At 56.1% G+C, this 97,707-nt stretch carries 76 protein-coding genes and 1 tRNA gene (1 of these 77 running past the window's edge); 42 read left to right on the forward strand and 35 right to left on the reverse strand.

Going from position 1 to position 97,707, the window contains the following annotated elements; all coding sequences use genetic code 11:
• Together ACZYUB_RS05115 and cdd are read left to right on the forward strand one after the other, a co-directional pair.
• Window positions 1-488: the 3' portion of an LrgB family protein gene (locus ACZYUB_RS05115; protein ID WP_463946082.1), read on the forward strand. The gene continues 208 nt to the left of window position 1, outside the view; only the last 488 of its 696 coding nucleotides appear in the window; its start codon lies beyond the left edge, outside the window; it ends in the stop codon at window positions 486-488.
• Window positions 489-612: 124 nt separating this feature from the next.
• The gene (gene cdd, locus ACZYUB_RS05120; protein WP_463946083.1) at window positions 613-1,533 is read left to right on the forward strand and encodes a cytidine deaminase; all 921 of its coding nucleotides are present in this window, start codon (window positions 613-615) and stop codon (window positions 1,531-1,533) included.
• Between the two features lie 259 nt (window positions 1,534-1,792).
• Here cdd and trpB read toward each other — a convergent pair whose 3' ends face one another.
• The 4 genes from trpB to ACZYUB_RS05140 form a co-directional block, all read right to left on the reverse strand.
• The gene (trpB, locus tag ACZYUB_RS05125) at window positions 1,793-3,016 is read right to left on the reverse strand and encodes a tryptophan synthase subunit beta (RefSeq protein ID WP_463946085.1); all 1,224 of its coding nucleotides are present in this window, start codon (window positions 3,014-3,016) and stop codon (window positions 1,793-1,795) included.
• 174 nt (window positions 3,017-3,190) lie between these two features.
• Entirely contained in the window at window positions 3,191-7,141 is a 3,951-nt protein-coding gene (gene hrpA, locus ACZYUB_RS05130; protein WP_463946087.1) for an ATP-dependent RNA helicase HrpA, read from the reverse strand.
• Between the two features lie 327 nt (window positions 7,142-7,468).
• The gene (locus ACZYUB_RS05135; RefSeq protein WP_463946089.1) at window positions 7,469-9,901 is read right to left on the reverse strand and encodes a formate C-acetyltransferase/glycerol dehydratase family glycyl radical enzyme; all 2,433 of its coding nucleotides are present in this window, start codon (window positions 9,899-9,901) and stop codon (window positions 7,469-7,471) included.
• A 1-nt stretch (window position 9,902) separates the two neighbouring features.
• Window positions 9,903-10,817 (reverse strand): glycyl-radical enzyme activating protein, encoded by a 915-nt coding sequence (locus tag ACZYUB_RS05140; protein ID WP_463946090.1) that lies wholly within the window; start codon window positions 10,815-10,817, stop codon window positions 9,903-9,905.
• Window positions 10,818-11,328: 511 nt separating this feature from the next.
• On the opposite strand from ACZYUB_RS05140, the gene ACZYUB_RS05145 reads away from it, so the two are divergent.
• Complete coding sequence (locus ACZYUB_RS05145; protein ID WP_463946092.1) at window positions 11,329-12,012, forward strand: transaldolase family protein; 684 nt, start codon at window positions 11,329-11,331, stop codon at window positions 12,010-12,012.
• 196 nt (window positions 12,013-12,208) lie between these two features.
• Here ACZYUB_RS05145 and ACZYUB_RS05150 read toward each other — a convergent pair whose 3' ends face one another.
• Complete coding sequence (locus ACZYUB_RS05150; protein ID WP_463946093.1) at window positions 12,209-13,126, reverse strand: LysR family transcriptional regulator; 918 nt, start codon at window positions 13,124-13,126, stop codon at window positions 12,209-12,211.
• A gap of 228 nt (window positions 13,127-13,354) precedes the next feature.
• On the opposite strand from ACZYUB_RS05150, the gene ACZYUB_RS05155 reads away from it, so the two are divergent.
• The 3 genes from ACZYUB_RS05155 to ACZYUB_RS05165 are packed head-to-tail and all read left to right on the forward strand — an operon-like array spanning window position 13,355 to window position 16,430.
• Window positions 13,355-15,331: an FUSC family protein gene (locus ACZYUB_RS05155; protein WP_463946095.1), complete on the forward strand. Its 1,977-nt coding sequence runs from the start codon at window positions 13,355-13,357 to the stop codon at window positions 15,329-15,331.
• Window positions 15,324-15,527 (forward strand): DUF1656 domain-containing protein, encoded by a 204-nt coding sequence (locus tag ACZYUB_RS05160; protein WP_463946097.1) that lies wholly within the window; start codon window positions 15,324-15,326, stop codon window positions 15,525-15,527. The genes ACZYUB_RS05155 and ACZYUB_RS05160 overlap by 8 nt, the downstream gene beginning before the upstream one ends.
• A gap of 12 nt (window positions 15,528-15,539) precedes the next feature.
• Window positions 15,540-16,430 (forward strand): efflux RND transporter periplasmic adaptor subunit, encoded by an 891-nt coding sequence (locus ACZYUB_RS05165; RefSeq protein ID WP_463946099.1) that lies wholly within the window; start codon window positions 15,540-15,542, stop codon window positions 16,428-16,430.
• 1 nt (window position 16,431) lies between these two features.
• On the opposite strand, the gene ACZYUB_RS05170 is transcribed toward ACZYUB_RS05165, so the two are convergent.
• Window positions 16,432-17,034: a GNAT family N-acetyltransferase gene (locus tag ACZYUB_RS05170; protein ID WP_463946101.1), complete on the reverse strand. Its 603-nt coding sequence runs from the start codon at window positions 17,032-17,034 to the stop codon at window positions 16,432-16,434.
• Between the two features lie 261 nt (window positions 17,035-17,295).
• Between ACZYUB_RS05170 and ACZYUB_RS05175 the strand changes: the two genes are divergently transcribed.
• The 4 genes from ACZYUB_RS05175 (at window position 17,296) to ACZYUB_RS05190 (ending at window position 25,693) form a co-directional block, all read left to right on the forward strand.
• Window positions 17,296-18,987, forward strand: a complete 1,692-nt coding sequence (locus tag ACZYUB_RS05175) for a hypothetical protein (protein WP_463946102.1) — start codon at window positions 17,296-17,298, stop codon at window positions 18,985-18,987.
• 126 nt (window positions 18,988-19,113) lie between these two features.
• On the forward strand, window positions 19,114-20,193 hold the full coding sequence (locus ACZYUB_RS05180) for an efflux RND transporter periplasmic adaptor subunit (protein ID WP_463946104.1): 1,080 nt from the start codon (window positions 19,114-19,116) through the stop codon (window positions 20,191-20,193).
• Window positions 20,183-23,476, forward strand: a complete 3,294-nt coding sequence (locus ACZYUB_RS05185; RefSeq protein ID WP_463946105.1) for an efflux RND transporter permease subunit — start codon at window positions 20,183-20,185, stop codon at window positions 23,474-23,476. The genes ACZYUB_RS05180 and ACZYUB_RS05185 overlap by 11 nt, the downstream gene beginning before the upstream one ends.
• Window positions 23,477-23,683: 207 nt before the next feature.
• The gene (locus tag ACZYUB_RS05190; RefSeq protein WP_463946107.1) at window positions 23,684-25,693 is read left to right on the forward strand and encodes a methyl-accepting chemotaxis protein; all 2,010 of its coding nucleotides are present in this window, start codon (window positions 23,684-23,686) and stop codon (window positions 25,691-25,693) included.
• On the opposite strand, the gene ACZYUB_RS05195 is transcribed toward ACZYUB_RS05190, so the two are convergent.
• Window positions 25,690-26,451: a UTRA domain-containing protein gene (locus ACZYUB_RS05195; protein WP_463946108.1), complete on the reverse strand. Its 762-nt coding sequence runs from the start codon at window positions 26,449-26,451 to the stop codon at window positions 25,690-25,692. The genes ACZYUB_RS05190 and ACZYUB_RS05195 overlap by 4 nt on opposite strands.
• A 246-nt stretch (window positions 26,452-26,697) precedes the next feature.
• Between ACZYUB_RS05195 and ACZYUB_RS05200 the strand changes: the two genes are divergently transcribed.
• The 6 genes from ACZYUB_RS05200 to ACZYUB_RS05225 are packed head-to-tail and all read left to right on the forward strand — an operon-like array spanning window position 26,698 to window position 32,079.
• Complete coding sequence (locus ACZYUB_RS05200; RefSeq protein WP_463946110.1) at window positions 26,698-27,744, forward strand: ABC transporter substrate-binding protein; 1,047 nt, start codon at window positions 26,698-26,700, stop codon at window positions 27,742-27,744.
• Window positions 27,745-27,747: 3 nt separating this feature from the next.
• The gene (locus ACZYUB_RS05205; RefSeq protein WP_463946112.1) at window positions 27,748-28,632 is read left to right on the forward strand and encodes an alkaline phosphatase family protein; all 885 of its coding nucleotides are present in this window, start codon (window positions 27,748-27,750) and stop codon (window positions 28,630-28,632) included.
• Window positions 28,625-29,533: an ABC transporter permease gene (locus ACZYUB_RS05210; RefSeq protein WP_463946114.1), complete on the forward strand. Its 909-nt coding sequence runs from the start codon at window positions 28,625-28,627 to the stop codon at window positions 29,531-29,533. The genes ACZYUB_RS05205 and ACZYUB_RS05210 overlap by 8 nt, the downstream gene beginning before the upstream one ends.
• A gap of 25 nt (window positions 29,534-29,558) precedes the next feature.
• Window positions 29,559-30,344 carry an ABC transporter permease gene (locus ACZYUB_RS05215; protein WP_463946196.1) on the forward strand — a complete coding sequence of 262 codons (786 nt, stop codon included), beginning with the start codon at window positions 29,559-29,561 and terminating at the stop codon, window positions 30,342-30,344.
• 56 nt (window positions 30,345-30,400) lie between these two features.
• Window positions 30,401-31,396, forward strand: coding sequence for an ABC transporter ATP-binding protein (locus ACZYUB_RS05220; protein ID WP_463946115.1), 996 nt, complete (start codon window positions 30,401-30,403; stop codon window positions 31,394-31,396).
• Entirely contained in the window at window positions 31,396-32,079 is a 684-nt protein-coding gene (locus ACZYUB_RS05225) for an HAD family hydrolase (RefSeq protein WP_463946116.1), read from the forward strand. Before ACZYUB_RS05220 ends, ACZYUB_RS05225 begins: the two co-directional genes overlap by 1 nt.
• Before the next feature lie 37 nt (window positions 32,080-32,116).
• Here ACZYUB_RS05225 and ACZYUB_RS05230 read toward each other — a convergent pair whose 3' ends face one another.
• Window positions 32,117-34,312, reverse strand: coding sequence for a PAS domain S-box protein (locus tag ACZYUB_RS05230; protein ID WP_463946118.1), 2,196 nt, complete (start codon window positions 34,310-34,312; stop codon window positions 32,117-32,119).
• 189 nt (window positions 34,313-34,501) lie between these two features.
• Window positions 34,502-37,216: a family 14 glycosylhydrolase gene (locus tag ACZYUB_RS05235; protein WP_463946119.1), complete on the reverse strand. Its 2,715-nt coding sequence runs from the start codon at window positions 37,214-37,216 to the stop codon at window positions 34,502-34,504.
• 380 nt (window positions 37,217-37,596) lie between these two features.
• Here ACZYUB_RS05235 and ACZYUB_RS05240 point away from each other — a divergent pair, with 380 nt between their 5' ends.
• Together ACZYUB_RS05240 and ACZYUB_RS05245 are read left to right on the forward strand one after the other, a co-directional pair.
• A complete protein-coding gene (locus tag ACZYUB_RS05240; protein WP_463946121.1) occupies window positions 37,597-39,735 on the forward strand; it encodes a methyl-accepting chemotaxis protein in 2,139 nt (712 codons plus the stop codon).
• A gap of 215 nt (window positions 39,736-39,950) precedes the next feature.
• The gene (locus tag ACZYUB_RS05245) at window positions 39,951-40,280 is read left to right on the forward strand and encodes a hypothetical protein (protein WP_463946123.1); all 330 of its coding nucleotides are present in this window, start codon (window positions 39,951-39,953) and stop codon (window positions 40,278-40,280) included.
• Between the two features lie 151 nt (window positions 40,281-40,431).
• Here ACZYUB_RS05245 and mtgA read toward each other — a convergent pair whose 3' ends face one another.
• Window positions 40,432-41,205 carry a monofunctional biosynthetic peptidoglycan transglycosylase gene (gene mtgA / locus ACZYUB_RS05250; RefSeq protein ID WP_463946125.1) on the reverse strand — a complete coding sequence of 258 codons (774 nt, stop codon included), beginning with the start codon at window positions 41,203-41,205 and terminating at the stop codon, window positions 40,432-40,434.
• 136 nt (window positions 41,206-41,341) lie between these two features.
• Between mtgA and ACZYUB_RS05255 the strand changes: the two genes are divergently transcribed.
• From ACZYUB_RS05255 to ACZYUB_RS05280, 6 genes are all read left to right on the forward strand, one after another.
• On the forward strand, window positions 41,342-41,812 hold the full coding sequence (locus ACZYUB_RS05255; protein ID WP_463946126.1) for a YaiI/YqxD family protein: 471 nt from the start codon (window positions 41,342-41,344) through the stop codon (window positions 41,810-41,812).
• Between the two features lie 76 nt (window positions 41,813-41,888).
• Window positions 41,889-43,058, forward strand: a complete 1,170-nt coding sequence (locus ACZYUB_RS05260; RefSeq protein WP_463946128.1) for an efflux RND transporter periplasmic adaptor subunit — start codon at window positions 41,889-41,891, stop codon at window positions 43,056-43,058.
• Window positions 43,055-43,777: an ABC transporter ATP-binding protein gene (locus ACZYUB_RS05265; protein WP_463946129.1), complete on the forward strand. Its 723-nt coding sequence runs from the start codon at window positions 43,055-43,057 to the stop codon at window positions 43,775-43,777. The genes ACZYUB_RS05260 and ACZYUB_RS05265 overlap by 4 nt, the downstream gene beginning before the upstream one ends.
• The gene (locus ACZYUB_RS05270; RefSeq protein WP_463946131.1) at window positions 43,774-44,985 is read left to right on the forward strand and encodes an ABC transporter permease; all 1,212 of its coding nucleotides are present in this window, start codon (window positions 43,774-43,776) and stop codon (window positions 44,983-44,985) included. The genes ACZYUB_RS05265 and ACZYUB_RS05270 overlap by 4 nt, the downstream gene beginning before the upstream one ends.
• Window positions 44,982-46,181, forward strand: coding sequence for an ABC transporter permease (locus ACZYUB_RS05275; protein ID WP_463946133.1), 1,200 nt, complete (start codon window positions 44,982-44,984; stop codon window positions 46,179-46,181). The genes ACZYUB_RS05270 and ACZYUB_RS05275 overlap by 4 nt, the downstream gene beginning before the upstream one ends.
• 132 nt (window positions 46,182-46,313) lie before the next feature.
• Complete coding sequence (locus tag ACZYUB_RS05280) at window positions 46,314-46,589, forward strand: hypothetical protein (protein ID WP_463946134.1); 276 nt, start codon at window positions 46,314-46,316, stop codon at window positions 46,587-46,589.
• Window positions 46,590-46,690: 101 nt separating this feature from the next.
• On the opposite strand, the gene ACZYUB_RS05285 is transcribed toward ACZYUB_RS05280, so the two are convergent.
• The 4 genes from ACZYUB_RS05285 to ACZYUB_RS05300 all read right to left on the reverse strand — a co-directional run bounded on the left by ACZYUB_RS05285 (window position 46,691) and on the right by ACZYUB_RS05300 (window position 54,132).
• The gene (locus tag ACZYUB_RS05285) at window positions 46,691-49,240 is read right to left on the reverse strand and encodes a UvrD-helicase domain-containing protein (RefSeq protein WP_463946135.1); all 2,550 of its coding nucleotides are present in this window, start codon (window positions 49,238-49,240) and stop codon (window positions 46,691-46,693) included.
• Between the two features lie 177 nt (window positions 49,241-49,417).
• Window positions 49,418-51,157 carry a C4-dicarboxylic acid transporter DauA gene (gene dauA, locus ACZYUB_RS05290; protein WP_463946136.1) on the reverse strand — a complete coding sequence of 580 codons (1,740 nt, stop codon included), beginning with the start codon at window positions 51,155-51,157 and terminating at the stop codon, window positions 49,418-49,420.
• 261 nt (window positions 51,158-51,418) lie between these two features.
• A complete protein-coding gene (locus ACZYUB_RS05295) occupies window positions 51,419-53,056 on the reverse strand; it encodes a methyl-accepting chemotaxis protein (protein ID WP_463946137.1) in 1,638 nt (545 codons plus the stop codon).
• Between the two features lie 272 nt (window positions 53,057-53,328).
• Window positions 53,329-54,132: a DUF1189 domain-containing protein gene (locus tag ACZYUB_RS05300; protein ID WP_463946139.1), complete on the reverse strand. Its 804-nt coding sequence runs from the start codon at window positions 54,130-54,132 to the stop codon at window positions 53,329-53,331.
• Between the two features lie 191 nt (window positions 54,133-54,323).
• On the opposite strand from ACZYUB_RS05300, the gene ACZYUB_RS05305 reads away from it, so the two are divergent.
• Window positions 54,324-54,920: a DUF4202 domain-containing protein gene (locus ACZYUB_RS05305; protein WP_463946140.1), complete on the forward strand. Its 597-nt coding sequence runs from the start codon at window positions 54,324-54,326 to the stop codon at window positions 54,918-54,920.
• Window positions 54,921-55,267: 347 nt separating this feature from the next.
• The gene (locus ACZYUB_RS05310; RefSeq protein ID WP_460883642.1) at window positions 55,268-55,579 is read left to right on the forward strand and encodes a YkgJ family cysteine cluster protein; all 312 of its coding nucleotides are present in this window, start codon (window positions 55,268-55,270) and stop codon (window positions 55,577-55,579) included.
• 9 nt (window positions 55,580-55,588) lie between these two features.
• Here the strand turns inward: ACZYUB_RS05310 and ACZYUB_RS05315 are convergent, their stop codons facing one another.
• A complete protein-coding gene (locus tag ACZYUB_RS05315; protein WP_463946142.1) occupies window positions 55,589-56,209 on the reverse strand; it encodes a protein-methionine-sulfoxide reductase heme-binding subunit MsrQ in 621 nt (206 codons plus the stop codon).
• Window positions 56,209-57,213: a protein-methionine-sulfoxide reductase catalytic subunit MsrP gene (gene msrP / locus ACZYUB_RS05320; protein ID WP_463946144.1), complete on the reverse strand. Its 1,005-nt coding sequence runs from the start codon at window positions 57,211-57,213 to the stop codon at window positions 56,209-56,211. Before msrP ends, ACZYUB_RS05315 begins: the two co-directional genes overlap by 1 nt.
• A 247-nt stretch (window positions 57,214-57,460) precedes the next feature.
• Here msrP and ACZYUB_RS05325 point away from each other — a divergent pair, with 247 nt between their 5' ends.
• From ACZYUB_RS05325 to ACZYUB_RS05335, 3 genes are all read left to right on the forward strand, one after another.
• Entirely contained in the window at window positions 57,461-57,934 is a 474-nt protein-coding gene (locus ACZYUB_RS05325; protein ID WP_463946146.1) for a prepilin-type N-terminal cleavage/methylation domain-containing protein, read from the forward strand.
• Window positions 57,935-58,037: 103 nt separating this feature from the next.
• Entirely contained in the window at window positions 58,038-58,769 is a 732-nt protein-coding gene (locus tag ACZYUB_RS05330; RefSeq protein WP_463946148.1) for a Bax inhibitor-1/YccA family protein, read from the forward strand.
• Window positions 58,770-58,922: 153 nt separating this feature from the next.
• Complete coding sequence (locus ACZYUB_RS05335; protein WP_463946150.1) at window positions 58,923-59,753, forward strand: shikimate 5-dehydrogenase; 831 nt, start codon at window positions 58,923-58,925, stop codon at window positions 59,751-59,753.
• Window positions 59,754-59,783: 30 nt separating this feature from the next.
• On the opposite strand, the gene secF is transcribed toward ACZYUB_RS05335, so the two are convergent.
• The 3 genes from secF to ACZYUB_RS05350 all read right to left on the reverse strand — a co-directional run bounded on the left by secF (window position 59,784) and on the right by ACZYUB_RS05350 (window position 63,231).
• The gene (secF, locus tag ACZYUB_RS05340; RefSeq protein WP_463946151.1) at window positions 59,784-60,707 is read right to left on the reverse strand and encodes a protein translocase subunit SecF; all 924 of its coding nucleotides are present in this window, start codon (window positions 60,705-60,707) and stop codon (window positions 59,784-59,786) included.
• 2 nt (window positions 60,708-60,709) lie between these two features.
• Complete coding sequence (gene secD / locus ACZYUB_RS05345; RefSeq protein ID WP_463946152.1) at window positions 60,710-62,527, reverse strand: protein translocase subunit SecD; 1,818 nt, start codon at window positions 62,525-62,527, stop codon at window positions 60,710-60,712.
• A gap of 257 nt (window positions 62,528-62,784) precedes the next feature.
• Window positions 62,785-63,231, reverse strand: coding sequence for a hypothetical protein (locus tag ACZYUB_RS05350; protein WP_463946154.1), 447 nt, complete (start codon window positions 63,229-63,231; stop codon window positions 62,785-62,787).
• Between the two features lie 470 nt (window positions 63,232-63,701).
• Here ACZYUB_RS05350 and ACZYUB_RS05355 point away from each other — a divergent pair, with 470 nt between their 5' ends.
• A complete protein-coding gene (locus ACZYUB_RS05355) occupies window positions 63,702-64,319 on the forward strand; it encodes a DUF2441 domain-containing protein (protein ID WP_460884898.1) in 618 nt (205 codons plus the stop codon).
• An 8-nt stretch (window positions 64,320-64,327) separates the two neighbouring features.
• On the opposite strand, the gene ACZYUB_RS05360 is transcribed toward ACZYUB_RS05355, so the two are convergent.
• The gene (locus tag ACZYUB_RS05360; RefSeq protein ID WP_460884897.1) at window positions 64,328-65,092 is read right to left on the reverse strand and encodes a TSUP family transporter; all 765 of its coding nucleotides are present in this window, start codon (window positions 65,090-65,092) and stop codon (window positions 64,328-64,330) included.
• A gap of 352 nt (window positions 65,093-65,444) precedes the next feature.
• A complete protein-coding gene (locus ACZYUB_RS05365; protein ID WP_460884896.1) occupies window positions 65,445-65,567 on the reverse strand; it encodes a hypothetical protein in 123 nt (40 codons plus the stop codon).
• Window positions 65,568-65,935: 368 nt separating this feature from the next.
• Here ACZYUB_RS05365 and ACZYUB_RS05370 point away from each other — a divergent pair, with 368 nt between their 5' ends.
• Both ACZYUB_RS05370 and fabA read left to right on the forward strand, forming a co-directional pair.
• Window positions 65,936-67,924, forward strand: coding sequence for a Lon protease family protein (locus ACZYUB_RS05370; RefSeq protein ID WP_463946157.1), 1,989 nt, complete (start codon window positions 65,936-65,938; stop codon window positions 67,922-67,924).
• Window positions 67,925-67,977: 53 nt separating this feature from the next.
• Window positions 67,978-68,538 (forward strand): 3-hydroxyacyl-[acyl-carrier-protein] dehydratase FabA, encoded by a 561-nt coding sequence (fabA, locus tag ACZYUB_RS05375; protein ID WP_463946158.1) that lies wholly within the window; start codon window positions 67,978-67,980, stop codon window positions 68,536-68,538.
• A gap of 57 nt (window positions 68,539-68,595) precedes the next feature.
• On the opposite strand, the gene rmf is transcribed toward fabA, so the two are convergent.
• The 4 genes from rmf to rlmKL form a co-directional block, all read right to left on the reverse strand.
• The gene (rmf, locus tag ACZYUB_RS05380; protein ID WP_460884893.1) at window positions 68,596-68,778 is read right to left on the reverse strand and encodes a ribosome modulation factor; all 183 of its coding nucleotides are present in this window, start codon (window positions 68,776-68,778) and stop codon (window positions 68,596-68,598) included.
• A 144-nt stretch (window positions 68,779-68,922) separates the two neighbouring features.
• On the reverse strand, window positions 68,923-70,620 hold the full coding sequence (locus ACZYUB_RS05385; protein ID WP_463946160.1) for a DUF3466 family protein: 1,698 nt from the start codon (window positions 70,618-70,620) through the stop codon (window positions 68,923-68,925).
• 8 nt (window positions 70,621-70,628) lie between these two features.
• Window positions 70,629-72,533, reverse strand: coding sequence for an ABC transporter ATP-binding protein (locus tag ACZYUB_RS05390; protein WP_463946162.1), 1,905 nt, complete (start codon window positions 72,531-72,533; stop codon window positions 70,629-70,631).
• Window positions 72,534-72,661: 128 nt separating this feature from the next.
• Window positions 72,662-74,779 carry a bifunctional 23S rRNA (guanine(2069)-N(7))-methyltransferase RlmK/23S rRNA (guanine(2445)-N(2))-methyltransferase RlmL gene (gene rlmKL / locus ACZYUB_RS05395; protein WP_463946164.1) on the reverse strand — a complete coding sequence of 706 codons (2,118 nt, stop codon included), beginning with the start codon at window positions 74,777-74,779 and terminating at the stop codon, window positions 72,662-72,664.
• Between the two features lie 171 nt (window positions 74,780-74,950).
• On the opposite strand from rlmKL, the gene ACZYUB_RS05400 reads away from it, so the two are divergent.
• A tRNA-Met gene (locus tag ACZYUB_RS05400) sits at window positions 74,951-75,027 on the forward strand.
• A gap of 178 nt (window positions 75,028-75,205) precedes the next feature.
• On the opposite strand, the gene ACZYUB_RS05405 is transcribed toward ACZYUB_RS05400, so the two are convergent.
• The 8 genes from ACZYUB_RS05405 to ACZYUB_RS05440 form a co-directional block, all read right to left on the reverse strand.
• Window positions 75,206-75,745, reverse strand: coding sequence for a cell division protein ZapC (locus tag ACZYUB_RS05405; protein ID WP_463946165.1), 540 nt, complete (start codon window positions 75,743-75,745; stop codon window positions 75,206-75,208).
• Between the two features lie 91 nt (window positions 75,746-75,836).
• Complete coding sequence (gene pyrD / locus ACZYUB_RS05410; RefSeq protein ID WP_463946167.1) at window positions 75,837-76,850, reverse strand: quinone-dependent dihydroorotate dehydrogenase; 1,014 nt, start codon at window positions 76,848-76,850, stop codon at window positions 75,837-75,839.
• Window positions 76,851-76,990: 140 nt separating this feature from the next.
• Complete coding sequence (locus ACZYUB_RS05415) at window positions 76,991-77,212, reverse strand: DUF2835 domain-containing protein (RefSeq protein WP_463946168.1); 222 nt, start codon at window positions 77,210-77,212, stop codon at window positions 76,991-76,993.
• A gap of 41 nt (window positions 77,213-77,253) precedes the next feature.
• Window positions 77,254-79,878, reverse strand: a complete 2,625-nt coding sequence (pepN, locus tag ACZYUB_RS05420; protein WP_463946170.1) for an aminopeptidase N — start codon at window positions 79,876-79,878, stop codon at window positions 77,254-77,256.
• 163 nt (window positions 79,879-80,041) lie between these two features.
• Window positions 80,042-82,051, reverse strand: coding sequence for a carboxy terminal-processing peptidase (gene prc / locus ACZYUB_RS05425; RefSeq protein WP_463946171.1), 2,010 nt, complete (start codon window positions 82,049-82,051; stop codon window positions 80,042-80,044).
• An 11-nt stretch (window positions 82,052-82,062) separates the two neighbouring features.
• The gene (gene proQ, locus ACZYUB_RS05430) at window positions 82,063-82,626 is read right to left on the reverse strand and encodes an RNA chaperone ProQ (RefSeq protein WP_463946173.1); all 564 of its coding nucleotides are present in this window, start codon (window positions 82,624-82,626) and stop codon (window positions 82,063-82,065) included.
• Between the two features lie 83 nt (window positions 82,627-82,709).
• On the reverse strand, window positions 82,710-83,177 hold the full coding sequence (locus ACZYUB_RS05435; RefSeq protein ID WP_463946174.1) for a GAF domain-containing protein: 468 nt from the start codon (window positions 83,175-83,177) through the stop codon (window positions 82,710-82,712).
• A gap of 206 nt (window positions 83,178-83,383) precedes the next feature.
• On the reverse strand, window positions 83,384-84,130 hold the full coding sequence (locus tag ACZYUB_RS05440) for a DeoR family transcriptional regulator (protein ID WP_460884882.1): 747 nt from the start codon (window positions 84,128-84,130) through the stop codon (window positions 83,384-83,386).
• Window positions 84,131-84,485: 355 nt separating this feature from the next.
• On the opposite strand from ACZYUB_RS05440, the gene purT reads away from it, so the two are divergent.
• The 3 genes from purT (at window position 84,486) to ACZYUB_RS05455 (ending at window position 86,613) form a co-directional block, all read left to right on the forward strand.
• Complete coding sequence (purT, locus tag ACZYUB_RS05445) at window positions 84,486-85,664, forward strand: formate-dependent phosphoribosylglycinamide formyltransferase (RefSeq protein WP_463946176.1); 1,179 nt, start codon at window positions 84,486-84,488, stop codon at window positions 85,662-85,664.
• 191 nt (window positions 85,665-85,855) lie between these two features.
• Complete coding sequence (locus ACZYUB_RS05450) at window positions 85,856-86,413, forward strand: hypothetical protein (RefSeq protein WP_463946178.1); 558 nt, start codon at window positions 85,856-85,858, stop codon at window positions 86,411-86,413.
• Window positions 86,414-86,415: 2 nt separating this feature from the next.
• Window positions 86,416-86,613 (forward strand): DUF4250 domain-containing protein, encoded by a 198-nt coding sequence (locus ACZYUB_RS05455; protein WP_463946179.1) that lies wholly within the window; start codon window positions 86,416-86,418, stop codon window positions 86,611-86,613.
• An 81-nt stretch (window positions 86,614-86,694) separates the two neighbouring features.
• Here ACZYUB_RS05455 and ACZYUB_RS05460 read toward each other — a convergent pair whose 3' ends face one another.
• Window positions 86,695-88,107, reverse strand: coding sequence for a DEAD/DEAH box helicase (locus tag ACZYUB_RS05460; RefSeq protein WP_463946180.1), 1,413 nt, complete (start codon window positions 88,105-88,107; stop codon window positions 86,695-86,697).
• A 409-nt stretch (window positions 88,108-88,516) separates the two neighbouring features.
• Here ACZYUB_RS05460 and ACZYUB_RS05465 point away from each other — a divergent pair, with 409 nt between their 5' ends.
• From ACZYUB_RS05465 to sbcB, 4 genes are all read left to right on the forward strand, one after another.
• On the forward strand, window positions 88,517-91,294 hold the full coding sequence (locus tag ACZYUB_RS05465; RefSeq protein ID WP_463946182.1) for a cation-translocating P-type ATPase: 2,778 nt from the start codon (window positions 88,517-88,519) through the stop codon (window positions 91,292-91,294).
• Between the two features lie 70 nt (window positions 91,295-91,364).
• Window positions 91,365-92,621, forward strand: a complete 1,257-nt coding sequence (locus tag ACZYUB_RS05470; protein ID WP_463946184.1) for a TIGR03862 family flavoprotein — start codon at window positions 91,365-91,367, stop codon at window positions 92,619-92,621.
• A gap of 188 nt (window positions 92,622-92,809) precedes the next feature.
• Window positions 92,810-93,010, forward strand: coding sequence for a hypothetical protein (locus ACZYUB_RS05475; RefSeq protein ID WP_460884875.1), 201 nt, complete (start codon window positions 92,810-92,812; stop codon window positions 93,008-93,010).
• Between the two features lie 195 nt (window positions 93,011-93,205).
• Window positions 93,206-94,672: an exodeoxyribonuclease I gene (sbcB, locus tag ACZYUB_RS05480; RefSeq protein ID WP_463946185.1), complete on the forward strand. Its 1,467-nt coding sequence runs from the start codon at window positions 93,206-93,208 to the stop codon at window positions 94,670-94,672.
• 72 nt (window positions 94,673-94,744) lie between these two features.
• On the opposite strand, the gene tmaR is transcribed toward sbcB, so the two are convergent.
• Window positions 94,745-95,071 carry a PTS system regulator TmaR gene (gene tmaR / locus ACZYUB_RS05485; RefSeq protein WP_463946187.1) on the reverse strand — a complete coding sequence of 109 codons (327 nt, stop codon included), beginning with the start codon at window positions 95,069-95,071 and terminating at the stop codon, window positions 94,745-94,747.
• Window positions 95,072-95,433: 362 nt separating this feature from the next.
• Between tmaR and ACZYUB_RS05490 the strand changes: the two genes are divergently transcribed.
• Together ACZYUB_RS05490 and glpK are read left to right on the forward strand one after the other, a co-directional pair.
• The gene (locus tag ACZYUB_RS05490) at window positions 95,434-95,940 is read left to right on the forward strand and encodes a YgjP-like metallopeptidase domain-containing protein (RefSeq protein WP_463946188.1); all 507 of its coding nucleotides are present in this window, start codon (window positions 95,434-95,436) and stop codon (window positions 95,938-95,940) included.
• 167 nt (window positions 95,941-96,107) lie between these two features.
• A complete protein-coding gene (glpK, locus tag ACZYUB_RS05495) occupies window positions 96,108-97,619 on the forward strand; it encodes a glycerol kinase GlpK (protein WP_463946190.1) in 1,512 nt (503 codons plus the stop codon).
• The last annotated feature ends 88 nt before the right edge of the window (window positions 97,620-97,707 follow it).

The raw sequence follows: 97,707 nt of genomic DNA on the forward strand, positions 1-97,707 counted from the left end.
CGCTAGCCATTCCTCTATACCAGCAAGCCAGCCAGATCAAAGCCCGGCTTAAACCCATCCTGATCTGCTGTTCTATCTCGGTGGTGATCAGCATCGGCATCACCTTTATCAGCTGCAGCCTGCTAACTGTGCCCTCGCAGATCATGAGCTCGATTGCCACCCGCTCGATCACCACTCCCTTGGCCATGAGCGTCAGTACCAGCCTCGGCGGCGTGGCCGCTATTGCGGCAGCTATTGTGGTACTGGTCGGCATTCTCGGCGCAGTACTGGGCTTTCCGCTACTGAAGCTGTTTGGTGTCACAGATCCGCAAGCCCAAGGCTTGGCCATGGGTGCTTGCTCCCATGCCGTAGGAACCGCCGCCGCCGCCGAGAAAGGCACCAGCCAGGGGGCATTTTCATCTCTGGCTATGGTGGCTTGTGGTCTGTTGACCGCTATTTTGGCGCCGTTGATGTTCGCGCTGTATGGCTGGCTAATCGGGGTTTTGTGATCATCCGCACAGCGTGCATCTCGAGAAACGTTTGCCTTTTGCCACCCCGCAAAACTGTGTCCGGTGTGGCAAAATTCTCCGGGGCTGACTCCATAAAATGGGCCCTCACTCGCTGGAGCCTTCTATGTCATCATCACAATCGCCATCCCCTTTTTCTGTACTCCCTGCCGTTCAGCAAGCAATTGACCAACTGCCGTCAGCGCTGCAAGCACCGCTCAACCAGCATCTGCAGCAACATCACTCGCTGGCCGTGATCCCTGCTGCCTTGATGCAGACCTTGATCGAGGCCAGCGGTCTGGATTGCCGGAGTGTCACTCTGGCCCTATTGCCGGTTGCCGCCGCCTACTCCTACGCTCTGATCTCGAATTTTCACGTCGGCGCCATCGTCTGGGGAGCTTCGGGCAACTTTTATCTCGGCGCCAATATGGAATTTGCCCGGCAAAGCCTGGGCCAGACCATTCATGCCGAACAGTGTGCCATCAACCATGCCTGGCTCCATGGCGAGACCGGCCTGGTCGGGATCACCATCAACGCCTCGCCCTGCGGTCACTGCCGCCAGTTCATGAATGAGACGACCTCGGCTCAAGGGTTGACCATCTATCTGCCCAGCACTCAGCAAACATTGCAACAGTTGCTTCCTGCAGCATTTGGTCCGCGGGATTTGGGCGTGACGGATGCCTTGCTGGTGAGCCAACAACTCTCGTTACCCGCGCTGGAAGAGCCTTCTGATCCTCTGCTGCATGCAGCCAGAGCGGCGGCCATCCGCAGTTATGCTCCCTACAGCCACAGCCATGCGGGGGTTGCACTACGGACCGAGCAGGGTGAGGTTTTTTGCGGGCGCTATGCCGAAAACGCGGCCTTCAATCCCAGCCTGCCGCCGCTGCAATCAGCCCTGATCATGCTGCGAATGGCCGGGTTTGCCCCGGATGCCGTGCAAGCGGTGGCGCTGGTAGAACGGAAAGAGAGCCAAATCAGCCAAGAGGCGGTGACGCTGGCCCTGCTCGAAGCCTACTCCATCACCGAGTTTCACTACCGCCAGCTGTAGCTCACCTCGTCGTCGCGGCCAGCGCAGCAGACGATAACGCCACCGTTATCTGTCATGTCAGTCAAGAGGCTCGATACGCCAACGGTTGGTTTCCCCCTGTCGACTCTGAACCGCAGGGGGCGGCCGCCCTGTGTATGGCCGAACGCTGCTTGGCTATTTAACGAAACATCTGCGATGACGAAAATAAAAAGGCTGCACGCTGGAATAACAGAGGGAGCCGAAGCTCCCTCTATTGCATGGACCTGAAAAGCCGGTGGACTCAGATCAGCGAGCCGATGCCGTACTCGGCACCGTAGTTCTTGATCACGAAGTCGATATCCTTATCGCCACGGCCGGAGAGGTTGACGAGAATGCTGCCCTTCTCGCCTTGCTGCGCCAGCTTCAAGGCATAAGCGACGGCGTGGGCAGACTCAATGGCCGGGATGATCCCTTCACTGCGCGAGAGGGTGAAGAAAGCATCGATCGCCTCCTTGTCATCAATCACCCCATACTGCACGCGCCCCATCTCCTTGAGGTAGCTGTGCTGCGGGCCGACGGAGGGATAGTCCAGACCGCTGGCCACCGAGTAAACCTCCTGCGGCTCGCCCTGTTCGTCCTTGAGCATGTAGGACTTGAAGCCGTGCATGATTCCGGGCTCGCCCTTGGTCAGACTGGCGGCGTGCTCCCCCGGAATTTCCACGCCACGTCCAGCCGGCTCGACGCCGTGGATCTTGACGCTGGCATCGTTCAAGAAGGCGCTAAACAGCCCCATGGCATTGGAGCCTCCACCGACACAGGCGACCAGATTGTCTGGCAGTTTGCCGGTCATCTGTTGGAACTGGATCCGCGCCTCATTGCCAATGATCGACTGGAAATCTCGCACCATCATCGGGAACGGATGAGGGCCAACCACGGAGCCGATGGCATAGAGCTGGGTCACCGGATCGGCCAGATAGGCTGCGAAGGCACCATCGACCGCCTCCTTGAGAGTCTTGCGACCATGGGTCACCGGTATCACATTGGCACCGAGAATGCGCATCCGCACCACGTTCGGATGCTCTTTGGCAATGTCCACCTCGCCCATGTAGATGTCGCACTCCAGCCCCACCAGAGCCGCGGCGGTGGCCAGTGCCACCCCATGCTGACCGGCGCCAGTCTCGGCGATCACCTTCTTCTTGCCCATCTTCTTGGCCAGCAGCGCCTCACCCAGGCAGTGGTTGATCTTGTGAGCCCCGGTGTGGTTGAGATCTTCACGCTTGAGGTAGATAGGCGCCCCGTAGCGCTCCGACAGGCTTTGGGCGTGGAAAATCGGACTCGGGCGGCCGACAAAATGCTGATACAGGCGGGTCAGCTCTGCCAGAAACGCCGGATCCTGACGAATGGCGTGATAAGCCTCGGTGATCTCATCGATGATGACCTGCAGCTCGGATGGCACAAAACTGCCACCAAATTCCCCAAAGTAACCGTTAGCATCCGGAAGTGGATGATCGAATGTATTTTTCATAGCAGCCTCCTGCGAACTTATGCGCTTCATGCGAAAGGGTCACAGCATAGGGATTCCATCACCCGTTGGCTGTTAGCCATGGCACAAAATCTCGCAGGAGTGGTAGCACACCCATGAGCCTGGGCGTCAGTTTCTGAAGTGGCCCCACCCCCACCGGGATAGGGCCATCTTGCGTCAGATCTTCACCGCTTGGATGGCCTGGGAGACTCGCTTATCCGAGATGGGATAAGGCGTACCCAGGGTCTGGGCGAAGAACGAGACCCGCAGCTCTTCGAGCATCCAGCGAATATCGCTCACCTCCGCCGGCACCGGCTGCCCCTTGGGCAACTTGTTTTTCAGTTGCTGGTACTCCTGCTCCACCGACTGCACCTTGAGCATGTAGAGGCGGTCCCGGTTCGGATCGGTCGGGATCTTCTCCATCCGTCGCTCGATGGCGCGCAGGTAGCGCAGCAGATCCGGGAGTCTCTGGTGACCGGTCTCGGTGACAAAACCGCGATGGATCAAGCGCTCTAGCTGGGCCTGAATATCCGAGTGGGCATAGGCAAGCTCCAGGGTCACCCTTCCTTTGAGGGATTTTTTGATGCCGTGGGCGGCGGTCAGGATCTGCTCGACCAGCTTGGCAATCTCCACCACGGTCTCGTTGAGATCGGCACGAATGCGCTCCTTCATCGCCTCGAACTCGTCGGCGTTCCACTTCGGCGCCCCTTGCGCCGCCATCAGCTGATCACAGCCACAGGCGATGCAGTCATCAATCAGATCCGCCACCTTGCCGAAGGGGTTGAAATAGAGCCCCAGCTTGGCCTTGTTGGGCAGCTTCTCTTGCAAGTATTTGATGGGATTGGGCACGTTGAGCAGCACCAGGCGTCGCTGCCCCGCCCACATGGCCTGGGCCTGGGCCACTTGGGAGTCAAACAGCTGGATCGCCACCGAATCCTTGTTGTCGATGATGGCCGGATACGCCTTCATCTCGAAGCCACCGCGCTTCTGGCTGTACTCCTGGGGCAGCGGGCCAAAGCTCCACAGGGTCAAACCGGACTGCTCGATGTCATTGTCCGCCACCTGAGAGAGGGTCTCTTGTACCTTGCCCTGCAACTCGAGTTTGAGAGTGGGCAGATCCTTGCTCTCGGCAATCTTCTTGCCCTTGTCATCCACCACCCGGAAGGTGATTTTCAGGTGATCCGGCACCGCGGCCAGATCCCAGCTCTCCCGCGGTATGGTCACGCCGCTCATGCGCTTGAGCTGTTTCTCCAGACAATCCAGCAGCGGCCCCATTTCGGGGTTGAGCGCCTGATTGAGCGCCGAGGCGTAGTTGGGCGCCGGCACGAAGTTCTTGCGCAGTTGTTTGGGCAGCGCCTTGATGAGCGCGACCAGCAAATCGTGGCGCAAGCCCGGGATCTGCCAGTCAAAACCCACCGCCTCGATCTGGTTCAAGATCGGTAGCGGAATATGCACCGTCACCCCATCAGCATCGGTACCAGGCTCGAACTGGTAGGAGAGCTTGAGTTTGATGCGGCCCTGGTGCCAGAAGTTCGGGTAGTCGAGATCGCTGATATGGCTGGCGTCGCCCTTCATCAGCATCTCGCGCTCGAAGTTGAGCAGCTCCGGCTCGCTCTGGGCGGCCTTCTTCCACCAGGTATCAAAATGACGACCGGTCACCACATCATGGGGAATGCGCTCGTCGTAGAAGGCAAACAGCGTCTCGTCATCCACCAGAATGTCGCGGCGGCGGGACTTGTGCTCCAGCTCTTCCACTTCGGCCAGCAGGGCGCGGTTTTGTTTGAAGAAAGCATGCCGGGTCTCGAAATCCCCTTCCACCAGAGCGCGGCGGATAAACAGCTCACGGCACAGCGCCGGATCTATGGTGCTGTACTGCACCTCCCGCTCCGGCACGATCGTCAGGCCGTAGAGAGTGACCTTTTCGCTGGCGAGCACAGCGCCGGCCTTTTTCGACCAGCGCGGATCCGAATAGGAGCGCTTGATGAGATGTTGGGCCAAGGGCTCAATCCATTCCGGCTGAATGCGCGCCGCAGTGCGGGCAAACAGTCGCGAGGTTTCGGTGAGCTCGGCGGCCATCACCCACTTGGGCGGCTTTTTGAACAGGCCTGAGCCCGGGAACAGCATGAACCGGGCGTTGCGGGCGCCGATAAACTCCTGCTTCTCGCCATCCTTGGTGCCGATATGACTAAGCAGACCGCACAGCAGCGCCCTGTGAATGGAGGCAGCATCGCCTGCCACCTCGTTATGCGGCAGCCCCAACTCGCGGGTGGCTTGGCGCACCTGATAGTGGATATCCTGCCACTCGCGCACCCGCAGGTAGGAGAGAAATTCGTGCTGACAGCGCTTGCGGAACTGGTTCTGGCTGTCCTCCTTCTGGGCGGTCTGCAGATAGTTCCACAGATTCAGGAAGGCGATAAAATCTGAATCCTTATCCTCGAAACGGCGGTGCTGCTCGTCACTAGCCTGCTTCTTCTCCATGGGCCGCTCGCGAGGGTCCTGAATGGAGAGCGCGGCGGTAATGATCAGCACCTCCTCCAGCACACCGTATTTAGGCGCTTCGAGCACCATCCGCGCCAGACGCGGATCCAGCGGAATGCGCGCCAGTTGTTTACCCAGCGGGGTCAGGCGTAATTCACCGGGTTTGGGCTCCCGTGCCGGGTGATGATGACCTCGGACGGCAGACTGAGCCGCTTGCCGGGCGGCCGCGATCTGCTCGCGGGTATCCAGTGCTCCCAACTCTTCGAGCAGGCGCACGCCATCACTGATCTGGCGGCTATCGGGCGGCTCGACAAACGGGAAGCTGGCCATATCGCCGAGCCCCAGCGAGAGCATCTGCAAAATGACCGAGGCTAAGTTAGTGCGCAGAATTTCCGGATCGGTAAACTCCGGCCGGCCCATAAAATCCGCCTCGTCATACAGACGAATGCAGATCCCGGGCGCCACCCGCCCGCAACGGCCTTTACGCTGATTGGCACTGGCTTGGGAGATGGGCTCGATGGGCAGGCGCTGCACCTTGGTGCGCGCCGAATAACGGCTGATGCGCGCCGTACCCGGATCGATGACATAGCGAATACCGGGCACCGTCAGCGAGGTCTCCGCGACGTTGGTGGCCAGCACTATGCGTCGCCCGGCATGGGGGCTGAACACCCGGTTCTGCTCGGCGTTCGACAGCCGCGAGTAGAGCGGCAGGATTTCGGTATCGCGAATGTTGCGCTTGCGCAGGGCATCGGCGGTGTCGCGAATTTCCCGCTCGCCGTTCATAAAGATCAGGATATCGCCCAGTCCCTCATGGCAGAGTTCATCCACCGCATCGAAGATCCCCTGCAGCGGGTCCTTTTCCTCCACACCATCCACCAGAGGGCGATAGCGGGTCTCGACGGGATAGGTGCGGCCAGACACCTCGATGATCGGCGCCTTGCCAAAGTGTTTGGCGAAACGCTCCGGATCGATAGTGGCCGAGGTGATGATGACTTTTAAATCCGGACGCCGGGGCAACAACTGCTTGAGGTAGCCGAGGATAAAGTCGATGTTCAGGCTGCGCTCGTGGGCCTCATCGATGATCAGGGTGTCGTATTGGCTGAGCAGGCGGTCATTCTGTATCTCGGCCAGCAAGATGCCATCGGTCATCAGCTTGACATAGGAGTCGGTGCTGACCTGATCGTTAAAGCGCACCTTGTAGCCCACCGCCGTTCCCAGCTCGCACTTGAGCTCCTCGGCGATACGGCTGGCGACGCTGCGGGCCGCCAGACGCCGGGGCTGGGTATGGCCAATCAGCCCCTGGATGCCACGGCCGATTTCCAGACAGATCTTCGGCAACTGAGTGGTCTTGCCCGAGCCGGTTTCACCGGCGACGATCACCACCTGATGAGCGGCGATGGCGGCGGCGATATCATCCTTCTTCTGGCTGACCGGTAAGTCAGCCGGATACTCGAGTTTGGGAACCTTGCCCGCTCGCTCCTCGGCCCGCAATTGGGCGGCCGCTATCTCCAGCGCCAGGGTTTCGAGGATCGGTTGCCGTTTGGTCTCCGGCACCTTCTCCACACCGCGCAGACGGCGACTGATACGCAGCCGATCCATGGAGAGACAACTGGAGAGGGACGCTTGCAATTGGGAAATGGATAAGGACACGAAAGACTCCACAAAAACCGGGGATGCCAACAGAAGAAAACGGGCATCGTCACGGGGCGCTATCCTAGCAGGGATCCCCTTATTAATCAGCAGGGGGCAATCCCGCTGTGGGTTTCAGGAGCAATGAGTTGGGATGGAGTCTGAACAAACAGCAGACAGTTAGCGGCAAAGATGCTGCCATCGAGTGGACAAGGTAGCACCCGCTGACACGCCATGAACCCATCCATGGGGGCTCCGCCGCGCCATCCCTGGCGCGGAGGGTCAGCTCAGTGCTACCCCGTCCCTCTGATGAGTGATCGACTATTGGGCAGCGAGTGAGTCAATAGCCTAATTCAAGCTATGTTCTGTGCGCGCAATAATATCATCCTGAGTATCTGGAGATAATGCGGTAAAGAACGCCGAGTACCCTGCAACGCGAACGACCAGGTCCCGATACTGATCCGGATGCTGTTTTGCCGCCAGCAAGGTGTCACGGGAAACAATATTGTATTGCACATGCCACCCCTTATGCACTTCGAAAAAGGTCCGCAATAAGGAGAGCAGTTTTTGTCGATCCCGAGGTTGTTCTAGACTGCTTGGATTCAGTTTCTGGTTCAGCAGCACACCGCCCAGAATAGCCGCTGTCGGTAATTTACCCAGTGAATTAAACACGGCCGTGGGACCGTGACTATCGGTGCCCGAAGAGGGACTGGCACCTTCGGCCAGCGGTGTTTTCGCTTTGCGACCATCTGGCGTCGCCATGGTGCCAGCACCAAAAGGCACGTTGGCAGAAATAGAGGATGTTCCTGCATAGTAACCACCGCCGATGGGACCACGGCCGAAGCGGGTATTTTTGTAATTGCGGATCTCATCGATATAACTCTGATAGGCTGTCACCAATAAAGAGTCAACCCCATCATCATCGTTACCAAATTTTGCGGCGCGGGTGAGTAATATGTGGCGTAAGGCTTCCCCCTCTTCGCCTGCAAAATCGTCCGCCAGTTTGGCGGCTAATTCCTGTTGTGAAACCTTACCGCCAAATACCAGATCCCGTACCGCCGCCAGGCTATTACCGGTATTGGCAATCCCGACTTGTAAACCGGAAACCCAATCGTATTTGGCACCACCTTGTTTGGCCGTCAGTCCACGCTCGATGCAGTCATCAATCAATGCCGAACAAATAATGTCATGGGCATTCTCTTCCAGCATTGCATCGATGACACAATCAATTTCAATGGACTTTCGGGTGTAATAACGGATCTGCCGATCCCAAGCCGCCATTACTTCGTCAAAGTTCTTGAAATTACCCAGTGACAAACCTTTATCCTGAGCCAGGAATATATGGCCTGTGGTGGCATCCCTACCCTGCTCCAGCGCCGCTAACATCACCCGGGTGAAGTTCAAGAAACTCATCCCGGTACAACGATATCCCCATTTTCCTGGCACTGCGGTTTCAATACAGCCAATCGCCGAATAGTTATAGGCATCCGCTGGTTCTACGCCGAGTTTTATAAATTCCGGGATAACAATTTCATCATTGTTGAAGGCCGGCATACCAAAACCACAACGAATAACCGCCATACAAGCTTCCAGAAAGTCATTGGTCAAACCGGCGTGATAACGGACACTTAAATTCGGTTGTGTGGAGCGCAAACGACCGCAGGATTCTAAAATTGCATACGAGAGTGAATTCACCGCATCAACCGCAACGCCATTGATTAATTTTTGACCACCGATGGTGACATTTTGATACATGGGGCTACCAGCCGATGATTTTGAATGTAATCCCGAGCGGATCTTGTTGACCTCCAGCAATTTCAACCAGCAACTGTGCAATAATTCAATTGCCTGCTCCCGGCTCAGCGATTCTGCTAATTCCACATCCCGTCGGTAGAATGGATATAAATATTGATCCATGCGACCAAAGGAGACAGAATGGCCATTGGATTCGATCTGCAGGAATAACTGGATAAAGAAACACAGCTGCAACGCTTGCCAGAAGGTTTTTGGCGGCTGCTCGGCAATTAACTCGCAGTTTTCGGCGATAGCAAGCAGTTCATCGCGACGTTCAAGCCGTTGTTCGTCGGACGCCATCTGTTTTGCCAGATCGGCATAGCGACGAATATGCTCCGTCAACGCCGCGAATGAGAGATCAACCGCCTTCAAAAACTGGTCACGATGCAGATCCGCCCACACCGCCAACTCAATGCGGCTGCGTCGTTCGGCGACTTTTTCCCGCAGGCCGGCAATTCCAACCTTTAATAGCAATTCATAATCAACGGCCATATGAGCATCACCGGCATTCATATTGCCTTCGGCTTTGATGATTCCAGAATCCAGCAGTGCCCGCTGATCATCCGTAAATAAGGCATAGCAGCGGTCACGAACCGTCTGTCCTTTCCAGAAGGGCGCTATGGAATGGATAATTTTCTTATCTTTTTCGGCAACCGTGAAACCGGCACCTGGACGATCGGCCAGCTCATCAATTTCATTTACCACCCAATCCATGGTGTATTCAGGAAAGATAGGCGCCGAGCGCAGATAAGCGGCTTGATTTCCGATGATCAATTCATCGTTATCAATCCATATGGTGCGCTTTTCCAGATGATGTGCCAGCGCTATGGCTCGTCGCAACACCATGGGTTTATCCATATTGGCTTTATAGGCTTCGGTATAATGCAATGCGCGCTCGGTACAGACAGGTGGCGAGACAATATCCACTAAACGACGCTTGTGATGACGGATCCGTTCAGTCAGTGTGGTTAAATCGATGTCGGTCATATTACCCTCTCAGTATAGCCGTAAGACCTTGGGCTTTCGCTTCGCGCTCTGCGAAAGCTAATAATTCAGGTCGATCCAGGGGTTGCTTGGATCCGGTATAAATCATCCCCAACAAATGATATTTATGAACACCATAGGTATGGTAGGGAAGAAAATGGATTTCCCTGCTGCCCCCATAGGTTGAATAGTGCGCTGACGCTTTTTGGATAATAGCGGCAAGAGTCTCTTCGTTATCGTTAAAACCAGGAATAATAGGCACTCGAAAAACGATATTTGCCTGTTTTTTGCCTAATTGTTCTAAGTTGTTATTGATTAATGACAACTGACCCGAAGTCCATTGATGAAATATATCGTCATCAATATGCTTGATATCGAGCAACCATAAATCCACGTCACTCACCGCAGGCTCAATATATTTCCAAGGCACATGCAGGCAAGTTTCCACGGCCGTGTGAATGGATTCATGTTTTGCCGCCGCAAAAATAGCAGATGCCAAATCGGGCTGCATAAATGGCTCACCACCCGAGAGAGTCATGCCGCCGCCACTATTTGCATAGAAGGCCCGGTCTTTTAAGACTTCTTTCATGATCTGTTCAGTCGAGCTTATTTCACCACACACGGCAATAGCGCCACTTGGGCATATATCGGCGGCCTCTGTCATGATTTGTGCGGTTAATGTGGCTCTATCGATTTCAATGGCGCCAGCGAGATCCGGACGTTTAAAATTGCCGGCAACTTTGGTGCAACGTGCACAGCCTTGCAGACAAAGCCTTTCGTCATACAGCATGTCGAGGGTACGAGAGCGGCTCTCTGGATTTTGGCACCAGCGGCAACTCAGTGAACAGCCTTTGAGGAACACCACGGTTCGGATGCCTGGTCCATCATGGGTTGCATAGCGCTGTATGTTGAAGAGCATCAGTGATCCCGGTCGGTGACTTTCGAATTAATTACACACCTTTCATTCGAAAGCATCGTTGATCTGTATCAATTTGCGCTTGGTTAATCTTTGTATAGTGTACCCGTGCTCAGCGTCAGAACCTGTGTTCATCGCGCTAGCTTGGATGGTCCATTTAATTTATCGTAACTCGATGTTAATAAAGCACTTATTCGCTAATTTTCATAATATGAATAGAACGATGGTGGATGGTCATCCCTGATTGAGAGTGCACCTGGCATACCGGACTAGCGCACCACCCTGTCGCGCTTTCATATCATGTCAGTCGCGGGTTTCCTCTCCAGGGCGACGCACGGGAAACAATGGGGTTTGTTCCCTAATCGGGGGGTACTTAAACGGCAGTTCATGCGTGCTGTAGTCACGACCATTACTTCACCTGTCGATCCAGATATAAACAGAGATGCTGCTACTGTTATGCGATCTGACATTCAAGGGTTGATGTATAAACCTTCTTAAACAGAGGCCAGTTATCATGATTTACATGTTAGACACCGCAAATATTCACGATATTGCACGTTGCATTGATTTATATCCCATCGCTGGCGTGACCACGAATCCGAGTATCATCGCCAAAGAAAACAAACCGTTGCCTGAAATACTCAAAGAAATCAAAGCAGTGATTGGTGATGACATCATGCTGCATGCGCAGGTCATGGGCAAAGATGCCACCACCATGATTGCTGAGGCCTATCGTCTACAAGAATTGGTGGGCAGCAATTTTGTCGTAAAAATTCCGGCTACCGCGCAAGGCATCAAAGCCATGAAGACCCTAGCGCGGAATAATGACCTGCGCATCACGGCGACGGCTATTCTATCCCCTCAACAAGCATTAATGGCCGCCGTGGCTGGTGCTGAATTTTTGGCGCCCTATGTGAATCGATTGGATAATATCTGCGGCGATGGCGTAAGAGTTGTTTCCGATATTGTCACCTTACTGCAAAAGCATAATTTGAAGTCAAAAGTGCTCGCTGCATCCTTTAAAAATGTGCAGCAAGTCCACGACGTAGCAATGACAGGTGCCCAGTCTGTGACTATTTCCCCGGATGTATTTGAACAACTGATCGTCCATCCATTAACCGATTCCGGCGTCGCGGGATTTGTCCGTGACTGGGAAGGCGTCTATGGAAAAGATACCTCGGTGCTGGATGTAATTTAATTAAGCTTAAGGCTAGTGTTTATGCATTGGTAAACGGCTCGGCGGTGAGGTGAAAGCATAAAGCCAAGATTTGCTCTTGGCTTTTTTGTTGTCCGCGTATTGCTCATTGGAACCGATTCAACATCATGATTCGGCAACCTTCGATACAGCGTTCGAATCAATGCCAACCGACAATCCGTCGAAACCTATCGGAAATTCAGCCAAATACCCGCACCGCGCTGCCCTGGTATTGGGCCAGGTAGCGGCGGACCGCTTCGATGGCGTGACGCACCTTGGCCGGTTGCGCCTCGCGGCTGGAGGTGACGGCGTAGAGATTCACCTCGGGCAGGTGCCAGTCCGGCAGCACCCGTACCAGCTTGCCGGAGGTCAGCGCCTCCTGCACATCGAACTCGAAGCGGTGCAGGATGCCAAACCCCGCCTCGTTGAGCTGGCCCAGGGTCTGGGATTCGTTGCACTGGATGCGGCCATCCAGCTCCAGCACCTGCTTTTCCCCTCCTTCGTGGGTAAAGGGAAAGGAGGTCGGATTGGCACGGCTGGTGAGGATCAGCATCTGGTGCTGATGGAGATCTTCGGGTACTACCGGGTGCCCCATGCGCTCCAGATAGGCCGGGCTGGCGCACAGCACATAGCGCAGCGCGGCCAGATTACGCGCTACCAGACTCGAATCCTCGGCCGGCCCCAGCCGAAACGCCAAGTCAATGCGCTCGGCGATGAGATCCACCGCCTCATTGGTAGCAATCAGCCGCAGTCCCAACTGGGGAAATTCCTGCAGCATGGGGGCTAGAGCCCGGGTCAGATGGGCACGGGCAAAGAGGATGGTGCTGGCGATGCGCAGCTCGCCTAAGGGAGCCTCGCGTTGGGCCAGGAGCCGTTGCTCGGCCTGACGCGCGGCGGCCAGCATATCCCGACAGCTCTCGTACACCCCTTCCCCGGCCGCGGTCAGCGTCAGCTTGCGGGTCGAGCGGTGAAGGAGCACCACCCCGGTCTCACTCTCTAACTGGCGGATCTGCTGACTCACCGCCGAGGGCGTCATCTCCAGCTGGCGCGCGGCCGCCGTCATGGAGCCGGACTCCACCACATGGGCAAATACCATCAATCGTTTGATATGCGCCATTATTAATCACCGCTTAATACTGAATGTAAAAATACGCCATAGATGGCCCATTATTGAAGCGAGTATCATAAAACACAATGCGATAGGGAGTGTGCGGCCCGCAGCAACCAGCCTGGACTCCTTGCTTGTTACAACGCCCAATCTGTTCACCCGCTTCGCAATCCGGTTCGCTCTCCGACTCGAGGCAGCCCTTAGCGTGACGTTATCCGTCGTCATGGAGTCCCTGTTTTGTTAAAAAGCCCGATATTCGAACTTCTGTTTTCGCTCAAGACCTTCGCTGCGGCCATGCTGGCACTCTATCTGTCCATGGCACTGGGGCTCGATAACCCCGCCTGGGCCATGATGTGTGTCTATATCATTGCCCAGCCGTTCTCGGGAATGGCGCTGGCCAAGGGCGTCTCGCGGCTGCTCGGCACCCTGTTCGGCGCCATCGCCTGCATGGTCTTGCTGCTGGCGCTGCACACAGCACCTGTACTGCATATGCTGGCCCTGGCACTCTGGCTGGCCTGCTGTCTGGCGCTCTCCTTGCTGGAGCGCAGTGCCTACAGCTATGCCTTTATGCTCAGCGGCTATACGGCGTTGTTTATCTCCCTGCCGTATGTGGATAGCCCGCTGAGTATCTTCAATGTGGTGTTGGCGCGGGTGGAAGAGATTGGCTTGGGCATCATCTGCTATATGAGCCTCGATCTGCTGCTGTTTCCGCGCAAGAGCCACGGCCTCTATCTAGCGACCCTTGCCCGAGCCCAACAGCTCATTGCCAGCTGGCAGCAGGCGATGGCGGATCAGCCCACAACACCGCATCTCGAACTGCGGCAGAGTCTGTTGCAGTGCCTGCGTCAGTGCGACGATCTGCGCCAGCAAGCGTTGCGCGACTCCCACCGCCTGCGCGGCCACGAAGCCCTGCTGCTGGAGCTGCAATGCCAGTTGCAGCAGCACTTCTCCTTGCTGGTTGCCAGCGAAGAGCGGCTTTGTCAGCTGTCATCACCCTTGCCTGAATCGTTGCAACACCAACTGACACTACTGGCTAGTGGCACACCGCTGCGTTGTGATTCGCCGGCTGAAAACCCTGATAGCACAACGCAACGAGATGATCCTCACTTCAACCAGGACAGCCTCAATGAGCTGATACCACTGCTCGGCCGCAGCTGCCAGCAGATGGCCGAGTTGATGCGCTATCTGGACCATGTTCCCACCTATAAAAACCGGACGCTACGCTTTGCCTACCATCAGGATCCGGCCCAGGCTCTGCTGATTGGCGCAGTAGCCGCCGCTTCGGTTCTGGTCGCCGCCAGCTTCTGGTACTTTACCGGCTGGAGCGATGGCTATGTGGCGGTGATGATCACCGGCGTGGTCTGCTCGCTGTTTGCCAGTGCCGATAATCCGCTGGTACCGGCCAAGGGCTTCTTTATCTTTAATCTGTTGGCCCTGCCCATTGCCATGCTCTACCTGTACGGCATCTTTCCACTGCTGAGCGACTTTAGCGGCCTGGTACTGGCCCTGGCTCCCGCCTATCTGCTGGGTGGTTTTATGATGGCCAAACCGGCCTATGCCCCCATCGCCATCCCCCTGGTGTTGGGCACAACTGTGCTGCTCGCCATTAGCAACAGCGCCAGCACCTCGTCGATCGCCCTGATCAATATGGGCATCGCCCAGCAGATCGGCATGGGATTGCCTCTGCTGATGATGGGGGTATTGCGCCGCTTCGGGCGTGAGGCCGCCAGTCAACGGCTGATACTGGCTCTCGAGCGACAGCTCATCGCTGCTGCGCAGGGGACGGCAGCTAGCCGCAGTGAGTTCGAGAGCCGTCAGCAGGAGCTGATGCACGGCTTGATCCTGCGGGCGGGCGACCAGAGTGAGTCGGTCACCCGAGCCTGTGGTGCGGCATTGCGCCTGGGGCTTGCGCTGTTGCACCTGAAGCCATTGCAGGCTTCGCTGCTACCCCATGGCCGTGCCGCACTGCAGCAGGCACGGGACGGCATCGCCCGGTTTTTCACCCTGAAACCCGAGGCGCGCCTTGAGGCTCTGGAACCTTTGTTGCTCACCTTGCGCCAGACGCTCTGGTCTTTGACCCATCCGTCCGGATCCGCCAGCCGCGAGATCGAGCTGCGCTTTACCGCTCTGTTGCAAGCCTTTGAAACCTGTCCTGATTTTTTTACCCGTCGCGCGCTATCCAGCCGTCGGCCGGAGGAGAGTTCCCGTGCATGAAATTGATGTAGGTGGGCTGTTTTTCCCGCCCCTGTTGTTGTGTGGTGTCCTGGCGGTACCGCTGAGCCTGCTGTGTAGCCGCCTGTTGGGGGCATGGGGCGCCTATCGTTGGCTCTGGCATGCCCATCTGTTTAATTCCGCCCTGTTTGTGGTGCTGACCGTGCTGCTGCGTCAGTTGTTGTTTGTCATTGGATAATAAGAGACACCTATGAAAATCCTTCACTTTTTACCCCGTGTGGTGGCCACACTCGCCATGGTGGCGCTTGCCCTGTTTTTGGGGATGCACCTCTGGCACTACTACATGGAAGCCCCCTGGACCCGGGATGCCCGGGTACGCAGCGAGGTGACCCAACTAGCCGGCGATGTCTCGGGCCTGATCAGCGAGGTGCGGGTACGGGATAACCAGCATGTGCAGCGCGGCGAACTGCTGTTTCGCATCGATCCGGTCCGTTACCGGCTCGCCGTCGAGGTGGCCAAAGCCAATCTGCAGAGTAGCCGCCTGCTGATGGCGCAAAAGCAGCGGGATGCTTCCCGGGCCGACCGGCTGCAAAGCGCTCTCTCCCAAGCCGCCAAGGAGCAGGCCATCGCCGATGCCGATGTGGCCAGTGCCAACTATCGGCAGGCCCAGGTGCTGCTGGCCCAAGCCAAACTGGATCTGGATCGCACCGAGGTGCGCGCCCCCTGCGAGGGTTATGTCACCAATCTGGATCTGCATGTCGGGGCTTATCTGCATGCCGGTACCGCTGTGATGGCGCTGGTACATGCCGATGGCTTCTATGTGGCGGGTTACTTCGAGGAGACGCGTCTTTCGCGGATCCAGCCAGGCGCCCAGGTGCGTATCGAGCTGATGGGGGTATCGACGCCGCTGACGGGCACGGTCGCCAGCATTGCCCGCGGCATCCAGGATCGGGAGTTATCCGGCAGTACGGGGTTACTGGCCAACGTCAACCCGACGTTCCAATGGGTTCGGCTGGCCCAACGCATTCCGGTGCGCATCGAGTTGGCCCCTCTTCCTGCCGGTGTGCATCTGGTGGCCGGGCAAACCGCCAGCGTGGAAGTGATCGAGTCTGGATCACCCGAGTCAGCCACCCAGCTCTGAATCAGAGCCAGCGGATCATATCGTCGTTGAGCACGCCTTGCGGCCACTCGAAACTATCGAGGCGATGAAAACCATGGCGCAGATAGAAGTGCACGGCACGGCGGTTGGCATCCTGCACGCCACCCATCAGCACCACCGCCTGGCGTCCCAGCTCCCGGCACAGATGCAGCCCCTGTTTGAGCAGCGGAGCACCCAGCCCCTGGGATTGCCAGCCTTCGGCGATCACCGGGGCTAATGACACACAAAGCGCCGGATCGTACTCAATGCCGTAGCGGTTGAAGCGCTCCTGCTCATGGGGCGCCAAACCCATCTGCAAGATGAGATAGCCCAGCACGATTTCATCTTCCCCACTCTTGTCCAGCAACAGCAGGCGCAGCGTCTGGCTCGGATCCAGCTCGGCCACCAGCTGCTGACCGTGTTGCCACTCCAGACCATGGGGCGCGAAATAGCGCCGTGTCTGCTCGGATAATCCGGTCAGAAATTGCGCAAAGCGGGTTTCATCCCGCGGGCGCAAGGGCCGAATCAACCGCAGCCGGCCATGGGAATCACAGAACCAGGCTTCGGCGAACGGCGTGTAGGTCAGATCGGCAAATGGCAGAGACATAGCAAGACTCCGGATCGGGTTAGACCATGGACCCGCACATTCGGTGGCGGGTCGGTTGCTACAAGCCTAGGCCAGATGGTTGTGCGCTACCTCGCCCGGCATCGCAAATTGCGCCAATCCAGCCACAAATGGCCTGCCAGCGGATAAGCCGTCGATATGGACTCGAGGTTCCGCTTATCCCGTCCTACGCTTTGATGGAGTGAATTGACACGGATGTCAGGCGTCAATAGGCGCGGATCAGCAGGAGGGCAGAGAAGCCCGATGGACATACAACCTCATTGGATACGGATCCTGTATTGCTCACCCCTGGTGCTATTGACGGCTCTGGGGCTGTTTCTCACCTCGCCGCAGGTTTTAACGACTTGCCTGGGCGGGCACGATATCTATCATCACCTGATCTTCAGCTCTCACTTCAGCGAGCAATTGCTACAAGGCGAGCTGTATCCCCGCTGGCTCACCCGCATGAACGGCGGTTTTGGTAGCCCGACGTTCTTCTTCTATCCGCCATTGCCTTATTACCTGACGGCACTCTTTTCCTGGATACCCGAGCACAACATGCTCGGCTGTACCCCGCTAGGGCTGAGTATCAGTCTGGCGCTGATCCTCTCCGGCATGAGCGCCTACTACTGGCTCCGGGAATTGACCGCCACCCACTATGCGCTGGGGATAGCCATGCTCTACATGGTGCTGCCCTATCACTTGCTGATCGATCTGTATGTCCGCTTCTCGTTTGCCGAATTCTGGTCTTTCGCCTGGATGCCGTTGATCCTGTACTGCAGCAAGCGGATTAGCCGGGGGAAGCCCCATGGGGTGGTCGGTCTCGGGATCAGCCTGGCCCTGCTGATCACCACGCACCTCCCCACCTTCCTGATTTTTCTACCGATCCTGATCGGCTACAGCCTGGTGGCTTGCGGCAGCACGCCTCGTCTCATCGCCTGGGCGCACAACGGGCTCGGGATAGTGCTGGGGATAGGTCTGGCCGCCATCTACTGGCTACCGGCCATGACGACACAGGAGTATGTGTCGATGCCCAGCATGTATGTCGGCTTCCTGCACTACAGCAACAGCTTCCTCTCCAGCTGGCCGACCCTGGAGCGGGGTTGGACCTTTCGCCGTTACCTGATGGTCATCACAGTCGGTACCAGCCTGCTTGGCGTCCTGGCCTGGTGGTGGAGTCGCCGCTATCAGGCGCCAGAGGTTCGCCACGAGAGTCGTTACTGGCTGATAGTTGCCGTCTTGTCACTGGGCATGACATTGCCATGGAGTAAACCGATCTGGGATCTGCTGCCGATGCTGCAAAAGGTGCAATTTCCGTGGCGCTTCAATGCGGTGCTGACGGTCGCCGCCATTACCCTGTTTGCCTTTGCGGCAACCACATTGCGCACCCTGATTGTTCATGGCCGTAGCTATCTGATCCGGAGCTGGGCCCTGCTACTGGCCACCTTGCTGCTCACCCAACTAGCGGTCGGCATCGAGCCTCTATTATTCGACCGGCTCGCCGCCAGTGACATCCAGAAGGCATTACAGATTTCACGCAGCCCCCTGGAGTACCGTCCACGCTGGGTTCCCGTTGAGCAGTTCAGCAAGGAGAGCGTCAATCGTCTTGGCGCATCAACCCCGCAAGTCCAGAGCGCCCCATCAAGCGTGCGCTGGCAGATGATAGAGTGGGCTCCACGCCAGATCCGTATGAGCATCTCGACACCAGAGGCCGGCACCCTCACGCTGCACCAGTATTACTATCCGGGCTGGATCGCACATAGTGCGGGGCGATCCCAGCCCTTACCCCTACAGCCATCCCCTGATGGACTGCTTCAGATTGAGGTGCCAGCGGGCGACTATCCACTGGCCATCACGCTGGCGCCATTACCCGAAGAGCTGGCCGGTCGCTGGATCAGCGCCTGCGCCTTGCTGCTGTGCTTGCTGCTGACCGGTTATCGTTGCCGGAGTATGTGACCGCGATACGATCAGAGCGTCCATCGGCACCGATATACTCAAGGAGTTGGCACCTAGGCGTCGTGAGCCTTGCGCCAGAGCCTCAATTGTCTATATTAGCCATAACTAATATATGGGAGCCCTATCATGCCGCATGCCCGTTACCCCGCTTGTCGACTTCCGCCCCTCGGTCGATCACTGCTGTTCGCACTTCTGTTGCAGCCCCTTGCTTACGCCGAGCCGCTGGCCGATACGGCGCCCGGTGCCGCCGAGGTTCTGACCGTCCGGCAGGGCCAGCACACGGACTGGTTCGAGATGGAAGCGCGGATCGAGCCGGTCGATCAGGGCTCTGTGGCCGCGCAGACCGCTGGCCGCGTCAGCCAGATCACAGTCGATGTCAATGATGTGGTGCCCGCCGGACAGCTGCTGATCGAGATCACCAATACCTCCCAGAGCGCCGGGTTGGATCAGGCCAAGGCAGCGCTGCAGGCCGCCGAATCCCAACAGCGGGACACGGAGCGTCAGCTGGCGCGCATGAGCGCCCTGGTCGCCAAGGGCACCATCTCACGACGGGAGTATGACAGCGCCAAGACCCAGAGTGATGCCGCCATCAGTGCCGTCGATCAGGCCAAGGCTGCACTAGTACAGGCCAAAGAGAATCTGGGTTATACCCGTATCCTGGCCCCCTATGCCGGGGTCGTCTCTGGCCGCCATGTCGCGCTAGGAGAGACTGTCTCCCCCGGACAGCTGCTGCTGACCGGTTATGCGTTCGAGAAGATGCGTCTGGTGGCGGAACTTCCAGCTCGTTTTGTCAATCAGCTGCAACCTCAGACCCAGCTGCGGGCGACACTCCCCGATGGTCAGATCCTGCTCTTGAGCCAGCATCAGCTGTTTCAATTCAGCGATCCCAAGAGTCATACCTTTACCCTGCGCGCCCTCTTGCCACCGCAAGACAAACCACAGTGGCATGCCGGAGGCTGGGCCAAGCTGGCATTGCCCTTACCGCCACGGCCCATGATCCAGATCCCCGAGACGGCTCTGCTGCGGCAAAGCGAACTCTCAGCGGTCTACCTCAAACAGGGCGAAGCTTATGTGTTGCGGCAGGTTCGTCTGGGTCGGCATAGTGCCGGGCAGGTCGAGGTGCTGGCGGGCTTGCGGGATGGCGAGCAGATCGCCAGCGATGCCTATCGCATCCTGAATCAACAGGGAGGCCACTATGCACCCTGATCCTTCCAATGGAGCTCACACCCCATCGCTGGGCATTGCCGGCCGTTTAGCCCAGCAGTTTCTGCAATCGCCATTAACACCTCTGTTTGCCATGATAGGCCTCTTGCTGGGCTTGGCCGCCATACTGGTGACGCCCAAAGAGGAGGAGCCGCAAATCGAGGTGACCTTTGCCGATATCTTTATCCCGTTCCCGGGAGCAACGCCCCAGGAGGTGGAACAACTGGTGACCACACCGGCCGAGCAAGTGATCTCGGAACTCACCGATATCGATACCCTCTACTCCTTCTCCAAACCCGGCGGCGCCATGCTGATTGTCGCCTTCAAGGTCGGTAAACCGCGCCAACAAGCCTTGGTCGATCTCTACAACCAGTTGATGTCCAATCGGGATTGGCTGCCGAGTAATCTCGGAGTCGGTGAGCCGCTGATCAAGCCAAGAGCCATCGACGATGTGCCCGTGATGGCATTGACCCTGTGGAGCAAACAAGCCAGCACCACGGCCGAGCAACTAACTCAAATCGCTCACGGTCTGGAAACCGAACTCAAACGCGTGAGTGGGACCCGGCAGATCCAGACTCTGGGCCGTCATGACAGCCAGGTTTTGGTCACGGTCGATCCGGTCAAGCTCAACAGCTTTGGTATCGACTGGCCGACGCTGACCCAGACCTTACAAACCGCCAACCAGCAACAAGCCCCCTTGAGCCTGACCCAGGACAACCGACAGGTCTCGCTACAAGTGGGTGACTTCTTACGCTCCGCCCAAGAGGTCCGAGATCTGGTGATTGCCAGCCACGACGGCAAACCTGTCTATCTGGCCGATGTTGCCACGGTCGAAGACGGGGCTGATACCCCGGTCGCCAATGTCTGGATGAGCCAGCAGGGCCAAATCTATCCAGCCGTGACCCTGACCATCGCCAAGCAACCGGGGATCAATGCCGTCACCCTCAACCAGGCGCTGCAAGGCCGTCTGGAGCAAGTCAAAAATGTGCTGATCCCCGATGGCGTCGAACTCACTGTGAGCCGTGACTATGGCCAGACCGCCAGCGAGAAAGCCAACACCCTGATCGCCAAACTCATCTTTGCCACCACAGCCGTGGTGCTGCTGGTCTGGCTGACCATGGGCTGGCGCGAGGCGCTGGTGGTCGGTGCCGCCATAGTGCTGACGCTGGCCCTGACCCTGTTCGCCTCCTGGGCCTGGGGCTTTACCCTCAACCGGATCTCGCTGTTTGCGCTGATTTTCTCCATCGGCATTCTGGTGGACGATGCCATAGTGGTGGTGGAAAACATCCATCGTCACCAGTCCAGCGGTGGCGACTGGCGGCAAGCCATTCCCCTGGCGGTGGATGAGGTCGGTGGCCCCACCATACTGGCCACCCTGACGGTGATCGCCGCCCTGCTGCCCATGGCCTTCGTCAGCGGCATGATGGGGCCCTACATGAGCCCCATCCCCATCAATGCCAGCTCCGGCATGCTGATTTCGTTGGCCGTCGCCTTTATCGTCACCCCTTGGCTGGCCTTTCATCTCTTGCGTCAGCATCACCAAGGCTCGCCGACGGACCCAACCACCCCGCAAGGATGGGAGCAGAAAGCCGCTCAGGGCCTGGGCAACTGGCTGGGTCTGTTTCTGCAGGGGCCGGGCGCCAAAAAAGCACGCCGCAAACTAGGGTTGGTGGTCGCACTACTCCTGCTGGTTGCTATGGCGCTGCCGGTGGCCGAGTGGGTGGTCTTGAAGATGCTGCCCTTCGATAACAAATCGGAATTCCAGGTGATGGTGGATCTGCCCGAAGGCACACCGCTGGAAAACACCCAGGCGCTCTTGCAGCAATTGGCTCATGAGCTGGAACAAGAGCCCGAGGTGACCTCGGTACAGATCTATGCCGGGACTTCGGCGCCGACCAATTTCAATGGTCTGGTCCGTCACTACTTCTTGCGCGCCAGCCCGGAGTTGGGCGATCTGCAGGTTAATCTGTTAGGCAAGCATGATCGTTCCCGCACCAGTCACACCATAGCGCGGGAAGCACGGGAGCGGCTGACGCCCCTGGCACTGGCGGCAGGCGCGCGGATCAAGGTGGTGGAGATACCGCCGGGACCTCCGGTCTGGTCACCCATACTGGCCGAAGTCTATGGTCCTTCCCAAAGCATGCGCGAGCAGGCAGCAGCCCAGGTGGAACAAGCTTTCCAGCAGACGGCGGATATCGTCGATATCGATGTGGACATCCCGGCAAGGCAGGAGCAGTGGCAGCTGCGTATCAACCGGGAGCGGGCTATGCGCCTCGGAATTGCCGAGTCCTCTATCCGCTCGACCCTGGCTACCGCGATATCGGGTCAGGATGTGACCCAACTGCACAATGCCGGTATCGAAGGGTTGGGACAAAAGTATGCCAAGGCGGTGCACCTGAAGGTGGCCGATGCAGACAAGGTGAACCTGCAAGGTGTGCTGGGTTTAACTCTCCCCTCCGCCGCAGGTCACTCCGTGCCGCTGGGTGAACTGGTGACCATAGAGAGCAGCGCGAGCCCCCACACCATCTTGCATAAAAACCAGCAGCCGATGGTGATGGTCACTGCCGATATGGCGGGCCAGCTGGATAGCCCCCTGTATGGCATGGCCGAGATTGCCAGTAAGCTGACAGAGCAACACCCTGAGTGGCCGCAGACCCTGATTGGAGCGCCGGATGGACTCTCGGGCGTGGGCATCAAGTGGGATGGGGAATGGAAGATCACCTATGAGACCTTCCGGGATATGGGTCTGGCCTATTCGATCGGCTTACTGCTGATCTACTTTCTGGTGGTCGCGCAGTTCCGCTCCTACCTGGCGCCGCTCATCATCATGGTACCGATCCCGTTGACGCTGGTTGGTGTCATGCCGGGCCATGCGCTGCTGGGAGCGCCCTTCACCGCGACCTCGATGATCGGCATGATAGCGCTGGCCGGTATCATAGTGCGCAACTCGATTTTGCTGGTGGATTTTATCAATCAGCAGCGCGCCGCAGGCGTCGAGCTGGCAACGGCAGTGATGAGCGCCGGTCAAGTCCGCGCCAAACCGATCATTCTTACTGCGCTCGCGGCGATGATAGGCGCGCTATTTATTCTGGATGACCCCATCTTCAGTGGTCTGGCCATCAGTCTGCTGTTCGGGCTCTTTGCCTCGACCCTGCTGACCCTGGTGGTGATCCCGGTGCTCTATTATCTCTACCTGCAGGCGCGGGAACCTGCCGTGAGGGTATTGGCAGCCGAATCGCTCCCTGAACTGGCCCAAGTGCCTGAGCGCCCGGACGGAGATCTCTAATCTCGACAACAACAGGCCCTGCTTGCAGGGCCTGAAGATAGCGTCATACAAGAACCAGGCTAGGCACCCAAGCGAGATGATCCTCGCGCCTTTCGCCTGTAAGGTCTCATCTGATGTACTCATTTCAAGCTGTGGATTGGCACTTCACGGTTTAGTGACCAGACTTACTCCTAACCACGGAGCCAATCCCACCGGGAGTACAACCCAATGCGTATCGCTACTCTTTCCCGCCTGATGCTTTCCGGCCTGTTTCTTTGTTCGTTGACACTGGGAGGAATTACCCTTTATGGCAACCATACCTTTACCCGGGCCATCCATTTTATCTTGCAAGATGCGTGGAATACCGCTGACGGTGCTATGGAGTCGGTGATCCAGCTTGAATATGAGCAACTGCTGATCCAGAAAATGCTGGCCGGCATCCCGCTGGATCAACAATTATTGCAAGCCACCCGCACAGCCGCCGATGCGGCTCTGGAGCGGGTCGTCACTTCGCGCCTTGTCCCCCCGGATCTGTTGCAGCAGTTGTCACAAACCATCCGTGACTACCAAACACGCCAAAACGCCTTGCTGTCCGCATTTCAGGAGTACGAACGTCTGGACAAGACCTTTCGGCAGCGAGCTGAACAGCTCAATCAGCTCTCGGCTCAAATGGAGATAGTCGGCGATCAGGCAGTGGAGGAGTTAGAGCAGAATCCTGATCAGATGTTGAGCTGGAATCATGACCTGCAGCAACGCTGGAACGCTGCGGACGGCGGGATGGAATCCAATATCGGTTTTTTACGTCAACTCTACATCGTGCAAAAAATGCAGCAACAAGGGCCCACGCCTGCATTACAAGAAGAGCTGCAGATGGCGCAAAAGTTTCATCAGGATGCTGCTGAGGCCATGTTGGGAAGCGGCCGCTTCGATATTCCAGCTCGAGCGCCTTGGGAGGGTAAAAGTTACGCACAGACTTACCGTGACTTGTTAAGTCAGCATCAGGAGGCGCTACAGCAGCTGGTCAGTGCCCTGGCTCGCAAGGTCCAGGCTGAAGCGGCCTACCAGCAACAAGCGGCGCTCCTTATTACCCGACTGACCGATGTCGAGAGCAAGGGCGATCTGGTGGTAGAAAGCCAAAGCGGGGTGGTCGAAGCACTAGCCAGCAACCTGAATCGCCTGGCGATCGGTGCTATCGCACTGGTTCTGCTGATGGTGGTATTGGCGGGCTGGTGGCTGCAGAGCAAGTGCATGAGCCCGCTGCTTTCTGTCACTCGCCGGATGGCCGATATAGCCCGCGGTGAAGCCAACTTGCGGGCACGATTGAATATTCACCGTCAGGACGAGATCGGCGATTTGGCACGGCACTTCGATGCGTTTATCAGCAAACTGCAAAAGACGATCCAGGACACACTAACCAGCAGTCAGCAGATGAGCCAGCAAATTGAAGATTCCGTAGATCGTTTTCAGGCGATAGGTGCCAGTTCCTTGCAGACTGCCAACCATGCCGAAGGATTACAGCAGGACAGTCAGCAGATGGTGGCTGTGGCCCATTCCATTGCCGGCAACTGCCAGGATGCCGCTCGTATGGCGACCGATGTCGCCACCATGACCGAACAGGGTAGCCAGTTTGTCCAACGAGCAGATCAGGAGATGAGCACTGTCGTGCGGGAAGTTCAAGCCAGTGCTGACGCAATCCAGACCCTGACCCAACAAGCCGAGCGGATCGGACATATTATTGCCACTATCAGCAGCATCTCGGCGCAAACCAACTTACTCGCGCTGAATGCGGCCATCGAAGCCGCACGAGCCGGAGAAATGGGCCGCGGCTTCGCAGTGGTAGCCGATGAAGTAAGAACCCTGGCTCAGAGAACCGCCAACTCCAGCGATGAAATAACCGGCGTCATCTCCCAGATCCAGGCCAGCATTCAAAGTGCCTCCCAGATGATGCTGACTTGTGTCCGGCAAGTAGAAGCCGGGATGGCCGACTCACGGCAAACCAGCCTGATGCTGGGACAAATCAGCGAGTCAATGGAACAGCTGAGCGGACGGGTCCATCAGATAGCCAGCGCAACGGAGCAGATGTCGGCAACCCTGCACGAGGGGGCTGACAAAACAGCAAATATTGCCACTCAGGCACAGCAGGGAGAAGCCGAAACCCGTCACGGTTTGCAACTCGCCATGGCGATCAAACATTCCAGCCAGCAGCAGCAACAGACGCTGGCACAATTCCAGCTTTAACGAGTCGATTCTTGCCGTGGTGGGTCTGCAGGCCCATCACACCATGGCTGGCTTTCGATCCGGATGGCAACAGCATCATGCCGCCAATATTCCCGGTCACAATCGATGAGCCGCCCTTGTTCGTCATAGTTGATCCGGGTGATCAGCAACACAGGCGCACCATCCGCCAGATTTAACCCGCGAGCCACAGCCCCCCGTGCTGCACCTGGCACAATATCGAAACAGGAACGGCCATAACGGATCCCGTACTGTTCGGCATAGAGTCGGGTCAAGGATTGTTCAAGATCGCAATCCAGCAATCCCGGGAAGCGCGATGGCAGTAAATAGTGCTCCACGTAGAGCACGCTGCGCCCATCCAGCTGTCGCACACGATTGATTTGCAGCATGGCACTCAAGGGCGGCAGCAGTAGTTGCTGGCATAGTCCGGCGGGGGCCACGATCAAACCCGCACTCTGAACCCGGGTTGTGACCTGACGGTTTTGCGCTTCGACCATGGCCTGGAAATGGCTCTTGTAGCGCGGATCGTAAATAAACCGGGCCGAGGCGACAAACCAGCCTCGACGCTCTTCACGATAGATTTTTCCCTCTGCCTCCAGCGCCGCCAACGCCTCCTTCAACGTAATTCGGGTGGTGGCAAAGCGCTCACTCAACTCGCGCTCTGATGGTAATCGCGTGCCCGGCAATAGCAGACCGGCATTAATCTGCTCCAGCAGTGCCTGACGGATCTGCGCCATCTGGGTGGTTGCGAGAGAATTCACGTCTGGGCTAGTCCAGCTATGCATAAAGGTCCTTTCAACGACTCAACATATTTCATAGCAATAGCATACTCCCGGTTATTCCACACCAGAGCATCGGCATGCCACCACAAATGTTCATTTTACCGTCACCCGAGTGTCATCTAGCGTCATTGATAATCAGGCATGCCAGTTGCAAAGACCTTATTGCACTGACCTAGTCCAATTCGCCAATCACCTCCGCCCATAACCTCTAAAGGAACGGAAACGATGAAACAACTTACACCCTATCTGATTGCTACTTCATTGCTATTCACCGTCCCCGCATTTGCGGCCGATACTACGGCATTGCTGACTGCGGCCAAGGCCGAAGGGGAAGTCAACAGTGTCGGCATGCCCGACAGCTGGGCGAACTGGAAGGACACCTGGGCCGATTTAGGCCGTCTGTATGGCCTCAAGCATGTGGATACCGACATGAGTTCGGCGGAAGAGATCGCGAAATTCGCCGCCGAAAAAGAGAATGCCACGGCCGATATTGGTGATGTTGGGCATGCATTTGGCCCCATAGCAGTGCAAAAAGGCGTCACCCAGGCCTACAAACCCAGCCATTGGGACGAGATCCCGGCCTGGGCCAAGGATCCGGATGGTCACTGGATGCTGGCCTATACCGGCACCATCTCCTTTATGATCAATAAAGATCTGGTTGCCAATCCGCCCAAAAGCTGGGCCGACCTGCGCAGTGGCAAATACAAGGTGACACTGGGCAACGTCGGTGTGGCCTCCCAGGCCAATAACGGCGTTCTGGCCGCGGCTATTGCCGGTGGCGGTGATGAAACCAACCTGGAGCCGGCACTGGAGCTGTTTGCCGATCTGGCCAAACAGGGACGTCTCTCGCTGACGGATCCGACACTGGCCTATATCGAGAAAGGTGAAGTGGAAGTGGCGGTTCTGTGGGACTTTAATGCCCTGAACTACCGGGATCAGATCGATGCCAAGCGCTTTAGTGTCGTCATTCCAAGCGATGGTTCAGTGATCTCCGGCTATACCACTCTCATCAACAAATACGCCAAGCATCCCAATGCCGCTAAATTGGCCCGTGAATATATCCTGAGCGATGCCGGTCAAATCAATCTGGCCAAGGGCTATGCCCGTCCGATCCGTCCAAGCGTGAAGTTGCCCGCCGAGGTGGAAGCCAAACTGATCCCGGCAGCACAGTATGCATCGGCCAAGCCGGTCAAGGATTTTGAAGCCTGGAGTAATGCGGCCAAGACCCTGCCCCGCCTGTGGCAGGAAAAAGTCATGATCAATCAGCAGTAAGCCATGTCGAACAAGGTCATTTACCTCATCATCGATGGCCTGGCCTGGCAGGTAGCCCGCGACAATATGGGCTACCTGCTCGCGCTGTGTGAGGCCGGACAAGCCAGTCGCTATCAGCTCGAGTGCGAGCTGCCATCCCTGTCGCGCCCGCTGTACGAAACCTTGCTTACCGGGCAGACACCTGTGCACAGCGGCATCCGTCATAATGGCGTCAATCGCCTCTCCAACCAGATCAGCCTCTTTCATCTGACCCGAGATGCGGGTCTCGTCACCGCTGCTGCGGCTTACCACTGGTTTAGCGAATTGTATAATCGAAGCCCCTATCAAGCGCGACGGGATCGGATCACGGATGACCCGACATTGCCGATCCAGCATGGCCGTTTTTATCATCAGGACCATTATCCAGATGATCACTTGCTGTTGGATGCAGATGATCTGTTGCGCCGCTTTGAGCCGGATTTGTTACTGATCCACCCGATGAACGTCGATGATGCCGGGCATAAGTACGGTCTCGACTCGCCCCAGTATCGCAACAGCGCCCGACAGTTTGATCTGTGGTTGGCGGAATATCTGCCCGACTGGCTGGCCGCTGGTTACCAAATTCTGATCACCAGTGATCACGGCATGAATAACGACAAGACCCACGGCGGCGCCTTGCCCTGTGAGCGCCAGGTCCCGCTGTTTCTGCTCGGCAACTGCTTCAGTCACGCCGCGGATCTGCAACCCCGCCAAGTCGAACTCTGCGGCACTCTGGCCAGTCTGCTGGGGTTATCTCACTCCCTGCCCTGCTGCAAAGACCTGCTCAAGCCACCTGCGGGAGCGGATATGCGCCTCCTGGTCCTCGATACCCACACAACACCTGATCCAGATGGAGGCGGCCATGACTGATGAAGCCCTACTCTTGCCGATGGAGAGCGCCATGAGAGCAACGTCTCGCTCACGAACTCAGCATCTACTGCGCCTGATGCGACGGGGGATCCCCATGCTGTGGTTGCTCCCCCTGCTGCTGATCCTGGTTATTTTTACCTTTGCGCCTCTCGGCTGGATCCTGCATAGCTCGCTCGCCACCGAACAGGGCTGGTCACTGAGCCGCTTCCATGAGCTGCTGACCTCGGCCTTCTACCGGCAAGCCTTCGGTAACAGTCTTTATCTGTCATTGGGCTCGTCGGTGGCTGGCTTGTTACTGGCAACACTGGGGGCCGCCTCGCTGCGTCGGGTGGGTGGGCGCCTACGCAACTGGGTCATAGCCCTTACCAATATGACCAGCAACATGGCCGGTGTTCCCCTGGCTTTCGCTTTTATCGTGATCCTGGGAACGAATGGAGCCATTACTCTGGCTCTGCGCCAGGGGCTGGGTATCGAGGGCTTCAATCTCTATTCGATGAACGGTTTGCTGCTGGTCTACACCTATTTTCAGATCCCGCTGGCCTTGCTGCTGCTCTATCCGGCGTTCGATAACCTCAACGATGACTGGCGTGACGCCGCATCGCTGTTAGGCGCCTCGCCGCTGCGCTATGTCTGGCATGTGGCGCTGCCCGTGCTGGCCCCGGCACTGCTGGGAACCTTTATCCTGCTGTTTGCCAACAGCATGGGCGCCTATGCCAGCGCCTATGCCCTCACCTCCGGCAATTACAACCTGTTGACCATCCGCATTGCCAGCATGGTCGCCGGTGACTTGTTCCTGGAGCCGGAGCTCGCAGCCGCCCTGTCGGTCTTGCTGATGGGCCTGCTCGCCCTGATTGCCTGGGCCAATCAACTCTTGCTGCGGAGAGTCCGTCATGGCCGCTGATACCTCACACCCAACTAAACTACCCATGCGTGGTCGTCGCTGGCGAGCCATTCATTACCATCAGTTGGTAGTGGTCAGCTTGATGGCACTCTTGCTGCTCCCGATTGCCGCCACCCTGGTCTATTCGCTCTCCAGTCGCTGGGGCGCCACCATTTTACCCGATGGCTTCAGCCTGGGATGGTACCTGCAATTGTGGAGTGAACCCCGCTTTCTGGCAGCATTCGCCCGCTCCCTGCTGGTCTGTGGTGGAACCTTGCTGCTGGCCGTTCTTGTCGTGGTACCGGCAGCATTTGTGGTGTTTTATTACTATCCGAAACTGGATCGCTGGATGAACCTGCTCATCCTGCTGCCATTTGCCATGCCGCCTGTGGTCAGTAGCGTCGGGCTACTCAGCCTCTATGCCGATGGCACCTTGCCGATCATTGGTACTCCCTGGGTGCTGCTGGGCTGCTATTTCACCATTATTTTGCCCTTTTTATATCGCGCCCTGGCCAACCGGTTGCAGAGTCTGGATCTGCATAGCCTGATGGAGGCGGCGCAATTGCTGGGCGCCTCGGCGCCGCGAGCCTTTCTGTGCGTGGTCTTGCCCTCGTTACGCAAAAGCTTGTTTGCGTCGCTGTTTCTGTCGTTTTCGTTTTTGATGGGCGAATTCGTATTCGCCAATCTGCTGGTCGGAACCCGCTTCGAGACGTTGCAGATCTATCTGTACAACATGCGCTCGACCAGCGGTCACTACACCAGTGCCGTGGTGATGAGCTATTTCCTGATCACCCTGATCCTGACCTGGATTGCGACCCGTTTTAATCGCTGAGGACAGCCCGACGCGTCGTTAGTCGTTGCTATGTCACGAAGACCAAGGAGTCATCGATGTCGTTTTTCGAGATCCAGAATTTAAGTAAACAATATGCCGGTCGCCCAGTGTTCCGAGATCTGGATCTGAGCATTGGTGCCGGCGAGTTCATCACCCTGCTTGGGCCAAGCGGCTGCGGTAAATCCACCCTGCTGCGTTGTATGGCCGGACTGAGCCGTCCGGATCAGGGCTCACTGTTCATGGCCGGTGAAGAGATCACCCATCTACCACCACAAAAACGCGGCATTGGTATGGTGTTCCAAAGTTATGCCTTGTTCCCGAATATGACGGTGCAGCAGAACATCACCTTTGGGCTGCGGATGCAGGGTCTGGCGCAAGCCGAACAGCACAGTGCGGTGCAGGAGATCATCGAGCTGGTTGAGCTGACCGGCAAAGAGCTCGCCATGCCCGATGAGCTCTCGGGCGGCCAGAAGCAACGAGTCGCACTGGCGCGCGCCCTCGTGGTTCGCCCTCGCCTCTTGCTGTTGGACGAACCGCTGTCGGCACTGGATGCCCGTATTCGTCGTCACTTGCGTGAACAAATCCGCACCATCCAGCAACAACTGGGTCTGACAACTGTCTTTGTGACCCATGATCAGGAGGAGGCGCTGACCTTGTCGGACCGCATTGTACTGATGCATGAAGGGAACATAGTGCAGGCCGGATCAGCAGAGAGCCTCTATACCCGTCCGGAGAGCCGCTTCGCCGCCCAGTTCATTGGTCAATACAATTTGCTCTCTGCCACCGAAGCCTGGACGCTGCTCGGGCGGACAATCGAAGGGCAACTGGCGATACGTCCTGAATCCATTTCCCTACTCCCTGCCAGCCAGAGCGAGCACGTAGGGAGAGTGCTGGATCACCAGTTGTTGGGCAATGTGATCCGCTACCGGATTGACTGCCGTGGTGTCATTCTCAAAGTCGATGCCCTCAATCGGGATGCGGCCGCGCTGTTAATCGCCGGAAGCCAGATAGGGCTGAGTATCGCTGAACCTGAACTCTGCGAGGTTGCTTGATGGCACTAGCCCTATTTGATCTGGATGACACCCTGCTCGATGGCGACAGCGCGACCCTCTGGTTTCACTACATGGTGGCCCATGGCATAGCCCCGGCAGCCATGCTGGCCGAAGAGGAGCAGATGATGGCACGCTATTATGCCGGTGAGCTGGAGATGGCTGATTATATGGCCTTCACCCTGCAGCCCCTGGCAGGCATGAGCGTAGACAGGGTTGATACGTATTGTCAGCGCTTTGCAGAGACCATTGCCGTCCCGCGACTGTTTCGTGAAGGCATCCACCAACTGGCGTGGCATCGTGCGCAGGGCGATGAGTTGGTACTAATCTCCGCCAGTGGTGCACATATCGTCCGCCCCATAGCGACCTTTTTGGGGATCCCCGCTGACCATGTGCTTGCCATCGAACTGGAACAACGAGATGGCTGCTATACCGGCCAGACCTCGGGGGTCTTGAGCTTTCGCGAAGGCAAGGTGACGCGGTTGCGCAGTTGGCTGGCAGCACAAGGTCGGCATGAACAAGCCCAGTATGGCTATAGCGACTCGATTAATGATCTCCCCATGCTGCGACACGTTCGTCAGCCGCGAGTCGTCAATCCAGGCGCGGCATTACTGCACGAGGCGCAGCGACAGCAGTGGGAAGTCTTGCGTTGGTGTATTCGCCAGAACGAAGCGGAACCATCATAACGGGGGCGTAGAGAAACCATTGCTCGCGACAGCTTGATTATCGCGCCTCCTCATCCATCAGCAGATAGCCATTCTTGCCCTGTTGTTTTACTCGATACATGGCCTCGTCGGCCTGTTGGATCAATCGCTCACCGCTCACGGCTCCGGTTTGCGGGTAAGTAGCCAGCCCAATACTGGCACTGACCCGCAGACGCAGATCGGCAATCACCACCGGGCGGGCGATCACCCGCAACAGTCGCTTGATCAGGCGCACCAGATCCTGGCGATTGCCGCTGCCATGGATCACACCGATGAATTCATCCCCGCCGATGCGGGCAATCAAATCCTGCTCACGTAGGGTCATACGCATGCGCCGCGTGATCGCGATAAGCAGCTGATCCCCGATACCATGACCATGGGCATCATTGACCTGCTTGAAACCATCCAGATCGATATAAGCGATGACCAGCCGCTGTGAGGATTCGGGATAACAGCGCGCCATCAGCTCCGGCAGCTTGTCAAACAACAACTTGCGATTAGGCAACCCGGTCAGTAAATCATGATAGGCCTGCTGCTCCAGCTGATGCTGATACTGTTTCTTGTCGGAAATATCAGAGGCCAGACAGACATAATGACGCGGCGTGCCATGCTCGTCCGTCACTGCACTAATGGTCAGTTGCTCGGCAAAAATTTCACCGTTTTTGCGGCGATTCCACATCTCACCGCTCCAGTGTCCCCGGGTATGAAGTGAATGCCAGAAGCTGCGGTAAAACTCCGCATCCTGATAGCCAGATTGCAATAGCTTTGGATTGCGTCCTATCACCTCGTCGGCGGTATATCCGGTCATCTCACAGAATGCCTGGTTGATTTTTACAATGCGACCTTCGGCATCAGTGATCAGAATAGCCTCACGGGCTGCCGTCAATACGCTGGCCGCTAAGCGTAGCGCCTCTTCATCTCGCCGCTGGGCGGTAATGTCCTGCAATGTAGAAATGACGGCATAGGGGCGAAGATCATCCGCATGAAATAGCGGCTGGCAGTTGACTCGTAACCAAATGATCGCCTCTCGCCCTCGCCGCACTCCCATGATGGCATCCCGTATCGGATGCCCTGACGCCAGACACCGGCAGGCCGGGTGTTCATCCAGAGATAATGGCTGGCCATCCTCCTGAAGTCGTTGCCAGCTCGCGCCACTCAGGGTGCTGCCAACAAAGGCTTCCGGGGACAAGCCGAAGATCCGGCAGGCTTCCTGATTCACCGCCAGAATCGAGCGCCCCTGATCCAGCATCACACAGCCGACTGGCAGGCTGTCATGCAAGGCTCGATAGCGTAGCTCACTGTCACGCAAGGCCAACTCGGCCATCTTGCGCGCCGAAATATCGAGGTGGGTTCCAGCCATCTGCAGCGGGGCTCCATCCCTATCCCGGGTCATGATTTGTCCACGGCATAACACCCAGACCCAGTGCCCGAGGCGATGCCGCAATCGCAATTCAGATTCTACATTCGGCAGGCGGCCAGCAATGTGCGCCTGCAAGATGGCATCGGCATGTAACCAATCCTCTGGATGCATCAATCGTTGCAGGGTCTGACGAGTCACCGGCTCCAGTTCATGATTTTCATAACCCAGCATCTGGGCCCAATAGGCGTTGATGAGAATCTCATCCGACGCTAAACACCACTCCCAGGTTCCCGCCTGGGTGCCGGACAAAATATTTTGCAAGCGCTGTCGCTTGGCTCTGAGTTGAGCCTCGGTCATCAGTCGCTCGGTCAGATCATAGATAATGGAGTAGAGCAACGGCTGCCCATCGATGATCACAGGCCCGCAATGCACCTCGACCTGACGGATGTCGCCATTGGCCAGGCGATGGGGAAATTGAAAATAACAACGCTGCTCGGCAACAGCTTTGTTCATCTCCAGATGGATTTGTTGCGGAGTGAGGCAGTTAATCTCCGTAATTTTCATTGTCTGCAACTGCTGCTGTGAATAACCATAAAACAGTACGGCAGCGGGATTGGCCTGAACAATGCTCCCACTTTGTGGCTCGATCAGCAGCTGTGGCGTTTTGGCTTTTTCAAAGAAAATTTGATAACTGTTATCCGCAGGCTGGTGGCCGGGTGGCTGCAACTCTGCCACCAGGAGCCGCCAGTCAGGGTCCGCAGCCAAGTCGGAGCCCACCGATAACTCATGCAGTTGGCGCACAATAAGATTCAGTTGCTGCCGCAATTGTTGTCGTTGCTTGGACTCTTGGTTCACATGTCCCTCATGTGGTTGGACAGCTTGCGATCTTCACCCTACGCCAGACGAGTGAATTTCGTCGCGGATGAGCCATTTTTGTCACCAGATGACTCCGAAAGTGTAGGCCATGCCGCCTTGGGACTGTACAACAATGAAAATAAAAAAACGGCCGCCGAAGCGACCGTCTGTAAGCGACTGCAGTCACCGCTATTGGAACTGGTTAATCAACCACTGCAGGCGTTCACGGGGGGTTTTGTCCTCGTCGAAGAAGTTCTGCATCCGCAAGAAGGTGATACCCCCGAATCCCGGGGTTCGATGCAGGGCCGATGCGATCTGCTTCCATCCCTGCTCACCATACAGCTCACCGGCCAGCGCATTCTCTCCCATCAGGGCAATGCCCAATTCATGGGCTGCATCAGCAAACCAACCGACCAGATCCGCGGCTCGTGAATAACCTTCGTAGTCCTTGTTGATCATCTCCAGACAGGTGAAATGCAGCACAATTCGCGATCTATATTCCGAGGGCACTAGCTGATCCAGCAGTTGCACATATTCCCGCTGATTATGAGGGCCCAGGGTCGGATGGGGTTTGATCAGACCCGCGGTGATCTCGGCGACACGAGGTGACTGCGGATCACTGATCTCCCAGTGAATGCCGGGCACCTTGATTCCAATCGGGATCGAGCGCCATGCCGGATCATCGAACAGACCGACTGACATCTCGACGATGCGACGGCCATGAGCCACCAAGGCTCCGTGATACCAGCTGAGAAACTCACGCGCCCAGGCCGAGTAGACATACTCCTTATTCTCGAACAGGTGGTCGGCAATCGGCATGCTGATGGCTTCAAACTGACTATGCCGGGTACCGAAGGCATAATTCAGGGCTTGGATGGAGGCAAAGCGCGAGGCAAGGTAGCGACGCCAATCCTGCTCGGCCAGCGGGCTGTAGCATTGCAGCGTGCCCCGGTTGGGATAGTTGCCCCAATCGTGGGAGTTGTAACTGGGATAGCGCAACTCCCCTGCCGGACCCAGACTGATATTGATCTCGGCAATCATGCTGGCGCGCGCCGCATAATGATCCCGGAAGGCACTGATAAAGCTGCGGTAATAGGGCATCACATAGGCATCGGCCCACAAGGAGACATACTCCATGGAGGCATCACCGGTTTCACTGACATACTGCAGATCTCGCACCGAACCCAGCTCGGGGTGACTATCCAACAGCTTGCCCCACAACCACAGCGGTATGGTCTGCATAAAATCGTCGTTCACGTTGCCACCGGCTTGGTGGAACGACAAGATCGGCACCCATTGCATATCGTGCTGGGCCAGCAAGGCCACCACGCGATCGTAATAGCTCCAGTCAAATTGACCGGCCTGACGCCCTTCGATGAGCCCCCACCAGAGATCGGTGGAGATGGCCGTGACCCCCATGCGCCTTAGAGTGCGGACTTCCTCGGTGAATTTCCGCCACTCCGCCTCCGATAAGAGTTGCCGCTGGTTGGCCACTTTCAGATGCAGCGGGCCCATGACCCGGAATGCCTTGTGCCCCAGACGCGCCACCTGCCCCTGCCCATGGCGCAAGCGGGTGAGCTGCCGCAAGCGTGCCTCGCCGACTCCCGGACTCAGCAACACATCCAAATCCCGGATCACCCAGCCACAGTAAGTGGCATGATTGAGCACGGAGCCGACCAGGTGGTCCCATTGCGGGTGATCGTCCAGGCTCAGACGCTGACTATTCTCCGCCAGCACCGGCAACTTGAGTTGTTTGGCCGCCTGTAGCCAATCACCAATCAGCACAGGCTCACTCTCGCCATGGCTGACCCCGGCACCGGTCAACAGCAGGCGACAGCGAGTTCGCAGCCCAGAGGGCAGCAATTGTTCGAGGGTTTGGTGAAAGATCTCGCCCCGCGACAGCACCGAGTGAGGTTCTGAAATAAACCCTGCCACCATCTCAGCCAGAGCCGTATTGCTGTGCAGCAATCGCGGCAAACGGCCAGGCAAGCGCAGGCCCAGAGTACAGTGCTGCCACTCCTCGCTGAATACATCGGCGCTGAGCGTCAGCACCTCTCGGCCATAGGACACCAGACAGTCATGATACCAGCGACAGAAGTCTCGTTCCGGGGTTCCGGCGCTCGGATCCTGCAGGCGCTCGGTGATAGCGATCACCTGCTTTTTCAACACAGCAGGGTGACTCAAGTCCAGCCCCGGCGCCTGCCATGCCTGTTGCCAGGCCGACAGAGACTGGTATTTGTGCAGCATGGCATCAGCCAAGATGCCCAGCGCGCGCTGGCTGTAACAGGGGAAATAGGCCGATAACCCCTCTTCGGCATAGTGACCGAGGAAGGGATAGCGCCACTCGCCCTCGGGACCGACCCCCAACTGGATGTGACGAATAGCGGGAGCGAATGCCGACAAGTGATGGGCAAAACCACGCATAAACTGGCGGAAATAGGGCATGGTCACGGCCGAAGCCCACAGAGAGGTCGCCATGATGCTGTCGCGACCATGTTGATCCAGATACTTGAGGCTATCCAGCGGCATGTCCGCGGGCAGCTCTTGCTGCAAACGTCCCCATAGCCAATCGGGAAGCAGACTCATATACCGGACATCACTCATGCCGCGGGCGACCAGTGCCAAGTCCGGCACGATTTGTAGCCCTTCGCCACGGATCATCGTGAACAGCTGGTGATAAGGATGCCAGGCAGTAACTTCGTCCACCTGCTCGGGGGTGAACGGCGCAATATGCCGCCAACTGACCGGCACTATGACACCATCCACACCCGCCAGGCGGGCGCGGCGTAATTTTTGCTGGAGTGAAAGAAATTGCTCGGGTGTGGCGGGAAGCTGCAGAAGATTGCGCGTCAGATCGGCGCTGAGATGAACCCAAACCTGCAAGGGTGACTTGATAGTATCCATATCTCTCTCTGGCCATCGTCGAGGATGGCAACCGGAATGTCGGTGGTGTTTTCCCGTGTCAGAGCTGAAACTGCAAATCTGGTATGCTTTTCAGCTGGCCACCCTGTGATCCAGAGCACAATTATCGGCAACTGACCCAACACAGCGGCACTCCATGAAACTTAGGGAATTCATCCGGAACTTAGTGTTGTGGATGAATATTCTGTTGTGCAATTTTGCATCCCCAGCACAGCACAAAAGAACCGAATTGGTGCAAGCACAAGAAAATACATAGTATTTCTCAATAGGTTATAACAAAAAAACAGCGTATCCCTCTACCAAAGTGCGAGCTGGCTCATATATTATCAAACACCACAGGAAGACGCGTTTAGGGAATATTTATGCGTGCAATCTCCATACAATGGAAGATATCTCTGCTGGCAGGTGCCTGCCTGCTGGTTTCAACCGTAGCCTTAACCGGCATCGCAGTCTACGCCGCTCACCACACCAACCAGATGGTGGTATCGGAATCCAGCGAAGAGCTGAAGATCAATGCCGAGCAAATCTTGGCCCAGCAGGCGGAGACCGAATCGTCCCGCGTGGTGAATTATCTCAACGATGCGGTGATCCGTGGCGAGATGGTGGTTCAGGCGCTCAAATTCCAGAAGGCCTTTGCCGAAGATAATCTGCTCAGCAGTGAAGTGCTGCGCGGCGCCATCAATCAGACCATGCGCTCCGCCGTCGAACATTCCGAGCATATCCTGGCCGGCTACGCCGTCTATTTGCCGGATGCCCTGGATGCGGAAGATGCCAATTATGTCGGCTCCACCAACCTGGGTGCCAACGACAGTGGCCGTGCGGCCCTGTATTGGACTCGCAATGCCAAGGGTGAGTTGACACTGGAGACCATTGCCGAGAAGGAGCTCAAAGATACCAGTCTGGATGTCAATGGCATTGCTTCCACCGAATGGTTCCAGTGCAGTCAGCGCCACAAACAGAGCTGTCTGCTGGATCCCTATGTGGATGAGACCAGAACCCCGCCCGAGCTGATGACCTCGGTCACCTTCCCGATCCTTGAACAAGATGCGCTCAAGGGGATCGTCGGCCTGGATATCGAACTCGCCCATCTGCAGGATCTGGTGAAAACCATGGATCAGCGCATGTTCGATGGCGCAGGAGAAGTACTTCTGGTCAGCCAGCACGGCATCATTGCCGGGACCACCCAGCCTAAACTCAAGTTGGGAGCCGGTTTGCAAAAACTCGACCCGGCGCTGTTCAGCGCCCTGCAAGGCATGCTCAAAACTGATAAACGGCAAACTAGCTGGGACTCAGGCTCCCTGCGGGTCTTTATGCCGATCCATATGCAAGGCAGCCAAACCACCTGGGCCTTGCTGATCACCATGCCGGCAACCACCGTATTGCAGCACGCCACCCTGCTGGCAGAGAAACTCTCCGGCAAGCTGGGTGCGACCACCCTGCAGTTGGTCGGCTCCGCCTTCGTCGTCGGTCTGCTGGGCCTGCTGATTTTCTGGTTTGTCGCTCGCCAAATCTCTACCCCGCTGCGTCATGTCGCGGATCGGCTACGAGATATAGCCCAGGGTGAAGGGGATCTGACTCAGCGGATCACTCTACGTCGGGATGATGAGCTGGGTGAATTAGCCAGCTGGTTCAATGCCTTCCTTGACAAGATCCACGGTACGGTACGCGATATCGTCGAGGCGGTGCATCAAAGCCGCCAGAACACCGAACAAGCCAGCCAACTTTCCAGTGGCAGCCGTGAAGCCCTGCGGGCCCAGTTCAACGAGATTGATCTGGTCGCCTCCGCCTTTGAAGAGATGCACCAGACCTCGGGCGAAGTCGCGCAAAGCGCCAACCGGGTTGTGGTCGCGGCCGATAGTGCCGAAGTCTCGGCACAGCAAGGCAAGGCGGTAGTCGAAGAGACCCGTATCGCCATGGAGGAACTGATGCACTACATCAGTACCGCCAAGCCCAAAGTGGAAGAATTGTCTCGCAACAGTGACAGCATTAGCCAGATCCTGGAAGTGATCACCGCCATTGCCGAGCAGACCAACTTGCTGGCATTAAACGCCGCCATCGAAGCGGCCCGCGCCGGTGAGCAAGGTCGGGGTTTTGCGGTGGTAGCCGATGAAGTGCGTAATCTGGCCCGCCGTACCCAGGATTCAGTGGTCGAAATCCGTCAGGTGATCGCCAACTTGCAGTCCGGTACCGGTGAAGTGGTCAGTGCCATCCTCTCCAGCCACGAACAAGCCAACGTAACCCAGCAGCGCTCCCAACAGGCCGTGGTGATGATCGAGCAGATCACCCGCTCCATCTCCACCATCCAGGAGATGAGCAACCAGATCGAAATTGCGGTCAAGGAGCAAGGCAAGGTCAGCGGCGAGATCAGTCAGAACGTCAACAATATCCGCAAGGCGAGTGAGACCGTGACGCTAGCGGCGGAAGAGTCCAATGAAATGCTGGAGGGTCTGCACCGACTGGCCGATCAGCAGCAACAGTTGGTAGATCAATTCAAGGTTTGACGACGACTCGCATCTTAAATATCACGGGAGGCAGGAGCCTCCCGTTTTTTTGCCGACCATCTAACCCATAGCCCTGCAGAACAGTAAGTTTCTGCCAAGAAGTGGCGACGGCACGAGCTGGATGTAAGCCTGATGTAAAACTGTGCAAAAGCCCCCCTACGTCGGCCGCAAACGATTAGCCTAAGCCTGTCCAGACTGACGTTTATCGAGGAACTATGAAGCACCTTTCTATCCAAATCCGCACTGCGGCCCTGCTGACCTTGATGCTGTGTGGCCAGGGGTATGCCGAATCAGCCGTGCAGCACAAACACCCGGCAGGCGATCCGCCTACACCGCCAAAAGAGGCGTTCGAAGCCTGTGCCAACCTGATCGCCAAAGATCCCTGCACCATCACCCTGCCGGATAGTAACGTGCTGGATGGTAGCTGCGAGTTGGCCAAAAATGCTGAGCAGGTTGAGGCACTGGCCTGCCGCCCGACGCACATGCCACCCCCACCGGAACATGATGCCGATAAGTCAGATGATGCCGTCGAAGAGGTGGAGTAATAAACAGACTGGTGCTGACGCCGCTTGGTTGTTGAGCCGGTAATGGCGTGCGATTCAAGCCCAGCCATCACCGGGAACCCTTGCCTGCTCCCCCAAGCAGGCTTTTTTATGCAAGCGCGCCATAAGTCAACACGCCAGGTAGCACCGGTACTTATTGCCCGGGCTGGGGAAGATCCGCCTGCCGCATCCGCTGCAAGATGATGCTGGCCTTGCGCTGCAAGCGACGATCAGATCTGTGGGTCTGATAATAACGGGGGTTGGTCACCATGGCCGCCAACTGCGCCGCTTGAGATGGCCCCAACTGGCTGGCATGGACATGGTAATACTTGCGCGCTGCCGCTTCGACGCCGAATAAACCATTGCCCCATTCGATCACATTCAGGTAGAGCTCGAAGATCCGCTGCTTATCCAGAAAGGTCTCCAGCATAACGGTGATCAAGGCCTCTTCGGCTTTGCGCCACGGGGTTCGACTGGAAGAGAGGAACAAATTCTTGGCCAGTTGCTGGCTGATGGTCGATCCGCCCGCCACTATCTTGCCCTTCTTCAGATTTTTCTCCCATGCATGTTGCATCCCCGCCCAGTCAAACCCATCGTGTTCGGCAAACTTGGCATCTTCGGCAACCAGTAGCGCACGCTTGATATGGCGGGAGATCTTGGAGTAAGGCACCCACTGGTAGCGCAACTCGGCATCGGGATCGTCATCCTGCAGCCTCTCGAGCTGTTCACTCATCACGCTAGTCATATCTGGATTGATCCAGTTCAGACTGACGATATACGCCAGGATCCACAAGTTCCATGCCAGATAGAGCGACAAGAGCCCCCACAGCAGATGCGAGATCCGATAGTGCCGCCAATGAGCCGGAATGGCGCGCCGCAGCAGAGGTACACGACGCAGGGTGGCAAGGCAGGAGGCCGGCAGGGACATGGATCAACTCGAAATCGCAACAGAAGGCGACAAGTGTACCGAATCGCCCCTCACCCAGGCAATCAAAGAGACGGCCCCTCCAGACGCCACGCGGCAGGCCGTGGTAGCATAAGAGCCCGTTTTTTGGAGAATGCCTATGACCATTTGGGTGGACGCGGATGCTTGTCCGGTTGTCATCAAAGAGATGTTATTTCGTGCGGCCGAGCGAACCCGCATCCCCTTGGTGCTGGTTGCCAACCAGTTCTTGCGCACGCCCCCTTCGGCGGTGATCCGCAGCGTGCAAGTCGCCAGTGGCTTCGATGAAGCCGACGATTATCTGGTCGAACAAGCGCGCAACGGCGATCTGGTGATTTCAGCCGACATCCCCCTGGCGGCTCGCTTGCTCGCCAACGGTGTTGAGGTGATTACGCCACGAGGTCAAGCCATGACCGCCGCCAATATTGGCGAACGGCTGGCGATCCGCGATTTTCTCGATACCTTGCGCGGCTCCGGTATTCAAAGTGGTGGCCCCGCCACCATGAATCAGGCCGACAAACAGCAATTTGCCAATGCGCTGGATCGCTGGTTGGTCGACGCCAAACGGCGCGCGCCGCCACAAGCGGAGTAACTGCGGACTCGGTCAAGGCAAGATGGCATCGAACGCGACACAATAAGCGCCACCAACAGGGATGATGAGGAACAGCATGAACAGGAAACGCTGGATAGGTTCGGCCATTGCCGGTGTTGTGGTCCTGGCTCTGGGCTACGAATGGCTTAAACCCGTCCCCCTGGCGGTGACGCTGACCCAGCCGAGTCGCGGCGACCTCGTCAGTAGTGTGGTCAATACCCGGGCTGGCACCATCAAGTCGTGCCGCCGCGCCGGCTTGAGTCTGCCGATGGGGGGGGTCGTCGATACCATTCTGGTCCAGGCGGGCGATAAGGTGCAGCAGGGACAACCTCTGCTGACACTGTGGCATGCCGATCTGCAGGCCGAATTGCAACGCGCCCAAGCCTCGGCCGCCTTGAACCGGGTGCTGCGGGAGCAAAGTTGTGTGCAAGCCGATTTTAACCAGCGTCAGGCCATGCGCCTGCAGACGTTGCGAGCCAAAGATCTGACCTCCAAGACCCTGAGCGAACAGGCAGAATCCCTTGCCGCGACCAGTCGCTTGGGTTGCGTGGCGGCGGCCGAGCAAGCCCGGGTCGATGCTGCCCAGATCGCCATGGCTCAGGCCCGTCTGGAGCAGAGTCAATTGCGCGCCCCTTTTTCAGGCATCATCGCTGAAGTCAACAGCAAGCTGGGGGAATATATGACCCCGTCCCCGCCGGGTGTCACCATGCCGCCAGTCATCGATCTCATCGATGATCAGTGCCTCTACGTCTCGGCCCCCATCGATGAAGTGGATGCCGCCCGTTTGCGGGTCGGGCAAGCCGCCGTGATCCTGCTGGATGCCTTGCCCGACCAGCGTTATCCGGCCAAGGTGCGGCGGATTGCCCCCTATGTCAAAGAGCTGGAAAAGCAGGCGCGCACCGTAGAAATAGAAGCTGAATTTACCCCGCGCCCCACCGATATTCCGCTCCTGATTGGTTACAGCGCCGATGTGGAAGTCGAGATTGCCCGACGCGCGCAAGTGCTTCGGATCCCGGCGGATGCCCGACGCGAGGATGGCTCAGTGCTGCGGTTGCAGGGCGATCATCTGGAGGAGGTGAAACCACGCTTCGGACTGGAGAACTGGAACTGGCTGGAGGTGATCTCGGGCCTCAATGCCGATGATCAGCTGGTGCAACAAGCCAGCCAGGTAAAATTTGATCCCCAGCAAAGCGTCCGCGCTAAAACGGCCGAAGAGATAGCGGCGGCCGAGGCCGGCACGCCATGATCCAACTGCAACAGGTCGAGCGACACTTTTTACTCGGAGAGCAGTCGGTGGCGGCGCTGGCGCAGATCGATCTGCAGATCCATGCCGGGGAATATGTCGCCGTGATGGGCCCTTCCGGCTCCGGCAAATCCACCCTGCTCAATGTCCTCGGGCTCCTGGATCGACCCGACAGTGGCCATTATCTGCTAGATGGTCTCGACACCGCAGGCCTGAGTGAACCGGCATTGGCCGAGTTGCGCAGCCGCAGTATCGGCTTCGTGTTCCAATCCTTTCATCTGATCCCGCGGCTGAGTGCCCGCGAAAATATCGAATTACCCCTGACTCTGGCGGGCATAGCACCAGCCCTGCGGCGGCAGCGCGTCGACGAACTACTGGCACAGCTGGGGATCGGCAATCGGGCGGCCCATAAACCCGCCGAACTCTCCGGCGGCCAGCGCCAACGGGTCGCCATCGGTCGAGCCATCGCCATGTCCCCTCGCCTGTTACTGGCAGATGAGCCCACTGGCAATCTGGATAGCCATTCGGGAGAGGAAGTGATCAAGCTGCTGGAGCGATTGAATCGGGAGCAGGGCATCACCCTCGTGGTGGTCACTCACGATCCTCGTCTCGGCGCCCGGGCCAGTCGCCAGATCCGCATGGCGGACGGCGTCATAGTCACCGACAACCAAACAACGGCAACGGGCATCGAGTTGCCCTCGCTTGCAGGCCCAGCGGCATGATGCTCAGACTGGATCGCGTCTGGTTTGCCTGGCACGCGCTGACCCGTCATCGGGGTCGCGCTGTGTTGCTGGTACTGGCGATCAGCCTGAGTGTCGCCTCGGTACTGGTCATGACTGCTTTGGGGCAAGGGGCGCGAAATTTTGTCGCCGCCGAGTTCAGCGGTCTGGGCAAGGATTTACTGGTGATGTTTCCCGGCCGCAAGGAAACCACCGGCGGCATGCCGCCGGTCAGTGGCAACAGCCTGCGCGACATTACTCTCGAAGATATGGAGTATCTGGGGCAACGCCTGCCCAACCTGCGGCTGGTGCCCTTGATCATGGGCTTTAGCGAAGCCAAACAGGGCGCCCACCTGCGGCAGACCATGTTGCTGGGAACCAGCAACCAGATGCAATTTACCCATCAATTGAGTCTGCTCAAGGGCCAATGGCTGCCGGGCGATCCGACCGTCGACGCCTCGGTCTGCTTACTCGGAGTCCGGGTGGCCCAGGAGTTATTTGGCGAGCGAGAGATAGTCGGGCAATGGGTGCGCTTTGATAATCGCCGCTTCCGGGTGGTCGGGGTATTTACCAGTCGCAGCAGCAATCTGGGCATGGATTTTAACGAAGCGGCGCTGATCCCGGTCGGTGCCGCCCAATCGCTGTTTAATACCCAAGGACTGTTTCGCCTGATGATCCAGCCGCTCGGCGGCCAGGCCATGCCCGAGTTGATCCGAAAACTGGAACAGCACATGCGCGAGCGCCATCAGGGCGTGCTGGATGTCACCGTTATGCGCCGTGATGCCATGTTGCAAACCTTCAACTCCATCCTGTTGACCCTGACCCTTGCCGTCGCGGGCATCGGCGCTATCAGTCTGCTGGTCTCCGGCATCATGATGATGAATCTGGCCCTGGTCAGCACCCATCAACGCACCGGCGAAATCGGTTTGCTCAAGGCGCTGGGTGCCAATGCCCACGCCATTCGCAGTCTGTTTTTAACCGAAGCCTTGATCCTGTCAACCGCAGGCTCCCTGGGTGGACTACTGCTCGGCTATCTTTGCGTCGGCGCCGCCGCCTGGCTGTGGCCGGATTTCCCCATCGAAGTCCCCTGGCTGGCGACGCTGATGGCGCCCCTGGCGGCCATGGCCACCGGCGTGCTGTTCAGCTGGATCCCGGCACGGCAAGCCGCCAGCAAAGATGCCGTGGCCAGCTTACGGAGTGGCCAGCTATGAGATTGCCCGACCTCCTGCGCTGGCTCTGGTGTGCCCTGCTGGCCGGGCGCACTCGCAGCCTGCTCTCGGCGCTGGGCATTGCCATTGGTATTGCCTCGGTGACCACGCTGACCGGGATCGGCGAAGGACTGCGGCTCTATCTTCTGGAAAGTTTTTCACAATTTGGCTCCCGACTGATCGCCGTCTCCCCGGGCAAAAGCGAAACCTCGGGCGGCCCGCAAGGCTTGCTGGCCAGTAGTCGCCCGCTGTTGCTGATGGATGCCGATATCCTGCGACGTCTGCCCGGCATCGAAGCAGCCATCCCGGTGGTACAAGGCCAAGGGGAAGTCCGTACCGGCGGTTTGACCCGCCAGACCGCGATCCTGGGCACCAACCACCAGGCGGCTGCCGGATGGCGCTTCGCGTTGGCACAGGGCCGCTTTCTGCCGGCAGACGATTCGGCCATGCCTCGGGCCTATGCGGTGCTGGGCGCCACAGTGGCCCGGGAATTGTTCCCAGGCGGCAATGCCCCCGGCGCGGTGATCCGGGTCGGTGATCGCCGCTTCCGGGTCATGGGGGTCATGCTGCCGAAGGGGCAATTTTTAGGCTTTGATCTGGATGATATGGTCTATATTCCGGCGGCCCATGCCCAGGCCCTGTTCAATCAGGAGGGCTTGCAGGAGATCGATCTCACCTATCGGGCCAACTATAGCGAGGCTCAAATCAGTGCCAGCATCAAACGGCTGCTGATCGCGCGCCACGGCGCTGAAGATTTCACTCTGTTTTCGCAGCAAGACATGCTGACCAGCCTCGACAAGATACTGACCATCGTCAAAGCCGCTATTGGCGGCTTGGGCATCATTTCCCTGCTGATTGGTGCCGTGGGGATCTTCAGCATCATGAGCATAGCCCAGCAGGAGCGGATCCCGGAGATTGGGTTGCTGCAGGCATTGGGCTGTCAGCGGAGCTGGATCCTGCTGCTGTTTCTCGGTGAAGCCATGACGCTGGCGCTGCTGGGGGGGCTATTGGGAGTCAGCCTGTTGCTGGCGATCCAGAAACTGTTGTCGCTGCTGCTGCCCGCTCTGCCCCTCACCCTGCACCCGCTGTATCTGTTGTTGGCCCTGTTGTGCTCGGCGCTGGTCGGACTGGCTGCCGGAATTGCTCCCGCCTTACGCGCCATGGGCCAGGATCCCGTGGTTGCCCTACGCGGCGAGTAACATCTGGCGACTCAAGATCCATTCCTCTTTCACGCCTACCCACTCCTGACATTTTTCGTCTGTCATTTTTGTTTCATCTTCACCAGCTAGCGTGGGCACATAGCGTCGCACTCAATCCATCAGGAGTTGCCCATGGCGATCACCCTCCACTCACAGCCAAGCGCACGTCCCATCCCGCACCCTACCCAGCCGCGGCGTCCGATGGTGCAGTGGTTGCCCTTGTTGCTGGGACTGGGCCTGTTGTTGACTATGCTCCTGACGAGCGAGACCCGGAGCGGCTCACCTTTCTTGGATCTGATCGGCCAGCATTGCAGCACACCACTTGGTGTCACCTCCGCACTACAAGAGCAGACCCCCATGCTCTTTGATATGGTGGCCCCCGGCTGCCAGTCCCTCTCTTTTAATTAAGAGCCTTTGACCTCCCTGGTTGCTTGCTTTAACCGCGTCAGTGCTGGCACTGACGCGGTGTTTTTTGTGCCCTGGTTAGAATATTTTCAGTCGAACCCGGGCTAGGCCCTGGCCACGTCCAGGCGATACCCTTCGGTGAGCAGTTCCTGAATAAACGGTGATGGTCGCGCCCGATCCGCCAACAAGAAGACCTGCTGCCGAGCCCGGGTTAGCCCCACATACAACAGACGCCGCTCTTCGGCATGGGCAAACGCCTCAACCCTCGGCAACAAGGCGGCAATCAGCGGATGGGTTTCCTTTTCCGACGGCAAACCATGGCGGCCGCTTTCCAGGCCGCAGAGGATCACCTGATCTGCTTCCCTACCCTTGGCGCCATGCAGGGTCATGGCCTCAATAGACAGCTGCGGGAACTGCAGCTGCCACCGCTGTAACTGCGCCGCATCGGGTAAGGAGAAACGAAAACGGGCCAGCAGCAAGACGCTGGTTGGTGGCGTGGTCGCCGACAGGGCCATCTGGCTCAGCAGCGTTTCCAGTGTGGCGGCGGGCTCCACGCCCCGTCCGGCAGTGTTATCCAGCCAGTGCAGGGTGACGCGAGCCTCATCCACCTGTAGCAAGCTGGCCAAAGGTTTGCGCAGCTGGGCCGGATTAGCTTGCACGAAACGATTGGCCACCTCGCCAATGGCATTGTTGAAGCGAAAGGTTTTATCCAGCGCCGTGCTGGCCGCCGGGCCAAAATAGTCGGCAAACTCAGTGGTCAGGCGCAAATCGGCACCGGTGAACCGGTAGATGGCCTGCCAATCATCTCCGACGCAGAACAGGGCTGACTCCGGATGCTGATCCCGCAGCAGGCGCAGCAGACGGGCTCTGGGCTCGGAGATGTCCTGAAACTCATCGACCAGGATCTGTCGCCACGGCGAGATGAAGCGCCCACTGGCCACATGCTCGATAGCCAGCCGGATCATGTCATCAAAGTCCATACTCCGGGTGCGCTTCAACTCCTGCTGATAACGCTCGAACAGCGGGCGCAGCAGCACCAAGGCCGCCTTCGCCCGAGTCGGCTCGGAGGATTGCGCCAGTTGCTGTTTGAGGCTGGCACTATCAAAGCATCCCGCCTTGTAATAGCCAAGCATCTCATTGAGTTGTTCGACCAGCTCCTGCAATCGCCCCCATTCTCGCAAGGTGGCCAGCACAGCCTCTTCGGGCAAGGGCTGCCAGGGGATTTGTCGTTGTTTCAGCTCGGTTTGCAGCACTTTTTCCAGGCGATTACTCTGCCATTGCCAATAGTAGGTATCGATGATGGGGGGCGCACCGCCGGTTTGGCTCAGTGCCACGGCGGCGGCCTGATATGCGGCAGCATCCTGCCAGGGCAGTGCCTTACCCCGCCGATCCAGGGTCAAGTGGCGCAGCCACACCCCGGACTCCGGCAAGAAAAACTGCGGCAACACCTCCTGATGACTGGAGTGTTTCAGCGGCAAAGGCCACGGATGCTGGTAGCAGTATTCGATCCCCTGCCGGAACAACCAGTTGGCGATTTGCACCTCGGCCAGCGAGTACATAGTCTCGCCCTTGAGACTCTTTAATTCTTCCGCCGCCAACTTGCCCAGATAGCCAGCACGCTCGGTAAATTGCATGGGATCGGTACGCGGGTAGAGATAGCGCCGCAGGTACTCCAGCACCCGACTGCGGTAATTGGGATCCTGCAAGGCCATCTCAAACGCATCCTGCACCAAGGGAAGGCGAGCCCCACTTCCCTCGGCGAGTGGCGAAAGCGCGGGCCGCTTCCCCTCCACCGCCTGAATAATGGCCAGCCCCAGAGCGTGAAACGTCGATATCTCCGGACCCGGCGTCTCGGATGCCGCGGTCGTTGCAGGCCGGCGCGTCGCAATCCGCGCGCGCATCTCATCCGCCGCTTGTTTGCCAAAGGCTAGCAACAGGATCTCTTCGGGACGAGCCAAACCAGAAACCAGCAGATAAGCGACTCGCCCGGCCAGTACGCTGGTCTTGCCACTGCCAGCCCCGGCCAACACCAGATTGGCCGCCTCATCCAGTACACAGGCTTCGCGCTGACGCGCGGTCAACGGATGCTGTTCCAGCGAGTCAAACAAGGGAGCATAGTGTCGCACCATGCGACGGCAATAGCTCTGTTGCAAACGCTGAAGGGCCGTTGGCTGCTGCAGTTTGAGTAACCATTGCCAAGCCGCAGCCACGGGCTTGGTCAGAGTCTGATCCCGCAGTTGGTGATGGGTGTGCAGAATGGCATCGGCTTGTTGCCGGATCGACGGCCAGTGCGCTTGCCGCAGATAGCGCTCCCGACATTGCGCCTGAAGTTGTCGAGTCTGGTGCAATAGGTCCTGACTATGGGCCAGCAACCAGAGCCGATGCCAGCGGCGGTATAGCCTCCAGGCCTGCCAGGGCCAGAGCCAGCCGATCCGATAGGGCAAACGGGTCTGAGGAAGATGCACCGATAGCCAGCCCATTTCGAGGGCCGAGATCTGTAACCAAGATTGCTGGTCGGCAAATAGTCCGAGATTCAATGCCTGACGGCTATTAGCCGGCGTAGTGCCCAGCAACTCCCGGCTGGAAGCCCAGTACAGGTTTTGACTATCCCAACCGATCCAGAGCCCGGAGGGCCTTAATCTGACAGCATGCACGCTTGGTATCCCCTTGAAATCAGCGCCCTATTTACCATGGGCTGCACGCCGGATCTAGCCATGCCGCACCCAACGACTGTATTCAGTCACAACCAGCGGCGGCACCCGCTTACAAAAAGTACAAAGCCGCCCATCCGGCGGCTTTGTACGAGAGATTCGAGCTCGCTGAGCCTTGGTTCAGGCAGCCTCGGTCTGCATCATATTTTTGCTACGCTCCAGAGCCTCTTCCAGCGTGGAGGTAAACTCCAGTTGCCCCGGAATGGCTTGGAAACTGGCGCGCGCCAAGGTTTTGAGCGGTTGGAACTGTACTTCGGCCACCAGCACGCGGATCCCCAAGCGCTGCAAATCTTCACAAAAATGCTGAAATCCTGTGAGTCCACCGGCATCCAGCACCGAGACCCCATCCAGCATCAGGATCACCCCCTGCTTGGATTTGACCCGGGCCATCAATTCGGCAAACACATGATCGGCCGCGGCGAAAAACAGAGGTCCGGTGATCTTGTAGGCCGCCCAATCTGCAGCTACCTGATGGCTCCAGCGTTTGTGGGTGCTCAGGTCGGAAATCAGTGTCATCTTCGACATTTCGCGCATAAACAGCAAGGAGGCCAGTACGATACCGAAGGTGATCGCCACTACCATATCAAACAGCACCGTCAGGCTGATGCACAGGATCATCACCAAGACATCGCTGTGGGGCGCTTTACGACACAATTCGACGACTTTATGTGCCTCGCTCATGTTCCAGGCCACCATCAACAGCAGCGCCGCCATGGCCGATAGTGGTAACCCGGAGAGCCAGGGCGCCAGCAACAAGATCGCCGCTAAGACCACGAGCGAATGGAAGACTGCGGCCAAGGGCGAGGTAGCCCCGGCGCGCACATTCGCCGCCGAGCGAGCAATGGCCGCCGTGGCCGTGATGCCACCAAAAAATGGTGCCAGTAGATTACCGATCCCCTGCCCCAGCAATTCACCGTTGGAATGGTGTTTCTTACCCGTCATGCCATCGAGCACGACGGCACACAACAGGGATTCGATGGCACCGAGCAACGCCATGGTAAAGGCGGCCACCAACAGCGTTTCGATGGTTAGCAGATCCCAGTGCAACGGCTGCCCCTGAGGCCCTGGCAATTCCCACGGCCAGACGAAGGTGGGAGCAAAGGGCGGAATACCATGGCCCAGGTCACCGTTAGGCAATAGATAGCTGAATCGACTGCCGATGGTCGCCACCTCCTGATCAGCAAACCCGACCAGCCAGGCGACCAGCATACCCGCCAAGACGGCAGGCAGATGACCGGGAATACGCAACCGTAATCGAGGCCAGAGGATCAGTATCGCCAGAGTCACCACACCGACCAGCGTGTCACCCCATTGCCAGCTCGGTAGTGCCTGCCAGAGCACCGCTACCTTTTGGTGGAACTTCTCTGGCATCTCGACCACGGTCAGTCCCAAAAAATCCTTCACCTGCAAGGTGGCGATAACAATGCCAATCCCCATGGTAAAGCCTAGTGTCACCTGCAATGGAATGTAACCAATCAAACGCCCGAGGCGACCGACCGCCATCCCGACCAGCATCAGTCCACACAGCAAGGTAGCGACCAGCAGACCAGCGATACCGAACTGTTGTGACACCGGATAGAGGATCACCACGAAGGCGGCTGTCGGCCCGGAAACGCTATAGCGAGAGCCACCGGTCAGGGCAATGGAGATACCGGCAATGATCGCGGTATAGAGACCGTATTGTGGCGGTACGCCGCTGGCAATCGCCAGAGCCATCGCCAATGGGATGGCAATGATACCGACAGTCAGACCAGCGAGCAGGTCGCGGGTCAGGCGAGTCAGCGAATAGGGTTCATTCAGGCAGGCATCCCGCAGGGCGCTGCAGATTTTGAGCAGATGACGTTGAGATAAGGTATGCATGGAGCCCTCGGGCAAATTTTACGGTACGTCACGACGCGCGTGATCCGTCACGCAGGATACCCTTAGCGCTCGATTACGAACAGAACAAGTTCGTTCTGGCTGAGTTTACGTGCGAAATCACTCATCAACTCGTTCGCTTGTGAATGTTCAGTTAAACATCAGCATAAAGCGAAAGCAGTTCTTCGCCAGATCTGCTTTCGCTCATCATTCGAACATCCACCGTACTTTGGCGACTCGTTCAGGCTCATACACAATCTGGGATCAAGTTCGAAACTTGGCCACTAAATCACCCAATTCGTTACTGAGTAGACGTAAGTCATGGCTGATCACTTGAACCTGGCTATTCTGTCGCGCCACTTCCCCGGACAGCTCCGAGATATTCACCACGTTACGATTAATTTCTCCAGAGGCCAGACTCTGTTCTTCGGCCGCACTGGCAATCTGGGCATTTCGATCCGTGATCGTCAAGACCGCTTCGGAGATGACCTGCAGCGCCGAACCCGTCTCCTGCGAGTGCAGCAGCGTCTGGTCACTTAATAGCAAAGTCTGTTGCATACTCTTAGCAGCTGCCTGAACTCCGTTTTGCAAGCGGCTAATCATGCCCTGGATCTCGTTGGTAGATGCCTGGGTTTGATTGGCCAGCGTCCGTACCTCATCGGCGACTACTGCAAACCCTCGCCCTAATTCTCCAGCTCGGGCCGCTTCGATTGCTGCATTCAACGCGAGCAGATTGGTTTGATCCGCAATACGACGGATCACTTCCAGCACCGAGCCGATATGCCCGGTCTCCGTCACCAGCAACTCAATCAAGCGATTACTCTGCCCTACCTCATGGGAGAGCGACTGCATGGCGGCGACGGCATCAGTGACAATCTGGTTCCCGGCCATCAGTCTTCTCTTTGCCTCTTCGGCGGCGTCTGCAGCTTGGACCGCACTACTAGCGACTTCCCGTGTAGTTGCCGCCATCTCGTTCATCGCGGTGGCAACCCCTTCGGTCTCATGGTGTTGCCGATCAACATTCAGTTGCCCCGCCTCAACAGCCATCTCCAGTTGCACCGCCGCCTGGTGACTCTTCGAACTGGCCGCCGCTATATTCCGTACTGTGGTTGCCAATGAGTTGGTAAATACATTAAAAGAGAGCGCCAAGCGCGCCAGCTCATCACGACCACTGGTATCCAGTTGCCGGGTTAGGTCGCCTCCGCCTTGTGCGATGTCATGCAGACTCTGCTCGGTATGCCGCAAGGGGCGAATGATACTCTGGGCTATGAGCCAGGAAGCAAAGATCAGTACCGTTAACAAGGGCAATAAAATCGTCAATACCAGGATCAGCAATTCCTTGAAAAATTCCCATGCATCATCGGCATATTGCCCGGTGCCCAGCACCCACCCCCACTCGGGCAGAAGCTTGACATAAGAAACCTTTAGGATGGGCTCGGACATTCCCGGTTTAGGCCAGTAATAATCGACAAACCCACCCGTCGGATTGGCCTTGGCAATACGCACAAACTCCATAAAGATGGACTTGCCATTGGTATCCCTGATCGCAGAGAGATCCTGACCTTCCAATTCCGGTTTAGCCGCATGCATTACCGCTTTAGGAGTCAGATCATTGATCCAGAAATATCCCCCTTGCCCATAATGCATATGGCGCAGCAGCTCCTTGGCCTGCTGCTGGGCTAGCACCTCGGTAAGCACTCCCGAACTGACCTGCTGTCGATAATGTTCCAGCGTGGCAAAAGCGGTATCCACCTGCTCCCGGGTTGCTTCCCGACGATTCTGCAACATAGCTTCATAGGAGAAATACAAGGTGCTACTACATAAAATGGCGATGCCAATCAGCATCAACAATGCATTGGTCAGCAAGCGTTGATAAATGGTTAATTGCCGGAGTGCATTCATAATGGCCAGCTCTGTGATGAGGGAACTAGCTGGAGCTACGCAAAAGGCTAGCCAAGGTGCAAACCGAAGGGGAATATTAATCTAATTAATTGAAAAATAGGGATATATGATTATACCGCGCATTGACGACGCAACAACGGCGAGCCCAATTCTCGCAATTCGCGACAGTGGGCCCGCCAACAGCAGGGTAATTTGGCAAAATGCAAAAAATAGGGATCTGATGGGGTTTTTCTCTCCACCAGCAGTCGCTACTCGCTACTCAAGCTCCCTGCTCAGACCTCGAGAATATCCTCTGGGGGGGTGCGGTCTTGCCCTTGAGCCAGGCTCTGGATGGCAAAAAACAGGTACCCTTGACTCAATAAAAACAGCACCATCCCCATCAAGCCAAAACTGATCCCGAACCAAGTTAACAAGGTAGCGAGCACAATTCCGGGGGTGAGCGCGACACAGGTCACCCGCAGCAGCACACCATAAGGCAAGCGTACCTTGAGCCAGGCGGCAAATACCAGGCCACCCACGGCATATATCACTGCCTGCAAGGCTCGATAGATAAATTCCCCCCCGAGCAACGGCAAATAGGCCAGCGGTTTGACGATGGCAATCAGTTTGTCGGACCAGGCATAGAGCTCCGCTTTATCCAATTGGAAATGCTCGATGTTCTCGAAAGGATAACTCCGCACCTCGCCCTGGTTATCAATGATCATGCGATCTGCCTGCAAGACCACAGGCGCCACAAATTCGGCCGCACTGGCTGGGCTGTGGCGGGTATCGATGACCAAAAACGGCGCTTCGTCGTCCGGCAACTGGATGACGAACGGTTGTTCGACTTCGGTCTGCAGTTGGCCTTGTTCGATGTGCAGATCCGGTAGGCGCTCGATCACATGCTGGATATAGGTGCTCTTCATCGTATCCAGCAGGGCCGCGACCTGAATGGTCATGGGGATGGTTGTCACACACAACAACAAAAACAGATAACCCAGTCCGGTGCCCTGCCACTGTCTGCCAACCTCCTGATACAGATGACGGGAAAAAAACGAGTGGTAGACAGCTTGCCAACAACGAAGAAGATACAGCACGTTCAATTTCCTTCTGAGGACCATGGGACTAAGTTTCACGGCAGCAGTCACTGCACTAAACGGCCTCCATGATAGCCTATCGGCCTCGAGCCCCCAACGGGGTTAATGCAGACGATACGGGCTTAATCATTGACTTGCGGCACATGATTCCAGATAGTCACTTTTATTCTTGATAACTGGATAAGGATGTCATGGACCATTTCGATCGATTTACCCGGACTCTGGCTGCATTTGATGCGGCTAACCGTCAGGATCCCCGGCAGGTGATGGACGAGAACGGAGTCTTGTACCCCAGCGAATTACTCTATGCCATGCGCATGAGCGCAACCTTGGCCGAGTTCCAGGCTGATGCCTCCGAGGCGTTACAACTGGCCGTTCGTAGCCAGCATCTGCAACGCTGGAAAATTCCACGCGCCAGTTATCCGATGGACCGCGTTGGCTATCTAAGCTGGCGCTCCGCGCTCAAACAATTTCATGCCGAGCAGGCAGGTCTCATTTTGCAGGCCGAGGGCTATGACGAGACGATGATCGCCCGGGTCGCCAGTCTGTTGAAAAAAGAGCAGCTCAAACGGGATAGTGACAGCCAGGCACTGGAAGACGTCGCCTGTCTGGTATTCATGCGCTACTACTTTGCCGAATTTTCCGCCGCCCACAGCGAAGAAAAAATTATCGCCATCGTACAAAAAACGTGGCGCAAGATGTCGGAGGCGGGCCATCAGGCGGCACTCGCCTTGCCCTTCACACCTCAGCAACAACAGCTGTTGGCGCGCGCACTCGGCAGCGAGTAGCAAATAGCCTCATCACAGTTGGAACCCGTGCGAAGGCGCCGCTGTTTTCATAAGCGATGCGCCAAAGAGATGGCCGCAAATTCATCATGCCAGAGCGTGGACGAAACGCAGACCGTTGACGGCAGGGATACCGCCACCGAGCCTACAGGCAGGCATTCACACCGAGTCTGTGTTCGGCCTCACTCCGGTTTGGTGCGCTCAAGACATCACAGCAACCGCCTCTATTCATATGCCAAGAACATTAGCCGAGCCGGACAGATCGGCGTATGGTAGGGCCGCTTGCCGAACCCGGTACTCCGACTATCCCGTGGACGCTGGGTGTCAGCCCCCATAAAGGAACCATGTTCATGACTTCCCCATCGACCATTCCGGTCGAATTGCTCGATCAGGACCCAGATATTGACTGCAGTCACTGCGCCGCCTGTTGCTGTCGCATGCCCGTATTGGTGATCGGCGATCCCGATGTTCCAGAGCGCTTCACCCAAGAGGATGAAAGTGGCATGACCTTTATGGCACAGGGGGAAGATGGCTGGTGCGTGGCGCTGGATCGCAACACCCTGCGCTGCACCATCTACGAGATCCGGCCCCAGATCTGCCGTGACTTTGATATGGGCGGCATCGACTGTCAGGAAATCCGCGCCCTCACAGATGCTAGGTGATGAACCGGTTTATCGTGACCGCACCTCACCATGGACAGATCGATATTGCACATATCGATACAAACGCCAGAGCAGCAGTAAGGCGGCAACAGCCAGATAGAGCACGGGTTTGGCCGTGATGGCTTTCACCGACCAGAGATAGTGAATAGGCGCCAATACGGCGACAACATAGACAGCCTGGTGCAGGCTGGCCCAACCCCGGCCGAGCCGCTGTTGTGACCAGCGATTAGAGGTAACGGCCAGCGCCAGGAGCAACAGCCAGCTCAAAGAGCCCAACAGCATATAGGGTCGTTTGACTACCTCTTCCAGCAACAGGCTCAGATCCCACCCCAGCTCCAGCGCCGCAAATGCCAATAGGTGCAGACAGGCCCAAAAAAAACACCAGAGACCAACGAGTCGGCGCACCCGGATCAGCGTCGGGGTTCGGGTCCATTGCGCCAGAGGCGAGATCAGCAAAGTGAAAAACAAAAACTCCAGAGCCGTGCGGCCGCAGTATTTGATCAACTCCTTGGCGGCATCGGCTCCAAAGTAGTCTTGTTGAACGGCAAGGATTATCCAGCCGAACAGTGCCGCACCCAGCAGATGTATCCCGCACTTGAGTACGCTAATTGCCTTGGGTGTGAGCCCCATTAGAATGACCTCCGTAGATCCATGCCCGCATAGAGCCCCGCCACCGCATCGGCATAGCCATTAAATGGCAGGGTCGGCTGGCGCGTGACATCCAGCAAGCCACCGGATGCGATAACCCGCTCGCTGGCTTGTGACCAACGAGGATGATCCACCTGCGGATTCACATTGGCATAGAAACCATATTCATCGGGAGCGGCCAGGTTCCAGGTCGTGGGGGGCTGTTTCTCCAGTAAACGGATCCGGACAATCGCCTTGATGCTCTTGAAACCATATTTCCAGGGCACCACCAGACGCAGTGGTGCGCCATTTTGTGGCGGCAGAGTTTTCCCATATGCACCAACGGCAAGCAGGCTCAATGGATGCATGGCTTCATCCAGTCGCAGCCCTTCGACATAGGGAAATTGAATACCACTGCCGAACTGCCCATCGGCTTGGCCCGGCATCTGTTTTGGATCGTATAAGCTCTGGAAGGCCACATAGCGTGCCCGCGACGTAGGTTGCACCCATTTGAGCAATGTCCCCAGCTCAAAGCCAATCCAGGGGATCACCATGGACCAGGCTTCCACACAACGAAATCGGTAGATACGCTCCTCCAGCGCAAATCGCTTGCGTAGCTCATCGACATCCAGCGTCATAGGCTTGGCGACCTCACCATCGATCACCACCTGCCAGGGCGATGTTTGTAATCCCTGGGCATTGGCCTTGGGTGACGCCTTATCCAGACCAAACTCGTAGTAGTTGTTATAACCGGTCACCTTCTCTTCCGGGGTCCAGGGCAGATCCGGTCGATAGGCTGCCGGTTGCTGGAAACTCAACGCCTCTTGTTGAGCGGGAGGCGGAGTGGTATCAGAAAATAGGTCCCATAATGCAGCCCTAGCCGATGGAGCCAGACTCAAAGCGGCGGCAGAGAGACCCAATGCCTTCAGGACTTGGCGGCGGGCATAAAACAGGGATTCGGGAGTCACTTCTTGCTCGGTCGGGTGCCGCCAGGATCTATTACCCATCTCAAGGTTTCTCCACTATCCAGCTGGTGATGACCGTAATTGGTCATGTGGTTTAAAGATAGTGGATCCGGATCCATTTTCAGGTGGATAAAACGAATGATGGCCAACCCAGAAAAGCGGAGCCGTTGCGCAAGCAACCCCATCGACAAACAAACGTCTCTTTTGTGACTGCGCAGGGTGTCATCTGGGGCGATCCAAAGATAGAATACGGCGCAGGATAACTCACTGATTTATTGATATTAATATCATGAAGTTTCGCAAAGGATTTACCCTGATTGAGCTGGTTATCGTCATCGTCATATTGGCGATCCTAGCCGTTGTCGCTGCCCCCAAGTTTATTTCGCTGCGTAAAGAGTCGCTGACCAATACCCTGCTGGGCATGCGTTCTGCGATCGAAGGCGCAGGTCAGCAGACCTTTTCGATGGCGGCAGTCCGCGGGCTGGAAGCTTCAGCTGCAACGTCGCTCACGACTCAGGGGCTGACAATTCCCTTGGTGTATGGCTATCCGGCGGGCGGCGTCAGTAGCGGGCTTCCGGCCTTGATCGAGTTTCCTGACGGCGACTGGAATCAGAGGGCCAGTGTCTATGCTGGCGCTTGGGTCTATTGGCACGGTACGCTGGAGGAAGATGCCGGAGTCGGCCAATGCTATTTGCGCTATCGACAACCAACGACTGCCGGACTCAAGCCGGTGATCGATATCCAAACGACGGGCTGTGAATGAGCAACCAAGCTCGTCCTTATCCATTTTCTGAACCATGACATGCAATCTACAAACTCGGGAAAGCCCCGCCATTCATCGTTAAAGCAAGAACAAAGGAGTTCTTATGCGTTCCGGTAATCCATTTCTTGGCGACAAGAGTTTTGATCTCGTTGAGCGAGGCGAAGCCCGCATGACCCTGATGGGGACGGTCAACAAAACCGCCATCCTGTTGGCCTTGACCCTGATTTCCGCTCTCTGGGTGTGGAACAAGTACTACGAATTACAAGATCCGGCGGCCATCATGCCGCTGATGTGGATTGGCATCCTCGGTGGTCTGGTATTGGCGCTGATTACTACCTTTGCCAAAAAGGCCGCCCCTTTCACCGCGCCGGCTTATGCCCTGCTCGAGGGGCTGGCGTTAGGCGGCATATCGGCCTTCTATGAAACTCGCTATCCCGGGATTGTCATCCAAGGCGTGGGCTTGACCTTCGGCACACTCGCTTGTCTGCTGCTGGCCTATCGCACCGGGCTGGTCAAGGCCACCGAGAACTTCAAACTGGGCGTGGTTGCCGCGACCGGCGCCATTGCCTTGCTGTATGTCGTCAATCTGGTGATGGGCATGTTCGGCCATTCGATGGGCTTCATCCATGAAGGCGGTGCAGTCGGTATCCTGTTCAGCTTGGTGGTGGTCACGGTAGCCGCGCTGAATCTGGTGCTGGATTTCGACTTCATCGAACAGGGTGTCGCGGCCGGAAGTCCCAAGTACATGGAATGGTTCGGCGCCTTTGGCCTGCTGGTGACGCTGGTCTGGTTGTATCTGGAGATGCTGCGTCTGCTCTCCAAGCTGCGCAAATAACCTGGCGTAGAGTAGTTGTCGACCCACTTAGGGTTGAACAACCCGCGGAGCCCATGTGGCTCCGCTTTGCTTCCTGGGGTGTCTACCAAGCTGGAATTACCCATATCTAACTGATAACGTCCGGTTTCTGAACCCCTTTTGCCGGAGTCTTTCATGCGTCCGCTCATCAATAAAGATACCGTCATGTGCATGTCGCTGAGTGCACGTCCCAGCAACTTCGGTACTCGTTTTCATAATTATCTCTATGATGCCCTCGGCCTGGATTACTTCTATAAGGCCTTCAGTACCCAAGACATTGTCGGCGCCATCGCCGGAGTTCGCGCCCTGAATATTCGCGGCTGCGCCATTTCCATGCCGTTCAAAGAAGCTTGCATTCCCTTGGTTGATGAGTTGGCACCATCGGCCAAGGCGATTGATTCCATCAATACCATTGTCAACACCAACGGGCATCTCAAGGCTTATAACACCGACTACAGTGCCATCGCGCAATTGCTCCGCGATTATCGGGTCCCCACCGAACTCTCGTTTGCGCTGCGCGGCAGCGGCGGCATGGCCAAGGCGACAGCCTGTGCGTTACGGGATGCCGGATTCACCCACGGAACTATTGTCGCGCGGAATGAGCAAACCGGACGCCAGTTGGCGGAACTCTATGGTTTTGCCTGGCAGGCTGACGCGGCAGGGCTCGAGGCGGACTTACTGCTGAATACCACCCCGATCGGAATGCCGGGTAGTCCGGAGGAAGCGGAGCTGGCCTTTAGCGAAGCGCATATTGCCGCCGCCCGTGTGGTGTTTGATATGGTGGCGGCCGTGAGCGGCACGCCACTGATCCATGCAGCGCACGCAGCGGGTAAGACAGTGATCCGCGGCACCGAGGTGTTCGCACTGCAAGCCGTCGAACAATTTGTGCTCTACACCGGCATTCGACCGGATGCCGAGCTCTTTGCCCAAGCGGCTGCCCACGCCAGGCAACAGCCGGTGGCATGAGCGGCAGTCAAAAATTGTTTCTTACGGCGCCTAAGGCGCCGTCTCCCACCCTTCAGTCTCTTCCTCATGCTGGTTATAAGCTTCGACCGACAAGCCCAGTAATTCCTGCACCGTCGAGGCAATGGTGATGGAGGACAGGGTACCGACCAGAATGCCGATAAACAGCGTGAACGCAAAGCCATAGAGCGCCGCCCCCCCAAACAGCAGTAGGGCTCCGACGGTAAACAGTGTGGTCCCCGAGGTAATCAGCGTGCGACTGAACGTAGCCTTGATCGCGCGATCCGAACAGGCATAGATATCCTGCTGGGTACGTGATTGCAGCAGATCACGCAACCGATCCGAGATCACGATACTGTCGTTGAGTGAATAACCGATCACCGCCATCAAACCGGCAATGATGTTCAAGTCAAACTCGATTTGCAGCAAAGAGATGAGTCCCAGTGCCATCAAGGCATCATGCAACACCGACAGCAAGACACCAACGGCCTGCCGCCACTCGAAGCGTAAAGCCAGATAACCGGCAATAGCGATGGAGGCGACCAGTAACGCCAGCATCCCCTGCTCAAACAACTCGCCCCCCACTTGCGGGCCAACCTGTGTGGTTCGTGATAACTCAACCGCCATCCCCAGATCCCGCGCCAGCCACTGCGCCAGCTCATTGGCGCTGTGGCTCAACTCCTGAGGTGGCAACTTGATCAGCCACTCACCAGGCACTCCTGCCGGTTGTAACTCGATAAGAGCCGCCAACTCGGCTGAGAGCATGGCATTGAGTTCGGCACTGCTCTTGAGGGTCTGGATCTTCAACTCCAGCAAAATACCGCCGGTAAAATCCAGCCCCAGATGCAAACCCCGGGTGATCAGGATATAGACACAAGCGAGCGTCAGCACTGCGGAGAGAACCAGGCCAATGTAACGCCAACGGGTTAATCCCAACTGCAGCATGAAATTCAACATGGTTAGACCCTCAACAGTTTACGGGTGCTCTGACCCCAAATCGGATTGATGATGGCGCGGGTGCCCCAGATGCCTGTGATCATGCTGGAGAGTAAACCCAGGATCAGGGTGATGGAGAATCCCTGCAGCGGACCGGAACCAATCGCATACAGAACCACGGCACTGATCAAGGTGGTGATGTTAGCGTCAAAGATGGTGCTGAACGCCGAGCGATAACCAAAGTCGATGGCATTGGCCAGACTCCCCCCTTCACGCAATCGGTCATGGATCCGCTCGAATATCAACACATTGGTATCCACTGCCATACCGACTGTCAGCACCAGACCGGCAATCCCGGGCAGTGTCAGCACGGCTCCCGGCAACAAGGCCAATAAGCCCATCTGCATCAGCAAATTAGCCACCAATCCAACGATCGCCACCCAGCCAAATTTGCGATACCACAGCAGCATGAACAACATCATGCCGGCCATGCCAAACAGCAGGGCGCTAAAACCGGCTTCAATATTTTGCATCCCCAGAGTCGGACCAATGGAACGTTCTTCGAGTATCTTCAACGGAGCAGTCAAGGCACCAGCCCGCAGCAACATGGCCAACTCTTGCGCGGCGGGTAAATTATCAAGCCCTGTGATGCGGAATTGATTGCCCAGCGCCGTCTGGATAGTCGCCACATTGATCACATCACTGCGCGCACGCAGTGGCCCCCCCGCCTCACTCTTGTACTCGGTGAAGACAGTTGCCATGGACTGCCCGACGTTGCTGCGGCTGAACTGACTCATCTTGGCGCCGCCTAGACGATCTAGGGTAATACTGACCTGAGGCTTGCCCATTTCATCCATGCCGGCGCGGGCATCGACAATGTGTTCACCGCTGAGTACAGCTTGGCGCACCATGGGCACTGGCCGTCCTTGCCGATCATTCAGCACAAACCCACTGCTAGCCTCGCCCACACGGGCCGGGTGAAATGCCAGTGAGGCGGTAGCACCAATCACCTCCTTAGCTTGTTTCGGGTTATGGATCCCGGGTAGCTCGATGCGGATCCCCTCTTGTCCCTGGCGTTGCACCGAGGCTTCGGTGATACCCAGTTCGTTGATCCGCTTCTTCAAAATTGCCAGATTTTGCGTTACCCCGTTATTGATCAGTAGATTGCGCTCCGCCTCGGTCAGGGACAGGGTCCATTCATCGCCGCTGCGCTGCAGGCTCCAGGCTTCCGGTTGGCCACTACTATGCTGTCGGAGTATGGCCAGCCAAGGTGCCGGATCCATGGTCTCCGGAATAGCAATCCTGACTTGACCTGCGTGTACCCGGCTCAACGTGGTACCCCGCAGCTTGGCCTCGCGAAATTGAGTGCGCAGGGTATCCAGCAGATTGCGGGTCTGGGCCTCGATGATGAACTCACTATCCACGCCAATCAGCAGTTGCGATCCACCCCGCAAGTCCAGACCCAGCTTGATCGGCGCAGCCCCCAGGCTCTGCAACCAAGCCGGTGCATTGGCATGGAATTCCAGCGTGATGCTGCTGTTCTTTGGCAACTGCGGCTCGAGCAAGGGTTTGGCGCGTTGCTGCTCATCCTGACTACGGAACACCAGTTGTACCTTGTCGGCGCTGCGAATAATTTTCTCGGGTTTGAGCCCCTGTGACGCCAGCAATTGCTGTTGCACCGGGCTCCAGGCTCCTGCACCGTGTACTCCCAACGCCGGTTGTTCACCGAAAAAAGTGGGTAACGAATAAAAACTGAAGGTCACCAGCATCAAGAGCAGCAAGGCATATTGCCACTTGCTCATGCGATTGAGGCGGGCACGTTCTGATGGTTTGAATTTCATGGTGTCGTTCCATGTGAAAACAAGAAGGCGTGACGCAAAACACCAAGCACTACTCGGCGGCGTCCATTCAATACAGGCAGGCGATGACACTCAGGCGAATATTTCGCTCCAATAGCAACCGTTGTTGATTCAGAGTTAGCACTCGACTAGATACTCAATCGTGCACATACCGGATGCGGTGATGTGCGGAGTAAACTGAACCTAGGTGTTGGATACAGATTGAAATCCGGAGTCAATCGCGCCGCAAAGCGACGAGATCAACCGGCAGTGTGGCAGAAGCGGTATTGCAGATGTTTCGGGTTCCAGAAGCGGGAGGTCAACTGACCAAACCGATCTCGCAAGGCATGTTTTTTGTACAGCAACGGCAGGCAAAGTGCCAAGCCGCTCAACAACAACCAGACCAGCTGCATCGACCATTCACAGAGCAACATATAAGGGATCAAGGGCTGATCCGCGCGCAGGCGTTGCATATGCTCAGTGCGTAATCCGGCATGTTGCGAGGTCACCACGCCATCAGGGTCGGTGCTGACCTGGCGTTGCGCCTGGTGTCCAGCAGAGATGGTTTTCACCCCATCAGAGGGAGTCGCATTCTGCCATCCCTGAATCCCCTGAGGTTGATAGACGCCCTGCGACCATGAAACGGTGTTGAGCGGGTAGCGCTCAACCGCAGAATAACTATCTGCTAATAAAACGCCGAGCAGCATGATGCATGCAGCAATCGACCATTTTACCCACCGAGGCACTAACAAGCCGCTTCATCTCCCGTAACAAACAGCGCGACCGTACCATAACCGCCACGACAGGGTCAAACCCGCAGCGCATGACCAAACATATCGCCCGGCCCTTGGCCAGGCTCTCCTCTCGTCAGATGAGGAGTGCTGGCTTTACCGCCGACTCCGGCCGCAAAAAGCGGTATCCGCTTACCCAATGTGTGCTCGTCGCATTGCGCAACAAGCATCCAAATCGGTATCCAGTTAACGCTTCCTAAACGTCATCCAGCCCTGTTTTTACTTTCTTGACCCCTGTCGTGTGAAAAAAGCGCTCCACCCCGTATCCTCTTGTCGTGGTTGATAAAATCAGGATGGAATCACCTGACTTCGAGTAGTATCTGCCGCACCCATTACGGGCATGGAGATGACCCTAAGCCCGCCGAATCAAGGAACCTCGAGCGCGAATGGAAGCCAAGAACGCAGAATACTTTCACATTCACCGGCTGGGGCAATATACGCCCATGTGGCAGGTTGGACGTCGCATCAACTGGGTTCAAAAGCGCAATAACCTGTTTTACGACCATTTCAATGAGCAAGGTTTATTCTACGACGACGGCATCGAGGATCTGCCCTTCTGCCAGGCCCTGGACAAATTCTTCGCCAGCAGTATCGACTACCAGCGTCTGGAAGCACTGAGTCTGCTCAAGGCCGCTCGCGAAGCAACCAAGAGTCAGTCGATTTTTATCCGCGAAGAGATATTCGAGGAAGTTCGTAGTAACTACTTTCCCCATCTACCGTCACGCAAAACCTGCATCTGGGTCTGTACTCGTGATGCCGTCGATTTCTGGTGGAAGACCCTAAATCCAGGCAATCAGAAATTGTTGAAGCTGAACTTGACCGGCTCCTTGTACATCGCCGATCAACGCCACCTGCTAGCCGATACCTATCGGCACAACGATATTCGCGCCCGTGCCTTCGAATACTGGACCGGCAGTGATGGCATCAAGGCCCAGGATCAGGAGGTGCTCTTCGAAGGCATCATCGATGTGGTAGGTGAATACAACTCCCCCGACGAGCTATGACAGCGGGTTTACCACCAACCGTATTGTTGTCCCAGTAACTTGGTGGAGATCGCCAGTGACATGATGACAATCAGGGGGCGGATAATTTTGCCACCTTGCTTAATCACCATCCGAGAGCCCAAACGGGCACCGATAAATTGCCCCAACGCCATACACAGACCGACACTCCAGACCAATTTTCCCCCCAGGGCAAAGAAGAGCAAGGAAGCCAGATTAGAGGTGAAATTCAGTAATTTGCTGTGTGCGGTCGCCTTGGCAATATTAAAACCAGCCAGAGCTACGAAGGCGATAGCAAAGAAAGAACCCGTCCCGGGGCCAAAAAAACCGTCATAAAAGCCGACCCCGAGACCGACAGTACCGGCAAAGGCATGGATCCCCAGGCGTCGATGAGAATCTTTATCGCCTACTCGCGGGGAAAGTAAAAAATAGAGTGCGAATCCCATCAACAAGAACGGCAGCACCCGCCCCAAGGCGCTGGCATCAATTTGCTGGACCAAAATAGTACCCAACGCACTACCGATGAAAGTCAAGACGACGGTTAACTTGATCGATGAAAAGTCAATGTAACCGCGGCGCGCAAAATACCAGGTCGCAGAGAAACTGCCGAAACTACTCTGCAGCTTATTGGTACCCAAGGCCTGAGCTGGTGGCAGACCTGCAGCCAATAACGCCGGCAGGGTAATCAAACCGCCGCCACCGGCAATCGCATCGATGAAGCCAGCGCATAAACCACTCAAGGCCAACAACAGCAGGGTACTCAGTTCAAATTCCATTTAGATTCCTTGATAACCAGATCAGACGAACACCCACCGCAGTTGACAGCCCTCACAGAGCGGGAAATAGACAAATGGACGCGGCGAGTGGCGGGATATGAAACGACAGTCCAATAACATACCCCAGCAGGCATTTTGTCGCAGCAGTGCTGTCGTTCTTCCAGCCATGAAATTTGTCCAGAAGGAGCTATTACCCTTTACCAGGTCCGGATGGCGACATAAAAAAAGGCAACCCAAGAGGGTTGCCCGAAAATCGCTGATCAATGATCAGTTACAACAAGACCCGTCGATAAGACGCCTCAGGGGTGGAGGTGAACTATCTAAGGAAAACAACAACATAAGGAAACAGATTTCAATCCAGATACTCATAGTGATAAGAGGCTCTGCGATTACCAAACGCGCGCTGAATGATGCGGCGCGCTTTGTTCAATTCTCTTTGCTGCAAAACGGTCATTTTCAAATCAAGAATACCCATGATGCTCTCCTTCCTATCGCTTTCGAACTTAAGGTTCGAAAAACACGGTCCGTATGAAATCACGTCACTGGGTGACACTCAGCAAGTAAGAGCATTGTTGATCGCCGTCACACTTTTGTCCAGCCATTGTGATTAGTTTTCCGTTATATTTTTACCTACAACAGCACAAACGGACCCTCATGCGGCCATTTAGTATGAAATAGCACCGCTTTTCTGTTATTTAATTACAATCTGGGAATATTGTTACGCTTTTACCGTTATGCAAACCAATGACGAATAAAAAACCGAATCCTGGCCCTAGCCTCTGCCTTCCATTTCCCCCTTGAGTTATAATTAGCGGCAAATATTCATCGGCATAGATCAAATAAGTGATTGAATTAAAATCAGAAAGCCTGCTCCCTCATTTTCCGGCCCTTCAACATGAACGCTTGACTCAGATTGAGCCACTGCGTTTTGCCGAAGCGCAACCTCGAGCCGCTTCTGCGATTAACCGTCTGATCAGTATGCGCCGCGGCTGTCAAACCTTGCTGTTGAGCGGGTTCCCCGGGGTCGATTACGAACAGACAGTGATGGACCTGATCGATGAGTGCTCACCGGATAACACTCAACTGTTTGATCTCTGCTATGCCGAAAATCTGCAAAATCCCTACCGCCCGCTATGGCTCAAACTTAAACCGGGCAGTGGTATCGAATTCTGTGAGCTGATCGGAGAATTGCTACGACTACTCAATCTGCATCTGGATGCAGAAGCGGTCGTTACCAAGATCCTGCGCAAGCAGGATCAGGATCAAAAGATCGCCGACTATCTGGGCGAGCTGGCCGCTCACGTCGCACAGGGCGGTAGTTTTACTCATCCGATCCTGATCAATTTGCTCATTCATCATGAAACCGAAACCCCTCCGGTGATCTATGGCCGCGACTTAAGCTGGCCCAGTCTGTTCGGTGCCGTGAACTACCAGACTGAACAGGGAACTGTCTATAGCCATCATCACCTGCTGGAAGCTGGCTTGCTGCGTGAGGCCAATGGTGGCTTTCTCATCCTGCCGTTGGAAGAGTTGATGGATCAACCGGAACTCTGGTTCAAATTGCGTAACGCACTGGAGACCGGATTTCTGGACTGGAGCGCACCAAGCGACGCAGTAACCACAACACCCTTCTTCATTCCCGAGCCCTCCCCGCTCAATGTTAAATTGATTCTGGTTGGCGATCGGCTCACCTCCGCAGAATTTAACCTGCTGGACCGGGAGATATCGGAACGCATCTTTCTGCGAACCGATCTGGTCTCTGAATTGCCTCTGGAAGACAATTATGAGTTGTTCCTCGGTCTGCTCAGTGGCATTCGCCAAAGTGATGAGCTGCTGGATTTTGATCGCCAAGCCATCGAGGTCCTGAGCCGCTTTGCTTGTCGACTCTGCGAACACCAGCAGATCCTCTCGATTGCCGAAACCCAGTTGGGCGCGCTGATGCGTTTGGCCGATAGCGTGGCTCGCGAGGAGCAAAGTGATGTGGTCAGCAAGAGCCATGTCCAGGCCGCTTTGGCAGAGCAGGAATATCGACTGAACTACATTGTGGAACAATCGGATCAGGGTGTCGTCGATGGTCAGATCCTGCTGCAAACCGAGGGCGAAGTGATCGGCCAGATCAACGGCTTGTCGGTGATCGAAATCATGGGCCATCCCTATGACTTCGGCGAGCCGGTCCGGCTCACCGCAACTGTACATATGGGCGATGGTGATGTCGCGGATATCGAGCGTAAAGCTGAATTAGCGGGCCACATTCATGCCAAGGCGATGATGATTATCCATGGTTATCTCTCCACCCAATTTGGCGCCGAAAATCCGTCACCACTGTCTGCTAATCTGGTGTTTGAGCAGTCTTACCATGAGATTGATGGTGACAGTGCTTCCTTAACCGGACTCTGTGCCCTACTGTCGGCACTGGCTCAGCAACCCATCTATCAACATTTTGCCGTCACAGGTGCGGTCGACCAGTTTGGCAATGTACAACCCGTCGGCGGCCTGAATGAAAAGATTGAAGGTTTTTTCCGGGTCTGCCGGATCCATGGTTTCAATGGCAAGCAAGGGGTCATCATTCCGGCGACCAATCAATTGCAATTGGTACTGTCAGATGAGGTGATCACTGCAGTCGAGAACGGCGAGTTTCATATCTACCCTGTCAGTCATGTCGATGAAGCGATCCAGTTGCTCACCGGCTATCAGGCAGGTGATATCGACGACGAAGAGACACTTTATGGTCGCATTCGAGCTCGATTGGATGAGTTAAACGGTACCCAGCGTCGGCGAGGTGTGCTCAGTCTCCTGTTTCGACGCTTTGGACAAGTGATCGGAGTTGTTTAGCGAACACCTGTTCGCTAAATTAGTGCTAGCGTTAATCACATAGGATATACAGTGTGTTGGATACCAAATCCGTAATTGAACTGCCGCCTTCATTGTGCGACCAAGGCAGGAATTCATTTTCCCGTGACGAATTGCTAGCCTGTAGTCGCGGCGAGCTTTTTGGTCCGGGCAACAGCCAGTTACCCGCCCCCAATATGCTGATGATGGATCGCATCGCCAAAATCAGTGCCGAGGGTGGCTTGTTTGACAAAGGCGAAATCATTGCGGAGCTGGATATCACGCCGGATCTGTGGTTTTTTGACTGCCATTTCCCAGGCGATCCTGTGATGCCTGGTTGCTTGGGACTAGATGCTATGTGGCAACTGGTCGGCTTCTTTCTGGGGTGGAAAGGCGGCCCGGGTAAGGGACGCGCACTGGGTGTCGGTGAAGTGAAATTTACTGGCCAGATCGTACCAACCGCAAAGAAAGTCACCTACAAAATCCAGATGAAGCGCCTGATCTGGCGCAAGCTCATCATGGGGATCGCCGATGGCGTCGTTGAAGTGGATGGCCGCCCCATCTACAGCGCTAGCGATCTGAAAGTCGGACTGTTTACCGATACCTCCTCATTCTGAGTCTTTGCCTCAGAATGTGAAAAAGGCCCTGATGGGCCTTTTTCATTGAATTCCGTGTTATTTAGCAGAGATTACACTTACGCCGCGATCATCCATCGCGTCGCGCCAACCGCCCAGCCAGTATCCCCTGGCATCGATGCACTGGTAGGGGCAACCTTCTTTGGAACGCCCTGCGATACCAGCCTGATAGCCCTTAGCACGCGCTCTATCCAAACGATCTCGTTTTTGTCTTTTCATCATGCTAAATCCTCTTTTCCACTTGAAAAAAGACGACAGTCGCGAACCCTGTCGTCCTTATCGTTAGCCAAGTTGGCGAAGAGGTCAATCGTTGATGCAGCTGAAATGCGACATGACTCGACTCAATATTGCTAATTGATTAATTAATCATGACATTTTTTTGCAGGATTTCCGTTTCCGCGCCCAAGCCAGTAAGGGCAATACTGCCAACAACCAGAGCGGAATGGAGCCACCACCATTATCCTGCCCTAAATCACTGGCAGGCAACGCATTGGTAACCACATAGTCGGAAGGAACATCGTTATCGCTACCAAAGGTGGTATTCGGTGTCAGCAGTACCGGAACCACAGTAGCGTTCTGACGCGCCGCCCAATCAGCATAGCTGTCGTAGCGATAGGCAGTTGCCGCGACAGTGCCATCATCATGCACAGCTGATGCGTAGACGATGTAATAGTACTTGCCATTTTGCGCGCAACTTGCAGCCCCATCTACCGTAGCGCAGATCAAATCATTAAAGCGCCAGCTGTTTTTGGTCCCGACGTTATACAGGAAAGCCTCTTGCAAACGTGGACTGCCGTTATAAACCGGTTGGGTTTCATTCCGTTCATCCTGCCAGCCAACTACCTGCCCCAAGCTATTAATTGCAGCCGCTTCAGAGTTGGCCGCGGGATTCGGTTTATTCTCGAAAGGAATCGTGGTGGTATTAGTGGTCGAGTCATACACAAACATTTCGACCGGCTTATTTCGGGATTTGGCTTGGGAGAACTTCTGATTACCAATGACAACCCCTTGCGCATTAGCTGCCACCGCCCAGGTATTGGACAGGACTTCATCCCCTTCACCGGGCGCATCTTTCGGCAACGGAATGGCGGCTAAGGAGCCAAAGACGGGCTGTCCATCCACGATGGTAACCGGCCAAGTCACAGCAGCATTCCGACCCGAAGTAACACTGCTGCCAACCTTGTCAGTTGAAGAATAACCAACCGCCAGATAGGAGCCATCTTCCTTTTCAGTGAGACCAAGTACAGCAGCGGTCTCTAAAAGACCGGAATCATGGTGATAATAGTTGCTGGCCAAGGCCGCGGTGGCAGAGGTGGTATCAGAAGATGCTAACCACAGGGCCGCCTGGGTATTAAAACCAGGGCAGCGATTAAGATCACTGTTTTGCGACGTATCGCCGTTATAGCAATAGGCCAAGGAGGAGTCCGGCCCCTTGACGCTGGTATTCGCTGTACCACCGATCAGATAGCTGTCATCACTCAGTTTCAGGAGAGCATTGGCACTGCTGAAACCGCCGACATCCGTGAAGGTTGTTGGCGGCAGCAGATCGATATCGTTACCTCCCAGATGGGCAAACGCCTGGCGCTCGAAGTAGTAGCCATTGGTGGCCGTGCTGGCCACTTTGTAGCCAACAAAATAATCGGCACTAGATCCAAGCTGTTTGATGATGCCATCTTGCTCCGTCCGGCTGCTACCATTCAGCAGACTTTCATTCTGCGCAACGTAGGTGACGGTATCTTTGCGCCAATCTTTGGCCCGAGTGCTTGCTCCGCTCCAGAAACCATCACAAACATCAGAAGCCATTAAACTATTACAATCAACGTTGTAGCGAAACCGATCCGCCAAGTCCATAGCCATAGGCGCCATGTTGTAGTACTGGAACCAATCATTGGTAGCCGCCTGCATGGCGACTGTCTTATCCGCTGCCATGGTCGTTGGCCAGGGACCATAGTTACCGGCCTTATCACCGGCAATCTCGGTGATCTGATAAAACGGGGTCTCTGCCGCATGAGAGGCACAAGACAAGATGGAGAGTGTAGCCAGCAGTGTCAGCTTGGTTTTCATGTAATGCCTCAATCCTCTTGTTTCATCGCTTCCAGCTCTTCCCAACGCAAGAAGGCTGTTTCTAATTCATCTTCGCAGGCCTGGAGTTCAGCCAGCACTTTTTGAGTCTGTACACTATCTTGAGAAAAAAATTCAGCCGAGTTGACTAACGTTTGGTATTCCGTCAACTGTTGTTCGAGAGCCTCGAGTCTGGCGGGCAATGCATCCAGCTCCAGTTGCAGCTTGTACGACATTTTGCGCGCTTTTTTAGCCGCTGGCGCTACACGCTCTGGCTCTAAATTCTTGTTCGGCTTCACTGTCGGCTCAGCAGGCTTCATCTGTTGCCGTAACGCCTGCAGATCGGCGTAGCCTCCCACATACTCGGTGATCCGTCCATCCCCTTCAAAGAACCAGGAATGGGTCACAGTGTTGTCGATGAATCGGCGGTCGTGACTCACCAGCAGCAAGGTTGCCTGATACTCCGCCAGCAGATCTTCCAACAGCTCCAATGTTTCGATATCCAAATCATTGGTTGGTTCATCAAGAATCAATAAATTACAGGGCTTTAGAAACAATCGAGCCAGTAATAACCGATTTTTCTCGCCACCGGATAAAGCGCGTACCGGCGTTAGTGCCCGTTTCGGCTCAAACAGGAAATCTTGTAAATAGCCCAATACATGACGGCGACGACCGGCCACCTCGACTTCGCTCTTGCCTTCCGCCAGGTTATCCACCACTGTCTTATCCGGATCGAGCTGCTGGCGATATTGATCAAAGTAGGCGACATCCAGTTTGGTTCCGCATCGCAGAGTCCCCCGCTGTGGTGACAGATCGCCCAATAACAGCTTGATAAGCGTCGTCTTGCCGCACCCATTGGGGCCAATCAGCGCAATCTTGTCGCCACGTAACACCTGGAACGTAAAGTCCCGGATCAGCGTCCGGCCTTCAATGTCGTACCCCAGATTTTCCGCCTCGAATACCAACTTGCCCGAACGTTGCGCCTCATCCACCTGCAGCCGAGCATTCCCCTGGACTTCACGACGCGCTTGCCGCTCATTCCGCAGCGCCTTCAGCGCGCGGACACGCCCTTCGTTGCGAGTGCGACGAGCCTTGATCCCTTGACGGATCCAGGCCTCTTCCTGAGCCAACTTCTTATCAAACTCGGCCTGCTGCAAACTTTCGACACGCAGCGCTTCTTCCTTACCTTCCAGATATTGATCGTAATTGCCGGGCCAGGAGCTAACCTGACCGCGGTCCAGATCGACAATCCGGGTCGCCAGTGCATGAATAAATTCCCGATCGTGGCTGATAAAGACAATAGCGCCACGAAACTCCTTGAGAAATGACTCCAGCCAATCGATGGCTTCGATGTCCAGATGGTTGGTCGGTTCGTCCAGCAACAGCAGATCCGGATCGCCTGCCAGCGCCCGAGCAAAGGCCACCTTACGCAACCAGCCGCCCGACAGTTGCTGCAGTGACGCTTCAGGATCCAGTTTCAGCATGCTCAACACCTGGCGGATCCGTATATCGAACTGCCAGCCGTTGAGGTGATCCAGCTCCTCCTGCAGGCGACTCAGCAGCCGAATGTTCTGCTCGCTGGGATCATGGGCGACGGCTATGGATTGCACATGATAGCGCTGTAACAAGTTACCTACACCGCTCAATCCATTGGCCACATAATCAAAAACACTCTCCTGGGAGCTCTGCGGTGGATCTTGCTCCAGACGAGCAATCTTCAGATCCTGCAGATGAATACGCCGACCATCATCCAGAGGCAGGTCACCCGCGATGACCTTCAGCAGAGTCGATTTACCGGCGCCATTGCGCCCGACCAGACACAGGCGCTCACCCGGCTCGATCTGCAAGTCGACATGGTCAAGCAGCGGTGCATCACTGTAGGAAAGATAAGCTTGATGCAGGGAAAAAATCGCCATGTTTACATCTCGTTACGAAAAAGTGCTTAGCGAGCATGAACCATTAAAACACTGGGCCAGCCTCTCGCCACCGAAAAAAGCTCGCCGGCTCGACAAGGAGAGCTTCCTTATCGACCCAGCCACACCGGTTACGCGGATGCCTCATCGCCGTGATGAATGAGCCAGCAATTATGGATATGAACATTACGGGCAAAATCTTTGGGACGGGTCTGCTCGCTGATATTGGTGGCTTGCAGCCCTAACGCCGCTAGCCCTTCCAGATCCATCTTGAAGTGACGCTTGTTATTGGAGAAAACAAGAGTGCCGCCCGGCGCCAGTAACCGTTTCAGATCCTGCATCAAGCGCAGGTGGTCACGCTGCACATCAAAGCTCTCGTCCATCCGTTTGGAATTGGAGAACGTCGGCGGATCGATGAAGATCAGATCGAACTCTTCATCACATTCTGCCAGCCACTTCAGGCAATCGGCTTGTTCAAAATGGTGCCGGGAATTGAGCAAACCATTGTGTTCCAGATTGTCGCGCGCCCAGTTCAAATAGGTACGAGACATATCCACCGTGGTGGTAAACCGGGCGCCCCCCAGGGCAGCGTGCACTGTGGCTGAACCTGTATAGGCAAACAGATTCAGGAACCGCTTATCCTTGGCCATCTGCCCGAGCATGCGGCGGGTCAAGCGATGATCGAGAAACAGCCCGGTATCCAGGTAATCCTGCAGGTTGACCAGCAGCTTGGCACCATATTCATGAACCTCCAGCATCTGCCCCTGCTCGGCCAGCTTCTGGTATTGCTGTTCGCCCTTCTGCCGCTCTCGAACCTTGAGTATCAGATTGGCGCCCGGCACGCCAGTGACGGCGATGGTGGCCTGCACCATATCCAACAGGCGCTGCCGCGCGACGGCCTCAGGGATCGACTTGGGTGCCGCATATTCTTGCACGACCAGATAATCGCCATAACGGTCGATGGCGGCGTTGTAGTCCGGCAGATCCGCATCATACAGACGATACGCATCCAATCCTTCCTGCTTGGCCCACTTTTCCAGTGCCTTGATATTCTTGCGCAGACGGTTAGCGAAATCTTCCGCCACCATCTTGGTCGAAGCCACTGAGTCTTCGGCGATCTGGTAGTTGCGCAACTGGCACTCCAGTGCACCGTTGAACAAGCGATATTGCTTCTCGGCGCGTAAACGCAGGCAGCTGAGCAAATCGGGGGAAGAAGACAGCACAGAGACGCGCCAGCCCTGGAATCCCTGACGCAAGGATTGTCCCAGCTCCTGATACAGCTTGAGCAACTCGGGGAACTCCCCCAGACGCTCGCCATAGGGCGGGTTGGTCACCACAAAGCCGCGTTCACCAGGCCACGGGTTTTGCATCCGGGCCACATCTTGTTCTTCAAAGCGAATGAGGTCGCCCAGTCCTGCAGCTCGCGCATTGTCGCGAGCACGATTGAGCACCCGGAAGTCACTGTCTCGGCCCAGAAATTTCAAACCGGTACTCTTGTTCATACCCCGTTTGGCGCGAACGCGGGCTTCGGCCAGCACAGATTGCCACAAAGGCTCATCGTGCAGTTTCAGCTCTGTCAGCCCAAAGCGATCGCGGAGCAGACCCGGCGCCATATCGGTCGCCATCATGGCCGCCTCAATCAGCAAGGTACCCGAACCACACATGGGATCCAGCAAGGGTTCCTGCTGCCAACCCGCACGCAGCAACATGGCGGCTGCCAGGTTCTCTTTGAGGGGCGCATCACCGGTACCGGCCCGATAACCGCGCTGATGCAATGCCGGGCCGGACAAATCCAGCGCCACGCTGGCCTCTTCACGCTTCAGGTGAACTTGAATGCGCACATCCGGCTCACGCTTATCAATATTGGGTCGCACCCCTTCCCGCTTGCTGAAACGATCGACAATGGCATCCTTGACCTTCAAGGCACCATATTGAGTGTTCCGGATCGAATCAGAGGTGCCGGAGAAATCAACCGCCAGGGTCTGATGGGGGGAAAAATAGTTTTCCCACGGAATATTGCTGATCCCCAGATAGAGATCCATGTCGTCCCGGACGCCGAAACTGACCAATGACAGCATGATCCGGGAAGCAAGGCGGCTCCACAGGCAGGCGCGATACGCGGTTTCCAAGGAGCCGCTGAAGGAGACCCCCGCCACTGTCTCTTTGACGCTTTCCGCGCCCAGTTGGGTAAGCTCTGCGGCCAGTAGGGATTCGAGTCCTTTGGGACATGTTGCAAAAAAATCAGTCATGAATAGCTTTCGGACACCAGCAATAAAGGTCGCACATTATAGCGCAACTCCAGAGCCGGTTCCTTCCCTTCGAGTGAAAAAGCCCGTCAGGATCGGTAAGCTTTGTGCTTCCATCGTCGAGATAATGCTTGCACCCTCACCGGCAAGTCTCTACTATGCGCTCCACACAGACGCGGGGTGGAGCAGCATGGTAGCTCGTCGGGCTCATAACCCGAAGGTCGTAGGTTCAAATCCTGCCCCCGCAACCAGATTAAAAAAAGGCCGTACATCACCATGTACGGCCTTTTTGTTAGCTGAGTTCTGCTCTCGGTGGCCACTAGGCTATCAAGCACGTCCCGACTGAACCGACAGACTCATCTCTCGACAGCGACCAACTCTCACCCGAATGCGTCCTCTGGCCTGTCGTCGTGACGAGTCGGAGCGTAATCAGGCCAGACGCAGCAACTGATTACTGACCGCGTGAAAGGGAATAATGCGGTTATTCATGACCTTGATGAAACTATGGGCGGAGAGGACTTTATCCTCGGCCAGCTGCATAGTCCCCTCTAGTAATAAACAAATCGAGGCATTATCGCCCGGTTCAACCACCAGAAAATCCCGATGCCCGGACTCGCAGACCAGGGTAACAACCTCGCCAAATAACGGCGCTTCATGCAGTAAATTGAATTCCCGGAAATACCAACTCTGTGGCATTTGCGGTTTGGCAAAACGGATCACCGCAATCGCATTAAGGACAATTTGGACCCGCTCGGCTTCGGAAAATGGCAACTCACCAATGCACTCCAGCAGATGATAATAATGGGAGGCATCATCCAGAGTGAATTGATGTGAACACTTTGCTTGTGAGGTTAACTGTTTGCTCCGGAACGCGGTCGTGAACTGCATACGATCCGACAGATCCAGCACCAGGCTGTCGGTTTTTTCATCGTAGTTCCATTGCCAGCTATCGTTCGGTACCAGGATCATGACCAAGCTCTTATGATGAATATGTGCGCAGGAGAATTTATATTCCATCTGCGCACATATTACAAACACTAGACCGGTAATTTGTGTCGTTTTATTTAATATTTTCGACGATGTCGCGAATTAATGCCGGGCCCTTATAAATAAAGCCGGAATAAATCTGTACCAGACTCGCACCTGCCGCAATCTTTTCCCGGGCCGCCAAGGCCGAATCAATACCGCCCACGCCAATGATCGGAATGGATCCTTTCAAGTGCCCCGCCAATTCACGGATCAATGCCGTGCTCTTGGCTTGTAATGGCCGACCGCTCAAACCACCCGCCTCCGCCGCATGAGGCATATCGAAGATCATCTCGCGATCCAGCGTGGTATTGGTCGCGATGACGCCGTCAATTTTATTCTTCATTAAAGATTGGGCTACTTGCTCTAATTCTTCGGCACTCAAATCAGGAGCAATCTTGACCGTTAAAGGAACGTATTTACCATGCAATTGAGCCAATTCCAGCTGACGCTGTTTCAGTGCCGCCAGCAATTCATCCAATGCCGCGCCATATTGCAGTTGGCGAAGACCCGGCGTATTCGGTGATGAAATATTGACCGCGATGTAACCAGCATAGGCATACACCTTGTCCATGCAGATCAGATAATCATCTTTGCCATTTTCCAACGGCGTATCTTTATTCTTACCGATATTGATACCGAGAATGCCTTTATAATTACTCTTTTTTACCTTCTCGATCAGATGATCCACACCCTTGTTATTAAAACCCATCCGATTAATGATCCCTTCGGCGGGTATTACTCGGAATAAACGAGGTTTGTCATTTCCCGGCTGTGGACGCGGAGTCACGGTACCGACTTCGATAAAGCCGAATCCCATGGCACCCAATGCATCAATCGCTTCGCCATCTTTATCCAATCCAGCGGCCAGACCAACCGGATTATCAAAGCGCAGGCCCATGACTTCGACCGGTCGCGAGGGTAATTGTTGGCGGAAAAATATATCCAGCGGAGTCCCACCCAATAAGGAAAGTTGCTTAATGCTTAATTCATGGGCCACTTCAGGATCCAGTTTGAACAGGAAATAGCGGGCAAGTTGATAAAACATAGAGGCTCCTTAGGGGTGAAAGTGGCGGTTGGTCCGTCGGCCATGTCATGCACACCCGGCCTGAAAACATCAGTCGCTCGGGCAGTAAAAAACGGCGCTAATGGTAAACGTTCTGCGGAGTCAATGCATCCGCTTCGGGATCAACCAATCCGCTCCAGATCAATAAAGCGATGGTTTTCATCCGTCTGCAAGCGAAAACGGCCATAAACGCCGCTGTGACCGATAAAACGGCGCAGATGCTGGGCCGAGAGCTCAATCCGCAACCCCTGCTCACTCAATACCGATAAGCGCTTGGCATCTCCGCGGTACAGAGCGAGTAGCTGTTCTGAGCTCAAACTCAAGCGAAAGGTGTAACTCGGCATTTCTATTCGATGGGGAGACCTTGGCCTCCCCGCCTCCATGGTTATTGCTCCAGAGCCCGGCTGACTTTTTCGTACAGATCACGCGCCAGATCCGGCAACGCGGCCAGTTGGCGCAGCTCGGCACGGATCAATGCCTTACGCCCCTCATCCAGACGTTTGAACTGGATCAAGGGCACGATCAGCCGCGCCGCGACCTGTGGATTAATGGTATTCAGCGCCAACAGAACTTCCATCAAGAAGCGATAACCCGAGCCATCAGCCGCGTGGAACCGTGAAGGATTGGCCGCACAGAAGGTGCCGACCAAGGCCCGCACCCGATTCGGATTCTGCAGACTGAATGCTGGATGACTCATCAAGTCCCGAACCTGCGCCAGAGTATCACCCTGGGTTCTGCAAGCCTGCAGGCGGAACCAATTATCCATCACCAATCCATCATGCTGCCATTGGCGCTCGAAGTCCTGCAACAACTCGGGCAAGACGGGCAAATCTGCGGCACTGGCAGCCTGCATCGCCGCCAGAGCATCGGTCATATTAGTGGCCCGTTGATATTGCTCGCCAGCCAGCTGGTTACCCAACTGTCGGTCCGCTCGCGCCAGATACCCCAGAGCCAGATTGGCTAATGCCCGTTTGGCCATGGCAGCAGCGTCGATACTATAAGCACCGGCCACCTGGTTGTGATGGAACACCTGCAGCCACTGCGGCTGCAAGACCTCGGCAATCTGTTGCAGCAGATGTTCACGCACCTGATGAATCGCATCGATATCCACCAGGCTAAACAGCTCGGCCAAGGAGGTCTCGCTGGGCAGGGTCAAGATTTCAGCGGCAAACGCCGGATCTAGGCTCTGGTCTTGCAGTACGCGCTGGAACGAATCCAGGAGTGCCTGCGGCTGCGGTAACACAGAGCCCGCGGTCATGGCGGCAACACCGGCAATGACATAGTTGTTGATCAACATCTGGCACGCATCCCAGCGGCAAAACTCATTGCGGGCGTGGGTGAGCAAGAAGCTGAGTTCATCATCGCGGTACGGATAATCGAGCTTCACCGGGGCAGAAAACTCCTGCAACAGGGCAACCACCGGCCGTGCCGCGACCTGCTCGAACACAAAGGTCTGTTCGGCCTGCATCACCTCCAGCAGTCCGGAATGCGCCTCACCTGCGAGCAACAAGGGGAGCTCACTGCCATCGGGCGCATAGAGTGCCACGCTCAGAGGAATATGCAGTGGCAGTTTTTCCTGTTGCTGTGCCGTCGGCGGCGTGGTTTGCTTCACATGCAAGCTGTAGCGCTGGCTGGAGGCATCATATTCATCGCGCACTATCAGCTCAGGTGTTCCCGCCTGAGAGTACCAGCGGCGGAATTGCTGCAGATCCCGGCCGGATGCGCTCTCCATCGCCTGGACAAATTGCTCGCAGGTCGCGGCCTGACCATCATGACGCTCGACGTAGAGACGCATACCGGCCTGGAACGCCGTTTCACCCAACAGGGTGTGCAGCATACGGATGACTTCCGAGCCCTTCTCGTACACGGTGACGGTGTAAAAATTGTTCATCTCGATGACCACATCCGGGCGGATCGGATGCGACATGGGACCGGCGTCTTCGGCAAACTGCGGACCACGGATCACCCGGACATTGTGGATCCGGTTCACGGCACGCGAGCCCAGATCCGAGGAGAACTCCTGATCCCGGAACACGGTCAACCCCTCTTTGAGGCTAAGCTGGAACCAGTCGCGACAGGTGATGCGGTTACCGGTCCAGTTGTGGAAGTATTCGTGACCGATCACCCGTTCAATGTCGAAATAGTCGCTATCGGTGGCCGAGGCCGGATTGGCCAGGACAAACTTGGAGTTGAAGATATTCAGCCCCTTATTTTCCATCGCCCCCATGTTGAAGAAATCCACCGCCACTATCATGTAGATGTCGAGATCATATTCCAGACCAAACCGTTGTTCGTCCCACGCCATCGCCCGTTTCAGACTCTGCATGGCATGTTCGGCCCGATCCAGGTTGCCCTTATCCACGAACAGCTCCAGCGCTACCCGCCGCTGACTGCGCGTGACAAACTCGTCGCGCAGCACATCAAAATCACCCGCGACCAGGGCAAACAGATAACAGGGCTTGGGGAACGGATCCTGCCAGCTGACCCAATGCCGACCATCCAGCAGATCACCTGCTGCGACCCGATTGCCATTGGAGAGCAGATAGGGATAGCGGGCCTTATCGGCGGTGATCCGGGTGGTGAATCGCGCCAACACATCGGGGCGATCCAGGTAATAGGTGATGCGCCGGAAGCCTTCAGCTTCACACTGGGTACAGAATGCACTCCCCGACTTGTATAAACCTTCCAGCGCGGTATTAGCCGCCGGATCAATGAGGGTTTCCACCGTCAGCACAAATTCGGCCGGCAGATCGGCAATTTCCAACTGTCCGGCTGATTGCAGGTAGCGAGAATAGGGGATGCCATCAACCGCCAGTGCGGTCAGAGTCAGTGATTCACCATCCAGGATCAGTGGCTCATTGTGCTGGCCATTGCGGCGAACACGGCTGATAGCAACTACCCGGGTTTGATGGTCATCGAGCTGAACATCCAGATCGATACTATCGATCCAGTAGTGGGGAGCCTGATAATCGAGGCGGTACTTTTCTTGCGAGGTAGCAACTTGATTCATGGTCTGATCCTGTAAGCGCGAGTATCGGCTAGAGAACTTCTCTCATTTACCCTAATTTTCTGGTGCCTCAACCAAATAGACAATCAAAAATTGCAGCGCTGTTAGTGTAAAGCAACAAAAAAGCGGCCAATGGCCGCTTTTTCTACTTGAGCATCTGCCGAAATCAACCTTGAAGCTGCTTGGCCAAATCTGCTGTGATATTCGCAGCTTCCTGCAAGTAGCCATCTGGAAACTCGAGGTCCGCCGGCAGATCAGCAAGTTTACTGATTTTCGGTTTCCCCATCCGAACCAAGCGTTCATTGGTACGTTGCAGTGACTTGGCATCCAGCTCATCACGCTCGCGGATCCGCTCTGCTTCGTTCAGCGAGATCACTTTCTTCTGCTTCTCTTGCTGATACCAGGCAATGTCTTCAGTGACGTAACGGAATTCGGGATCAGTGGCAACCCGAGCCGTGTGACGCTTTTCCAATTCAGGCAGTAAGGCCGTGAATTGGCCGACCGGTTGATAACTTGCAGGCTGGATCTTGTCCCAGGGCAAGGCATTGGGTTCGACACTCTCGCCGGTTTCACTGGAGTCAATCAACGACGGGAAATGAATGTCCGGCTCGACACCCTTATGCTGGGTACTGCCACCGTTGATGCGATAAAACTTGGCAATCGTGTATTGCACATTGCCCAGCTCTTTATCATAGAAGTCATAAATCTTCTTCAATGGTCGGTTCTGCTGCACGGTTCCCTTGCCAAAACTGGTATCACCGATCACCAAGGCCCGGCCATAGTCACTGAGCGCGGCCGAAAAAATTTCCGAAGCCGAGGCACTGTAACGATTAATCAACACGGTTAACGGACCAGAATAATAGCTGCGGTCATCATTATCCTCTTCGAGCGCAATGCGACCTATGCTGTCGCGAACTTGCACCACAGGACCGCTTTTGATAAACAAACCGGTCAGATCGGTCGCTTCAGACAAGGCGCCACCGCCGTTATCGCGCAAGTCGATGAGAATGCCATCCACTTTTTGCTTTTTCAGCTTATCGAGTTCCTTGATCACATCCAGATGCAGGTTGTTATAAAAACTGCGGATGTTAATCACGCCAATTTTTTTACCTTGTGCCTCAATCACCGAAGACTTGGCGGCACGATCTTCCAGACGGACTTCATCCCGTTGCAACTCGACCACTTGCGACTGCCGTGCGGCACCTTCGCCGCGCTGGATCTCCAGTCTGACCTTAGTCCCTTTCGGGCCTTTGATCAGATCGACTACTTCATCCAACCGCCAGCCGATGATGTCCTGCATTTTGCCAGCATCTTGTGCCACGCCGGTGATTTTATCCTCCGGCTTGAGCTGCTTGGACTTGTCGGCCGGACCACCGGGTACCAATGAGCGCACCACAGTGAAATCATCATCGGCCTGCAATACGGCACCAATGCCCTCCAGCGACAGATTCATTTCGCTGTTGAAACGATCCGCCTCGCGGGGGGATAAATAGCTGGTATGGGGATCGATGGAGCGAGCAAACGCATTCTCGAAGGTCATGAATGCATCTTCGCTTTCGCTCTGGGAAAGACGCTTGATCGCCGTCTGATAACGCTTGGCCAGCAAGGTTTTGATCTCGCTCTCTTTCTTGCCCGCCAGTTTCAGACTCAAAGCATCAAATTTGACACGTTGCCGCCAAAGCTCATCCAATTCGGCCGTCGTTTTCGGCCAGCTGGCTGACTTGCGATCGAACTGATAAGCGTCTTGTTGCGTGAAATCAAACGGAGCATCCAACAGGCGCAACGCATAGCTCAAACGCTCGTAACGCCGTTGGATGCTCTGATTGTAAATATGATAAACAGCCGAGAGTTCGCCCTTATCCAAGCCATTGAGCAATGTCTTGCGATATGTTTCGAAACCATCGATATCACTCTGCAAAAACAGATTCCGGCTGTAATCCAGACTCTCCAGATAGAGGTCAAACACTTTCTTGGAGAAGGCGTCATCCAGCTGGATCTGCTTGTAATGGCTATGGGTAAAAAAAGCCGCGATGCGCTTGCTGGCGATGGCGTGTTGTTCTTCCTGCGCCAGTTTTGGCAGCTCCGTCGCTTTAATTGTCGGCGCAATGGCCAGAGCCAAGCCTGAGTGGACTAATGCCACACTCAGCAGAGATGCACGAATCAAATGGTTTCTCAAATGCGCCTCTCCTAGAGAACGATACGGTCGACTTTGACGCGCACGACCATGCCGGTAGCCAGCTGAACCTGAATGTCTTCTTTAACGACTTCACGGATGATGGCAGGTACTGGTGACTTACCCACGACAACCTTCACCGCCTGACCAACTGTCAGTTGGCTGGGATCCACTTTTGGCTTGGCGGGACGACGGGGTTTAGCTGATTTTTCAGCTTTCTCACCTTCCGGGCGGCGACGAGAAGCAAAGACCTTGTCCTTACTCTCTTTCAACGCCTGTTTGGCATGAGTGACGTGTTCTTCGGTCAGGACACCACATTCATTACCATCCAGATCCACCCGAATAGCGCCCGCTTTAACACCGTGCAGATAACGCCAGCTGGATGTGTATTGACGGAGCGCGGAACGAAGCAGCGTTTTGGATATTTTTTCATCATCAGCCAAGCGTGCGGCCAAATCCTGGAAAATACCGATCTTGAGGGGTCTGGCTTCACCGTCTGAAATAAAACAGGCAGGGAATAGTTCACAGAGGTATGCAATCAGCTCTTTGCTGTTTTTGAGTTTTTCGTTGTTTTCCATGTAAAACCTTGGATAAAAAAGGGCGAAGCCCCAAGTCAAATCAACCACCTATTATAAAGGTGCCGAACTCAATTACGAGCACGTTACCCATTCCAACGCAAATTTTCCAGCGCTGTCGCAACTCTCTCCAGACCAATCTGGTCTTCAGCATCAAATCGATCAAAAAGCGGGCTGTCAATATCCAGCACGGCGACAATCTTTCCGTGGTGAAAAATCGGTAGCACGATTTCAGAATTGCTGGCCCCATCACAGGCGATGTGACCGGCAAACGCATGCACATCCGCCACTCGCTGTGTTTGAGCCGTTGCGACCGCAGTACCACACACGCCCTTGCCAACCGGGATACGGATACAAGCCGGCTTACCCTGAAAGGGTCCCAGCACTAATTCATCGGATGATCGCAGCAGGTAAAAGCCGACCCAGTTCAAATCACTCAACGCCAGGTTCAGCAAGGCACTGATATTGGACAGATTGGCGATCAGATCCGGCTCACCCTCGACCAAGCCGGTCAATTGCGCCAGCAGGGAATCATAAAAAGCAGTTTTTGCCATGTAGCACTCCTCAAGAAACGCTGGCTACCATAAACCCAGTGTATAACCGAGACAAGCCTGGTTCTTGGTTCGATTGGTAAATGAGTAAAAAGCGGCTACTTTTAAAAGGCGAGAGCGTTCATGTTTAGTGTGATTCATGAAGTTAGGGCTCATAGTGAGCCCATTCCCCTGAGCCAGGTACAAGGATCTAGTACCTGGTCTTTTTTTTAATAGGCGATCTTGGTCAGTGCCACACCTTGCTCAGTCAACCAGGCTTCATCGGCTGCCGGGATCTTGCTGTCGGTGATCACTCGACTGATCCGTCGGGTTGGCCCGATGGAGCCAGGATGAACACGACCAAACTTACTGGAATCGGTCAGTACGATGCATGGCTGGCCCTTGGCAATAATGCAATTGGCGACATCGGCTCGCATCATATTGCGGTTGGTAAAGCCGGTATCAACATGAAACCCATCCACGCCAATAAATGCCTTGCTGAAATGGACCTGCTCGATACAAAGACGCGTCAGAGGACCGACCAGACTCTCGCTGGATGATTGATATTGCCCCCCGAGGAGGATCACTTCGTTTCGGCTCTGCCGCAGTTGATGGGCAATATAGGAGCTGGAGGTAATAATCGCCACATCGCCGCGTTCCCCCAGCAGCTTGGCCAGCATCACGTTGGCACTGCCACCTTCAATCAGCACACTCTCGCCCGGCGCCACCAAACTGGCAGCAGCTTCAGCCAGATGCAGTTTGATCTTGCTGCGCGCCCAGATCCGATGTTGCGGATCATCGCTGTCCAATACAGTGGCAGCGCCATGAATTCGCTTGAGAAAACCCTGCTCTTCGAGATAATTCAGATCTTGACGAACCGTCACCTCTGAAACCCCAACCTGCTCGGCCAACTCGGCGACCGCCACACGTCCTTTCTCGTTAACCAGTTCCAGAATCACAGTGTGTCTAGGGTTCATTCCTGCTCTCTTAAGTTCTCTTTATTACATCAACCATCTTGTCCGAATCATGTTTTCTTCGGTCGAAATGAGCTCATATGGCTACATCGTACCCTAATCCGCGACGTACTTTATTCCAGCCCGGTCAAATAATCGAACCCCGGCACCATTAAAAAAAACAGCGTTACATGAATGGATCAGCGTGTTGAAAACATCAACTATCGGTTACGTTGGATATTGCACCATAAAAGTCCGTCTTCATCCACAGAAGCAAACGATTGCTCGTCGGTGTTGAAACGCTTGGCGCATTTTTATGAACTGGGTATCATGCGCCGGTCAAAACGCCCAAACCGGCCACAACCCCGAGGAGTCAATCATGTTCGGTACCCCCCATAGCCCCTCAGCAACTCGCGCCCTCTTACTTGGCTCCGGTGAGTTGGGTAAAGAGGTTGCCATCGAATTGCAACGCCTTGGCGTGGAAGTCATCGCCGTGGATCGGTATCCGAATGCTCCGGCCATGCAGGTTGCCCACCGCAGTCATGTGATCAACATGCTCGATGGCGTAGCGTTACGCCAGCTGATCGAACAGGAACAGCCCCATTTCATCATTCCGGAAATCGAAGCCATCGCCACCGAAACCTTGCAAGAGTTGGAAACCGAAGGCTTCAACGTGATACCCACGGCCAGAGCGACACGTTTAACCATGGATCGTGAAGGGATCCGCCGCTTGGCCGCCGAGACTCTGGGTTTGAGTACCTCGCCCTACCGCTTTGCAGACAATGAAGCCGACTATGAGGCCGCCATTCAGTTCGTGGGCCTACCTTGCGTGGTCAAGCCCGTGATGAGCTCCTCCGGCAAGGGGCAAAGCGTCGTCAGACGTGCCGAGCAAATCGTGCCAGCGTGGCAGTATGCGCAAGAAGGGGGGCGAGCAGGCCGCGGCAAAGTCATCGTAGAGGGTTTTGTGCCCTTTGATTACGAGATCACCCTGTTGACCGTCAGCGCCGTAGATGGCATCCATTTCTGTGCACCAATTGGTCACCGCCAGGAAGATGGCGACTACCGGGAATCCTGGCAGCCACAAGTGATGTCCGCCGAGGTTCTGGAAAAATCCAAGCACATTGCACGGGAAGTGGTCGCGGCATTGGGTGGCTATGGCCTCTTCGGTGTCGAGTTGTTTATCCGTGACAACGAGGTCTATTTCAGTGAAATCTCTCCTCGCCCCCATGACACCGGCATGGTGACGCTGATTTCTCAGGATCTCTCCGAGTTTGCACTCCACGCGCGAGCCATTCTGGGTTTACCGATTAGCCAGATCCAGCAGTATGGCCCATCGGCCTCAGCAGTCGTGCTTCGCGAAGGCGAGTCGACCGATATCCGTTTTGACGGCGTGGCGGATGCTTTGCGTCTGGTCCCGGGTGCACAGCTGCGGTTATTCGGTAAGCCAGAAATTCACGGCCGCCGCCGCCTTGGCGTCGCCTTGGTCCGTGCTGAAAACACTGACATCGCAGTGACCCAAGCCATTGAGGTGGCTGCGGCTATTCAGGTCAAGTTTTAATACGCCATCTTTAATAAGCATTGTGGTGTAACGACCCACACGGTCGTTACACCACAATATCATCACCACGCCTTCAACTCTCCCCTCTATCCTCAGCCATCATCCCTTGTTACCCTTTGCCGGACAAATCTGCTCAACCGACCGTTCAGCAGGCATGATTGATATCCCTCTATCGTCAAGCAGGAGCTTCTATGCTTTGGTTCATATTGGTCGCACTGATACTCTTCAGCGTTGCGGTATTTTCAGCTTATTTTCATGCTCATACCGCCACCGGCTGTCGAAGCGTTCGTCTGAATCGCGGCGCCTTACTGCTGATATCGGTGGTGAGTTTTGCCAGCTTTTATCCGCTGCTGATTGTTTATTTTCGGCTCTACCCGGTCAGTTCACCCAATCACTTCACCCTGACCCTCAGTACCATGATGCTGGTATTGGTGGGTTTACTCATCAGCTGGTTTCCGAAGCGATTGGTTAATCTGCACACTCAGGGCTGGCGGCGTAAGCAGGTCTTGTTGCGCACAGGTTTGCTGCTGTGTTGCAGCTTTAGTAGTGGCTGGCTATTACGTGCCGATATGGCCTCCGGAAGTCTCTTATCCTGGTGGAGTCCACTATTTCTGCTGCTTTTTGTCACCGAAGCCTTTTGCTTCTGGGAGCTGCTGTTGCAGATCCCGGCACAGCTGCACAATCGCAGATTAGCCGAACAAAACCGCCAAGAATCAACTTCTGGCGATCTGTCATCTAGCGGAGAATAGCTATGTTTTCTTTAACGCGATTTGCCACCCTACCCGCCCCCATGCTGCTCAGCTTGGTCAATACCCAGTTGCGGGATCACTTCTCCTCTCTGGAGGAGTTAGTGCGCTATCACGATATCGATGCCGCTGAACTGATCGACCATCTGGCCGCCGCGAATTTCCATTATATTGCCGGGCAAAATCAATTCAAATCAGGCTAGCACCCGCTCGATTTCCCCATAAAAAAACGCCCGTCATCAAGACGGGCGTTTTTATGCGGTCAACAGATCACGATTGGGTGATTATTTGTTGCCGTGAGGTTTGACCGCCTGGTTCGCGTGACGATCCGGTGCGCGTTGCGGCGCACGACGACCACCATCCGCAGCCGGTTTGCCGCCGCGCGCACCATTACCAGCACCCGCCGGAGCTGAACGCTTCTGCCCTTCCCCTGGCCGACCATTTTGCCGCGGTTGTCCCGGACGGCCAGAGCGCGCTGGACGTCCTTCTTGCTCCTGACCTTTTCGTACCGGTTGGCCAGTGCCTTGCTCGATGGCACGCATAGTCTGAGCATCGGGCTCAAAACCGGCGATAATCTCCCGTGGCAACTCTTGCTTGGTCAAACGCTCGATACCACGCAGCAATTTGCCTTCATCCGCACTGACCAGGGAGATAGCATGACCCGCCGCGCCAGCCCGACCGGTACGGCCGATACGGTGTACATAATCTTCGGCCACGTTGGGCAGTTCAAAGTTGACGACCTGCGGCAACTTGTCGATATCCAGGCCGCGCGCCGCAATGTCGGTAGCCACCAGTACCCGCACATCACCACTCTTGAAACCAGCCAAAGCCTTGGTTCGGGCGCCCTGGCTCTTGTTGCCATGGATAGCTGCAGCACTGATACCATCGCGCTCCAGGCGCTCAGCCAGGCGGTTGGCGATGTGTTTAGTTCGGGTAAAGACCAGCACCTGTTCCCAGTTATGGCTGCTGACCAGATGAGACAACAAGGCTGGCTTGTTGGCCTTATCCACCGGATGCACCAGTTGCTCGATGCGCTCGGCCGTACTATTGCGCGGCGCTACTTCGACCAGCAGTGGGTTATTCAACATACCTGTGGCCAATTCGCGGATTTCATCGGCAAAAGTGGCGGAGAACATCAGATTCTGACGCTTCTGCGGCAATAACTTCAGAATGCGCCGAATATCGTGAATGAAGCCCATATCGAGCATGCGATCCGCTTCATCCAGCACCAGAATTTCCAGTTCATCAAAACGCACCGCATTCTGGGAGTAGAGATCCAGCAAACGCCCCGGGCAAGCCACCAACACGTCCAGCCCCTTGCGCAACGCCATCATTTGCGGATTGATACCGACGCCACCGAACACCACGCTGTGACGCAATGGCAGGTGTTTACCATAGGTCGCCACGCTCTCGCCGACTTGCGCAGCCAGTTCACGGGTCGGGGTCAACACCAATGCCCGCACTCGGTTGGGCGAGACTTTCTTGCGAGGCCGATCTGGAGTCCCCATCAGACGTTGCAACATGGGCAAGGTAAAACCAGCGGTCTTACCGGTACCGGTCTGGGCCGCAGCCATCAAATCACGACCATCCAGTACGGCGGGGATCGCCTGTAACTGGATCGGAGATGGGGTTTCATAACCCTGCTCGGCAACGGCGCGCAGCAAGGATTCGGAAAGACCGAGGGAGGAAAAACTCATAACAACCTACTTGAGAGTAATAAGGCAGCTCCGCCCCGTGGACGGATGATGCCGGACAAAAGAGGAAGTCCGGCCCTTTCTGCGGAATGGATCCGGTGAGGAAGAGAAGACTTCAATCAACACAGTGGGGGGCTTGATTGGTCGCGCAACATAGGGCGCATTCAACCAGGCGCAGTATCAGCGAGGATACCCAGTGCGCGCGCAAGCTTACTCCCTTTGGCTTGGCGTGACGAGAAAAATGTGATCGTCTTCATTGTTTTGTCGTCAGCCCCAGGATCTCGCGACACATCAGCCCAGATGTGACAGCAACAACATAGTTACTGCTCCTGTGGATTTATCCTCTGAGTGATGGCCGAACAGGATCCCAAACAACACATCATCAGATCTAATCCCCATAAGGAGCTCACTCATGGAGCCGATCCCGCAGCCATGGCACGCACAAGACTACGACGCTATTTTGTCGACGCTAAAGAGCCATCCCGCAGGGTTGAGCCACGCCGAAGCGCAGTCGCGTTTGGCCACCCAGGGTCCCAACCGGTTGACACCGGCACCAGGAGTTCACTGGTGGCAACGCTTTGCCCGTCAATTCCATAATCTGTTGATCTATGTTCTGTTACTCGCTGCCCTCTTGAGCTGGCTGTCTGGACACTGGACCGATGGTCTGGTGATCCTGGCTGTCGTGATCATCAATGCTATCGTCGGTCTGATCCAGGAAGGAAAAGCCGAACACGCTCTGGCGGCTATCCGCCAGTTATTAAAAATTCGTTGCATGACGCTACGGGAGGGGCAACACCATCAGCTGGATGCCGAGCAACTGGTTACCGGGGATATTGTCTTGCTGGAGTCCGGAGATAAGGTTCCAGCCGATCTGCGGCTGATGGAAGTCATCAACCTATTGGTTCAGGAGAGTGCACTCACTGGCGAATCGCAGAGCATCAGTAAACAAGTTCAACCGCTACCAGCAGAAACTCCGTTGGCCGAGCGCACCAACATGCTGTATGCCGGAACCCTGATCACCCAAGGCCGCGCCAAAGCGGTGGTGGTCGCTACCGCCGATCACACCGAATTGGGACAGATCGGCCAAATGCTGCAGCACGTTGAACCCATGATGACACCATTACTGCAGCAACTGGAGAGGCTAGCGCGCCAACTCACCAGCTGGATCCTGATCCTGGCCGTTGCCACCTTTGCATTTGGCTGGCTGTGGCGCCACTACCCACTGGATCAACTCTTCATGGCCGCGGTCGGATTGGCGGTTGCCGCCATTCCAGAAGGACTCCCGGCCGTCATCACCATCACGCTGGCCATCGGAGTGCAACGGATGGCTAGCAGGAATGCCATCGTCCGCAGGCTCCCGGCGGTGGAAACCCTCGGGGCTGTCACCATCATCTGTAGCGATAAAACCGGCACTCTGACCCGGAACGAGATGACGGTGCAGCAAGTGGCGTTACCCGCTGAACAGATCACAGTGACCGGGGTTGGCTACTCGCCACAAGGTGAACTCAATAGCGCACACCTCTTATCCAATACCACGCCCCCAGGACTCATCGCCTCTCAGCCTCGGTACTTAGCGTCACCGTTCAAGGGAGATGCCCCAGACGCTCTTGGGTCGCTACTCGAAGCGGCCATATTATGTAACGATGCCCGTTTAGAAACCCAAGCCCAGGACGCCAAGCACCAGCATCAGCTCCACGGCGATCCGACCGAGGGAGCCCTGTTGGTGCTGGCAGCCAAAGCCGGAGTCGATGAGCAGCAGTTACGGGCTGCCAGTCCACGCCTAGCCGAATTGCCGTTTGAATCGACGATCGGCTATATGGCGACCCTCAACCAGCAACACAATGGCCAGCACCTGTTCATCAAGGGAGCACCGGAGCGGATCCTTCCACTGTGTGAGCCAACCGAAACGGACTCGATCCAGCCCCACGGTTGGCAACAACGCGCCGAAAGCATGGCCGCCCAAGGCCTGCGCATACTGGCTTTTGCCTCCTATCCAAACTTCACCCCCAGCACGCCTGTCGCAGGCCACCTTGCCAGCACCCAGCTCCCCAACCAAGGCTGGACCTTGTTAGGACTAGTCGGCATGGCCGATCCGGCCCGGGCAGAGGCTCGAGATGCGGTCGCCGAATGTCAGCATGCCGGGATCCGCATCCTGATGATCACTGGCGATCACGCCGTCACAGCCCGCGCCATCGGCCAGCAGCTGGGATTAGCGAAAGACCCGATCGTCATCACCGGCTCCGAGCTGGATCAACTCTCCGAACCCGAGTTAGCGCAGCGACTCAATCAGGCTCACATCATTGCTCGAGCAACACCAAGCCATAAACTACGTCTGATCAAGGCTCTGCAAGCGGCAGGCCATGTAACCGCCATGACGGGGGACGGGGTCAATGATGCACCGGCGCTCAAACGTGCGGATATTGGCGTGGCCATGGGGTTACATGGTACGGAAGCGGCGAAAGAAGCCGCCAGCATGGTGCTGGCCGATGATAATTTCGCCACTCTGCGTGATGCCGTGAGTGAGGGCCGCACCATCTATGAGAATCTGCGCAAAGCCCTAGTCTTTCTGCTACCAACCAATGGCGCCCAAGCGTTGGTGTTGCTGTCGGCCATCCTGCTGGGGATTGCCTTACCCATCACCCCGGTGCAGATCCTCTGGGTCAATATGGTCAGCGCTATCACCCTCTCGTTACCCCTGGCATTTGAAAAACCCTATCGGGCCCTGATGTTACGACCGCCTCGCCGCGCAGATGAGGCGCTACTATCTCCACAGCTCTGGTTACTGATCATTATCAGCGCGCTCCTGATGAGTGTGCTGACGCTGGGGATCTACCACTGGACTGTGCTGCAAGGCGTGGCCCTCGCCACCAGTCGCACAGTGGCGATCAATACACTGATCGCGGCGGAAATGCTCTTCCTGATCAATTGCCGCCAATTAGAAGCCCATACTTTCCACTGGCGGGCCTGGTCCGGCAATCATCTCGTGTGGTGGGCCATTGGCACCCTGCTACTGCTGCAAGGCGTGCAAACCTATGTCCCGCTCATGAATCAATTATTCGGCACAACCCCACTATCCTGGACACTCTGGATCTCTATTTTCTTGGCGGCATGCGCTTACTACCTGGCGATCGAGGGGGTGAAATGGTTATTCAGACGGCTCAACTCGGCGGCACAGACTGGCGAGGCTTGAGCCATAGCGACGCAGCCGATACACTGCGCCCGGCTAATTCAAGCCATTCTCGTCAATCAGCAAGGTTTTTATGTCCGCAGCATCTGCCCCTATTCCACTCGAGATCGCCATCATTGGTGGTGGTCCCGCCGGCTTGATGGCCGCCGATCACCTCAGCGCCCGGGGATACAGCGTCGATCTGTTCGATGCCATGCCGTCGGTGGGGCGAAAGTTCCTGCAGGCAGGAAAGGGTGGCATGAACCTGACCCACGCCGAGCCTTTTGCCGAGTTTGTGCAACGCTACGGCGATGCCGCAAGCTGGATCCGGCCTTTACTGGCCGATTTTGGTGCCGAACAGTTACGGCAGTGGGCAGTGGGACTCGGCTTTGAAACCTTTGTTGGCTCCTCGGGCCGAGTCTTCCCGACCGATATGAAAGCGGCTCCCCTGCTGCGAGCCTGGCTGCAACGCCTGCGTGAGCAAGGGGTCAGGTTTCACGTTCGCCATCAATGGCAGGGAGCTCTAGACAAAGATCGGCTGAGTTTTATCACCCCAGAGGGTATTCAGAACTATCAGGCGCGGGCTGTGTTATTTGCCTTGGGCGGGGCCAGCTGGCCACGCCTGGGATCAACCGGTGCCTGGGTTGCCCCTTTTAGCGCACATGGCATTGCGGTGATGCCCTTGAAACCGAGTAATTGCGGCTTCGAAATGGCCTGGAGCGAGCATTTCCGTGACAAATTTGCTGGCGCACCGCTCAAGAGCATAGTGTTAAGTCATACCAATGCGGCCGGAGAGCTGATCACGCGTCAAGGCGAATGTGTGATCACCCAGCATGGCATGGAAGGCAGCCTGCTCTACCCCTTTACTCCCGCCTTGCGTCACGAGCTGGAGCAAAACGGCAGCGCCTGTTTCTATCTGGATCTGCTACCGGGGCGTTCCTTGGCGCGGGTTGAGCAGGAGCTGCGCCAGCCGCGAGGCTCCAAATCAATGGCTAATCACCTACGAAGCCGCTTGAGCCTTGAAGGTGCAAAGGCTGGGTTATTGCGTGAATGTACCAGTGCCGAGGTGTTTGCCGATCCCACATTGCTGGCGGCCCACATCAAGGCGTTGCCTATTCATGTCCGTGCCACGCGGCCGATTGATGAGGCCATCAGCAGTGCCGGCGGCGTAGAACTCAATCACTTGACCGACCAGCTGATGTTGGCGAATGAGCCTGGCGTCTTCTGCGCCGGTGAAATGCTGGATTGGGAAGCACCGACCGGAGGTTATTTGCTAACCGCATGCTTCTCCACCGGCTTGCGCGCCGCGTTAGGGATCGAGCAGTGGCTGCAACACCGTCCGACCGCCTGAGTCGTCAAGTTGTCATACTGATCGGCCATGATCAGTACAGGCTGATCTGACAGATCCCGATACCCTGATCGCTTATTGACAAGTTACTCGATCCAGGTCGCAAAAGTGGGCCCCCGCAGGCTTGTGATTTTGACAGTGACGCCAATTTGTACAATAAAGATACGACTCAACCAAAAGAGGGATAACCAATGCAACGAATTGACTACCCACGCCTGAAAGACCAAGTGTTCGACGTGCTGGACAATTGTGGTTCTCCCTACCAGGAAACCAAGACCCTGTGTATCGACAATAAGCTGCCATTCGGCCTCCGCGAAGAGGAGATGGTTTCTCTGGCGATCAGTGAGTACCACGGTTGGCATTCAACCTCCCAGACCAGTTTCATGGGCTAACCTGCCCGCTCCTTTCATCGTGTTGAATGTATGAAGAGGCCGCGGCCTCTTCTTTTTTTGTCCGTGATCCAGACTCTCATCCAGTTCTATTGTCGGTCGATGATGCAGTGCTCCGCGCTCAGGATCGGCAGAGCCAGTCGGTCGTGTTAGAATCAACGCCCAATGTCTGTCGGTTTCTGACCCCAAACGCGCACCATGAACTCAGAGCAGAAACCCTTAACCTGTAGACGAGCAACCGCCGTGAATAACAGCCCACAGCCCACATTCTACTTCCACGATTACGAAACCTTCGGCATCCACCCGGGACGGGATCGCCCGGCACAGTTTGCTGGCATCCGGACGGATGCCGAGCTCAATCCGATTGGCGAGCCACTGATGATCTACTGCCAGATGCCCGTGGATTACCTGCCCGATCCGGAAAGTTGCCTGATCACCGGGATCACTCCGCAAGTCGTCAATCAGAGTGGGCTGCCGGAAGCAGAGTTTATGGCGCGGATCCACGCCGAGTTCAGCCAGCCCGAGACCTGTATTTTGGGTTATAACAACATTCGTTTTGACGATGAATTTACCCGCTATGGCCTGTATCGGAACTATTTTGATCCCTATGCCTACAGCTGGCAGCATGGTAATTCACGCTGGGATCTGCTGGATGTGGTGCGCGCCTGTTATGCACTGCGTCCGGAGGGGATCAACTGGGTGTTTGACGAGGAGGGCAAACCGAGTTTTCGCCTCGAACTGCTGACCAAAGCCAACGGCATTGGCCATGAACAAGCTCATGATGCCCTCTCCGACGTCGATGCCACCATCCAGATCGCGAGGCTACTGCGCACCAAGCAGCCGAAACTATTCAACTACTTGTTCAGCATGCGCCAGAAAAACAAGGTCAAAACCCTGATCGATGTGATCGGCATGAAGCCACTGGTCCATGTCTCGGGCATGTTTTCGCCCTGGCAAGGCTGTGTCAGCTGGGTCTCGCCGGTGGCATGGCACCCGACCAATGCCAATGCGGTGATCGTGGTGGATCTGAACAAGGATGTCAGCCCGCTGATCACGCTCAGCGCAGAGCAAATTCGCGAACGTCTGTATACCAAGCGCGATGAGCTGGGTGATGAACTTCCCATCGGAATCAAGCTGGTGCATATCAACAAGTGCCCGGTTCTGGCCCCTGCGGCCACCTTGAGTGAGCAAAGGGCCGATGAGCTGGGCCTGGATCGGCAACAATGTCGCAAAAGCCTGAACCTGCTGCGCCAGCATCCCGAGATCCGGGAAAAACTCATCGAGGTGTTCGCTCCCTCACCGGAACATGAGGATCCGGTACAGCAAGAAGCAGAATTGCAGCTGTATGCCGGTTTCTTTCAGGATGGGGATAAAGCCACCATGGAGCTGGTACGCACCACCCCGCCCGAGCAACTGGCGGAACGTACCTTCGTTTTCAATGATGCCCGCTTGCAGCAGATGTTGTTCCGCTATCGCGCCAGGAATTACCCGTTGAGCCTATCGGCCAGCGAATTGGCGGTGTGGCAACGCCATTGTGCGGATTATCTGAATCAACATGCCGATCAGTATGTCTTCAAACTGGAGTTACTGTTGGAGCAGCATGCCCAGGATGCCCGCAAAATGGCGATCCTGAAGGCGCTGGCTCGTTATCTGCAGCAACTGTAAGTCCCGCCAGGCTTGGATAAAAAAGCCCGAAGCTTTGCTTCGGGCTTGTTCTCATCCGGCAGAATTAACACATCAGGCTTGGGTTTTCTCTTTTCCCAGCTCAACCAGCTTCTGGCTCAGTTCGCGGCGCTCTTTGGAGAGCTCGGCATTGATGATGACATATTCATCGACCCGATCTTCATAATCGCTCTTCATGCTGGCGATGATGGCCTGGATCTCTTCAACACTCATGCCCGGCTTGATGTAATCAGAAAGGTTTTCCAGCAACAGCACCCGCTTCTGGTTGTCACGGATCTTCTTCTCGTTATCGACGATTTCGCGCTTCAGCTTGTTTTTGCGACGAGACATACGCACATATTCCAGTACATCGGTAAAAGTTGATTTGCTTACTTGTTCCATAGTAACCCCATGAACGATTGTGGATGCGGCGAACACGGCACACCCTGGCGATTGGAAAGCTTTTCAATACTACGTTAGGAAACAGCACCTTGAGCCGGAATGTCCCTTACTTTACTGAGTTTTTTGCTGGATACAACCAGGGCGCCAGACCATCACGCCGCTGTCATCTACCACCATAGCAAAAATGGCACGGTAAGCATGTCATCGTTACCACAGCTTTGCGCAGTGTTACCTTTTGATACGCAATACAGCATCTAAACACGGCGTCCTGCCCCAGATCCGATATCAGCCTCTGCTTGCCTCGCGCCAGCAGACCCCTATAATTCAGCGCCAGCAATAGGCAAGAGCACAAGGGGAGCCTGATGAGTGAATTGAAGTTTCTGGCAGGATACCCGGCATCGATCCAAGCCCAGGTCCAAGCATTGATCTCGGCAGGCAAACTCACGGACTGGCTCACCCAGCGCTATGGGGGGCAAACCCACCTCATCAAGAGCGACAAGGCGTTGTATCAGTACACTATGGAGTTGAAAAATCAATATCTGCGCAGCTCAGCGCCGATCTCTAAAGTTGCATTTGATAGCAAGATCAATGTGATCCAACATGCCCTGGGTCTACACACCGCCATCTCCCGCGTTCAGGGTGGCAAGCTCAAAGCCAAGGCCGAAATCCAGATCGCCGCGCTTTTCAAGGAAGCACCGGCGCCATTTTTAAAGATGATCGTGGTCCACGAATTGGCTCATCTGCGCGAGAAGGAGCACAACAAGGCCTTCTATCAGCTGTGTGAACATATGACGGCCGACTACCACCAATTAGAGTTCGACTTGCGCCTGTATCTGACCCAACTGCAACTCTTTGGTCCACTCGCCTAATACGCCCATCCTTTCTGCTTCTCCGGATAGAGCCGGATAAATTCCAGATACAGCTCTCACGCCGAGGCATAAACTCCGCCCTACGCTTTGCAGCTTCGCCCTCGCCATCAATACTCATCAACAGACAGATCTGAACGCCATTACCCTGGCTACGGCAGGAGTTGCAGATGGATGAGACTCGCTATGTCATCGCGCTGGATCAAGGCACCACATCCTCCCGCGCCATGCTGTTTAATCACGATATTCAGGTCATCGCCAGCGCCCAGCGGGAGCTGACCCAGTACTACCCGCAACCAGGTTGGGTCGAGCAAGACCCCATGGAGATCTGGGCCAGCCAATCCTCCGTCCTGACCGAGGTCCTGGCCAAGGCCAATATCCATAATCAGCAGATTGCCGCCATCGGTATTAGTAACCAGCGGGAAACCGTGGTGGTCTGGGATAAAGAGACGGGCAAACCTGTCTATAACGCGATTGTCTGGCAATGTCGCCGCACCACAGCCCTGTGCGATGCGCTCAAGGCTCAAGGACATGAGCCCATGGTTCGTGAACGTACCGGCCTTCGTCTGGACCCCTATTTTTCCGCCAGCAAGTTGCGCTGGATCCTCGACCAGATCCCGGGGGCCCAGACCCGTGCAGAGCAAGGGCAACTGCTCTGCGGCACGGTTGATTGCTGGCTGCTGTGGAAAATGACCCAGGGTGAGGTGCATGCCACCGATCCGACCAACGCCAGCCGAACCCTGCTGTTTAACATTCACACCCAGCGCTGGGATCCGCAGTTGTTGCAACTCTTTGGCATACCGGCGGCCATGTTGCCTGAAGTCCGCCCCTCCTCCGGGATCTTCGGGCATACCCGTCGCGGCGGCGGTGCCGATATTCCCATTGCGGGTATGGCCGGTGATCAACAGGCCGCGCTATTTGGTCAGTTGGGTTTTGAGCCCGGGATTGCCAAGAACACCTATGGCACCGGTTGTTTCTTGTTGATGAATACCGGCACCACTCCCATTCACTCCCGGCATGGTCTACTGACGACCTTGGCTATCGGTCCACAAGGCTCGATTCACTACGCCCTGGAGGGCGCCATCTTCATGGGGGGAGCCACCATTCAATGGCTGCGGGATGAGCTCAGGTTGATCGATGATGCACGGGACAGCGGCTATTTCGCCAGTAAAGTCGAAGATACCGGCGGCGTCTATCTAGTCCCAGCCTTTGTCGGTCTGGGTGCCCCCTACTGGGCGCCGCACGCCCGAGGGATGCTGGTCGGTCTGACGCGGGGAACCAACCGCAACCATCTGATCCGCGCCGCGCTGGAAGCGATTGCCTATCAAAGCCGAGATGTTCTCGATGCCATGCAACAGGATGCCGGCATCACACTCCATCATCTGCGGGTCGATGGTGGTGCCGTCGCCAACGATTTCCTGTTGCAATTTCAGGCAGACATCATGGGCACCCCGGTGATTAGGCCTCGACAGATTGAAAGCTCGGCCCTCGGAGCCGCCTTTCTAGCTGGATTGGCCGTCGGATTCTGGGCCAGTACCGATGAACTGGCGAAGAAATTTGGTGTGGACAAGGAATTCAACCCGCAGTTGAGTGCGCAGCAACGCCAGGCGTTGTATCAGGGCTGGCAGGCCGCGATCCAGTGCGCTCGACAATGGCCCGAACCGGAGAGCACAGCGGAATAGGCGCGCTTCGGGTTTGACGGGAAGCGCGATGGCGACACACGTATGCCCTCGATGTCAGGAAAAACCAGCAAAAAAGCCGCCATTGGCG

Source organism: Pseudaeromonas sp. HNCC25DJ182 (genome assembly GCF_055413365.1).

Bases quoted from the DNA above. Each gene is read 5' to 3' on its own strand.
- ACZYUB_RS05310 (WP_460883642.1), top strand. From the start codon at position 55,268: ATGACTTCCCCATCGACCATTCCGGTCGAATTGCTCGATCAGGACCCA.
- ACZYUB_RS05140 (WP_463946090.1), bottom strand. From the start codon at position 10,817: ATGCTCTTCAACATACAGCGCTATGCAACCCATGATGGACCAGGCATC.
- ACZYUB_RS05245 (WP_463946123.1), top strand. From the start codon at position 39,951: ATGAAGCACCTTTCTATCCAAATCCGCACTGCGGCCCTGCTGACCTTG.
- ACZYUB_RS05335 (WP_463946150.1), top strand. From the start codon at position 58,923: ATGCGTCCGCTCATCAATAAAGATACCGTCATGTGCATGTCGCTGAGT.
- ACZYUB_RS05145 (WP_463946092.1), top strand. From the start codon at position 11,329: ATGATTTACATGTTAGACACCGCAAATATTCACGATATTGCACGTTGC.
- ACZYUB_RS05385 (WP_463946160.1), bottom strand. From the start codon at position 70,620: ATGAAAACCAAGCTGACACTGCTGGCTACACTCTCCATCTTGTCTTGT.
- ACZYUB_RS05220 (WP_463946115.1), top strand. From the start codon at position 30,401: ATGTCGTTTTTCGAGATCCAGAATTTAAGTAAACAATATGCCGGTCGC.
- ACZYUB_RS05185 (WP_463946105.1), top strand. From the start codon at position 20,183: ATGCACCCTGATCCTTCCAATGGAGCTCACACCCCATCGCTGGGCATT.
- ACZYUB_RS05330 (WP_463946148.1), top strand. From the start codon at position 58,038: ATGCGTTCCGGTAATCCATTTCTTGGCGACAAGAGTTTTGATCTCGTT.
- pepN (WP_463946170.1), bottom strand. From the start codon at position 79,878: ATGAATCAAGTTGCTACCTCGCAAGAAAAGTACCGCCTCGATTATCAG.
- msrP (WP_463946144.1), bottom strand. From the start codon at position 57,213: ATGGGTAATAGATCCTGGCGGCACCCGACCGAGCAAGAAGTGACTCCC.
- ACZYUB_RS05265 (WP_463946129.1), top strand. From the start codon at position 43,055: ATGATCCAACTGCAACAGGTCGAGCGACACTTTTTACTCGGAGAGCAG.
- ACZYUB_RS05455 (WP_463946179.1), top strand. From the start codon at position 86,416: ATGTTTTCTTTAACGCGATTTGCCACCCTACCCGCCCCCATGCTGCTC.
- ACZYUB_RS05225 (WP_463946116.1), top strand. From the start codon at position 31,396: ATGGCACTAGCCCTATTTGATCTGGATGACACCCTGCTCGATGGCGAC.
- ACZYUB_RS05200 (WP_463946110.1), top strand. From the start codon at position 26,698: ATGAAACAACTTACACCCTATCTGATTGCTACTTCATTGCTATTCACC.
- cdd (WP_463946083.1), top strand. From the start codon at position 613: ATGTCATCATCACAATCGCCATCCCCTTTTTCTGTACTCCCTGCCGTT.
- rmf (WP_460884893.1), bottom strand. From the start codon at position 68,778: ATGATGAAAAGACAAAAACGAGATCGTTTGGATAGAGCGCGTGCTAAG.
- ACZYUB_RS05465 (WP_463946182.1), top strand. From the start codon at position 88,517: ATGGAGCCGATCCCGCAGCCATGGCACGCACAAGACTACGACGCTATT.
- ACZYUB_RS05305 (WP_463946140.1), top strand. From the start codon at position 54,324: ATGGACCATTTCGATCGATTTACCCGGACTCTGGCTGCATTTGATGCG.
- ACZYUB_RS05470 (WP_463946184.1), top strand. From the start codon at position 91,365: ATGTCCGCAGCATCTGCCCCTATTCCACTCGAGATCGCCATCATTGGT.
- rlmKL (WP_463946164.1), bottom strand. From the start codon at position 74,779: ATGACTGATTTTTTTGCAACATGTCCCAAAGGACTCGAATCCCTACTG.
- dauA (WP_463946136.1), bottom strand. From the start codon at position 51,157: ATGCATACCTTATCTCAACGTCATCTGCTCAAAATCTGCAGCGCCCTG.
- ACZYUB_RS05325 (WP_463946146.1), top strand. From the start codon at position 57,461: ATGAAGTTTCGCAAAGGATTTACCCTGATTGAGCTGGTTATCGTCATC.
- secD (WP_463946152.1), bottom strand. From the start codon at position 62,527: ATGAAATTCAAACCATCAGAACGTGCCCGCCTCAATCGCATGAGCAAG.
- ACZYUB_RS05190 (WP_463946107.1), top strand. From the start codon at position 23,684: ATGCGTATCGCTACTCTTTCCCGCCTGATGCTTTCCGGCCTGTTTCTT.
- proQ (WP_463946173.1), bottom strand. From the start codon at position 82,626: ATGGAAAACAACGAAAAACTCAAAAACAGCAAAGAGCTGATTGCATAC.
- ACZYUB_RS05205 (WP_463946112.1), top strand. From the start codon at position 27,748: ATGTCGAACAAGGTCATTTACCTCATCATCGATGGCCTGGCCTGGCAG.
- ACZYUB_RS05355 (WP_460884898.1), top strand. From the start codon at position 63,702: ATGGAAGCCAAGAACGCAGAATACTTTCACATTCACCGGCTGGGGCAA.
- ACZYUB_RS05135 (WP_463946089.1), bottom strand. From the start codon at position 9,901: ATGACCGACATCGATTTAACCACACTGACTGAACGGATCCGTCATCAC.
- ACZYUB_RS05235 (WP_463946119.1), bottom strand. From the start codon at position 37,216: ATGGATACTATCAAGTCACCCTTGCAGGTTTGGGTTCATCTCAGCGCC.
- ACZYUB_RS05295 (WP_463946137.1), bottom strand. From the start codon at position 53,056: ATGAATGCACTCCGGCAATTAACCATTTATCAACGCTTGCTGACCAAT.
- mtgA (WP_463946125.1), bottom strand. From the start codon at position 41,205: ATGTCCCTGCCGGCCTCCTGCCTTGCCACCCTGCGTCGTGTACCTCTG.
- ACZYUB_RS05240 (WP_463946121.1), top strand. From the start codon at position 37,597: ATGCGTGCAATCTCCATACAATGGAAGATATCTCTGCTGGCAGGTGCC.
- ACZYUB_RS05215 (WP_463946196.1), top strand. From the start codon at position 29,559: ATGCGTGGTCGTCGCTGGCGAGCCATTCATTACCATCAGTTGGTAGTG.
- ACZYUB_RS05270 (WP_463946131.1), top strand. From the start codon at position 43,774: ATGATGCTCAGACTGGATCGCGTCTGGTTTGCCTGGCACGCGCTGACC.
- ACZYUB_RS05280 (WP_463946134.1), top strand. From the start codon at position 46,314: ATGGCGATCACCCTCCACTCACAGCCAAGCGCACGTCCCATCCCGCAC.
- ACZYUB_RS05390 (WP_463946162.1), bottom strand. From the start codon at position 72,533: ATGGCGATTTTTTCCCTGCATCAAGCTTATCTTTCCTACAGTGATGCA.
- ACZYUB_RS05255 (WP_463946126.1), top strand. From the start codon at position 41,342: ATGACCATTTGGGTGGACGCGGATGCTTGTCCGGTTGTCATCAAAGAG.
- ACZYUB_RS05350 (WP_463946154.1), bottom strand. From the start codon at position 63,231: ATGCTGCTCGGCGTTTTATTAGCAGATAGTTATTCTGCGGTTGAGCGC.
- trpB (WP_463946085.1), bottom strand. From the start codon at position 3,016: ATGAAAAATACATTCGATCATCCACTTCCGGATGCTAACGGTTACTTT.
- ACZYUB_RS05150 (WP_463946093.1), bottom strand. From the start codon at position 13,126: ATGGCGCATATCAAACGATTGATGGTATTTGCCCATGTGGTGGAGTCC.
- ACZYUB_RS05165 (WP_463946099.1), top strand. From the start codon at position 15,540: ATGAAAATCCTTCACTTTTTACCCCGTGTGGTGGCCACACTCGCCATG.
- ACZYUB_RS05435 (WP_463946174.1), bottom strand. From the start codon at position 83,177: ATGGCAAAAACTGCTTTTTATGATTCCCTGCTGGCGCAATTGACCGGC.
- ACZYUB_RS05275 (WP_463946133.1), top strand. From the start codon at position 44,982: ATGAGATTGCCCGACCTCCTGCGCTGGCTCTGGTGTGCCCTGCTGGCC.
- purT (WP_463946176.1), top strand. From the start codon at position 84,486: ATGTTCGGTACCCCCCATAGCCCCTCAGCAACTCGCGCCCTCTTACTT.
- ACZYUB_RS05460 (WP_463946180.1), bottom strand. From the start codon at position 88,107: ATGAGTTTTTCCTCCCTCGGTCTTTCCGAATCCTTGCTGCGCGCCGTT.
- glpK (WP_463946190.1), top strand. From the start codon at position 96,108: ATGGATGAGACTCGCTATGTCATCGCGCTGGATCAAGGCACCACATCC.
- ACZYUB_RS05475 (WP_460884875.1), top strand. From the start codon at position 92,810: ATGCAACGAATTGACTACCCACGCCTGAAAGACCAAGTGTTCGACGTG.
- ACZYUB_RS05490 (WP_463946188.1), top strand. From the start codon at position 95,434: ATGAGTGAATTGAAGTTTCTGGCAGGATACCCGGCATCGATCCAAGCC.
- sbcB (WP_463946185.1), top strand. From the start codon at position 93,206: ATGAACTCAGAGCAGAAACCCTTAACCTGTAGACGAGCAACCGCCGTG.
- tmaR (WP_463946187.1), bottom strand. From the start codon at position 95,071: ATGGAACAAGTAAGCAAATCAACTTTTACCGATGTACTGGAATATGTG.
- pyrD (WP_463946167.1), bottom strand. From the start codon at position 76,850: ATGTTTTATCAACTTGCCCGCTATTTCCTGTTCAAACTGGATCCTGAA.
- ACZYUB_RS05260 (WP_463946128.1), top strand. From the start codon at position 41,889: ATGAACAGGAAACGCTGGATAGGTTCGGCCATTGCCGGTGTTGTGGTC.
- ACZYUB_RS05450 (WP_463946178.1), top strand. From the start codon at position 85,856: ATGCTTTGGTTCATATTGGTCGCACTGATACTCTTCAGCGTTGCGGTA.
- ACZYUB_RS05175 (WP_463946102.1), top strand. From the start codon at position 17,296: ATGGACATACAACCTCATTGGATACGGATCCTGTATTGCTCACCCCTG.
- secF (WP_463946151.1), bottom strand. From the start codon at position 60,707: ATGTTGAATTTCATGCTGCAGTTGGGATTAACCCGTTGGCGTTACATT.
- ACZYUB_RS05365 (WP_460884896.1), bottom strand. From the start codon at position 65,567: ATGGGTATTCTTGATTTGAAAATGACCGTTTTGCAGCAAAGAGAATTG.
- ACZYUB_RS05315 (WP_463946142.1), bottom strand. From the start codon at position 56,209: ATGGGGCTCACACCCAAGGCAATTAGCGTACTCAAGTGCGGGATACAT.
- ACZYUB_RS05180 (WP_463946104.1), top strand. From the start codon at position 19,114: ATGCCGCATGCCCGTTACCCCGCTTGTCGACTTCCGCCCCTCGGTCGA.
- ACZYUB_RS05360 (WP_460884897.1), bottom strand. From the start codon at position 65,092: ATGGAATTTGAACTGAGTACCCTGCTGTTGTTGGCCTTGAGTGGTTTA.
- ACZYUB_RS05210 (WP_463946114.1), top strand. From the start codon at position 28,625: ATGACTGATGAAGCCCTACTCTTGCCGATGGAGAGCGCCATGAGAGCA.
- ACZYUB_RS05405 (WP_463946165.1), bottom strand. From the start codon at position 75,745: ATGATCCTGGTACCGAACGATAGCTGGCAATGGAACTACGATGAAAAA.
- ACZYUB_RS05170 (WP_463946101.1), bottom strand. From the start codon at position 17,034: ATGTCTCTGCCATTTGCCGATCTGACCTACACGCCGTTCGCCGAAGCC.
- ACZYUB_RS05440 (WP_460884882.1), bottom strand. From the start codon at position 84,130: ATGAACCCTAGACACACTGTGATTCTGGAACTGGTTAACGAGAAAGGA.
- ACZYUB_RS05415 (WP_463946168.1), bottom strand. From the start codon at position 77,212: ATGCCGAGTTACACCTTTCGCTTGAGTTTGAGCTCAGAACAGCTACTC.